This is a genomic window from Scytonema sp. HK-05 (assembly GCF_963872035.1).
In the GTDB taxonomy this organism is placed as follows: domain Bacteria; phylum Cyanobacteriota; class Cyanobacteriia; order Cyanobacteriales; family Nostocaceae; genus Kalymmatonema.
On record NZ_CAWMYC010000125.1, the window covers coordinates 114,703 to 210,189 of the forward strand.

Sequence of the window (95,487 nt, forward strand, 5' to 3'; positions counted from 1 at the left end):
CAGAAACCAGAATCGTACCGGGAACAGCAGCTTGTTGCAACCTTGCGGCAATATTCACGCTTGGACCAATTGCTGTATAGTCAGATCGTTCAGCGCTACCAAACATTCCCACAACTGCCGTACCCTGGTGGATACCACAGCGAAATTGTACAGCAGAACCTGCACCAAAAATACCCTGCTCTTTCCAGCGTTGGTTTAAATGTTCAAGCGATCGCAGCATTGCCCTTGCTGTGTTGATAGCGCGACGCACCTGTTCGTTGGGTGTTAGTTCTTCTGGCGCTCCAAACAAAGCTAAAATAGCATCTCCCATAAATTTATCCACAGTGCCGCCGTTATCAAACACGACTCGCGTCATTTCTTCTAAATATTCATTGAGTAACTCTGCTACTCGCCGGGATCTCAGGGTATTTGCCAGTTGGGTAAAACCCACAATGTCACTAAACAACACTGTAATCAAGCGTGGTTCCGGTTGCAAATCCAGGACTAATTCTCCTGCGGCTGCTTTTTGTACCAAAGCAGGGGGCAAAAAGCGCTTGAGTACCGAATCTGTGAGGTAAGTGTTTAACTGCACAACTCGGCGTTCATTTTCCTTCAATGCTAAGAGATTCCGCACCTCTGCCAGAAGTTCCCGATTATTGAATGGCTTAGCTAGATAAGCATCTGCACCATACTCTGTTCCTTCAATGCGAGTTTCCTCATCGGCTTTTGCCGTAAGTAAGATGATTGGTATTCCTTTCAAGTTTTCCTCGTTGCGAATGACTCGAATCATCTCTAACCCTGATATTACGGGCATCATCAAGTCGCTAACTATTAAACTAGGTACAATTTCCTTGGCTAAATGCAAACCTTCTAAACCATTACGAGCAGTTTGCACTTGATAGTTGTTCGCACGCAAAATTTCGGAAACATAAGCTCGCAAATCTGGGTTGTCGTCTACAACTAAGATTAAATGCCCATTCTTGACTTTTGAATCTTGGGTATCAAAGTCTGTTGTATGAGTTTCGCTGTCGTCACCTGTGAGTACCAATTCCAAATCAGCTAATTCCACGCTAACGCGGCTGGTGTTGGGTTGGCATGGTACCTCTAGTACTTGCTCTGCACTCAAGTGAGTGCTTCCGGGGACAAGCCAGACGGTAAAGGTAGTGCCTTTGCCGTAGACTGATTCTACGCTGACTCTACCGCCGTGAAGTTCCACCAATTCTTTGACTAAAGCCAAACCCAAACCACTTCCTTCATAAGAGCGGTTTTCTGAGCCTTCAGCTTGGCGGAAACGCTCAAATAAGTGGGGAATTTGTTCTTTAACTATACCAATTCCGGTGTCTTGTACTTGCAATATGCACTTGTCGTCTACTGGTTGTACGTTAACGCTGATGCTTCCCCCTTGGGGGGTAAATTTCATAGCATTTGACAGGAGGTTGTAAACCACCTTGTCGAATTTTTCTATATCCAAGTACACAGTGGGGCATTCTCCCATTTCAGTGAGCAGGTACAGTCCCTTTTTTTCACAGTAAGGGCGAAACGATTCCACAATTTGACTGACAAATGGAACTAAATTGCAGGGACGGAAACCGGGCTGCATCCTACCAGCGTCTAGGCGTTGCAGATCGAGTAATTGATTGACGAGTCGCAGCAGACGGCGGGAGTTACGCAAGGCGATCGCACTTTGAGCGTAGGACAACCCCTGCTTTGAGGCGACAGCCGCTTCTAATGGTCCTTGAATCAAGGTTATCGGAGTGCGGAACTCGTGAGAAATATTTTGAAAAAATTCGGTTTTTTGTCGATCTAATTCCAGTAAGCGCTCAGCTTGTTCGCGGGTTTTTTGGTAAAGTCGAGACTGCTGCACGGCGATCGCCGCTTGAGCTGCAACTGAAGAAGCTAACTCAATTTCCGATGTCATCCACTGACGTGGTTTATTACCTTGACGCAACGTAATACTACCGATACTTTTGCCGTCAGTAAGTAAAGGAACAACCATGAGCGATCGCGTAGGCACCTTCAAAGGCAAATCAAATCCTTGAATTTCTGGAGGACACAAGCTCATATCAGCAATAAGCACTGGCTGCTGTGTCCGCAACATTTCTTGGAGAATTGGATTTCCCTGAATAGGAGCTTGAGATTGAGGCAGTTGTTGAGTATTAATATTGTCAACACTACCCGAATTTTCCCGCTTTAAGTTTTGAGAATTGTCATACAACCCGACACACTGGACAAACTCATCTTCCTGTGTCCACAAAGACAGAACACAGCCATCTACTTGTAAAGCTTGTCCCAATTGTTGGGTAATAGCCGCAAAAATATCTTGAGGATTAAGGCTAGAGCGAATCGCACTGGTAATCGTATTAATTAGGGCTTCCCGCTTTGCGAGAGCGTGTACTTGCTCATAGGCGCGGGCTTGGGACACAGCTAAAGCAGCCTGATCTGCCACCATCATCACCAACTGCACCTCATCTTCTCCCCAAAGACGGGGCGCTTTGCACTGATGCAGCGCCAGCACCGCCATCAGTTCTTGTCGGCAAATCAGTGGTACCACCAAGCTAGAGCAAATGTTAGCAGCTGCAAAAGCTGCGGCGCGGCTTTGCAACTCGGGATGAGCGCCTTGAATGCACTCATCGCTAGCCACATCATTAATAACCTGAACTTCGCGGGTTTCCCAAACTGTTTGAGCCAGCAACGGGCTTAGAGGAGATGAGGGTGAGGAGGATGAGGAGGATAACGAGGAGACTCCTAATTTTGAATTTTGAATTTTGAATTTTGAATTGATTTCTCCCCCATCTCCCTCATCTCCCTCATCCTGCTGGTAAATAAATCCTTCATCCACCAGTTGCTCATCTTGGAAGGGGCGCAGGAGGCAGACATCTACCTCCAGCATATGACCGACAGTTTGTACAATTGTTTGTAGGATTTGTCGATAGTCTAAAGCGCTGCGAATCGTATTTGTGATAATATTGAGCAACGATTCCTGACGGAGTGTGCGGTATAATTCACGAGTGCGGGCTTTGAGAACATTGTGAGTATCCATTGCTTGGCGTACCACAGCTTTGAGTTCCTCTGCTTGCCACGGTTTGGTGACATATTTGAAGACCTTGCCAGAGTTGATGGCTTCCACCAGGTCTTCAACATCAGTATACCCTGTTAAAATAATTCGGATAATATCAGGATATTGAGTGGCTGTTAAACTCAAAAATTCCGTACCGCTCATCATTGGCATCCGCTGATCGGAGATGATCACGGACACATCTTTCTCTTGCGCTAGCAGATCTAATGCCACTGAACCAGAACTTGCTCTAAGCACGTTATAGTCGCGAGAAAAAGTGCGATAAAGCAACTCAAGGTTGTCAAGTTCGTCATCGACAACCAAAATTTTAGGCAGACTGTTTGCTTGGGATTTCATGCACCGTTTTCCTGCTGCAACGGCAGACGGATAGATAATAATCTGATTGGGTAGAGATGTTTGTAAGTCTCTTCTTCGCACATTGCTAGCGATCGGGCTGTTTGCCCACATAACTGCTCACAATCAAAGCTTTTCCTGACAACCAATTGCCTCAATAGCTTATGTAGATTCCCATTTGCTTTGGTGCACCCCAATTACGTTGATGCTCCCGCTTTAACCTTATACAATAGTTGCTTAGTTGCTAAATCTCTCCTCACCAAAGAGCGAGAACTGTCAAACAAGGTATGCAGCGCTCAACCCTGGGTGAAAAATCTAACTTGTTGCCGCATATTCAGTTTTCCCACCGCAGCACTAACGTTAACATTTGCAAATAAGTTTTATTTACAGCAATCATGGTAAAGTTTGCAATACAACAATAAAATTAAAGAGCAAAGTATACTATTGAACAAATACCCACTTCCAATTTAGCAATCACGACCATCAGCCCGCTATGCTGAATCATTGCCGATAGTATAGGGTTTATAAGTACTGAACCCTGAGTTATCAAAATGTCCACCAGTTCCCTTGCATAAGCCCTGAGTAACTTTTTCAATCATTGCCTTTATCCTACTGGGCACACAGCAATGTTTTGCTTAGAGACCAGATTTTGCCCTGATGTGTTTGTCAAAAAATTTTGTAGGCAATGCTTGTTGCAGCAGATTATACTACAAAAAACAGTGCCAGATATGTTGCTTTTTTCCTGATTGTTGGATATGCTCTGAAGCTTAAGTATAGAGGAACAATATCCAGTATCTATGAGCCAATTTAAAGTTTTCATACAGGTTTGATGGTGTTTTAGGAAATTTGAGAATATTTCTGTAGCATAAAATCAAAACTAAAGTAGCTTTGAAACCCTCGTTTTTTCACTCATCTCATCAAAAACCAGTCTCAGCCGCCGCCCTCCCAGCTTCGTCAAGCCAATTCCAAATTCGTGCGGCAACTGCCGCTGATTTGACTGATGTTGCCCAAATCATTGCCGAAAGCTTTCACTCCCAAAGTGGTTTATTCGGGTGGCTTTTTCCATTATTGCGTTTGGGTATATACGAAGATTTAAGGCATCGTTTGGCATCTCCTGCGCCTCATCACGTGTGCTTAGTTGCCATTGACACGACTGCTGATGCCGCAAGCAACTTAGTTGGAACTGTAGAATTGGGTGTGCGTTTTAGTGATTCTTGGACACAAGTAGGTAAGAGTTTTCCTTACTTGTCTAATTTAGCTGTACACCCAAAATACCGCAGACAGGGCGCTGCTTCTGGGTTACTGACAGGTTGTGAAAAAGTTGCCCTTTCCTGGGGATTCCAAGATTTATACCTCCACGTTTTGGAAAATAACCATCAGGCTGGGCAGCTGTATTTCAAGCTGGGATATCAGGTGCATAAAGTCGAATCCCATTTTGATGCATTCTTTTTAAGACGCTCACGCCAGATTCTTTTGCACAAGCACCTAAATATTGACTCAGCTATTTGAATTCTGTTTTTTTGTGAGTCTTATGGCGTTTGGTGTAGACTTCTAAAACTTTTTCGTGCAAGCTTAAATCATTGCTTGAGTATATAACGCTATCGCATATTCAAATATGCAAAATCAAGATATTTGACGGCGACTAGAATACAACCGTCTGTTTAGGCACCATACATAGAATACAGGGGCTGCCAGAAAGAATATTTTTATGAAAAATTTAGCTAAATTAAGTAAATATACTTAAACAAAGCTCATAAAAAAATTTTATAATCTTTATATCACTGTATAGCGATTTAACTATTTTTCCAATCAGTATTGATTGATAGAGTTTTTCTGATTATATAATATGTTTTCCATTAAAAAAATAATTTAGAGTTTCTATGCAAAGATATTTATTAATATATTAGAACAAAAATATTTATTTTTATTTTATGAAAGTTTTATGGCTTTATACGGTATATATTAGATAATAAATCTAGTATTTCAATAACAAAATAAATAGCAAATAGTTTTTATATAAGAGAGACTATATATTTATGACATCAGGCAAATGACGCTCAAAAAAATTTCAAATCCTTACAAGAACTTCGTATTTCAGATATTTATCTTTATAAAAACTTTAAAAAAATACTCCTTGGGTTGGAGACAAATGCAGTTAAATCTCATAGAATATGATTACTCAATTACGAAAAAAGGTCTATTTATTCTTACTCAAATCCACCACTCAATTCTTGATAGTAAGAAAAATACAAAACGCTGATCCCGCAACAAAATCGTTCTCTATCTAAAGTGCAGCCAATTACCAAACTCATTCAAATTTTGAGAAAAGATGGATAGCGAAAAGCATCAACGCTATCAGACTGCTATGGTATCTACTTATTATCCTGACACCAGTTTCCTTGACTATATTGTCATGCCCGATGGAACTGAGCAATCCTATGGCTCGGATCTTCTAACCATGCTGCTCAGTGGAAAAGTTTTCATGGTTAACAGTCGTAGGCGAAATGGTTTAATACTATTCAAACGTTACCATGCTGAATTTGCTGGTCCTGGGGCGGCTGTAGGCGGCGATTACGATCGTGATTGTCGAGGAGCATTGCCCATAGGCAACCTGTCGTTATTAAATCCTGAATCTCATGAGGAACGGCAGAAAGCCTACTTAATTAGGCGACAGTGGATTCGGTTAATCAAACAAATTACAGAAAACCCAGTACCAGGGCAGCGAGTCCAGAAGATACTAGACCAATTTGAACAATACTTTCCACCAGAAATGGTGACTCAATTGCCAGATGAAGCATTTGCCCTTTTAGTGGGTGTGCTGCCACAAACGGTGGCAATATTACGCCGTTTAGGCAGTGACGTGGATGGCAGTTTTGATGAGTGAGTTTTCGCTGTTTTTGCTTGACTAAGGCACAACTCGAATAGAGGTAAATTTTACATCATATCTAACATGTACGAGATTTTAATAACTCGCAACAGAGTGCTTTTGTCTTAATACTCATCAAAGATTAAATTTCATTTAAATTTTATCTATTTAAATCAACTTAAATCAACTAAAGCAGCTTGTAGTCGATTGAGTGTCCGGACGTTTTCCTCTGGAGTCCCTACAGTAATCCGCAATCCTCCGTTGATTTCCCGCACTAAAGTGCCAGCAGCTTTAAGGTTTTGGTGAATAATTTTTATAGCAGCGTCTTGTGAGTGAGAACCATTTGGTTTGAGACGCACGTAAACAAAGTTCGTCGCGCTTTCCCAAACTTGTAATGTTGAGTGTTGAGATAAAGCTTGAATGAGTTTGGCTCGTTCATTCAGCGTTTGGGGAATTGACTCCAACAGGAGTGTGCGGTTTTCTAGAGCAACTGTTGCTGCCGTTAATGAGAAGCTGGGAAGATTATAGGGTAAGCGAACTTTTTCTAAAATGGCAATCAATTCCGGATGGGCAAGACAATAGCCAACGCGCAATGCTGCTAACCGGAAAGCTTTAGAAAACGTGCGTAACACCACCCAGTTAGGACGCTGTGGTAATTCACCAACAAGGGTATTCTGACTAAATTCAAAGTAAGCTTCATCAATGACAACGAGAATATGCTCGCTCAGACTTCTGATCCATGCCAACTCTGCCTGAGTTAAGGGATTCGCAGTGGGTGAATTGGGATGAACGACAAAAACTGCCCGGATGGGGGGATTTTGAGTTTGTTCTATGGCTACTTGGGCTGCTTGTAAATCAATTTCAAAATTCGCCTCTCTCCCTACCGTCACAACAGGAATTCCGAGAGTTTGCCCCAAAATAGCGTACATGGAAAAAGTAGGTTGAGCAACCAGAATCGAGCCTTGCCCCCCTAAACAACTGGCAATCAGTATCGAGCGTATCAGTTCATCCGAACCGTTGCCAACAGAAATATGGGAAGCAGTGAAAACAGATGGCGAGAGCTTCGCCGACTCATTGACATACTCAGCGATCGCACTTTTGAGTTTTTCATGTCCGCCATCAGGATAACGGTTCGTCTCGATCAGTTGCTCAAAAGTCCCAGCCAGTTTTTCTTTGATTTGTGGTGGCAAATCGTACGGGCTTTCATTCGTGTCCAGCCGGTCAATTTGGGTTGATGGTTGGACGCCTTGATTCGTATTGCTACTGGGGTGAGGTTTGTAAGCGGTAAATTGGGCTAAATCTGACCTGATGAATGGCAGCATGATTAGTCATTAGTCATTGGTCATTGGTCATTAGTCACTGGTCATTAGTAAAAAATAATCAACAAATGACTAAGAATTTTTGATTATACACCTTCACGGTAACTGGCAGAAGATCCGAATTGCCTGCCAAATTTCTGACATAACATTACCTAAACCGTGGTCGCTGTCAAGTTCCATCAACTCTACCCAAGGACGCTTTTGTGCAAAGTCGCGACTGGCTTGAATGGGAATCACATCATCGTGTCGTCCATGCAGGATAAGAGTGGGGATCGGGCGTTGCAATGCCTCTTCTTTGTATTGACTAGCGTCTTTTACGAAATCGTAACTTAGAGGAAGTTTTTTCTCGTCTCCATAGTGGTCAACCATGAGATATTTTTCTTTTTGCCAACGCTGTAGTGTCTCATCTCCTAACTTAGGCAACCAATGAGATAAGAACCCGAAAGCTGGTGCCAAAAGAACGAGGTGTTGCACTTGTGGATATTGCTGTCCCAGATGGGCAGATGTCAAACCGCCCAAACTGGAACCAATGAGCGTGACTGGCGTAGAATCATGACTGAATTGGGACGCAACTTGAGAAAGCTGGCGAGTGATTGTTAAATGAGAAAAATCGCCAGCATTCAAATCGGGAATTTTCAGCTTGATATTGGCTTGTGCAAAGTAAGTGCAGATGTACTGTGCTTTGGCAGAATTAGGACTCGATGCAAAGCCGTGAAGGTAGATGTAGTGCAAGGCAATTACCGCATGGTAACGAATTCTTCTGCTGATGTGGGATGGATACCGACGGTGGCATCAAAGTCTTTTTTGGTTGCGCCCATTTTCACAGCGATCGCCACGCCTTGAATAATCTCACCTGCGCTTTCACCCACCATGTGAGCGCCTAGCACTTTGTCGGTGTTGGCATCCACTACCAACTTCATCATTGTCTTTTCTGATGCACCTGTCAAACTGTGGAATAACGGGCGGAAGCGAGTGCGATAGGTTTTGACTGCGTCGTCTCCTAATTGAGAACGTGCTTCAGCTTCGGTCAAACCGACTGTAGCAGCTTCGGGTGTAGAAAATACGGCTGTGGGGACATTTTGGTGATTAAAGACACGGCGCTGATTGCCGAATTCACTATCTGCAAAAGCACGACCTTCACCTATGGCTACAGGAGTGAGATTGATTCTGTCAGTAACATCACCTACGGCGAAAATATTCTCTTGGGAAGTTTGACTGTATTCGTTAACCGCTATAGCATTCATGGTGCTATACCCAGGTCCTTCAATAGAACTGGGAACGACATCAACTCCAGCGTTTTCTAAATTTAGTGCTTCTATATTAGGCGAGCGACCTGTTGCGACTAAAAATACGTCGGCAATGATTGGTTCAGTATGTTCTCCAGATAACGTCAGCTTCAAGCCTTCTGGTACGCGTTCCACGGCTTCTACCAGGGTATTCTTGATGAACCGTACTCCCTGGTTCATCATCCCTTCTTGTATCTCAAGCCGGATGTCTTCATCAAAGCCTTTCAAAATCAAGTCTTTGCGGATAATTTGCGTCACTTCACTACCTAATCCGCGCATAATAGAGGCAAATTCCGTGCCAATATAACCAGAACCAATGATGGCGATATGTTTTGGTTGTTCTTTCAGGTGAAAGATTTCGTTCGAGGTGATGCTATATTCCATCCCTGGTAAATCTGGTTTGAGGGGACGTCCTCCCACAGCAATCAAAATTTTGTCTGCTGTGACTTTGCGTCCGTCCACCTCTACAGTGTGCGGATCGACCAGCGTAGCGCGACCTGGAATCAGTTGGACTCCTGCTTTTTCAAGGAAGTTGATGTGCAGTTGTGACAGTCGCCGAACTTCCTTATCTATTGTTGTGATGAAATGTTCCCAATCCAGTTGTGCTTCACCTACCTTCCAGCCATAACCTGCTGCATTATGAAACAATGCGGGAAAGTGGGAGCCATAAACCATAAGTTTTTTGGGAACGCAGCCACGAATCACACAGGTTCCGCCCACCAAATCATTTTCGGCGATCGCTACTTTTGCCCCATAGCTTGCAGCGCGTTTGGAAGCAGCCAAACCCCCAGAACCGGCACCAATGACAAATAGGTCGTAATCATATGTCATATCAAGCTTTCCTTTGAGAGTCATCAAAAAAATTTGATACCACTTTACCAACGAAACTCACATGTCGTAGGGTAAGATGGTATCCTTTGAAAAAGGTCTTGAGGCAGGACTAAGTTATTCCCTTAAAGGGACATAAGAAGAAACTCCTCAGCCGTTGTTGGATGAATGCCAATTGTCTCATCTAGGTCTTGCTTGGTAATACCCTTACGAATGGCAACAGCGAGACTTTGAATAATATCTGCTGCGTGTTCACCAACCATGTGAGCGCCTAAAACACGCTCAGATTCACCTTCAACAACTATCTTAATGGTAGCTTGTTCGTTCTTATCAGTGAGTTGAGAGAGTAAAGGTTGAAAGCGATCGCAGTAGCATTTGACAGATTCACCAAATGTTTCGCGTGCTTTTGCCTCCGTCATACCTACACTTGCTGCTTCTGGGCGAGCAAAAACAGCAGAAGGTACTTGCTCATAATCGACTTTTTGCGGTTTTTTGCCGAAAACTGTGTTGGCAAAAGCAATACCTTCTGCCCTAGCGACTGGGGTTAATTGCAGGCGATTTGTGCAATCACCTACGGCAAAAATATTTTCCGCAGTTGTGCGGCTGTATTCATCGACTTTGATTGCGCCTTTTTCCCCAAGTTCTACTCCAGCATTTTCTAAACGAAGGTTTTTGGTATTTGGGGCGCGCCCTGTAGCAACGAGTATAGTATCTGCTGCAATTGTTTTTCGAGAGTCGCCAGTCGTGGTTAACAGCAGTCTTTCTTCTGAGTATTTGATTTGTTTAGCGGTGCTGTTGCCAATAAAGCGAATTCGCCGTTTGCTCAAACCTTCTTGAACGCCAATGCGGATGTCATCATCAAACCCTGATAAAATTGTCTCATCTTGATCGATGATTGTAACTTCACACCCAAAAGCATTCATCATGCTGGCAAATTCCACACCAATGTAGCCACCGCCAATAATTGCGAACCGTTGAGGTAAGTAGGGTAAGTGAAACATCTCGCGGGATGTGATGGCGTATTCAATGCCTGGAATGTTTGGTTTGATGGGATACCCGCCTACAGCAATTAAAATCTTGTCAGCTGTATATTCGGATTGATTAATCTCTACAGTATGAGCATCTCGGAAGGTGCCATCACCCCGAATGAGTTCAACTCCTGCTTTTTGCAACTGTTCAAAATAGGACTGGTGAATGCTTTCGATGTGCTGATCTACGGATTTGATAAATTTCGTCCAGTCAAAGTAAGTTTCGCAGTCACTCCAACCGTAGCTTAGCGCCATTTGGTTTTGCAGCGCCAAGTCAGCAGCTTGGACAATCAGTTTTTTGGGTACGCAACCGCGATTGACACAAGTGCCACCAATCGCTTCTTTTTCAGCAATAGCGACACGCGCACCGTAGCTTGCTGCTTTTTTAGCTGCTGCTAGTCCTCCAGGACCAGCACCAATTACAAACAGATCGTAATTGAATGTCATGACTTTCGGGAAGAATGAAGAGCGAAAAACGGCTTTTTGGTTCTATCTTCGACTTATTCCAATCACAAGAGCATCTATCTTGATTTTGATTTCCATTGCTACTGGCAGCAATTCATACTTAGGGCATAGCCTAGAGGGTTATCATGATTAGCTATTTTTATGAAATTACACATCCCCCTATGGGAAGAGACAAACGACACACTTATGAAACTGTTGGAGACGATACCTTTTTAATAGTCACTCTGGCTTTACGTATACTCGCTTGGTAGCCTTGTGGCTCTCCTAGCAGCACTACCGAACACTGGAGTTGCCGTACCACATCAGTCGTAACGTCGCTGACGGCAACTTGACCTATACTTAAGCGACGACGACGCGATCGCAGCACGACAAGGTCACAGGATTTTGCTGTGTTCAGGATGGCACTCACTACATTATCCGCTGGCATAACTTTAATGGTGGTACGGCTTTGGGGGAAATGTCGGGAAACCAGCAGATCCAATTGCGATTTCATCCAGGCAATGCGGGCGTTTGAGGTACGGCGATCGCACACGTGCAGCAGCGTTACCTCTGCTTGATTGGCATCCGCCAGAATCTGAGCAAACCGCACAATCCGCACCGATTCTTGGGTGAGATTTTCAATAGGTATCAAAATACTGTGGATGTTGCTAGGGGAATCTAACAGACGGGTAACAGCGACAGGGCAATGAGATGCCCAAAGAACTCTATCAATGACACCACCAAACAGCCTGGCACGCAATCCTGTAGTTATGCCCCAGCCCATGACAATCAAGTTAGAGTTTTCCTCTCGGCTGGCGTGGCTAATACCTTGAGCAATACCCTGGTCGATGCGTGCCACAGGTTCCACTTCTACCCCAAATTCCCGACCGAGGTCTACAGCATTAGATAGAAGGTTTTTGCTTCGCTGGATGTCATTCTCCAACTCTGGTGCGTCCATGTGTAAATGAGCAGGCGTCACCGCTAGGGCGACAACCTTACCTGATTCGCGGCGTACAAACAGTGCCGCCATTTCAATCAAATTCCTCTCCGTTTCCGGGTTACGAACAGGTACAACCACTGTCAACGCGTCGGCTGGGTCATCCTTCCAGCCAAGCGTTGACCCAGTTGTCTCGGGAGTCGTGTCCGTTATGGTCAACCCAGCTGCACTTCGGGAAGTGATTAAAGGTCCTAATGTCGCTGTCACTATCATCAGAACAATCACGGCATTCAGCACATTTTCAGTTAACAACCCTGCGCGATAGCCTACCAAAGTCGCCGCCAGCGTAGCCGCCACTTGTGGCAGAGACAACGACCACATCGTAATCATCTCACGCCAGTTGTAGCGGTAAACCAACTTTGCCAGGAGTGCTGCTGTGAACTTACTGCCAATTAAACCTGCTAAGATAGCCAAGGTCAGCCAGATAGAACTAATGCTGCTGATAAATGCGGGAATATCAATCAACAAGCCCAAGCTAACGAAGAAAATTGGGATGAACAGGACATTACCGACAAAGACCACCTTTTCTTTCACAGGTCCAGAACCGATAACCTCATTGACTGCTAATCCTGCTAGGAATGCCCCGACAATCTTTTCTACCCCAATAACTTCTGCTCCCAGTGCGGATATAAAGACCACCAGCAAGATAAACAAAAATTGGTTTCCTTGTTCGTCTCCGGTTCGCCGAAAAAATTCATGCCCCAACCACTTAAAGCCGAACAGGATGACCGCAGAGTAGATGATTAGCCCTAACAGCAGCTTGACTAGGCTAAACGTGGAAAATTCTCCTTGATGGATACCGATACATACCGCCAGTACCAGCAGTGAGCCGATGTCTGTAAAGATAGTTGCACCGATGGTGACAGTCACTGCTTCATTGTTAATCACTCCCAGCCGACTGATGATTGGGTATGCCAGCAGGGTGTGGGAGGCAAACAAAGAACCTATCAAAAATGAGGCATTCCAACCAAAACCAAATATCCGCCCCACTATTGTTCCGACAATCAGGGGCACAAGGAAGGTAAACGTACCAAAGCCGATGGAACGATGCTTGGTTCGCTCAAACTGCTCCATGTCAATTTCCAGCCCCGCCACAAACATCAGGTAAATCAGCCCAATGCCAGAGAGTAGTTTGAGGGTTTCCGACTCATTGTGGAGAAGATGAAATCCATGCGGTCCTAAGACTACACCAGCTGCCAGTAGCCCCAGCAATCCAGGCAGCTTCAGTCGCTCAAAGATGAGAGGGACAATTAAGATGACCGTTAACAGTATGGCAAAAGAAACAATAGGTTCTAGATGCATTGATAACTCCTGACATAAGCTGCGGCTGATTGCTTGGCTAAATCATCATTATTATCAAAGTCAGAAAAATTTATCTTCTGCCCTGGGATTGTATCGAGATTACAAGTGTAGATATCCAGTCTTTACGTTAGGAGATATAGTGCAAACCTATCTAAATAAATTTCTTAATTATGAAGCGACACGCATAATACAAAACAGTATTTTTATAGACAATTTCTTGATTAAGTCGTCAAGATTGCAGGTTTAATACTCAGACAGGTCGGTAAATTATTATAGGGTATGAAGTCCAAAAAGCAATCGAGTTCAACTTAGCCAGCCTAGTTTGGTGCAAAATTTTTAGTATGAAAGCATCGAAGCTACAAGAACTTACCTGCAAATGCTATCACCCGATGAGCATAAGCCAGTGGTGAATCTTGTAGGCGATCGCCTACATATCACCCAAATTTTTGATTGTCCTGCATCGTTCTACCGTTATCTGTATTGTGAAGTTGGACGTGATTATTATTACAGAGGACTATCCAGCAGCACTCACCAACTACCTAAAACGGGGATTTAAACCATTTCTTCGGGAAACGTATGTTGTCACAACACGCGCACAGCCGAATACAGCAGCCACTCAAGGAAATGATGCCCTAGCTGTTTGTGAAATTGAGAACCATACACTTACCGAAAGTCGGAGGGCGGAAGCCCCTGAATTCTATTCATGGGGAGGAAGCCCGTAGGCAATTTTAATTGCCGTTCAATATCCACCGAACAACACGAAAAATCTGCGACAATACACTTATGCCGAAATAGGAAACGCACTGTTGACCCGACAGGAACGGCCCGACCGTAGGCAAGAGACGGCGATATGTCTCGGCTAGGGGTAGAAACATATTGCTTGCAACAGATCTGCAATCCAATGTGTTTCAGGGGGGTGGGGGTGAGTACACCCTCTAATCGTAACCACGCCTGGAGGCTCGGCATTTGTGTTTCAGAACCTGAATAGGAACTAAGCCGCTACCGTACAGGGCACTCGAATTGCCCCCGGTTTTTAACCGTGAGGAATGCGTTACAGAGTGGTTTGCTCGCCTGTGTTATGACGGCAAAAAAATCCTCTGTCAATTCATGTTTGCCAGCATGGTAAGTACTTTTTGCCCTACCAATCAGCAAACAACGCCGCAGCAACTTCCAAAAACCACCATTGAACATCGAGTGCAATCTACCTTCCACGCTCCACATAAACTGCTTTGCTAAAAGGAGCTTACACCTTTGGTTGGGTTTTGCCAGGAAAAATTTTTGGCAAATAGACAAAGTATTACAAATAATGTCCCCAATTTTTGCCAAGATATATTATTATTTCCAAACACAATCACTTGGCAGTCATCGGCATGAGTGAAAAAACAATAGAAACCTACGGCAAGGGTTTTCTAGTTCTACTTTTGCCTATCTCGTTCTTGATTATTTTCTTTGTTGCTACCTGGCGAATTTGGTTGGGTATCATCCTGCTCGTCCTGACTTTCAATGTCTGGCAACTTTACAGGTGGCAACAGTGGTGCCAAAAAGTGAACCCGACTTTCCATCAACTGATTCGGGAAAACCAAGGCAGGATTACGCCAATGGACTTGGCAATCAAGGGAAATTTTCCTGGCGAAGCAGCAAAACGCTATCTAGATACGAAAGCAGCAGAATTTGGTGCCAGCACCAGTAACTCGGAAGACGGAAGCAAAATCTATTACTTTATCACAGCGAGTACTTTAGGTAGCATACTTGACAGTAGCGAACCACCGAAAGAACTTGCTCCTCAACCAGTTGCCCAGCACGCCCTACCATTTCTAGCACCACCGCCACCCCAGGCACATCTGGAAGAATCAGAACCTGAATTACCACCGCAGCAGTCTACCCCAGAGGAAACAAAAAAACCGCTGGAAAAACAATTGGTTTTTGGCTCTCTGATTCAATCAGAACTTGCCAAGCGCCTCAATGTTTATTCCAGCACTGTTTATAAGCGGCGAGATGATCCAGATTTTCCAGAATGGAGTCGCACTAGGGATCCGGATGGCGTTGCTTGGAAATACTCAAGGAAAACTAAAGAGTTTTTCCCGGTTGAAGAAAGTAAAAGTTAAAAGGAAAAAGGCAAAAGTTCAAAGAAAGAAATTTCTTTTTACTTTTCCGTTTTTCCCTGTAAACCCACAGCTTCGGAGATGGAATTTAATCCCGTTTGTTCTAGCTTAGATAACAAACCTTTAAGAATGTGGCGGTTCATGGCTGGGCCTTCGTAAATCCAGCCTGTATATACTTGAATCAGGCAAGCACCAGCAGTGATTTTCTCCCAGGCATCTTTAGGAGTAAAAATTCCGCCAACGCCGATAATCGGTAATTCACCTGCTGTTTGCTGCCAAATAAAACGAATCACTTCGGTGGAGCGTTCCCTGACTGGGGCACCGCTGATACCACCAGCTTCTTGTTGAGGTGATTTGCCAGTTTGGGCAATCACTTGTGTTTTTAGTGCATCCCTACGGATAGTGGTGTTGGTGGCAATAATCCCGGCTAATTGATAGGTTTTTGCCAAGGAAATAATATCGGCGATCGCCTCCCATTCTAAGTCTGGAGCTATCTTGACAAAAATAGGCTTTTGTGTATTATTTTCCTGTTGCAAAACTTCCAAGATAGAACTGAGCATAGCGGCATCTTGGAGCGATCGCAACCCTGGCGTATTAGGTGAAGAGACATTGACGACAAAATAATTTCCGTAATCTTTCAGTAAACGAAAACTATTGAGATAATCCTTTGCGGCTTCTTCTAGAGGAGTTATCTTAGATTTTCCCAGATTGACACCTATAGGTATAGACAAGTTTAATTTCCTAACTTGTGCCAATCGCACTGCCATTGCTGCTGCACCTTGATTGTTAAAGCCCATACGGTTGAGGGCAGCATTGTCCAAGGGCAAGCGAAACAAGCGAGGACGAGGATTTCCTGGTTGTGGGTGAAAAGTGACAGTTCCCACTTCTGCAAAGCCAAAGCCAAATTTTGACCACATAGGGACTGCAACGCCATCCTTATCAAACCCAGCCGCCAAACCTAAGGGGTTGGGGAAGCGTACCCCGAAAAGATTTTGTTCTAGACGTGGATCAGACAGGCAAAATGACTGCTCTAGACGTTGGTTGATCCAGCTTGCAGGTGCTTGGTGGTGAGTTTTTCCCAACCAACTTAAACTACGCATCGTTGAAGCGTGCAACCACTCTGGATCTGCTTTAAGCAAAGTGAACAAAAGGGGACGAAGTGCGTCTTTATAAATATCCAAATGAGTATCCGTAATCCAAAACTAAAATTGCTAAGCCTGCTTACTGTGTATGGGCAATTCATATAGTAGCAATCTATGTTTGACAAAAGTGCAATTTGTTTAACCTGTCAGGAATGATTATGTAGTAGCAAAAGACGTAATTTTTGTGGTTCTTCAGTATCTATAGCAATCCTCCGCAGATTTGTGAAAATCCCCCATGCTGAGATTCCCGACAACTTTGGCGAAGTCGGGAATCTTGTTGTTTACGAACGCGAGTGCGTGCCCGTAGGGCTTATGATTTAGGATTACTATAAGATGCCAAAATATTAGTCAACAGAATAAATAAAGATGACGCAAATTCTACCCATCAGCGGTGACATGTCTGTTGGGCAAGCCACTCGTCATGCAATAAGGCGTATATATACTCGTCCTGCCATAAGCCTTTCATGAATTGGCTTTGCCGTAAATGCCCCTCACGCCTCATGCCAAGACGCTCCATCAGCCGAAACGATGCTGTATTACGTGTGTCGCAGATTGAGGTGATTCGGTGCAACTTGTGGTGTGCAAAGCCATAGGTAAGTAATACTTGTGCCACCTCTGTTGCATAACCATGCCCCTGATAGCTTGGGTGAAGTGACCACCCAATTTCCCCCTTACTTTGCGCCAAAGGCAATAGATTAAGAGTAGACAGCTTTTGATGAGAAGAAAAATAGCATTTAAATTTTCAGTGTGCTGTATGACATAAAGAATTATAAATACCGTGTGGTTAAAGGCTCATACTTTGGGCTGTAAACCTTACCTAAGAGAGTTTCAGCCAATTTACGGTAAAAGATACTCATCATATAAGTTGTAAGACCTGTAAATAAAATTAATAAATACTCCAGTTTTTGTAGCGATACATACCCAACATTTGCGCTCTCTTAGCAATTTTATTTAAAAATGGCTGAAACCGATATATAGTAGAGTTTCCAGACCCGGAGTGCAGGTTTTTACACATATCTCGGCTCAATACCATTTTTGCATTATACAATGTCAAACAAAGTTTACCTTGTTTCTGCTTGTTTAATTAAGAAGGAAGCAATATCTGCTTGTTCATTAAGTCTTTTGTTGACGTAATTTTTAATTCCCGAATAAATATTCTTTTGTAAAAGTTCTGAATTTAATTGTTCATTAATGTCATTTTCCACATCGTTACGCTTCTCGCTTATTAAATTAGTTATCTGCTCGTCATTCAAGAAAAAATTTCGTAATTTTATAGGTATAGGGGTTGTTCTTAATAATTTTTCAAAAATATCTTTTATGTTGTCGTATTTATCTTTGAAATAACTAAATACCTGATCTCGACTTACTACAATTCCTGCTACTACAAAAGCCTCTACTACTATAGGCGCTATACTAACACTATCAATAGCTATAAAAATAATAAAAATGGAAATAAATAAGAATAATGTAGATATTAATACAGGTAAAGTGGCATAAAGTTTTTTAGATATCTTTTCTATTAGCAAACTATTTATTTCTGAATAAAAATTCACATCTTTATTATTTGGATTTATAGATATATCAAATATACTTTTTGGTATGTTATACCTGTCACATAAATCATCAGTAGATTTTTGAATTTCTTTTCCTAAATGTTCTATCAATTTTTGAGTTTCTATTTCCGAGAAATTATTTTCTTTGTCTAAATCATTCTTGATTTCTATTTTAATTTTTTCTTCTATAGCGGCAATTGTTTGAATTTCTCCATCTCTCCACTTCTCAATACAGCTTTTCAGAATTTTCAAAGTTTTCTCAGTTAGTGACTTTGCTGAATTATTTGAAAATTTTTGTATAGCTTCTTTTATAATAGAATCCAGCTTTTCTGGTTCATCAATAAATTCTTTTACTTCTTTTCTAAAAAGATCGATTTTGAAATCAACACGTCCTAATATTGCAAGTCCTTTAGCTACAGATAATTCTGGTTCTAAGCCACGTATGACTTCCGATTGAGGAAATTCTTCTTGGCAAATCTCACGAGTAAATGACATATGAGACCCACCACCAGTCATGAATATTATTTCTGGTGATTCAATTTCCTTCTTGCATTCTTGTAGTGCATCCGTAAAAGCTTGTTTCCACGTTTTGCCCTTTAATTGATCAATGGGGGAAATTAAGGGGTTGCTTAATATCTCTTCCATATCCTTTTTATTAATACTAACTTCAAAGTATAACTTTCCTCCATTGGGTTTATTTATTTTCTTTTCTTTTTCAATTGGGGTATTATTATCACTTTCTCTTGAAAAATACTCTTCTTTAGCTCTACGACATGTCAAGAAACACTGTAATTTTGAACGAAGATTAGATTGGAACAACCTATTGAATTCTTCTCTATCTTCAGGTGACATACCTTCTAATGTTTTATTAAAAATTAATTCGTCTATTAGGCTACCTCCTAGATTGTTATATCCAAGATCGAGAGGAAGTTCTTCAGAGTTTTTAATAATAGTAAAGTCAGTAGTTGATGAACCTATATCAATAATTAGTAAATTATTTAGTAAATTATCAGGTGATTTGGTAAGTGATTTTTGTAACCTTCCAGTTTCTTTTGCTTCTAGAAAAGCAGCTCTTGACTCAGGTCTAACCTTGACGTTAGTCATTCCTGCATCTTGTAAAATTTCCTCATATTCTTTAATTAAAGTTTCTTTATTCCACCCTGATGGATGTCCTACAAAGAAATGTGTATTTGTATCTAGCTTAGCTTTACCTTCTTTTTTTAAAATGTTTAAACATTCTTTAACAAAAAGTTTGAGTGATTTTGTCTTACTTTTCTTAAAATCGGGGGTTTTAAAATGAATATATAAATTATCAATACCATTGTTCTCAATATAAGCATCTTCACCTATGACAATATCACCAGTGTTAGATAAAGTAACTGCTGTAATAATACTTCTCTTTCCATGAATCTCTGCTACTTGAGGTTCAGAAGAGGAAGATAAATTTGTGATTGCAATAGCACTTTCTCCATGTCCTAAATCAAATCCTATAATCTCTAAATTTTTTTCATCTTTATATTTACGTATATTCTTTACTATGCTTTGTAACTTTTGGTGATAATTAAAAACAGGAAAAATGTCAATGCCGTGCATGGATGAAATTTTATCTGGAATTTTACTGTCATCAAGACGTACTGGGAAAATGAAGAAATCATTTAATGGTTTTTTATTTTTCACATCAAGTGCTATGTCTATTTCTTTTTGTACAAATCCATTAATTTTAGTTGTTGACTCTGATGAAATCAGAGCAATAAAAAACATAACGTTATTTATTGCTTCTGGAATTACCATTTTCCACCTTTCTCCTACATTAAGAGATCGGTCGTCGAACCAAACACTAATTCCCTCACTTTCCAAATCTTTGCAAAGCTTTTCAGCATCTCCAAAATTCTCACGAGCATAACTGATAAATACGTCAGGTTTACGAGATTCCATCATATTTTCTTAGTAAATTAATTATCTAAGGGAATAACAATTCTACATAATTTCACTTTGGATACTTTACTCTTACTTACACCTATTTTAGCAAGTAGAACGAGGTGAAAAAACCAAACTGTGTAAAGATAAGTAAATACGTGTAATGTGTATACCAAAGTAACGCGGAACTATTAAAAACGTTGAAAGCTATGCAGGACAAGTGTTTTCAGACAAGATTGCAGATTTTTACACATATCTCGGCTCAATACCATAATGAGGTATATGGTCAACTTACACTAACAAGCTACAAAGCGAGAAATGGAGATTCCGCCAAAATTCCAGAACTAACGCATTAATAAATCTTATCGAAACTTTTCCAGTGCAAGGAATGGTAAACAGCTGGTGTTATGGAGGGAAACATTGCAACTGCTAGAGGATGAGAAATCTTGCAATAATTACAGTAAGTACCAATGTCAGATAAAACGGATATACGGAAAAGGAGAGACTGGAGGAAAATAACAAATTGACCACATTCATTCCTTTCGGTGGCTTCAAGACGAAGAGTTTATCTGTTACAACTTCGCCAGAATGTAGCTCTTTTACAAAATTGTTGTATATCTCACGAAAGTTTCGCTCTTGACCTAAGTAGTAAGAATCTAGCAGAAAGAAAAGTACTATTGGTATCAGGGCAATCCAAGCATAATTGGGCTTGTTCTTGTCTGCTATCACCACCAAAATTGCTGAGACTAAAGAAACGCACCAAGTTTTGCAGTTGGCACTGTTAGTTGCCATGCGCGTGATAATTCCCTGCAAAATGTTCAGGTAACTTTGCACGGAGTTGGAATCCGGCGTTACCTTGCTTGGTTGACTTGGTTGTGACTGCTGACCAGAGTTACTCACTTATTTTCCAACTGCTATTGCTGCACTTTCAACCCACTTACTAAAATTATTGTAGCCGTTATCGTGTATCCAATCGTAGGTAGGATAAATCTGAGAAAGATATACGTTTTGACCATTTAGTGTAGTAACCCAAGTTGCTAGTTACAGATTCAGGCGCTCGCAACGAGGTCATTGAAGCAATAAAATTCCCTCCAGAGTCAAACGGAGGACGGATATATGCTGAACGAAATAATTGCGATCTATGCTATCACTGATGACTTACTCAAGGCGATTGGGCATAACGACGACATTCGTCGCGACATGATTGATGCAGAAATTATTAATGCAAGTTGCTAGAAGAACCCAAATCGATTACTTAACTTCATGTATTGATTCTCTGAGAGGTTGTTTGAAAAGTCTAATTTATTACTTACCTAGCGACTAGAAGTCGCGGCTAAACAGACAAAACCCACGCAGGTGGGTTTCAAACCCTTGCTTTTACGTTAGTCCGCGCAGGCGGACTTTGTTTGTGTAGTAGCGAATTATATTCGCCCAAAACTTTTCAAACATCCTCTGAGGCAAAACTGGGTAGAACTGTACGAAAGCCTCAAAGAGAAAAAGTAAGTTCACATCTCTTATTTGTTCTCGTAATTAAAACGCGAACAAGATTCCCCGGATTTTTCCCTCTATTTTCCTTAACCGAGCAGTATTGAGCTCGCTCCTCGGTAAGTGGTTCTACAGGCATATATCGCAAAACCTCAGGGTGAGTTTGATATGTCAGAAAATCAAGCAAATCTGTCTCAGTCATACGGCGTATAATTAACCGTTTCGTTACCACAGGTTCCATGCTTTTTTCACCTAATGACTGAAAATCTGGAAGCTGCTTATCGGTAGGAATCGCAAAACGCTGTTCCCTATTACCTCAAAAGCCTGCTCAAACAAACAGATCGTTTCACAAAGATGAGGGGTTTCACCCCACAATAAGTTACAAAAATTACCCTTGGGGTGTAGCAAACTAGTTATAATTATCTTCCAAATCTCAGAAATCCAGCTCAGTTCTGTTGCTTAATAATATGGGACGTCTTCGTTCTAAATCTGACTTGCCTACAAAAATTTGTCCGGTATGTCAGCGCCCTTTTACTTGGCGCAAAAAATGGGCAGAGTGCTGGGATGACGTAAAATACTGCTCAGAACGTTGCCGTCGTCGCCGTTCGTCGGCTAAAGATGAAACCAATGAATGCCCGTAAAGGTACGGAGAAATAAATAAAGAGATGGAGATCAAGGTACAACCTAAATTAATTATTCATGGGGGGGCTGGTAGTTCTCTGAAGGGAAAAGGAGGAGTTGAGACGGTACGCCGTTCTCTCTACCAAATCATAGAGGAAATCTATTCTCTCCTAGAATCCGGAATCAGTGCAAAAGAGGCAGTTGTGCGGGGTTGTCAAATGTTAGAAGACAACCCCCGCTTTAATGCTGGTACTGGTTCTGTGCTGCAATCGGATGGTCAAATCCGTATGAGTGCTTCCCTGATGGATGGTGCATCCCAAAGCTTTAGTGGGGTAATAAATGTTTCACGAGTGAAAAATCCCATTGACTTGGCGATCGCTCTCCAATCCTCTCCTGACCGCGTACTCTCAGATTATGGCGCAGCCGAACTAGCGCGGGAGTTACAAATCCCTAGCTACAATGGCTTAACCGAGTTGCGGTTGCAAGAGTGGATACAAGAGCGTCAAGACAATTTTAAAAGAACAATGGCTGGTGTGGTAGCAGAAGCAGAACTGGTGGAAACCAGCAATGCCCGGCGCGGTACGATTGGTGTCGTTGCATTAGATACTCAAGGAAGATTATCTGTAGGTACTTCTACAGGTGGTAAGGGATTTGAGCGGATTGGACGCGTCAGTGATTCTGCCATGCCAGCAGGAAACTACGCGACACAATATGCAGCCGTTAGTTGTACTGGTATTGGAGAAGACATTATTGATGAGTGTTTAGCACCACGAATTGTAGTGCGCGTCACTGATGGTATGTCCCTCAAAGAAGCAATGCAGCGTACATTTGCGGAAGCACACGAACACAAGCGGGATTTTGGAGCGATCGCCTTAGATGCCAGTGGAGCGATCGCTTGGGGGAAAACTAGCCAAGCTCTTCTCGCCGCATACCACAACGGCGAGAAGATTGGCGACACCTTAGAAATTCCCGTTGGGACAGAAATTGGCTGTGTATTCAGTCCAGAGTGCTGAGATGATAAAGAGTTGCAAGTGACTTGGCACTCACAACTCTCTTTCAACTCCGGACTCAGGACTCACTAGTCTTTTGTGGACTCATGACTCTTTTTGCGCCACCCTGGTTTCACAACTTGACGAGCACGGGCAATCACCAGAGAATCATCAGGGACATCTTCTGTAATCGTGGAACCAGCTGCCACGTAAACATCGTCGCCCAGCGTCAAGGGAGCAACTAAAACGCTATTGGAACCAGTTTTGGTGCGATCGCCTATCTTGGTAGGATGTTTTTTCACACCGTCATAATTGGCGGTAATTGTACCTGCACCAATATTGACGCGACTTCCCGCAGTCGTATCACCCAAATACGACAAATGAGCAACATTAGTGCGATCGCCCAACTTGGTATTTTTCAATTCCACAAAATTTCCCACGCGACAGCTAGCACCCACTTCCACATCACCGCGCAAATGAGTATAGGGACCAACTTGGGTTCCTGTCTGCACGATGCTATTTTTCACTACTGAATACAGCACCGTGACATTTTCACCTATCTGGCTATTTTCAATTAAACTTCCCGGTCCGATGCGACTTCCTGTCTGAATCACTGTATTACCCCGCAAATGAGTTTGGGGTTCGATAATCACATCCGGCTCGATTTCTACCGTGTCATCAATTGTAATACTTGCCGGGTCTATAAGGGTGACACCTGCTGTCATCCATTTTTCTTTGACTCGCGTTTGCAAAATCTCGTATGCTGTTGCCAGTTGCAAACGGTCATTAATGCCCAGAATTTCTTGGTCATCCTCCAGATCCACCGCCATCACTGGTTCTATTTGACTGACGGCATCTGTGAGGTAGTATTCTTTCTGAGAATTATTTGCTTGTAAATGAGGTAGAACTTTTGCCAAATCCTGCCAACGGAAGCAGTAAATTCCAGCATTAATGCGGTTATTTTGTTTTTGACTCGGTGTGCAATCTCGATCTTCAACAATTTGTTGCACAATATTGTCACTATTACAAAAAACGCGTCCGTAGCCTTTGGGATTATCTAAGTGTGCGGTGAGGATAGTGGCGGCGTTTTGGTGCTGAGTATGAGTTTGCAACAAATTTTTCAGAGTTTCTGTGCGAAGCAAAGGGACATCGCCGTATAATACAAGCAAATCGCCTGTGTAGCCTTCAAGGTGGGGGAGTAATTGCTGGATAGCATGACCTGTCCCCAGTTGCACAGTCTGTTCCACAAACTCCAAATCTGGAATTGACTGCATGGCTGCTTGCACTTCAACAGCTTGATACCCAACAATCACCATCTGTCGAGTCGGCGAAAGCGGTTTGACACTGTCGATAACTCGTCCAATGAGCGATCGCCCACCCAAAGAATGTAAAACCTTGGGCAGGTTTGATTTCATACGTGTTCCACGTCCCGCCGCCAGAATTGCTACAACAACCATAATTTAGCTATGAGTGAATTGCTTTGAATGCGCCTGCTCGCTTTGAGTGTAGGCTCAATTTATACTAACGCGCTCAGAAACTCAAAACCTAACTCACCCATAATTGCCAATCTTGAAAAGAAGAAATAAACTCTGTAAACTCCTGCATGAGTTTAGGATTACGCCATCCTAAAGCTGTTTCTTCCGCCATCACAGTCAACGCTTCTTCTAGTGTCAAAGCTCTTTTGTAGGGTCGTTCGCTGATCAGAGCATCAAAAATATCCATTATTTGAAATACTTGCGCTAGATAAGGAATGTCTTCTCCTACAAGCCCATCAGGGTATCCAGAACCGTCCCAACGCTCATGATGGTGGCGGATAATAGGAATCACACCTCGTATGTTGCGTAGTGGCTGGCAGATTTTTTCTCCAATCAAAACGTGTTGCTTCATAATATCCCATTCTTGTGCCGTGAATTTGCCTGTTTTCAGCAGCACTGCGTCCGGAATAGCCACTTTGCCGATGTCATGCAGATAACCCCCCCACATCAAATCCCGAATTTGGTTGTGTGTGAGATTGAGATATTCACCAAAAGCTTTGCCGAACTTCACCAGCCGTTCACAGTGATCGCCAGTTTTGGGATCACGGCTTTCAATTGCCCTTGCTATAGAAAACAGCACTTGTTCAGTGTGGTCTAACTCTTCATTCAGACGCTTTTGTGTCACCAAAGATTTTACCCGCGCCGTCAACTCCAAACGATCAAAAGGTTTACTGAGGAAATCATCTGCCCCAACTTCAATTCCTCGAATGCGCGATCGCTTGTCATTTAAACCAGTAATGAAAATTATTGGGATGAGTCTGGTATGTTCATTCTGCTTAAGCAACTGGCACACCTGAAATCCATCCATTTCTGGCATCATTACATCCAGTACAATCAGGTCTGGTGCTTTCTGTGCTACCTGTTCCATAGCAGTAATTCCACTGTCTGCTTCTATGACTTCGTAACCTTCCATAGCTAAAACGGCGACAGTAGCCATCCGACAGGCTCCATGGTCATCCACCACTAAAATTTTAGGCGCATCACAATCAAACTCATTCACTATCGGATCTTCGGCTTGTACCCTTTTAGAGACGAATAAATCATGAATAGAATTAACAAGATTATTCATCAAACAAGGCGCGACTTCAGTCTTTTGTTGCATGATGTCTTTCTTGGATAAATCCAAAGAATAAGTTTCTGCATCTCTGCTGACCAAGATGTTGTTGAAACCAATAATATTATCTTTAGAGCTTGTATACTTGCTTTTCGATTCAACCACAAGCTTACTCCAGTTTAGAAATTGTTAACAGTGGGTTTCATCAAGCATCTTGTGAGTACTTGACTTTATGCATACCTTTGTTTTTAAAGCTTTTACACAAATTTTCTCTATTTTTTTGCCTAAAAAGTATAATTTTTATACTTTTAGAGCATTGGAAATATTGCTGCCCTATTTTCCTTCCTGTTTTTCCGGGATAAGCAATAATTGCAAATCTGAAATCAGGTTTTTTACGGAGATTTATTCATATCAGATTCAAAAAAAATCTTTAACTGCCGAATTTTCTATCAAACTTAGGTGTATTTTGTTTAAAGTTGTAATTCTGAGATATTTAGTTATCCATCATTGCCGATCTCTTTATGCGAACCATCAAACTACGCTTATCACTAAATAGCAGTGACCACTTACTTATCATAAGGTGATGTGAATCACAAAAAATTATTGCCCAAAATTATAGAATTCACCGAAAAAATAGTAACAAATATTACAAAATTTCTAGTAGATTTTTCGATAACCATCTTTTGCGCCAACGAGAGGTAGGCTCTAGGAAAGAGGCTTGTTGCTCTTGTTGTCGTCGTCTCAAAATCACATCAGCAGTATCGCATAATTGTGGATCGCGATAAGCAATGGCAGCACGCGTGAGTAAATGTTCCTCTTCAGCCTGAGAAAGCGGCGGAAGCACAGATGAGGGACAAATTCCTTGCTCCCCTAGTTCCCCCACTGCCCCTACTCCTCGATGTCCGGCTACTGTACCAGGTGTCTTTCTTCCCACTGGTGCTGTAGAGCCTATTTCTAGGCTAGCTGCTAAAAGAGCGGTACGTACAGCAGCAGCGCAGGAATAAGTGGCAAGTAAGCCACATATATCTAAACTCATAGAAAGTTGTTTGATAAATTCAACAGTCCATAACTGAGGACAATGAGGCGGTGAAAACGGATCGAGAAAAATTGCATCAGCCTGAAAACCTGAGTTGTTCACAAACAAGATCGAGTTTCTAGCATCGCCAATTAATAAGGTTGCTTTGAGACGGTGTTGCAACACTTGATGCTCAAAAGCTAACTGAGTCAAAATTTGGGTATATTCGTATCCCCAGTTGTCGAATAAGTCATGGGCGATCGCAGCTTGTGGTACAGCAGCATTCATTTCTAAACCAATGACTTCTACATAACAATTGGGATTGACTGCCCAAATGGCTTGTAAAGCAGCCGCTGTATTGTATCCCAGCCCATAACAAACATCCAATAGCCGCAACGTTGGTTTGTTTGCTCTTAATGCCAATTGAGTAGGACCAGCAAACTTGAGAAAACTCTCCTGACGCGCTCCATAATGGCTGTGGAACGACTCGCCAAACTCATGAGAAAAAAAAGTGAACGAGCCATCTGCTGTTGGCTCAGGTGTAAAATTGTCTAAGTCTGACATAGTCATAAGGACTGGCTAGTGGTGAGGCAGTTCAGTCTTGGGGGTTTCCCCGATAAGCAACTGGCTCGCCCGAAGGATTAGTAGAAAGTGGAACAACGCTCCAAATGTACAGACGCTTTCATTCAGCGCGTCTCTACAACTAATAATTACAAATTAGCAGCTTTAGTTTATGACTGACAGCCCTTTCGTTGTTTCTTGTGAGTGGTTATTTAAACATCTTGACGAACCCCAAGTTGTTATAGTGGATTGTCGCTTTTCTCTCGCCGAGCCACAACTAGGACGACAGCAATACCAAGAAAGTCACATCAAGGGAGCATATTACTTAGACTTGAACCAGGATCTTTCCAGTCCCGTAGGAGAACATGGAGGAAGGCATCCTTTACCCAACCCTATTGAATTAGCTGATAAGTTATCAGCAATAGGGGTGAATTCCCAAAAAACTCTAGTTGTGGCTTACGATGACTCCCGCCTTGCATTTGCATCTCGTTTGTGGTGGCTATTGCGTTACCTGGGACATGAGCAAGTAGCAGTGCTGGATGGAGGCTTTTCTGCTTGGAAAAAAGCTGAATATCCCGTGACAAATGTCATTCCTGAAACTCAACAGGCTACTTTTACCCCTAATCTACAACCACAAATGGTAGTGGATATTTCGGTAGTGAAAAATCGCAAAGATTCACAAGAGGTAGCGTTGGTTGATTCACGAGAAAGAGAGCGTTATTTAGGGATAACAGAACCAATTGATAAAATCGCTGGTCATATTCCTGGAGCTATAAACTATCCTTGGCAGCAAGTGACAGACTCCTCCGGCTATATACTTGCACAACAACAACAACAAGAGCGATGGTTGGAATTGGAAAATCCAAAGGAAATTTTTGTCTATTGCGGTTCTGGCGTCACTGCTTGTGTGAATTTACTTTCCTTAGAGATGGCTGGCATTCACACGGGTAAACTGTATGCTGGTAGCTGGAGTGACTGGATTAGTTATCTAGCGACTGGGGACGAGCAACTAAGAACTGAGTAAATTTGCAATCCCTCATGACTCATTTCAAAATCGACCTAATTCCAAATTGTAATTAACACTGAAGAACCAGCCATCAAAATCAATATTTCTGTCAGTTGAACCACCGATGGAAAGACCTCCCTGCAAGCTAAGATTTGTGTAGTTGGATATTCCGTAAGTTAAGTGACCATATAACCGATGGTACAGGTCTTCTCTTTGGCGTCGGGTAAAGTCTGAGAAACCAAACTGGTAGTCAAGTCCAACTTGGAGGGATTGTTTTAAGTAGTAGTTCAAAGAAATCCAAGCAGAATGAATGATTCGATCGCGGTTCTCTTCTTTACTGGGAGGGTCAGTCAAACTCAGACGAAATTCGTAGAAGCTATCTAACATCAATCTGGGTGTGAGGGGATCTCGTCGTCCCAAAGACAGACGGAAAGAATTTTCATTCAAAAAGCGATCGCCTGCGTCAAAGTTACTGCCATTTCTGGCATAGAACAATTGTTGATTGCTCCATCCAATTTCTCCGTACATTCGCGGAGATAGCTGCTGGTAAACACCAACGTTGAATCTCACTTGGTTATAGTTGTATTTTGATTGATTTATATAACGAATTAGGTTGCCATCAATTGATGCATTCAAATAAGTTTTGCTTCCTAAGGGCAAAGGCGCAGAGGCTAGTGTGAGTCCAGAGTAAATTAAGCCATCTTCTATTGGATTTACTTTCGAGGAAAAAATGTTATTCGTATGGAAATAGCCAACATGAGCCTGTAAGTTGCCTATAGGTCTAGGTTGAGGTTCAGGACGCGGTGGGGGTTGTTGCTGTTCTAGTGGTCGTTCGCGCACTAGCAGTCTTCCTAGTTCACTATTGCTAGGTTCGCTAGATGGTTGCTTGTTCTCTTGCAACCGTTGCAATAGTCTTTGCAATCTTTGTGCGTTATCTATTTCAGGTACTTGCAAGCGTTCCTCTAAGGGTGGAGAGAGAGGATTGGGAAAATCGGCTGGCTGACCTTCTAATTGTGGTGGGTTATTCGGTACAGAAGGTTGGGGAGGTGGTGGTGTTGGCGGTGCTGGGGCGGGTTGGGGAGGTGGTGGTGTTGGTGGCGCTGGGGCGGGTTGGGGAGGTGGTGGTGGAGTGATATTTTGTTCGGGTGGTGGCGGGACTGGATTTTGTTCCGGTGGTGGTGGTGGTGTCTGATCTGGCGGAGTCTGCGAATATAAACTTGGGCTCTTAGTATAAACACTTGCAAAGCAGACTGTGGAGCCACAATAGTTAGAAGAGAAGCCCTCTTTTCGCTGTGACTCTCCCGGTGCTCCTTTACCAAAAATTGTTTTGTGTACTTCTTGGCGAGAAGCTTTTTGCTCACGCTCTTGGCACAATTGAGCGAGTACCCACGCAGCCCCTAAAGATGGTATGGTTGATACTAGTTCATCTTCAGTAATTGACAGGTCTGTATTCGCAGCCTGCGCCGCATCTACCTTCTTGATGCAAAACAAGTTTGCACTACTAGAAGCTAATACAATCCAAAAGAACAAATTTATCCAGCCCTTGGGTTGCATATTTAATCTTTTTTGGCAAACGTAGATTCACGGACTGTGCTAAAAGTTCCAAGAAGAAATATTAAATTTCTAAGAAACTTTAGCCACAAGATGTGGTAAATATACCTAATTTTTTTAAAGAGTAAAAAAATTATGAAGTATATACTATGGTATCCAAAAAATTGATTTTTCTTAAAAGAAACTTAAATCATGCATCTACAGTAGAATCACGGTTTTTCTAGACATAATTATTAGTACAGTTTAAGCAATTTTACGTATGTAAATAAACTTGTTATAACAGATAACAGGCTTAAACCGTAAACATCAGAACCTGTTCTCAACTGGTTTGGTATCAATGAAATTATCCGAGGCTCCAAACTATGTTTCGCAAGTTTTTTCTACTCGTAGTGATTAGTTTATGGGGAGCTGTTGTGCTGCCAGTGCCAAACCGGGCAGATGCTACAACTCCTCTGACTCTTGCTGTCATTCAGAATCTCCGCAACTTAGTACAACTGATGCCGCAAAAGCAACCGAATCGTCCGGCACGCAAATCGGATGCCATGAGTCCTGGGGATGGGTTATCCACTGGTCGTTCTGCCTTGGCAGACTTGCGTTTTAACGACGGTTCTTTGGCTCGGATAGGAGAACAGGCAGTCTTTCGATTCTTACCGAAGACAAGAAATTTCAAACTGACGACTGGGACAGTGTTGCTGCTCATCCCACCAGGAAGGGGGCAAACACGTATAAATACGCCAAATGCAGCAGCAGCAATTCGCGGTTCAGCATTATTTGTACGCTACGACGAGAAAACTGACACTACGCTTGTCGGCGCATTGACAAACAGTGGCATTCAAGTTTCTAACAACGATGCTTCTCAAAATCAGGAGCTACAAGCAGGGCAAGTGATAGTTATAGTTAAAGGTAAATTTAAGGGCTTATACGATTTTGATCTGAGAACTTTTTATGAAACGGGTGACCTGGTTAAGGGGCTAGATCTGACTTTAAAACAGGGTGTACCGAGTTCAGATCCGGCGATCGCCAGCGTTCAAGCCGAAACTGCTGCAGCTGTCGCCGCACAATCGCCACTAACTGGTCAAGATATTGTTAAAAACCCATCTTTGGTAAACCCAACTACGACTTCCCCAAATTCACCCAGTCCGAACATTATTAGAGACAATTCCCCAGTTAGCACCTTGCTGGATACAGGACAAGTCATATCAAATACTGCTGCACAATCTGACAATACAGATAAAAAAAATCCCAATCCACCGCAGCCACCAGTCGTTACACCGCAGCCACCAGTCGTTACACCGCAGCCACCAGTCGTCACACCGCAGCCACCAGTCGTCACACCGCAGCCACCAGTCGTCACACCGCAGCCACCAGTCGTTACACCGCAGCCACCAGTCGTTACACCGCAGCCACCAGTCGTTACACCGCAGCCACCAGTCGTTACACCGCAGCCACCAGTCGTTACACCGCAGCCACCAGTCGTCATACCGCAGCCACCAGTCGTCACACCGCAGCCACCAGTCGTCACACCGCAGCCACCAGTCGTCACACCGCAGCCACCAGTCGTCACACCACCAGTCGTCACACCACCAGTGACACCACCTACTCCTGCTAACCCGTCACCAGCGCCAGTGACAACACCGCCAACATCAACAGTGACACCACCTACTCCTGCTAACCCGTCACCAGCGCCAGTCACACCACCGCCAACATCAACAGTGACACCACCTACTCCTGCTAACCCGCCACCAGCGCCAGTCACACCACCGCCAACATCAACAGTGACACCACCTACTCCTGCTAACCCGCCACCAGCGCCAGTCACACCACCGCCAACATCAACAGTGACACCACCTACTCCTGCTAACCCGCCACCAGCGCCAGTCACAACACCGCCAGTGACACCACCTACTCCGGCAAACCCGTCATCAGCGCCAGCTACAAATAGTCAACCTTTACAGCCAACTCCGGTCATACCTAGCACATGAAATCGACTTCGTAATATTAACGTGAGTTCGATGTATCCTAATTTGACCCCGCTTCCATTCCTCTCCCCTTGTAGGGGAGAGGCTTATCAAAATTTTGGGTCTAAAACCCCGTCCTTCCAGGACGGCTTTATTGACAAACACGATTAAGAGTCAGACAATTTAATACAGAACAAATGCTTTTAAGTATAACCAAGCAACGGAATAGATACAAATAAGAATAGTATCACGTAAGCAAAGCTAACGCTTTAGCAGCTTGTGAAAGCTTAAAGGAAAAATAACGCGCCAAGGTAAAAAAGGAGTAGGGAGGGGCACTCCCGAATTAACGCTTCAGGAGTTGTGACCAATACTTTTGTAGGTGAAAACCTATAGGAGCAAGTTGTGACGTTGAATGAAGAATCCTCGCCCTTGTAGGGCGGGGAGTGTCAAAAATCCCATTTTTACGTTGCTCCTCCCTCTCCGACCTTGCGGAGAGGGTTGGGGTGAGGTAAAGCAGGAATTATAAGTAATTAGGCGGACATAATATAATAGGCTATTTGGAACCGCAGATGTACAAAGCATTGGATGCAGACAAATAGAGATAATTTATCTGTGGTTTTATATTCAAAAAAATTGACTAAGAACTCAGAAATCAGTTGTCAAAAATCAGAAGAATCTTCGACTTGGGAATTATAGTTGGTGGTATTGAAACCAATGAGTTCATTGCCCAAGCTGTGTTCTGCATTCTTCTTCAATTTTGCAACGCCCTATTTTTGCCCTACTTGGTAGAGGGAGGAAAATCCTTGCGGTCTTTTATCGAATTTTTATAATAAGTTGGCAGTATAGATGTGGAGGAAGTTTGTGCAGTGTTCTCAGATATTCCTGTCCAAGGTGTGGTGGCAATATCTGGCTCTTCTAAAGAAACAGTATTGAGTGATGAGTCGTCTTTGGGCAAAGTTTGCGTGTTGTCACCAACTAACTCTTGCAACGCCTCAAGAGCCGCAGATGCAGATTGATAACGTTGTTGGAAGTCTTCCCGCACCATTTTACTGAGAATGTTGGATAAGGAGTGGCTCACGTATGCCTTGTCAACCCATTTCAGTTCTCCATTAGCATCTCTTTCTATCTCGTGGGGAGCCATGCCAGTTAAGGCTTTTATACCAATCATGCCAACTGCATAGATATCACTACTATATTGTGGACGTCCGTAGCACTGCTCGCTAGGTGCATAACCCCTAGTACCAATCCCAATAGTAAAGGGTGTTTGCTCTGAATTATCCACCACTTGTGTAGTGACTTCTTTAACGGCACCAAAGTCAATGAGTACCAGCTTGCCGTCTGACTCTCGTCTTATGATGTTGCTGGGTTTGATGTCCCGGTGAATGACGCTATTGTTGTGGACAAATGCCAATGTTTGCAATAAGTCCCGTAAAATCCCGATGACTGCTGTTTCATCGAGTCGTTTACCTGATGGCATTTCCTGGCTGAGAGCATGACCAACTATATATTCTTGAATTAAATAAAATTCTTCTTCCTCTTCAAAATAAGCTAAAAGCTGCGGTATTTGTTTGTGAGTTCCTACTTTTTGGAGTATTTGGGCTTCGGAAGTAAATAAACGCCTGGCTACTGCTAACTGATCTGGTTTACTATTAGCTGGTTTTAACTGCTTGACAACACACAAAGGGTTGCCCGGAAGTTTGGTATCTTCAGCAATGTAAGTTTCGCTGAATCCACCTGAACCGAGAACTTTAACAATTCTGTAGCGTCCGTCCAGGATTTTTCCTGATATTGCCATCTCCCTTTGCTGTAGCAAGTCTTTGAATTCGTCCTGCTGGCTGAGAATCTCTTGGACAACACGGTGAGAGGAATATTTCTGAAAAATATCGACCAATTGGCTTTTTCTGATGATCTCCCTAGCCATTTCTGTTCCTAGGTAACACAGCCCGATAGTGGCGATCGCCACCATAGGTATAGCTGTGGGCAAGATGAGCAAACCGTAGATAAAGGTGAAATAGCTGATTCCTCCCCAAGTGATGGCAAGGGCGATACTAGAGAAAAATCTAGTCACACCTCTTTTTCTTAAGCCAACTATAACTGCAGATCCACTAACTAAAAAAAGCACAAATAAACCGCGCCCTTGTGGACTCTTAATTGCTTCGGCGATCGCTTTATTTTGCATTAAAGTTGCGATCGCATGGGCGTGAACTTCCACCCCTGACATTCGCTCTGGATGCCACCAACTGTTAATAGCAGCTACTTGATGATAATCGTCCCCCTGACCTGTCTTAGCTGTTGCTCCAATCAGCACAATTTTGTCCTTAAAAAACTTTCCCTGCTCCAAATAGGTGTTCCAGTTTTCCGGATCGAGAACGTACCAAAAGGGAATTTGCTCAAATGTCCCTGCTGATCCGTAAAAATGTATGCGATCGCCCTTTGGTGGTGGATAATTCACTTGGGCTGCTCTCAAAGCTGCTTCATCAAAAGAAAGCATTTTCACTGTTAAAGCATCTTCACCTACAACCTTGGAATACTCACCAGATAGTCTGTGAATTTTGCCATCTACCTCTAGAGGGAAATTTACAGAACCAATGGCAACAGACCCAGTGCGGAACATCTGCTGGGGCTGTGTCAATTGCATGACGATGCCTTGGGGTGTTTCAGAATTTTCGTAGAGTGCAGCCAGAGTCACTTGGCTTCCATAGCGTTGTAATGAGGAGCGCAACTTTTCATCGTCCTGCGGTCCGTAACTACTTGGCGTATCAAAAACTATATCCAAGGCTACAGAACGTGCCCCTGCGTTGATCAACTTCTCAATAACTTGGGCGTATGCAGCACGTTTAAAGGGAAAAGCTTGCAGCGGTTCAAAGAAAGCATACTCTTTTGGATCTGTTTTATAGTACTGCTCACCTACTGATATAGACTGTTCATCTATTGCCAAAATCACAATATCTTTTGGAGCATCTACGGATCCCTGTAATAGATAAAATGTGCTTTGAGCTTGACTTTCCATGAATTTAGCCAAGTTCACACCAGAAGTTGCCAGTAGTGCTGCACCTACTGCTGAAACACTAGCCAGTAAATGACCCAAGCGAGCCAATCTCTTTGAGCGACGTGCCGATACCGTCGAAGTCGCTTTCGTAACGTTCTTTGACGGTCGATTGGCAGCAGAGACGTTTTTTTTGGTTAATGTAGATGTAGGTTCTTCTGCCATATTATATTAGTGATTAATTTACGTTCAACGCCTTTATTTATTTACACACTCTTGAAGTGCCACACAGTTGAAATTAGATTCAAATGAAAAACTTATACATTTGTAAAGTATTTTGTATGACTCCCCAAATGTCCGGAAACAGTTTTGAGTACCGAGTGCTGAGTGTTTAGTGCTTAGTAGTATGCAGAAAATTTGGAAAAAGTGACTCGGGACTGATTGCTCAGAAGTTTAGACTTTCACGCTCCCCAGATGAGTAAAGCACTTACCTTACACGGTAGATGTCGCCGTAAATGCACCGAAGGTGGCTCCTCTTAAGTGGGAGTTGACAACAGCCTTTGAATTGTTCATTCATTGCCGCAGATGGGATGAACAAGTTTGCTACAGAGCAAAAAACCTTGCAAGTATCATTTGCAGAGCGTCTTGTCGTAGAACCTCGTATTGTCATAAAACCCTGTAAATACCGAAAGGTCTGCTTCCGAAAAGGGAGAGTAGGGTATGACATAATAAGGTACGCAACAACAGACACTACCTAACCACTTGCCTGACGGACAAACAAATTACGGCTAGTTGATTATACCATCACAGGAGCACTCTTATTTTACCTAAAGGGTACGCTTTTTAAAAAAGCAAAGTGCCACGATAGGGGTTTCTCGCAGAGTAGGGTAAAGTAGGGTTGGGTAAAAACGAGCGAAAAATCTGCCAGCCTCCTTTTGATGCCCTATGAAAGATTGTGATTTTTGTATACCAGTACTTTCGGGGCATCTTACGTCAAGGTCGTGGACTTCTTACCAGTTAACTGGTAATGAGGCACCGCAGTTTTTCAGTACGCGCGATGAAACGGTAGGCTCACCAAATCGACCGCTTTGAAGAATTCTTGTGGAACTCTACAACAGACGCTTTGTGCAACCGTTACGAACGCTCTGTTGCATCCTACTGTTGTTAAGAAAATTTATAAATGTGCGATTGCCTTTAAAGGTACTGCGCTACGATTGCTATCGCCCTTTGGAGTATCGCCGAACCAGAGCGTGCGTGGGCTTTGCACTTAGGCGGGTGTTCTGCACAATCGCTTGTACCCTATCGTTGACCTATTCCATACCTCTTTAGGAGTAAAGTTGACTGGTACGGAGCTAAGAATGCTGTTAATTAGTCAATTTTATTGGTAGATTTTGATCACAGGGGCAGCAGACTGCGCTAAGAGGGAAAAAAGTTAGCACTATTAGAGAGGAGGAGAGCTACGACTTATCATGTTTGAGTTAATTTTCTGATATGTGAGAGGTTAGATAAAAGCTATATATGACAAGATAATTTATAGAGATTAGCAAACTTATTATTTTATAATTGCTATAATCTATTGTTCAATCTAAATTCTTTTTATATTATTAGGTGTAACTTTACTATGGGTTCTCCGATGAATCGTCTGTCTATTTTTGTAGACGGAAACAATATGTTCTATGCTCAACAAAAAAATGGCTGGTTTTTTGACCCACGAAGAGTCTTAGAATATTTTAGACACGAACAATCAGAAACAACGTTAATCAATGCTTTCTGGTACACTGGCTTAAAAGACCCACAGGATCAGCGAGGATTTAGAGATGCTCTAATTAGTTTAGGTTATACAGTCAGAACTAAAATTTTAAAAGAATATTATGATGATTCATCTGGTCGTTACTCGCAAAAAGCTAATTTAGATATAGAAATTGTTGTAGATATGTTTAATACAGTAGACCAGTACGACAGAGTTGTTTTATTTAGTGGAGATGGAGATTTTGAAAGAGCAATAGAACTGTTACGTTCAAAAAATACCCATATTACAGTAGTATCAACAGAAGGAATGATAGCTAGAGAACTACGTAATGCTACTGATAGATATATAGATTTGAATGATATTCGGGATCGAATAGAAAAAGTAGATTCTTAGTAATCTTAGCAATTATTTACAAAGTTAAGCGCAAAAAAATTAAGGTAGAAGGTATTTTAAGTCACAAGTAAAAACTCAACAACAAGCTGCAAATGAATACCAAACCAGAGAGAATAATCATCTTTGACACGACACTTCGAGATGGCGAGCAGTGTCCGGGAGCAACACTGAATATAGATGAAAAACTCACTATCGCCAAGCAACTGGCGCGTTTGGGTGTAGATATCATTGAGGCAGGCTTTGCCTTTGCTAGCCCTGGAGATTTTGAGGCTGTGAGCAAGATTGCCCAAATTGTGGGGACAGAAGATGGTCCAGTAATTTGCTCTTTGGCAAGAGCGCGACAAGAAGATATCAAAACGGCAGCCCAAGCAATTAAGCCAGCCGCAAAAGGGAGAATTCACACCTTTATTGCAACAAGCGATATTCACCTCAAGTACAAGCTGAAAAAGACAAAATCAGAAGTTGTGGCGATCGCTGAAGAAATGGTGGCTTACGCCAAAACCTTCACTGATAATGTAGAATTTTCTCCGGAAGATGCTGGACGTTCCGATCCAGAGTTTCTTTATCAAGTATTAGAGCGAGCGATCGCCGCCGGAGCAACAACAGTTAATATTCCTGATACCGTGGGTTATACCACCCCAAGTGAATTTGGAGCGCTTATCAAAGGCATTAAAGAAAACGTTCCTAACATTGATCAAGCAATTATTTCTGTTCATGGACATAATGATTTAGGCTTGGCAGTTGCTAACTTCTTAGAGGCTGTAAAAAATGGCGCGAGGCAGTTAGAGTGTACTATCAATGGTATTGGTGAACGTGCAGGAAATGCGGCATTAGAAGAATTGGTCATGGCTTTGCACGTCCGGCGGCAATATTTCAACCCCTTCTTAGGACGTTCAATTGATTCGGAAGAACCTTTAACAAATATTGATACCAGACAAATTTACAAAACATCGCGTCAAGTTTCTAGCTTGACAGGAATGCTAGTCCAACCAAATAAAGCAATTGTCGGGGCGAACGCTTTTGCTCACGAATCTGGAATTCACCAAGACGGTGTGCTGAAAAATAAGCTCACCTATGAAATAATGGATGCCCAACTCATTGGATTAACAGAAAATCAAATTGTTTTGGGCAAACATTCAGGAAGAAATGCTTTCCGGACTCGCTTGAAAGAATTGGGTTATGAACTAACAGAAACTGAATTAAATAAAGCATTTGTTAGATTCAAAGAAGTAGCGGATAAAAAGAAAGAAATTTCCGATTGGGATTTGGAAGCCATTGTTAATGATGAAATTCAACAAGCTCCCGATTTGTTCCGTTTGGAATTAGTGCAAGTTTCCTGCGGTAGCAACGCCCGTCCTACCGCAACAGTTACACTCCGGACTCCAGAAGGAGAAGAATTGATTGATGCAGCGATTGGTACAGGACCAGTAGATGCGGTTTATAAAGCCATCAACCGTGTCGTTAATGTACCGAACCAATTGATTGAGTTTTCTGTACAGTCAGTCACAGCAGGAATTGACGCTATTGGGGAAGTGACTATCCGTCTTAAATATGAAGGTAGAGTGTTTTCCGGTCATGCGGCAAACACAGATATCATTGTGGCATCAGCGCAGGCTTACGTGAATGCACTGAACAGGCTGTATGCAGCTTTGCAAAATCAACAACAGCAACAGCAAGTCGTTGCAAATAATTAATAATTTGTAATTACAGCGCTTTTAAAACCATAAACCAATACGGTTGGTGATAAGATCAAAACCGTTATCAAGACCTCAATGTAGAGACGTTGCATGCAACGTCTCTACACCTATGGAATCTATGGCACATTCGTGCCACGCTTCGCTATCACCAATAATCCTTAACAGCAACCGTATTGAGGCATAAAGTACAAAGGAAATGGTAGGGGCACAGCAATGCTGTGCCCTTACAGCTAACTTGTATTTTAGCCAATTGAAAACTGTGTCAAAGTTGAGTTCATGATTTTTTTTGTCCCTTCTTTGTTAATCAACTTACGCAGCCTCAAACAGAGCCAGATTATTTCTGACAAATTCACGAAAAGCTGTTGGTTGTTCTCCGATAATTTCTGGGATATTGTCGTAAACATCCGCAAAGTCAGGGAGTTGTCCAGCTTGAAGCAGTTCCATCTGACGGACAATGCACTCAAAATAGGCGGGTTCCATTGCTTCACCAAGGGGTAACTTTCGCAAATCCGAGGCGGGTAATGGTTCGTAGGTGATGGGTTTGCCCAGTTCTTCCGAAAGGATTTGTGCAGCTTCCGTCATCGTCAGCGCTTCCACACTCAGAAAATATCGTCCTCCTGCGTGTTTTTGCGGGTGACGTAGCGCAGCAGCAGCAACACGAGCAAGGTCATAACAATCCACTAATCCCACGCGTTCATGACCAAAGAACATACGAAGTTTGCCATCCTGCACTGCACCGAAGAAGTTTTGCATGAATGCATTGGGGTGCAAGTGAGTCCAAGCAATACCGCTGGCTTCTATGTACGTTTCGATAAGTTGATGCCAGATGTAATGGCGAATGAGTTTTGTTTGGGGGCGACCTGGTTGGTGGAAGGTGCCAACATGAACGATATAGTCAACGCCTGCATTTTTGGCAGCATCAGTCAGGTTTTTGCCTTGGCTGAGCATATCCACGGTGTATCCAGTAATCATAAATAGACGCTGTACACCTTGCAATGCGCTTTCATAGGTTGAGAGGTCATCAAGGTCAAGATGTACAGTTGGAATACCCCGTTTTGTGAAAGTTTCAGCCTGTTCGGGTTTGCGAACTGCAACCCGAATCTCAAGATTGTCTGGACCACTGTCTTTTTCTAGCAGGTTGACTAAGTAAGAACCTGTTCTGCCAGTTGCACCGAGAATTAAGGCAACAGGTTTAGATTGAGTTATTGACTGAAACATAAACAAGCTAGTCTAGGGAAGGTGAGTAATAAGCGGGCAAGCACACCCTGGCATTTATTTACCTATTGCACTCACCGTAACTCCCTCAAAGGCAGTATCAACAGCAACTTGTTTCCATGCATCTAATTCGGCTTTGACGGATTTAAGCTTGGCATCGATCGCATTTACAGCATCTGCCCCAAGCGCCAATCTCAATGGAGGATTATCGCTGTTAACAGATTGAATGATTGCCGAAGCAGCTTTTTTAGGATCTCCTGGTTGCTGACCATCAATATCCTGCACCCACTGGCGGTACTGACCAATCACTGGTTCATAGTCCGCAATTTGGGTGTCAGAGACGACAAGAGAACGTCCGCTAAAATCAGTACGGAACGCACCAGGCTCAACTATTATGACTTTGATACCAAGAGGCGCAACTTCTTGGGCTAATGCTTCGGAAATCCCTTCTAGGGCAAATTTAGTACTGCAATAAATTCCTGAACCAGGAAAAGATACAAAGCCTCCCACTGAGGAGAAATTGATAATATGCCCACTACGCTGCTGTCGCAAATGAGGCAACACTACCCGTGTTAGGTCAAGTGCGCCGAAAACGTTAGTTTCAAATTGACGGCGAATCTCCTCATCGCTGGCTTCTTCAATTGCCCCTAGCGTCCCATATCCGGCATTGTTGACCAAAACATCAATGCGTCCAAAGGTGGCGTTAGCGAAGCTCCTGCAAAGCAGGCTCGCCTGTTTCACCACTTCCCGCACCTCCTTCGGGTTCGTCACATCCAACCGCTGCGCCAAAGTACGATCCGGAAACTTTGCTGTTAAATCTTCTACCTGCTGCGGGTTCCGTGCCGTTAGCACCACTGTCTCACCCTGCTCTAGCACTGCTTCTGCCAACGTCCGACCAAAACCAGTTGAGCTACCAGTAATCAACCATACTCGTGCCTGAGAAGAATTTGTCATAAAAATTCTCTGTGTTTGGGAAGCGTTAGTATTTTACGGAATCGCAGTAAGTGTAATCTTGCATATTCTTGCGAAATTTATTCAATTCTTGTTCGTATCTCATTGCTACAACTTTCATCTTCTGAATTTGTACGAACCGTATCGTCTGATTTATATGAGACAAGTCGTATCGTATCGCTTAAAATAAAAATATGAAATAAGTCTAGAGCCTGCACCCATGCCACAAAAAATAGAAAACAAGGAAACTCAAACGCTATCTCCCCCGAAAGTACCTTCAAATCGTAGGCGAAATCAACGTTCCCATGAAGCTATTCTTAAGGCGGCGGCTGAGTTATTGCAGGAGAAAGGGTATGGCGCACTTTGTATTGAGGCGATCGCCGCCCGTGCAGGCGTGGGAAAACAAACTATTTACCGGTGGTGGTCTTCCAAAGCCGCAGTGATTATGGAAGCATATGCATCCCAAGCCGCGCAGAATCTTCCTACACCCGATACAGGTTCGGTTAAAAAAGACTTGTGCCAAATTCTGCGACAACTTTTTACAATGTTGACAAAAACGACAGCGGGTGCTGCTGTCACCGGGCTGATTGCTGAAGCGCAAACAGACCCGAATATCGCTCAAGCGTTTCGCGAACAGTTTCTTGAAAGTCGCACAGAAGCTACGCGTAGGATTTTAGAGCGGGGAATAGCACGCGGTGAACTACACCCAGACTTGAATTTGGAATTGGTGATTGATGCGATTTATGGTCCTGTTTGGTATCGCTTATTACTGAAGCATGCGCCGTTGGACGATGGATTTGCGGAAGAATTGCTGAACTTGGTGATGGTGGGGATGCGGGCTTGACACTCCCCTGGCTGAACAAATCTCGCTACGCTCCGAAGTTCGTAAAGCCAGGGGATTCTTTGCTCAACGGCTCGCCACTAGACAGCAGGTTTACACCAACCGCCCAGGAGGGCAAATCTCCCAAAGCGTAAGTTCCCGTGTGCAATAGTTGCTTATCTCTGAGGATTGCACACAGATGCTTCTATTAAGAAGAGTTAAACTACAGTTGTATGAATATGCAGGAACTGAAGGGCAATGGATGCGTATATCCCGGTTAGTTGTGACTTTCATGATGAATTAGAAGCATTGGCGACGTTGCGCCAGGAATGCCGAATTGTTTACTCGAATGCAGCGAATGAGTTAGTGGAAGTGCAAGGTTTGATTGTCGATGTTTACGCTGCAAATAAAGCTGATTTTCTCAAGCTAAAGGATGGGACTGAAATTCGGTTGGATAAAATTGTATCAGTCAACGATAAGCAGCTTTCCTCTTACTCGGATTAATCAAAGCACCCCAGGAACATCTTCTAGTAGAGCATGACCGCCAGCTAACTCTCGCAACTAGCACTAAACGTATTGTCTCGCTTTTCCCAACAATAGTAAGAGCCAGGTTTTGTGTCAAAGCGTCAATTTTTTCTCTCATGCACTCATTAATTAGAGAATAGAAAATGGGGAGTAGGGAATAATTTTCCATTCCCCATGCCCCATTCCCTTGATTAGTATTCCCTCAGCAGAGATAAACTAACACCCGGCACTAAAAAAAGCTCTGGCGACAGCGCAATCTTGTTGAATTTGTGTTTTTAGGGCTTCTAGAGAAGAAAATTTTTGTTCGGGTCGCAAAAATCTTTCTAGCTGCACCATCAGCTTTTTGCCATACAAATCACCAGACCAATCGAACAAATGGACTTCTACAGATTGATACATACCATTTACCGTTGGGCGATGACCTATATTCATTACGCCTAAGTAACTATTCTCAGGAGTATCTAGTGTCTCACCCACGGCAAAAACACGAACAGCGTAAACACCTTGGCGGGGCAAAAACTTGTCTTTTGGTATTTCTAAGTTGGCTGTGGGAAAGCCAATAGTTCTGCCCAGTTGTTGACCTTTGACGACAGTTCCAATGAGAGTGTATGCACGTCCTAAGAGTTGGTTTGCCTGTTCGATGTCGCCACTTTGTAACAGTTGCCGGATCAGTGAAGTGCTGATGCGAGTTTCCTGGCTCGAAACAGCGCTCGCTTCACTGCTATCTGTGGACTCATGAGCTCCACAAGTTTCTAGAGGAACAATGGTAACGGGAATGCCGTACTTGGCGGCGAGCAATTGCAAATCCTTAGCAGTACCAGTGCGGTTGGAACCAAAGCAAAAATCTTGCCCGACGCTAATTCGTGCAGCTTGCAGTTGTTCCACGAGAATCTTTTGTACAAACTCTTCAGGAGTTAAAGCAGATAATTCTTTGCCAAAGGGTAGTAGTACGAGTTGTTCTACTCCCAGCGATCGCAAGGCATGGATTTTTTCATCCAGTGGCGTTAACCAAGTACGGGGTTGCCCAGTAAAAAATTCTTGTGGATGCGGATCAAAGGTGACAACCGTCGAGTAGACGTGTGGAGTTTGAGATGACGCGGAAACTGGGAGACGTTCTGACGCGGAGAGTTTTTCATGAACTTTCCCCGTGTCGCCGTCTCCCCGTGTCCCCGCGTCCTCTTCTGTCCTCGTGGGGGGCAATATAGGTTGAATAACCCTTTGATGACCAAGATGTACGCCGTCAAATTTGCCAAGAGCAACAAAAGTTGGAGTTAGAGCCAATTCAGTCGAAGAAGTAACCCACACAGAACACCCATTTTGAGACAAATTTAGCACGTCGATTCTGGGATTTAAGATTTTGTAGCTTCAAGCGAACCCTAGGGAAAGCCCTTCCGGGTCTACAGCTATCAGCTAGCACAGTTGTAAGTACCTAGTAACCAGTCATAAGTAGGATAACAAGTCACTCCACTCAGAACTCATTGCTCAGAACTTCCTGTGTGCTGACTGCTGAAAGCTCCTAATCACCAATCTAATCCAAAATCTAAAGTTGCTCCGACTGCAAGCTATAAGCAGAAAACTTACTAACAGAAAAAGATTCTGATAAAGGAAATGGTACAGGTACTTGGAGTACCATTCCTTCACGTGCCATAATAGCACCAGGAAATTTTTGTGCTGCTTCTTGTCCGACACGATCCAAAAACTCATCATCATGCGATGGATCGTGGTGAAAAATCACCAGAGTTTTGACATTAGCGGCTTTGGCTACCTTAACAGCTTCTTGCCATGTAGAATGTCCCCAACCAATTTTAGGCTTGGTTGGACAATTATACTCATCATCAGTGTAGGTGGAATCGTAAATGAGGATGTCGGCGTTACGAGCTAACCATAAAACGTTTTCATCTAGCCTGTCAGGATAATGTTCAGTATCAGTAATGTAAGCAGCAGCGCCACCACGCCAGTTAATTCTGTAGCCTATAGCTTCACCTGGATGGTTCAGTGGAGCTGTTTCTACAGTAATGTCATGAATGTGAATCGCTTGCCCTGGTATAACGTTGTGGAAATCTAAATTTGCCTGCATGATCTGCAAGGGAACGGGAAAATTTGGGTGCAGCATCTGGTCATTGAGACGTTGTTCAATGGTTGAACCATCGGGAGCGATCGCACCGTGAATATGAAAAATGTTTCCCTTGATAAACCCTGGGGAAAAGAAGGGGAACCCCTGCATATGATCCCAGTGGGAGTGGGTGAAGAAAATATTAGCCTCTATCGGCATACTAGGCAACAAAGATTGCCCTAAAACATGCAGTCCTGTGCCTCCATCAAAAATTAAGCGTTTGCCGCCCACTTGCATTTCAACGCAAGGGGTATTCCCGCCATAACGGACGGTGTGTGATCCCGGACAGGGAATACTGCCGCGAACGCCCCAAAAATGCACGGTAAATTGATTTTCTATCCTAGACATGGGTGTTGCTTGCTGGACTCACCGGGCAATCAATACAAAAAATGGTGACTTAATTTTGTTAAGTTTATGCTGTCTCACGGCTTTTGATGGTAGAGGAATTTCTTGGTAAAACAGCATACCTTGTTTAAGGTTGCTTTTGTCTTCATATATCAAAAATTGTTTAGACGGCAGTCTCAGATTTTCCGAAAGTTTGCGTATGGCTGAGCTTCAATAGCGCTCCTACTTTATAACCTATATTTTCCTGTCATGCATTTATGAACCCTTGATATAATCGCCTCCATACCGAAAAGACTTTACAGAAACTTAAAGTTCCATTGAGATAATTTCTTCAAACCATTGGCATAAGTAAGATTGTATTGCAAGGGCGTTATACTGATGTAGTTTTTACGGATGACATGTACGTCTATAGGTATATTTTGGGGAATATTGAAATCTAGGGTCGGTTCCACATCTTCTAAAACTTCTCCCGTTAACCAGTAGTATGTTTTACCACGGGGGTCTACTCGCTTATCAAACACATCTACGTAACGCCGCACTCCTTGACGGGTGAAAGCCACTCCTGCAATTTCTTCCCATTTAACAGCAGGGATATTTACGTTAAGTAACATCAAGTCTGGTAAAGGGTTTTGTGCCAGTTGCCCCACCAGGATTTTGGCAAAGTTAGCAGCAGGCTGAAAGTCTTTGCTAGTATGACTGGTAAGACTGAGCGCTACACTGGGAAGACCTTCAATCAAACCTTCCATTGCCGCAGAAACAGTACCAGAGTAGAGAATTTCGGTTCCTAAATTAGCACCATGATTAATTCCAGACAGAACTAAATCTGGTGGAGAATCCAACAAAGCCCACAGCGCCAACTTCACACAATCTGAGGGAGTCCCATCACAAGCCCAAGCTTTGACAGCAGGATGAAAAATCGACTCAACCATTTCGGCGCGAATTGGTTGGTGCATCGTTAAGCCATGTCCAGTTGCCGATCGCTCGCGATCCGGACAAACGACACTGATATCATGACCTGCTTGAGCCAAAGTATTTGCCAGAGTACGAATACCTAGGGCAGAAATACCATCATCGTTGCTAATTAGTATTTTCATAAACATTGGTTATTGGTTATTGATCATTAGTCATTAGTGACGACTTAAGTGTCAAGACCAGAAGGCACTCGCTACACTGAAATTTAAAATTTAGAGTCATTTCTTGTGCGTTGTGGAGTTCTCCAAAGCCGCTAAACTGGTAAAAAGAAGTTTGGGCTATACTACTGTCGCGTGACAAATTAATGGCATATTACTAAATGTCATTTGTCCAGTAGCCCAAAGCCTTGGACTAGTGACTAATGACTAATGACTAATAACTAATGACTAACAGTTTAGAGGCTCAACTTTTAGAACTGCGAGAAGAAGGAAAAAAAGCGATCGCCGCCGCTGATACGCTAGAACGTCTAGAGGAACTGAGAGTCAGCTACCTAGGGAAAAAGGGTCAACTGGGGGCGCTGTTGCGGAGTATGGGGCAACTGGCTGCCGAGGAACGACCGAAAATTGGGGCGATCGCCAATACAGTCAAAGAAGCCCTGCAAAACAGCCTAGATCAGCAACGTGCAGTCTTAGAAGGCGCAAAAATTCAGGCACAGCTAGAAGCTGAAGCTTTGGATGTGACCATGCCAGGAACTTACCGTCCTCAAGGTCGCGTCCATCCCCTCAATGGCATCATCGACAAAGCTTTGGATATCTTTGTCGGTTTGGGCTACACCGTAGCTCAAGGACCAGAGATGGAAACAGATTACTATAACTTTGAGGCTCTCAACACCCCTCCCGACCACCCCGCCCGTGATATGCAAGACACCTTCTACCTACCAGACGGAAATCTCTTGCGAACTCACACCTCATCGGTACAAATTCGTTACATGGAAACTGAGGAACCGCCGATTCGTGTCGTTGCACCAGGGCGAGTTTACCGGAGAGATAACGTAGATGCAACACACTCAGCAGTTTTCCATCAAATAGAACTTTTAGCAATTGACGAAGGGCTAACGTTTACTGACCTCAAAGGCACCATTAAGGTATTTTTGGAGGCAATGTTTGGCGAGTTACCCATTCGGTTCCGCGCTAGTTATTTCCCCTTTACAGAACCTTCTGCTGAAGTTGATTTACAGTGGAAGGGTCGCTGGCTAGAAGTGATGGGTTGCGGAATGGTCGATCCAAATGTCCTCAAAGCCGTGGGTTACGACCCAGAAGTTTATACTGGGTTCGCCGCAGGTTTTGGTGTAGAACGCTTTGCAATGGTTCTACACCAAATTGATGATATTCGCCGCCTTTATGCGAGTGATCTGCGCTTTTTACGGCAGTTTTAACTCTTAGCGCTATTCATCGCTGGGATGAATAGCACTAAGAGTTAATTAATCACACCTGAATGACCTTGGATATCTCCTATAGGTTCAAATCTGCCGCCTAAATATTTTGCGAGAAACTCCTCTGCTATGGCATAGAAGTGTAGTCGATTTTCTGGTCGTGCAAAGCCATGTCCTTCATCTGTGTAAAGGACGTATTCTACTGGCAAATTCCGTTGGCGCATTGCTTGTACAATTTGATCGCTTTCTGCCTGTTTTACCCTTGGATCGTTCGCACCTTGACCGATAAGTAAGGGTTTTTGAATGCGATCGGCAAAAAATAAAGGCGATCGCGACTTGAGAAACTCTTGTTCTGTTTCCAAATTGCCCACCCGATGATAAAACATCCCCTTTATCGGTTCCCAATACGGCGGTATAGTTTGCAGCAGCGTTATCAAGTTACTTGGTCCGACAATATCCACACCAGCAGCAAAGACTTCTGGTGTGAAAGTTAACCCTACTAATGTTGCATAACCACCGTAAGAACCACCCATAATGGCAATCTTTTTCGGATCGGAAATGCCTTTTTGTACCAACCAGTCAACGGCGTCAATCAAGTCCGAGTGCATTTTGCCCGCCCATTCGTGATTGCCAGCATTAAGGAACGCCTTACCGTAGCCAGTGGAACCGCGAAAATTGACTTGGAGAACAGCATAACCTCGGTTAGCCAGCCACTGTGCTAGCGAATTGTAACCCCAAATGTCGCGTGCCCAGGGTCCACCATGAACCAGCAATACGGTTGGTAGGTTAACAGCAGGTATACCCGGTGGAGTTGTCAGGTAAGCGTGAATCGTCAAGCCATCGCGCGCCTTGTAGGAAATCGGTTGCATTGACGCTAGCTGCAACCCTTCCAGTTTGGGTTGGTTGCTGAACAGGAATGTACTCGTTTTGGACTCTCGGTTATAGGCATAATAGTATACTGGACCATCGTCAGTGATGTAAGCAACTAGCCAGTTTTTGTCTTCCAAATCGCGGCTAACGACAAAAAATTCTCCGGGTCGCACTTTTGGTATTGCCTCAAAGTCAGCCGCAATACTTGGGTCTAATACCTTCCATTCCTGTTTGTCTTTGTAGAAAGAAACAGCCTGGATAACTCGCGTTATCGGTTGAATTATGATATTGCCAACATCATATTGCTCATCTTCCGCGATGATCGTTTCCTGACGGGTGGCAAGGTCTAGGGCAATCAGACGTTGGGCATTGGCATTGTGATTGGCTGTGAGATACAGTGTTTTCCCATCAGCCGAGAAGCTTACTGAAGCCCCTTCCTCATCTGCTTCCCAGTGATGCAGGGTTTCCCACGGCTTATCTGTCGTTTCCCTAAAGAAAAGGTCGGAACCACCATCAGGTGTGCTAGCTGTCGCTGCACGTATCTGGAACTCGGCATCAGCTGTCCAATGAATGACGTTACCTGGGTTATCGGTGTTAAACTCAACCGCACCGTTTTTCAAGTTGACGCGGTAAACATCAAACTTTTGGGAATTGTTCAAGTTCATCCCCACCAGCACCTCGTTTGGGAATTTGGGGTCAAGTCCCACCAGTTGTGCTTTCACATTTTGGAATGGCGTTAAGTCACGTACAATATTTGATTGAATATTGACCAAGTACAGGTGAAAGTTTTCGTCGCCATCGGAGTCTTGCAGATAAATCAACTGGTCAGCGTTATAAGTCCACAAGAAAATGCGGATACCACGCTTTTTGTCAGCAGTGAGTATGCGGTCGTCTTCCTGTCCCACGGTTCGCAGCCACACCTGCAAGACATTCTTCTCATCAGGGGCAATATACGCCAAGTACTTGCCATCAGGCGAAAGTCCCGGATTGGTTCTTTGCGGGTTCCCAAAGAGAATTTCACGCGGAATCAGTGGTGGTAGCGAGAGTGCTTGTTGTTCGACAATGGAAGATGACATAATTTCCTCCTCTATTCGACTACTTTATTGTCGCTTGAGTGATGGAAATAGCAATTCATCTGATCCGGTGAACTCACTGGAAAAGTCGCTTTTCTTAAGATAGGCTGACTACGTACGGCAATTATCGCAGTGACCACAACGCCAGTTCTTCATCTCTTCCTCAAAACCAAAAGCACTCAATAAAAAACGCCAGCGACATTGTTTAGTACTAAGATACTGATTCATCTGCTTCGCCGCGTGTGATTGTGTGACTGATTCAGTTTTCGCCCCTGGAACGATACTGTAATGGAAAGGGTCAAGCCACTGGAGTTGTCCGCTGCTGTGTAGCAGAGAAAGAGCGATCGCCCCATTGGGAAATTCTCGCGCCACAGCATTTACTTCCCCTGTTTTTGGTAATTTTTTCAGGACTTGCTGCGCCGATAATTGTTGCTTGTGCAAATTCTCCTCAAAAAACTTTTGTCTTTGCTTATCCTCTGGATCTAACCACCCCGTAGGTTCACTGATCAACATCAGCGCCTCGGCTGGTTTCCCATCACGTCCAGCGCGTCCAATTTCCTGCACGTACTCTGAAATCAACAACGGTGGGTGAAAATGAACCACCCAACGCACATCACTTTTATTTATCCCCATACCAAAAGCACACGTGCAGATGACAAACAAGATTTTTCCACTCAGCCATTGTGCTTCTACGGCGCGGCGTTCCTCTGCGCCCAATCCTGCATGATAAGCTGCTGTGGCGTAACCCATTTCTTGCAGCCATGCAGTTAACTCCTCGCTATCTCGCCTTGTGCGAACGTAAACTAACCCAGTTTGTTGTCGTTTATCTGAAAGAAATTTTAATAATTGTTGCTTTCTGCCTCTTGGCGTCCAAATTATGCGAATAAAAAGGTTAATATTAGATCTGTAAGGAAAAATGCAAAAAACTGCTGGTTGCTGCAGCCCAAGAACTTCTCGAATTTTAGTTTGTGCTAGAGGGTCGGCGGTGGCGGTAAAAGCGGCTAGTGCTATATTTGTTCCCAACTGTTTTGCTTTAAGCAGCGCTGGTCGTACCGTCCCCAATCTTCGATAAGCTGGTCTAAAAGTGTCTCCCCACTGTACCAAACAATGCGCTTCATCTAGTATTAAGCCATTAATCACAATTTGCGGCTGACATAATTTTTCCCACACTGGCTTGCTCAGTAAAGTTTCTGGCGACAAGTAAAGTAATCTTAACTCTTGTCGTCCCAAAGCTTGCAAAGTTTTACGTCGCTTGTCAGACGGCAATTCACTATGCAAAAGCGCAGCTGGTAAATTGCGTTCCCGAAGTTCCTGCACTTGGTTTTCCATCAGCGCCACCAAAGGCGAAACAACGAGCGTTAATCCAGTTTGTAGCAGTGCAGGAAGTTGAAAGCAAATTGACTTTCCCCCACCTGTGGGCATGATAATCAGCGCATCTTTTTTTGCCAACAAACTCTGGATAATTTCTCCCTGTGGTGGACGGAAATCTTCATAACCCCAGATTCTTTGAAATGCAGCACGGACTTCGTTCCAAGATGTTGTTGCAGAGGAATTCATGAGCCATAGTAGATGGGGACGATACTGAATATATCCTCTGCTTTTGCACGACTGGCTCAGTAATTTTATCAGTATTGTTGTAGGCAGTTATTTTCTAGTGACATTCTCCCCACCGCGTGGCGGATGGGGCTTCTCCAAATCGCTTTGGTAGAAATTTCCTGCTTCATTGGTCGCATCTAGATAAGTAGACTTGCGTCTTATTATCCCCGAGAACGATACCTCCACAGGCAGTTTAGAGACTCCTGATGCCCCACGGAGTCTTTGCACAAGGAACCGAAGTTCTGTACAACCAAACCAAACTGATTTTACGCACTGATGGTTTCATGCACAAGCAATCTTTCTCAGTGCAACCTCCTATCAATTGTCATGGTTCTGTACCGTTCCCAAGGTTTGCTCTGTACACAAACGCAAGCTAGTCCGTTTGAGTCAACTTGGTCAGTGGGAGCGCTGATACAATTATGATAACATATGTGTAGATTTTGTGTAGACGTATCTATCATGAAAACTTGCATGATTACACATCAGAATCAGTGAGCGTAGATTGAATAAAATACGGTTATATGCTGCAAACAAAGAAAAAACAATCACCCAAATTCTTGAAGACTACATTGACCGACTACCGACTTCAGAGATTGACAACTACTCGGACACCCATAAGGGGTGTACCTCCTAGTTGTCCCACTATCCATCCCCACCGCATGGCGGATGGGGAATTCCGTGGAATGAGTTAAACTGACCTTTTTTTCTTTGCGTTGTTGAAGTCGTGGGGGTAGCGTGCGGCACGATGTGCTTTGTCTACGTTTCTCCTCGCAGACGACGGAGAATATCAATGAGAGAACTTGAGACCAAACACCTGCTTAATCTAAGGGAAATTCTTCAGGGAAGAAACCTGATCACCGTGAGCGTTGGTTTCTGCGGAACGCCTGTCATTCTATCACTCGAGCAGACACCAGATTATCGATACCCAAATGGTCATGTCAAACTCCGGTCTGATAGTATTAATAACTACCGCATTTATTACTTTTTGGGAGAAGTACTCAAACACGTTGATCTACCGCCAACACGCGAGAACTACCATGATATCCAACCAATGGGGTCAGATCGGTGGCTTGTCGTTCGCGCACGAGCAAACTATCACGACAAGAACGCTCATATTTATTCGTCTTGTGGTGAACTCATTCACTCGTTTCGTGTACGTGATGGTGTTGAAGATATTCAAGCAACTGAAACTGGACAAATTTGGATGACATCTGATTGTGGATGGGGAACGGAACTTGTCTGTTTGGATGAAACCGGAAATTTCATTTTTAAGTATTCAGGCGAAAGTCCATCTACACACTCAAGCTTGTATACGTTATTTTGCTATGCAATGAATGTTGCATCACGCGACATCTGGACTTACTGCGATACAGCTTACTATCCCAACGAATTTTCTTTAGTCCATATATCAAACTTTGAGATTCGTAGAGAATACTTCCCTTTTCCCCTTCACTACTCTCGTGCTTTTGCAGTCAACAAAGAATATCACGCCCTGTTTGATGGTGACTATGGCGATTATGCCTTGTTTACCGGTGATTATTATAAGCCGGATTCATTATTTCTTGTTTCCCTAGATACCAAGGAATTTCAAGAGTTGATACCTGTGGATCAAAGCGGAAAACAGATGAAGTCTTTCCGAGCCTTTGGTCGGGGAGCAAGCCTCTTCCTTTACACAGATGATATTTTGTCTATTGTGCGATTGGACATAGACAATTGGTGAGAAATTAAGCAAAATAAGCCTCATTTTCGCCTATAGTATCGCCTGCTACTCGCGCCCCTCAACAAGACGAGTGTAATTTTGTACATAATCTGGTAGAGTAATTTCTTTGTGCAAACGTGGATCGGCGATCGCATCACCTGGAACCACTTGCAAAGGTAGAACACCCGCCCATACAGGCAAACTATAGTCTTCCTCATCATCCCGTGGCGGACCTGTCCGCACTTTGGCAGATGCTTCAGTTATTGGTAGGGAAAGCACCAAAGTTCCTTGTAATTCCTGACGATTAGGTGGGCGTACCTCTGCCCATCGTTCAGGTACAATATGCTCAGTAAAGGCTCGTAGCGCTTCTAACTTTTCGTCAGCGTCTTGTACGAGGGTGGCTGTACCAAATATCACCACAGAACGGTAATTCATCGAGTGGTGAAACGCTGACCGCGCTAGTACTAAACCATCCAGCAAAGTGACTGTCACGCAAACTTGAATACCAGTAAGCAGAGAACGCAACATCCGACTTGCTGGCGAACCGTGAATGTATAATTTATCTTCCACACGACCGTAAGCAGTTGGAATCACGAACGGCTGGTTATCAACAACAAATCCCACATGACAGATTAACCCTTCATCTAAAATCTCATAGATCAGCTGACGTTCATAATTGCCGCGCTGAGGGACTCGTTTAATTTGACTGCGTTGTGTAGGAGTTAGCTGTTCCTGATTAATTTGATTGTCTAAAGTACTCATAATTTTGGACTCCAAATGAAAAGTTTGTAGTGAGCGCTTAAGCGCTATTACGAACCGTGTAATCAAAACTAAAAAGAACTAGTATCAATTAAGTCCAACTGCATAGCATTGCCACTGGAAAAACCAAGACTTTCATAGACTGGTTTGCCTAAGGGAGAGGCGTTGAGAACCGCTCGCGTACAACCCACTGCTTTCAAATAATTAACCGTTGCGCTAGTCAGTTGCTTGGCAATTCCTTGTTTGCGGTAAGATGGCTCAACGTAAACGCCCCAAATGTATCCGAATTGGCGGTACTGGTGCTTGAGAACATTCGGGTAAAAACCTGTGAAGAGTTGACAACTTGCAGAACCAACGACTCCACCGTCAACCTCTGCCACAAACGCTTTGTAAAACAAATCCCGACGCGCCTGTTCTATAAACTGGAGAGTTATCTCAAGCCAGTTAGAGTTGATGGCGTCATCAGGAACGCCAATGTCTCGCCACATTTGGTAAAAATGCTTTGCAATCAGTGAGTCTTCTTCTGGAGTCGCTTCTCTGGTCTGAATTATTGGTTGTGTCTGCATAAGTGACTTCACCTCAAATTTGGCATTATGCTAAAAGAGGCTGATTATAGAAAAAGTGTATTTTAGGCAAAAGTTTTGCTCGATAGTCTATCTAAGATGCCATGCATAGCATCGTTGATACCTTTAAAATTCTCTTCGTGTGAGAGGAGTTGATCAGATTTCTGGATATATTTACCCTCAACAATCTCATCCGCACAGTTTTCCAGGAGTGCTTGAACACTGTTCTTGGTCGATTCGAGGTGAAATTGTAAACCAATAATGCTTTCATTGTAGATAAAAGCTTGATTTTGGCATCCGTCGCTTTTAGCTATCTGAATTGCTCCTGAAGGCAACTCAAACGCATCCCCATGCCAGTGAAAAACACTCAAACGCTTAGGCAAGAAGTTAAAAATGGGTGATGTTTGAGCTGCACTCGTCAGTTCAATGGGAAACCAACCGATTTCTTTATACTTGTTGGAAAACACTTTTGCGCCTAATACATCGGCGACTAACTGTGCTCCTAAGCAAATTCCTAAAATGACTTTCTCATGTTTGACTGCTTGCTCTATAAACCTTTTCTCTTGAGCCAACCAAGGATATTTAATTTCCTCATAGATATTCATTGGACCGCCCATGATCAACAGCCAATCGATATCTTCCACTTTTGGCAGAGGCTCGTCTTGGTAAAGTCTTGTTGCAGATAGGGAATGCCCTTTTGATTTCGCCCACTGTTCAATACTGGCAATACCTTCAAAGGGAACATGCTGTAGGTAGTGAATTTCCATTTTCAAACTCATGGTTGTGATAGTGCCCCTAACTCACATCATTGATTAGTAGTGCCAATGTTTTTGAACTAAGGCGTTGCTCAAAACATCACTATTCTGGGTGCAGGTCTTGGGTTCACTCTTGTTAGCGTAATTCCCCAAAGTGGTCTTCTACAAGAGCCACTTTTGTGATTTGATATAAGTCCACTTTAACAGCAGTAAAGTATGGATTTTGCCATTACGCTGGATAGTAATTCCCCTCTACCACTCCATCAACAGCTTTACGAGGAACTGCGCTACTGCATTCTCAGCGGACGGTTATTACCAGGAAAACGCATTCCTTCCACACGTCAGCTTGCTAAATCTCTAGGAATTTCGCGCACGACTGTAACTCAAACCTACGACCAACTTTTGAGTGAGGGCTACATAGAAACTGTTGTCGGTTCTGGTACGTTTGTTTGCACTCAACTTCCTGATGATTTACTACATTCAACGCCCATTCAATCGACTGGGAAAATCGCTCGTCCACCCATCAAGCTCTCTAAGTATGGCGAACATTTAACTAAGACGGAAGATGTCCCCAGAATTACTGAGCCTGTAAAGCCGATTAACTTCCGCTACGGACGACCAGCCTTTGACCAATTTCCGATAAAGCTGTGGCGCAAGTTACTTTCTCGTTACTGTTGCTCTGATTTACAATGGCTCGACTACACAACAGATATTCTAGGGTACAAACCTTTGCGGGAAGCTATTTCCCGTTACCTCTCTCGTTCCCGCGCTGTCAACTGCGAACCAGAGCAAGTGATAATCGTCAATGGCACGCAGCAAGCACTTGATTTAATCATGCGCTTATTTATTGAACCTGATGATGTCATTGCTATGGAAGACCCTGGTTACTTAAGCGCACGGCTCATTTTTCAAACTCAGGGTGCTAAACTCTTGCCGATCGCTGTGGATGAGTCTGGCTTGGTGGTTAAAGACTTAGCTCACTATTCCAGTGAACAAATCCGGCTTGTTTACGTGACACCCTCTCACCAGTTCCCCACAGGTGCAATACTTTCGCTACCCCGACGATTGGAATTACTTACATGGGCACGGCAAACCGGGGCTTTGATTATTGAAGATGACTATGATAGCGAATATCGCTATGGTGACAGACCTATTCCAGCTTTGCAAGGATTGGATCACAGTGATTGTGTACTTTATATCGGTACGTTCTCAAAAGTTCTGTTTCCTTCGCTACGGATTGGCTATTTAGTGCTGCCAAAAAGTTTGGTTTCTCCTTTTGCTCGTGCTAAATGGTTGAGCGATCGCCATCTCCCATTACTTGAACAACAGGTGCTTGCAGATTTTATCGAACAAGGGCATCTAGAACGGCATATTAGAAAAATGCGATCGCTCTACGATAGGCGTCGTCAAGCCCTGGTGAAGGCATTAAACGTTCATTTTGGGGAGAAAGCAACGATTTTAGGTGAAAAAGCAGGGCTTCATGTGATGGTGCGATTACAAACTCCTTTGAGTGATGAAGAGATTATTCAGCGTGCTGCTTTGCTTGGTATCGGGATCATGTCTGCTGCACCTCATTATCTCAGACCACATTCTCAAGGTGAGTTTATCTTTGGTTACGGTGAACTGACAGAGCAACAGCTTGTGGAGAGCATTGGTAGGATAGCTCAAATCCTATTGGTCAGCCGATAAATCAAAACCATTTTTTTACACGCCTCAAGTTATCTGAGTGATCAAATTTGGGAAAACTAAATAAGAGCAAAAGTACGCAATAGTACAAAATTTCTCGGTGAATGTGCTAACCCCGTTTATCTAAATCCACTTTCAAATCAAAACACTGACAACTTGTAGGCTGGGTAGGAATCTCCCAAGATTATTAAACATTAGAGTCGAATTTTTTATGTCAGACCCCAACATTGGTCGTTTACTGAGCAAACGCTACGAACTCCAGGAGATGATTGGTGCTGGAGCAATGGGTAAAGTTTATCGTGCTAAGGATGTTTTGTTGGGTGGCGTACCCGTTGCGGTTAAGTTTCTTGCTGTATCAATGGAAAATCAACAATTGCGAGTGCAGGAGCGCTTTGAGCGAGAAGCGAAAACCTGTGCCTTACTGGGGCAAAAAAGTATCCACATTGTCCGAGTCATGGACTATGGCGTAGACGAGAATAATATTCCCTTCTACGTTATGGAATACCTACAAGGAGCAAGCCTGAGCAATGTCATCCGCAAGCAACAACTGCCTTTACCAAGATTTTTGAGCATGGTGCGTCAAATTTGCTTGGGGTTACACTGCGCTCATCATGGCATCCCAGTTGATGGCAAAATCTACCCAATTATCCACCGCGATATTAAGCCGAGCAATATGCTAGTCATTCAAGATGATAGTTTCGGCGAATTAGTTAAAGTTTTAGATTTTGGGATCGCTAAGTTACTACAGTCAGATACTGATCATACTAACTACTATTTAGGTACTCTCGCTTATTCTTCTCCCGAACAGATGGATGGCAAGGAATTAGATAACCGTTCTGATATTTATAGTTTGGGAGTGATGATGTTTGAGATGCTTACAGGTAAGATTCCCTTTGTAGCATCAAGCCACTCTTTTGGAGTCTGGTATAAACTACACCACTATCAACAACCGCGTTCCTTAGCTGAGGTTACTGCCGTACAAGTACCAAAAGAGGTCGAAAATTTGGTTATGAGTTGTTTAGCCAAGGCACCAAGCTCACGACCCCAAAGTATAGACGAAATTCTTAAGGTTCTCGCATCCTTGGAACAGCGTTATGGCAAAAGCAAAACTTTGCCACCCATTAATGAAGCATCCACTACCCGAACTCCAGCAAAGACAGATGTTGAACACAAGACTACGCCAGCATCTGCATTGATTGATGAAATTGCCAAGCAAGCTTCTTGGCCCGCGAATAAACCCATCGCCGATATCGTCTTTCCCAGTCGCCTCTCTTCCAATGGAGAGGTTTCACCAGCTTTGTGGGTGATGCTACCACTTTTAGAAATTCAAAAACGTTTAGTTTGTACGCGCTACAATCAATTTCTTTTCGTTACTGCTCCTCACCCGATGCTGTTGTGGATTACCCTGATTTACAACCGTAGGTATGGTGCCAAATGGTTGCCATACTACCTCGACTTGAAAACAACTTTCGGGCAAGAAATCACTCGCTTACTCGGACAAACAGGTTTCTACCGTATACTGTTCTTTACTCGAGAGGCACCAAATCGTTGTGTTCATGTATTACTTTCAAGTATTGCCTCAGCACAGCACCAGCGGCTGCAACTGTGGGTGACGATGAGCAACAAGCTCGTATCATCTTCTGAACCGCAACTTAGTAAAAGTTTACTTAAAACCGAGTACGAAAAGATTAAGCCTCAAATTTTGGCAAAGATACAAGCACTTGATACAGACTCCCCATTAGACCTTTCCGGTTAGAGCCAACAGATCCCCGACAACTTTTACGAAGTCGGGGATCTTGTAACCCATTAGAATTAATGAAACAGACCACTAGTGCAGCATGACTCATCATTCATATTAATTATTGTTAAACATTATGTATGTACTTGCCAAAAAAGTTATAAGAAATGTAAATATAAATAATATGAGGAGCAAAATTCAGATAGACTAATTGCTGTGATTACCTTTGAGCGATGAGTCAAGCACTGTTTGAAAAGAACAGGCACAGGTATTTGTGTAACGCTAGCTTGCGACAAAGCAGGAGTTTGACGAATGCACAGAGCCAGTGACTCGCTATGTCAATTGAAACAAGCTTAGGTATACAGCCAGTTTATTTGGTTAGATGAGTTATCATCTGTAAATTCTCTAATCACAATCGCTCATTTTAGTTGACGCCCCGACATCCCCAGCTCTTTTCCTCCTTGGAACTAAGCAAGAGAAGGAGGTCGCCTACTAAGGCGCTACAACTCTATGCCAAACTGGAACCAGAATCTAGCCCCCACTGATGCTTGAGAAGCTCCTTATAGGTTGCTTCCCGCACCATCATCTGTTCGTAAAGCTTGACTAAAAAGTCCTTAGCCTGATCAGGGCTCATGTGCTGCACTTGAGTAGCAAATGAGTGGATACTGAATTGTTGTTCAAGGCTTAGTTCGATAGGTCGGTTCATGATTAACTCCTAAAAGCAAAAAAAGTAAAAGTGAAATAGTTGTCTGAAGACCAATAGGGTTATAAAGAGGACTTTTGTTTGCCGAACATTTGTACCTCCGTATTACGAAAGATAACAATTGTTTGACTAATTGCCCACACCCTAATGGGTAGTTTTTTAGTCGATACACCTTGTTCCTCAGCCTACTGATATAGATCCCAAGTCTGTTGAAGCAGATTTCGGAAAAATATAGGTTTTCTACCATGCATGGTGGCTGGAACTCCCTTATTCCCTGCTTGAGATCAACTGTAGAATTTGCAATGTCATCAATTTTACATTGCCACCACAGGCGCAAGCCACTGCGCCCTTGTCGTCTACACTTTGCCTTTTTAAGGGATGTAAGGTAGGTAAGATTGAATTATATTCGTCTTACCTTATGAGGTGCAAGATGTCAATTACACAAAACGCTTGAATTAGCCTCCCAAGTTAGAAATTTGGGAGGCTAAAACTATATGTATCAAATTGTAAATTGGAAAAATGCTCAAATTGAACAAATTTTGAGTGGATATAGGGAACAGGTGACAAAATGTAGGGGACAGGGAACAGAGAAAATACCTGTCACCGAAACCCTAAAATGAAAAACCTATCACCCCTACCGTATTCCCTAGTTCAGTGCGACTATGACGACTGTAATGTTATCGTGTCCACCATGCTGTTTGGCAGCTTCAACGAGGGAGAGAGCAGCCTTTTCTACCAAAGAGATTTCTTTGAAATAGTCAGCAATCTTTGGATCGGCTAGTTCTTCTGTTAAACCATCACTGCATAACAGTAGGCGATCGCCCGCTTGAACGTCCAGTTGTTGCACTTCAATCTGACGTAGGTCTTCACGCCCCAAACAGCGGGATAATACATGACGAAAAGGATGAATCCTGGCTTCTTCTGGCGTAATTTCACCCATTTTCAGAGCGCGTGCTACCCAAGTATCGTCTTGGGTGAGTAACTCTAATTGGGAATTACGAAAGCGGTACAGCCTGGAGTCACCAACGTGAGCGCACAAAGGCGGCTCTTTAGGGCGAAAGATAACGACTACAATCGTTGTCCCCATGTCCGAGCGTTCAGGATGATTTTGCTGATCGAGCAAAATCGCTTCATTCGCTTGTAACAAAGCTTCCTGTAATAATTGCCCAGAAGGTTTAGAGGAATTCCAATTAGCACTCAAATACGCCTCTATTTGCCCAGCAGCAATGCGGCTTGCTTGCTCGCCCCCTGCATGACCACCCATGCCATCGGCGACAATGAAAAAACGCCCCTCTGGGTCTATGTAGTAAGCATCCTGATTATTAGAACGAATAAGTCCCGGATCGCTAACACCGGTGAAATTAAGTTTCATATACTTTTTACAACATTTATGACATACGATCGTAGCGGTCGAGGCGCATAAGTAGTCGAATCAGCAAGCCTGAGACTGCGGCTGCAATTATAAACCCAATCGTCGCCAACCATACATATTTTTGTACCAATAATATTGTGGCGCTAAGTGTAAAACCAGCCACAATTACAGCGTAAGTCGTGCCTAGCTGAACATTGGTTTGCCGTCGCAGCAAGCGTTCTGTTTCTAAAGACCTGACACGCACGCGTATATCTCCCCGTTCTAGCTTTTCTAGTGTCTCTTCCAGCCTGCGTGGTAGTCCTAGTGCAGTACTGCTTACCTGAACTGCTTGACGGCTCAATTCATTGAGAAAGGTATTCCCCTCAGAACCATTCATATTGGTCATAAGCTGCATGGCATATGGTTTAGCAACTTCCATAAAGTTAAATTCTGGATCTAACCCTTTCCCTACACCTTCAAGTGTTGAGAAAGCTCGCATCACGAAAGTGAAGGTCGCTGGAAATCTAAATGGTTGATCATAGGCTATTTCGTACAAATCGTCACTAATGGCAGCCACTGATTGATTTTCAAACGGCTGGTCCATAAAATGATCCAGCATATATTGAACGGAACGCCGCACAGGTCCCATATCTTCTGTTGGTGCCAGTGCCCCCAAATCAACCAGAGACTTGACAACGCGATCGCCGTCTTTTGAAGCAATGCCAAACAGCGTTTGCATCAGTCCTTCACGCACGTTGGTCTTAATGCGCCCCATCATGCCAAAATCATAGAATATCAAAGCACCAGTCGGACTGACGGCAATATTGCCTGGATGAGGGTCAGCATGGAAAAAGCCATTATTGAGTAGCTGATGCAGGTAAGCTTCGGCACCTTGGCGGGCAATGACTTTGCGATCCAAACCTGCTGCTTCTATTGCTTCATATTGGCTAATTTTTATCCCAGGAACATACTCCAGTGTCACCACCCGTGAGGAAGTGTAACGCCAGTACACACGCGGTACTTTCACCCATTCGTAGCTACGAAAATTGCGGCGAAAAGTATCAGCGTTGCGCCCTTCATTGAGATAATCAATTTCTTCCCAAAGAATGCGACAACACTCCTCGTAAATGCCGAGCCAATCTCGCCCCCGTCCCCATTTGGGATGGTTTTGGAAGTAGCGAGTAATACCCTTGAGAATTTGTAAATCAATTTCAAATAGCTTCTTGAGTCCGGGGCGTTGTACTTTGACAACAACTGCTTCCCCGGAATGCAGCACAGCTTTGTGTACTTGTCCCAAGCTAGCAGCAGCCAAGGGTATCGGTTCAAAACTTTGGTAGAGTTCGGGGATTTTCTTGCCTAGTTCTTGTTCAATAATTGTTTCTACCTGCTCATAGCTAAATGCCGGCACTTTATCTTGTAGCTTGGCAAGTTCTTCGACATATTCGCTGGGGAATATATCAGCACGGGTAGAGAACAGTTGCCCAACTTTGATAAAGGTTGGTCCTAAATCTAGCAGGGTAGTGCGAATCCATACTGCTTGAGCTTTACGTCGAGCAGCTTGCTTGGCTTCGGTAACTCCTCCTGGGTAACTCCAAGATTTGTTGTATCGCCAAAGCTTGAACATCAAAAGCAAGACAAATGACCAAATGTCTAAAAAGCGGCGTCTACGAGAGTAGTTTTCGCTATTCCAACGGTATGCCTTATCTGAATAACCTTTTTCCATATGCTTTGCGTACCGCTGGTTTTTGACCGAGTCAGTAGGAAGAAAAGACACTCTGATTCCAAAACTGTTTCTCTCTCATTTTCTAGTAGAAAGGTTGCAATGCAACGTCTCTACAGAGAATTACTGCTGCGATAGCGTTGTAATTCTGTTCGCAATGTGGCAATTTCTGCTCGCAAATCATCAATCGTGGCTTGCAGATCAACTGACGCTGAACCAGGTTCTCCATAGCTTGTCGTTTGAGCAGCACCAGCAGCTTCTGCTGCACGATTTGCCCGCTCTAAGACTTCGTCTGTAAAGTGTCGCAGTTGCTCTCTAGTTTCAGCATCCCATTTGCCCAGTTCCGAGAGAGCATCAGTCAAGGCGAATTCCAACTTCTCGGTAAGGATTTCAGCAGCTGCTCTACCAACGAAAAATGCTTGTAAAAGGGGGTCACTCATAAATTTTTGTTACGTTCATCTGCAAAAAATTATAACTTGCCCAGATGCTTTGCTGCTTATGCCTTAGTGCTGGACTGTTCGTAGTCCCCAAATGAGAAGTTCATTGAACATATGTATTTATTTTTACATAAAACCATGAATGCTGTATAGAATTGTGTCCCAATGATGACCTCCCAAGCTATTTAGAAACCTTAATTTGGTGGGTTGTCCGTCCTGATTTGGGAGTTGCAATAGCTATTGAAGCACCTCAAGAATGAAAAGAAATTATTGGTCATTATATTTTGCACAACTAAACAGTAATTCTTGATAGTATTGCTCCTGTTCACCCGGCAAATAAGTAGTCGCTTGTAAGATTTCCTCACTCAACTTGTAAGCCTGAGTGATATTAATTCGGCTTAAGAAATCTAAATCGTGGGAAATGACCCAAAGCGCACCTTGGTACTCGTTGATACCTTCTACCATTTGGTCAACCGTTTCAATATCCAGGTTATTCGTCGGCTCATCGAGAATCAGCAAGTCAATTTCTGAAATACTAATCATGGCGATCGCCAACCTTGCTAACTCACCTCCACTCAACACCGATGCACTTTTGTGTACATCATCGTATTTAAAAAGGAAGTGTCCCAACTGCTGCCGTAAAAGCTGATAATTTAAATTGGGATTGGCAGCTTGCATATTTTCCAAAATTGTCTGCCTTCGATTTACGAGTTCATACGTTTGATCCAGGTATACGGCTTGCATTGTGGGAGCAAGTAAAATTTCACCTGACTCCAAAATCGCTGTTGTACTATCCCTGTGCAAAATTGTCTTTGGCAGACTAGATTTCCCTGAACCATTAGCGCCAGCAATGGCTATTCTGTCACCAGAGGAGATATGAAGCTGGATGTTCTCAAGGAGCAACTTTTTACCTACCCAAAGATTTGCTCCTTGAATATCAATAAGGTTTCGGCGTTTTTGGCTTGTTTGTTCAAGTTGAATACTCGTCGCCTTCGTCGTTTTTACCTTCGTCTGTGCAACTTTTTGAGTAGCGTTTGCTACTGCTGCTTCATGTTTCTTTTTGGCAATCCCTGCTGACGCCTCGGCTTTGGATTTAAGCAGTCCTGCTGCTGCTCTGTCTACACTACCCTTAAGAACCTTAGCGCGACCATTTCTGCTAGATTGTGCTGCTCTTTGCTGTTCCTGCAATGCGGTAGTTTTGGCACGTTTGAGTTCTTTTCTCGCCACTTCGTGCGATCGCAATCTCGCCTCTAACTCTATTTCCTTTTGCTCTCGGTACAAAGAAAAATTTCCTCCATAAACTTTCACACCCTCTGGTGTGAGTTCCCAAGTTATATCAGTAACTTGGTCTAGAAAAAATGGCTTGTGAGAAACAATGACAAACGCTCCCTCAAAGTCGTTAAGAAAAGCTCTCAAACTTTCTAGCGCCATCAAGTCCATATGATTTGTTGGTTCATCCAGCAGTAACACTTGAGGTTCAAAAGATAAACCGATAGCCAGAAATAACTTTGTCAGTTCCCCACCACTTAAATTCAAAAGTGGTAAGGAGAAGTCAAGCGTACTGCTGAATTGCGCCTGCAAAATTTCCTCAATTTTCCACCATTCCTCAGAAACAGAACTCAAAAAATCGAGTACTGTCTCTGCTTTGATGTTCTGTTTGATGGTACTGATTTGAGGCAAATAGTAAACGGTTCCATTTCGTGTCACAGAACCTGTGGTGGGGCTAAGTTGACCTGCAAGAATCTTTAACAGAGTAGATTTACCAACACCATTGGAACCGACTAAGGCAATGCGTGGGCGATCGCCCTGCACAATGTTTACCTGAACATTTTTAAATAAAGTCCTCGTAGTGCTGAGTTGATAAGCTAAATTCTCAGCTAACAATATTGATTTTTTCTGCATAATTTTCAAACTTCAAAGTGGCTCAACTGTAGCTACCTGTTAATTTCTAGCCAGTTACGGTTATCTGTTTTGGCATTAAATAAAGACGTAAATTTATCTCTGTCCTCGCCTGTGCAAATTTCCGCATCTAACGTTCACACGACAGGTGCTTGTAGATATAAGTTGTTCAAAAGTTTTTTAACTAAGCTGCTTTTAAGCAAAACGCCTAGTTGCTTGTGATTTTCTTCAATTCACATCCGCCGCCTTCTGTGCAACGGTTCTTTGCGACTACTTCATGTCAGTTATTTCGTTTGAAGCGTGTTGAGGTTTGATACTAGCTACATCATAGCAGCAATGGATTCCAGAGAAGGGTCATTTATTTCGGGCAAAACATTGCCGCAAACACAAAGGAACGCAGCTTTTTCTTGAGATAAGTTGTTAGAAAATCTTCCAAGCATGGTTGTTCATGAGCAAACCAGCCGAGTTGTGCTTGATACTTTGTTTGATACTTTATGTGTTTGATAATTTATCAATGACAATCCGTCGCCTTCTGTGCAACGGTTTTTTGCTACTACTTCATGTCGGCTATATTTGAGGCGTGTTGAGGTCTGACATTAGCTACATCATAGCAGCAAAGAATTCCAGAAAACTGCTTTAAAATGACAAAGATTTTGTGAAGTTTTCGAGAATACCTAAAGAATTTGTGCAAAGAAAAATGGTTATGTTTATCATGTTTGTTTGTTTGGTCAGTAGTTATACACAAAAAGTATGTCAACAACGGTCAACCCTAATCCCAATCTGATTCTCAAAGATGCGGCGAACATAATCGATTTCAATAACGATGGTAAGAGTGATCTCTTCTGGCGCAATGAAAACACAGGAGAGAACGCCGTTTGGTTGATGAATGGTACCACATTAAACTACGATACTTCTACGGCTTTTGTGGCGAGCCTTGCCAGAGACTGGGATTACAGTATTGGCGATTTCAACGGTGATGGCAAGACTGATCTGTTCTGGCGCAATTCTGACACAGGTGAGAACGCCATTTGGCAAATGAATGGCACTACCATTACTAGTGCGGTTGTTCTGCCAGAAACTCTTCCCAAAGAATGGAAGGCGAGCATTGCTGATATTGATGGCGATGGTAAGAGCGATATCTTCTGGCGCAATTCTGAGACAGGAGACAATAGCCTTTGGTTTGTCGATGGCACCAACGTCAATAAATTCTCTCTCCAGAATTTTCCCAAGGAATCGAATAATAGCATTGCTGATTTCAATGGCGATCGCAAGGCTGATATCTTGTGGCGCAATGATTTAACAGGAGAAAATACTGTTTGGTTGAACAATGGCAATGGCTTCAATCCAACTCCTTTGACGTCCGTTGCTGGCAAAGATTGGGATGTTGAGATTGCCGACTTCGATAAGAATGGCAAAACCGATCTGTTCTGGCGCAATTCTGACACAGGTGAGAATGCCGTTTGGTTGATGGATGGTACCACCTTAACCAAGTCAGATTTTCTATTCACTCTTCCCAAAGCCTGGGATTATAACATTGGCGACTTCAATGGTGATGGCAAGACCGATTTCTTCTGGCGCAATTCTGACACAGGTGAGAATGCCGTTTGGTTGATGGATGGTACCACCTTAACCAAGTCAGATTTTTTACTAACTCTTCCCAAAGCCTGGAATGCTGGCGTTGCCGATTTCAATGGTGATGGCAAAACCGATCTGTTCTGGCGCAATGAAAACACAGGTGAGAATGCCGTTTGGTTGATGAATGGCACGAGTTCCACCGAAACAGCTTTTCTGGTGACACTTCCTGCGCCGTGGTCCGTTGTCTAAGATTGAATCGTGAGTGGTGACTTCACCGAGGATAATGCTTTGCCAAAAACTCAAGAGCCTCTGTTTTGTTGCAAATCACGCTATCCAACGTAGCAGCAAGTAAATCATCTAGCATTTGTCGATACTGCGGTCCTGGTTTATAGCCAATTTGTTGCAGATCATTGCCATTTAAAATAGGCTGCACGTTACGCCAGATAGTCAAATATTGCCAAATCTTGTGCCTAATGACTCGTGGACTTTGCACGGCAATTAAAATCAGCAAGGGTACATCGTACTGCCGCAGCAACTGCACCACCTGACTGGGACGATTTTTCTCAGACGCTACACCTCCTCCCCTCTGTGCTTCCAGAGAGGGGCTGGAGGAGAGTGTCTTGACAGTATCTTGTGCTTGTGCTAAGTTTTCCAATCTAGCAATGCTATCCTCTGGCAATTGCAGATTTCTTGCCACACGCCCTCGGTATTCTGCTGCTAAATGAGCGATTAAAGCTTCCAGGCGCATTTGCCAGTGGATGAGGGTTTGCTGCGAGTCAAACCGCCGCAAACAGCGTTCTAACAAACGCAATTGCCGTAGAAGTTCCTCATCTAGTTTGAGGGTGGGATGAATGCACTGTAACGCCCCTAAGTCTGCAAGTAACTGCAAAGCTAATTTCCAATATGGAGCTTCCAGGATATGCTTCAATTCTGCTTTCAGTCGAGTTTGCAGTGCGGGAGTTCTGCTATTTTCTCGGGTGGTGCGATCGTAAACGCCGCTGTTGATCGCATAGCGGATATACTCTTCTGTTTGAGCCTCCAAGTGAAATCCCAGTCGCACAGCAAAGCGTACGCCGCGATAGATGCGGGTGGGATCTTCGATAAAACTGTTAGCGTGTAACACTCGAATTTGTTTTGCCTGTAAATCCACCAACCCGCCAAAAAAGTCGAGTAATTCACCAGCACGGGGGGGCGTCAGCCGCAGTGCCATTGCATTGATGGTAAAATCTCGGCGATACAGGTCTTGACGAATCGAACTCGCTTCAACTTCAGGATTTGCCGCAGGATAAGGATAGAATTCTGTTCTGGCAGTCGCAATATCAACCCACAAAGAATCTAATTCTGGATCTTTGTGCCACAGCAAAGCCGCAGTTTGAAAAGCGCCATGAATTTCTAGACGTGCGCTTGGGTAAAGTTGCTGAAGTGCCTTTGCCAATTCTACACCTGCACCCACATCAGCAGATTTGTGAAAGCCATCAACGACAAGGTCAATATCTTTGATCAGCAAAGTGCCTGAGGCTTCTTCAGCGAGTAGCAAATCGCGTACTGCTCCCCCAACAAGGTAAAGATGCCAAGCGCGTTTTTCTGCTTCTAGTGATGCTTTAGTCAACAATTGCCACAACTGAGGCGCAAGCCGCGAATGTAACTCACCTAGGGTAGGAGATTTAATATTTTTTTCTCCCCCTCCCGCCTCTCTCCCTTTCCCCCTCTCCTCTTTCTGATGTAATTCGCGCAAAACATCAGTACGGGTAACAAATCCCACCAACTGCCCATGTTCTAATACTGGTAGGCGTCCGATATCGTATGTCACCATTAGCGACTCGATTTCTGGCAGTGTGGTATCTGGAGTAATTGTCCTCATATTGACTGTCATGTAGCCCTTGACAGGAGCATGACTAAAGCCGTGATGCAGGGCAATATCTAAATCCCTTCGCGAAATAATACCTACTAGTTCCCCTTCGGCATCAACGACACACAAACCCGAGTGTCCGTAGCGCAACAAAGTGCGCTGTGCTTCGGCAATTGTAGTTTCTGGACGAATGGTGCGCACAGGAGAAGACATCAAGTCTCTGGCGGTAGGCGGGTGGGGAATTGTCGCTTTTATTCCCTCAAGAAGTTGGTTTAATATTTCCTCAGCGTTTACAGATCGCAAGTTGAGCGCAGCTGCTTGGGAATGTCCACCGCCACCGAGTGGTTGGAATAATTCGTTAAGATTGATGCTTTGAATTTGCGATCTGCCAATCACGATTAAGCGTGATTCACCTTCGGAGAGAGGATATTCATTCAAAAGCAGTAAGGCATCTATTTCTGTTAACTCTACCAACTGCGAGGCGAGACTCGATAACCCTGGCACAAAACCATCTGTTTTCAGAGTCACCCAAGCAATTTTATATCCCCCAACGCATATGGTTTGTAGTTTTTCCAGTGCTACCTTTAAGAGTTGTTGCAACTGGGGAGACAAACCAGGATCAACGTACTGACTCACAACTGACAAACTTGCCCCTTGTTGCATCAACCAAGCCAATGCTAAGGCATCTTGTGGTGTGGCATAGTCAAATGTCAGAGAACCAGTATCCACATGGATACCCAAAGCCATCACGGTTGCTTCTGCATTTGTGAGGGAAATTTGTTCTTTTTGCAATTGCTCGACGATGAGAGTTGTTGTTGCTCCAACAGGGGAAATGTGTACTTTTGTAGCGGGAATATCCCCAAGTTGTTCTTGGTGATGGTCATAAATGATAATTTCCTTAATGTGGGGTAAATCTAACCATTCGGCTGCCTTACCCAGGCGATCGCGCTGTTGTGTATCCACCACAATTAAGGAACGAATTTCCTTTGGATTGACCGAACGCCGTTCAATCAACTGATACTCATCCCGATGCAGCGCCAAAAAATCTCTTACGGGTGGATGAGAACCGCCACTTAGGACAATCTTGCTTCCAGGTAACAGGCGTGACAGCCCTACAGCTGCTCCTAACGAGTCAAAATCAGCTGTTGTATGGCACAGAATTAAGTCCATAGTCATTAATCATTGGTCATTGGTGAGTTTAGTGCTGTGCCTCCGTATTCCCAGTAGTTGGGGCGATGGCGTCTCCCACAAAGCAATTTGTGTAGCTCACTTCGTTCAAGGATGAACAATCCCCCAGGAGTGATAAACACTCCCCGCGATTCGATTGCTGGGGAGAACGTCAATAAAGTGTGCCAATTTTCTGCTAGCTTAACAAATAAGGAAAAACTGTCAGTGTTGACCTGTACAATATTCTATCTTTAGTAACTAGTTTGCTGTTTTGGGAGAAGGGAAGATGACAATTGTATTTCAAGTTGCTTTATTAGCTCTAGTTGCGCTGTCTTTTGTCCTAGTGGTTGGCGTCCCTGTTGCCTATGCCACTCCGCAAAACTGGAATGAATCTAAAAGACTGCTGTGGATTGGTTCAGGAGCTTGGATTGGTTTAGTGTTTTTAGTCGGTGCATTAAGCTTTTTCGTAGTCTAAGCGACTGCTTTTTTGATAGCGCTGGCAAATAGCATAGAAACTCACGAGCACCAAAGACGCGGCGACACGGAGGCGTAGGGATATTTTCCCTGTCTACGTCGCCGCGTTTTCCTAAGCTTTCGTGTCTGTTTATTTTCCTGCTTCTATACTTTTTGCAGAACAAATGTATATTGGCAAGAAGTATAGATGATTTAGAGGCAGTTATGGCAGTTTTCGAGGGAACTTTTACTCAGACAGAACCTTTGCGGTTTGCAGTGGTTATTGGTCGATTCAATGACCTCGTCACCACCAAGCTGCTGGAGGGCTGTCAAGATTGCTTGAAACGCCACGGTGTTGATGTCAATCCTCACGGCTCTCAAGTAGACTATGTTTGGGTACCAGGCAGTTTTGAAGTTCCAGTTGTGGCTCGCCAAGTGGCGCTCTCTGGTCGTTATGATGCGGTCATTTGTCTGGGAGCCGTTATCCGAGGGCAAACACCTCATTTTGATTATGTCTCTTCTGAGGTCGCCAAGGGCGTTGCTGCTGCTGCTTTTCAAACAGGTGTACCTGTGATTTTCGGCATTTTGACAACAGATACCATGCAGCAAGCCTTAGAACGAGCAGGCATTAAAAGCAATCTTGGCTGGGAGTACGCCATGAGTGCTTTGGAAATGGCTAGCCTCATGCGGCAATTGCGTTCTAACCTCCAAGAACCTTTTTCTGGAAATTCTCTTTCGCCAGCATCGCTCAAAAGTGCCAGTATAGGAGAATTGCCAGCAGAATAGTCATTTGTCATGAGTCCTTTGTCCGATAACTCATGACAAAGGACTCACGGCAAATAACAAAAAAAGGTGTTGACAAACCATGAATTATCTGACATATTAAATATACGTTGAGTATTGCGGGTATAGCTCAGTGGTAGAGCGTCACCTTGCCAAGGTGAATGTCGCGCGTTCGAATCGCGTTACCCGCTTGTAAAGGAAAAAAAAAGTGATGAAATATTTTGTAAAGAAGTGACGTTATTAGGCGCACGAAATTACAAAAATGAGAATTCATCATTCATAATAATATTTAAGTGTAGCTAACGAGTTTTTTGTAAGATGCACTACAGTTAATTCAGGGTGACGAAACTAAAGAATGAAGTAGAAAGGCTAAAAATCAAAAGTTTTTTGATTTGAGAGTACAGACTTCAAACTTAAAATGACACAATAATTTCAAAACCTTTGAGTGTCAAATTTGTTTTGCCACTCAATTTAGAAAAAATATGTCCAAAGGCAATGAGCAACCCAAACTGACTAATGTTATAAAGGAAGGTCATGGGAGGGTAGCCAGCCCGAAAGACATAGATGAAAGGATGCTATCCTCACTAAGTTAGGACAAACACGCTCAAGTTAAAAGTTCGCTTGTGCAACCTCAAAAAGCAGACAAAATTGACTTCAATAGCGAATACCCGTGTCCCTGTCGTCGTCGGGGGCGGTTAATTCCGATTACGTTGACAGAAGCATTTGGTTGCGATCGCTGTCAGCAAATATTCGTGGTGGAAGATAATGGTCATGTGCTGGAGCAGCTTTCCACGACCTATCCGTACAAGCGAGCTTGGCGCTGGACAGGGAGTATTTGGCAAGTAGTCCATCCTCGGTTAGGAGAAAGCTATTTGCCCGTAGCGCTTGGCATTATTTTCGTGCTAGTGATTATATGGTTACCATTGGCACTACGATTGGCAAATGGATATAGCATTATTGCTTGGGCAATGGTAGCCGTGCTGCTGGCAATTCTGCCAGCACTGATGGTGTGGCTTACCTACCGACGATAACGATGCGGACAGTGGATGGTTTTGATGTAAACCCTGAACCAATTGCCAGCGCTAGACGCGCTCATCAAGCTGCGCTAAAGTTGGGAACCACAAAAGGAGCAGACAGAAGTCGCGCCGTGTTAGCAATGGCACAGGCGATAACACGGTCATTTGACGACATTCTAGAGGCAAATACCTTGGATCTAGAAGCAAGTCGGGAAATGGCAGTGCCAGATTTAATTCTGGATTGGCTGAAGCTGACTCCAAAACGGTTGGAGATGGCAGTAGACATTTTGCAACGGTTGGGGGAATTATCAGATCCGCTGCGGCGAGTCAGACACGCTGACTATCAACTAGATGACTCTCAAACGTACACGCAATTAATGCCTTTGGGTGTGATTGCGTTTATTTATGAAGCGTTTCCAGAGTTGGGAGCGATCGCAGCGGGGTTGTGTATCAAAACTGGCAACAGTCTGATCCTCAAAGGCAGTACTGAAGCCAGTCATTCTAACGCGGCGATCGCTAACGCACTCCTGAGTGCCGTGACTGAAGTGGGTTTACCAGAAGGTTGTTTACAGCTGATCACAGAAGAACATGGAACTTCGATTCGGGACATAGTAACGCAAGACCAGTGCTTGAATTTAGTCATTCCCTACGGACGTTCAAGCTTGATACAGCAGGTAGTGCGGCACTCCACTTCCCCAGTTCTAAAATCAGCTATAGGCAACTGTTATCTCTACTGGTCGCCAAATGGCAGCTTAGAAATGGTGCGGTGGCTGATTATAGATAGCCATCAAAGCGAACCAGATCCGGTGAACGCTATTGAAAAAGTCCTGATCCACCGACAAGCTTTGCCATCATCCTTAACGACATTGTGGAATAGCTTAAAGGAAAAAGGCTTTGAAATAAAGGGAGATGCCGAACTGGTAGAAGCCTTTCCTCAGTTACAGCTTGCTAAGGATGGAGAGTGGCAAAGCGCTTATTTAACCAAGACAGTCGCTTTTAAATTGGTAGATAGTCTAGAGGCTGCAATTTCCTGGATTAATCGCTATAGCAGTGGTCATGCCGACTGCATTGTCACCGAATCTTACCAGGAAAGTCGGCAGTTTGCCTTAGGAGTGAACAGCGCTTCTAGTTACATCAACGCTTCCCCGCGTTTTTCCCGCAACCCGTCACGAGGAGAGTCAGTATTTCTAGGGATGTCCAACCAAAAAGGTCATCGACGCGGATTGATTAGCCTAGAAAGCCTCACGACTGTCAAGCATATTGTGCAAGGAAATGGGCGGTTTTAAAAGTTAGGAGTTGTGATGCGCCATGTGTAGAGACGTAGCCCTTCGGGTATGCCTATGGCTAACGCCACGGCTATCGCCGAACGGCACGCTACGCGTTCGCCCTTGGCGTGCGCTTGCGCTTACGCCAGTCGCCTGCTGCGGGAAACCCTCCCGCAGCGCTGGACTCACATGCTACGTCTCTACATTTTAGGTTCCGGTTCCTATTCGTCTTTTGCTAATTTCTTGTGGGATGTGTAGTAAACCTTGCCTCCGGTATCTGGTACAAAATGACAGTTATTGGACGAACGCCATAATGACGTCAAAATTGGTTCATCAGATTTGTGGAAATACTCACCCATAATCGGTTTAATCGCCTCAGTTGCCTTCTTCAAATTGTAGTGAGGGATGTTCAGAAATATATGGTGAGCTACATGAGTACCGATATCATGATGGATGTGATTGATAAAACCGTAATCGCGGTCAATGCTAGAAATAGCACCTTTCAAGAAAGTCCAATCTTCCCCACGATACCAGGGAATATCGGCTTCAGTATGATGCAAAAACGTGACCAAATCTAACCAAATGACAAATACAAGATAGGGTCCAACGTAGTATTTCAACAACCACATCCAACCCCATTGATAGGTAAGGAAACCCAGGAAAGCTACCATTAAAGTCCAGAGTGTCGTGCTGGTGATGACATCCCATTTTTCAGAGGGTTTGAAAAGTCGGCTGCTAGGTAAAAAGTGAGAGCCTCGTTTATTAGGAGAACCCGTAAACAAATACACGGGATAAGCCAATAAAAACAAGTAATTTCGACCTATATTATGCAGCCAATTCACGCCTTTGTACTCTGACTCAGTTGCTGGATACCAGCTTTCATCATTATCGAGGCTGCCAGTATTTTTGTGATGGGTTCTATGGCTAATTCGCCAACCGTGATAAGGAACAAGTATCGGTGTGTGGGAAAGATGTCCAATCAAATCATTAAGCCATTTCTTCTTAGAAAAAGATTGGTGTCCGCAGTCATGTCCGACGACAAATAAAGCCCAAAACATCGTTCCTTGCGTGACCCAGAAAATTGGCCAGAAAAACCAAGAATTTAGGTGATGAGCGACTGCATAAAGCAGACCGATAATCAGGATGTCACGAAAAAAGTAGAATAGTGATTTTCCCACTTTTGGCTGAAAGCATTCAGATGGGATTGCAGCTTTTAAATCTTGAAGCGTGAAGGGCAGCTTGGTCTTATCCTCAGATGATTCACGGTCATGAGGATTATTTAATTCGATTGTATTTGATTGCACTTGATTGTGTGACTGGATCTGAAATGGGTGTTAAGTTTTTAGGCAACGTAATCTAATGCGATCGCACTACTTTGGGTTTAGGTATCCCTAAGTTCTGGAAGTGCAAAGCAGCAGAGTAATATCTGGCAATTTCCTTTACCATACTTGTGTTTAAGAATTGCCAGAATCTATTTTTTAGAGCTATGAGCTATTAGCTTATCGCCCTGCGTAATAGTCTTTAAAAGACTGATAGCGACTATCGGTTGTGTACAGGTGACACTGGTCTGTAATTCGCTTGATTAAAGACCAAGAAAACCGACATTCATCATGCAGATACGCTCCCCAATTTTCTTTGATACTGCTATAAGCCATCCGCAAATTATAAGAAGGAATGGCAGTGGAAATGTGATGGGGAACGTGGACATTGATATCGTGGCAAAAGATTTCTACCCAACGGGGGTAGTCGCAATGAACCGTACCATATAGCTGAGCTATCGCCTGGTTCCACTTAGATTCTGCCAGAAAAGGAACGTCTGGAGCGGTATGGTGAACTAGCGTAAAGGTACTCATCCAAAAATGGTAAACCAGCCACGGAAGTAGCCAAAATTTCACAAATCCCCAAATCCCGGTTGTGGCGATAAGAATTGGGAAAGCGATCGCGGCAAAAAGCACAACTACAGCCACAGAAAACTTCACGCTCGATTGGTCTTTTTTTTGGAACTTAGACCAATCAAAGTGCAAAATTCCACAATGAACGATTGAGCCTATCCACCACAATTTATAGCGCAGAAACAGCTCGAACCCCCACTGCGGGATTTTTCCACAACTTTCAAAAAGTTCTATGGTGATTGGGTGCCAAGCGTTGTCTTCATCCAGCTTATTCGTGTGAGAGTGATGATAATTGTGCTGAATGCGCCAACTGTGGAACGGATAAATCAACGGCATCATCATCAAATGCCCCACCAAATCATTTACCCAGCGACGCTTGGCAAATGAACGATGAGCGCAATCATGCCCGATGACAAAAAAACCGGTCAAAGCAGTGCCAGTAAAAATCCATGCCAAGGGTAGGAGAAACCAAGGAGCAATTGCCAGACTAAAGTAGCCCAAGCCAACCATCAAGACACTGAGTACCACTTTAGTCCAAGCTTTGCGGCGATCCTGCTCAAAACATTCTTTTGGCAGGCTTTTGATAATATCTTTTAGCTTAAAGTCCGAGTTGCCAAAGTCATAACCTGACTTCTGGCTGTTGATTGTTGATGTAGTCATGAATACCTGAAAAGACAACAAACCTCACTACCAAATCACTAAACAAGTGGCTGTCGCAAAGTTTTGTAACATTCGCGTTTTGGATTATAGCAATCTAATGCACCTCAGCGCACCCGCAATAAACCCCCGCTGATGCTTAAGCAGTAGTCCAGAAGCTGCGGGGGAGAGTAAGCAATTCAAAATACCCTTTGGGAAGCTGCCCACCGGGCGATAAGGATTGAAAATTGGATAAGATAAGGATTGCTAACTACTAACCGCTTACTACTTTTCTGGTGCCAGCTTCACATTCGTAGCCAGACCGAGTACTTGTAGCAATTGAATGGTCATCCAAGTGAGGTCGAATTCCCACCATTTCAACCCGTGACGAGCTGAGTACTGAAAAGCATGGTGATTATTGTGCCAGCCTTCACCATAGGTGAGTAAAGCTACCCACCAGCAGTTTGTGGAGCGATCGCTTGATTCATAAGTTCGATAACCGAATTTATGAGTAGCACTGTTGACAAACCAAGTGCAATGCCACACAAAGATCAGGCGAACAAAAATCCCCCATACTACAAAAGACCAGCCACCCAGCAACAACAGTACTACACCCAGGGCGACCTGGATGAAAACCATATTTTTCTGCAAAAACTGATAAACTGGGTCGTCGGCAATATCTTTAGTAAAGCGAGGAACTTCCGCGAAAGCAGGTGAATGATGAAGCATCCAACCCATGTGACTCCACCAAAAGCCCTGGTTAGAATCATGGGGATCTAACTCTTGATCAGAATGCAAATGGTGTATCCGGTGCATTCCAATCCAATCGATTGGTCCTCCTTGGCAGGCGAGTGTTCCGCAAAAAACGAGAAAATACTCTAGCCACTTGGGAGTTTGAAAACTGCGGTGGGTGACAAGGCGGTGAAAACCTAGGGTAATACCCAAACCACCAGTTATCCAGTAAAGCAACAAGCATACACCGACTGCTTTCCAGCTAAAGAACGCCGGAAACAAAGCCAACAAAGCTCCGATGTGCAAAGGAACGAAAAATGCGATGTGAAACCAATTAAATTGGGGTTTGGTTGATGTAGCAATTGTCATGCAGTAACCTGAATAGGAATTGTTCAGACTCATCTGCGCGATTTAAAAATCCGCAAATCTTAAGTTTTTGTGAAAGAGGAACTAATGGACAGCTTGGAGCAGATGCATGAAGCAGAACAGGCACTGTTACAGATTTTTTCTGGAATTGACGCTCAGGTCAAGCAAAATGTTCAACGAGTATTAAATGCCTTTCGCCATCAAAGAGTCGGCGCACACCATTTTACAGGTGTTACAGGATACGGACACGACGACTTAGGGCGAGAAACTTTAGATAAACTTTTTGCGGAGGTGGTGGGCGCTGAGGCGGCTGCTGTACGAGTGCAGTTTGTTTCCGGAACCCACGCGATCGCTTGTGCTTTATTTGGTGTTCTCCGTCCTGGTGATGAAATGCTAGCGGTGGTAGGCGCACCGTACGATACCCTTGAAGAAGTCATTGGATTACGAGGCCAAGGTCAAGGCTCACTAAATGAGTTTGACATTCATTACCGACAATTAGATCTTACTCCAGAAGGAACCATAAATTGGCAAGCTTTAAGCCATGCGGTGGAGGAAAAAACTCGTTTAGTACTCATTCAGCGTTCCTGTGGCTATTTTTGGCGTCCTAGCCTATCTATAGCGGAAATTGAAAAAATCATCCACTTGGTCAAACAGCAAAACCCCAACACTATCTGCTTTGTTGATAACTGCTATGGCGAATTCATTGAAACCCAAGAACCGACTCACGTTGGCGCTGATTTAATCGCCGGGTCATTGATTAAAAATCCTGGTGGTACGATTGTCACTGCTGGTGGTTATGTCGCCGGTCGTGCTGACTTGGTAGAAGCCGCAGCTTGTCGCCTCACCGCGCCTGGAATTGGCAGTTATGGTGGTGCGACTTTTGACCAAAATCGTCTGCTGTTCCAAGGGCTGTTTCTCGCGCCGCAAATGGTAGGAGAGGCGATGAAGGGGACTCACCTTACTGGTTATGTATTTGACAAACTCGGTTATCCAGTCAATCCAGCACCGTTGGTCCCGCGTCGGGATGTCATTCAGGCAATTAAACTGGGTTCTGCCCAAAAACTCATTGCCTTTTGTCGGGCAATTCAACAGCATTCACCCATCGGTTCGTACCTCGATCCCATTCCAGATGAAATGCCAGGTTATGAAAGTAAGGTAGTTATGGCTGGCGGAACATTTATTGAGGGGAGCACCTCGGAATTTTCCGCTGATGGTCCCTTGCGCGAACCTTACGTTGTTTATTGCCAGGGTGGAACCCATTGGACTCATGTAGCGATCGCCTTGGAAGCAGCAATAGAAGCTGTGGGACCAGCCTAGTCGCTTCGATCCAATTCAAAATTCACGCATTCAAGATTCAAAATTCAAAATTATGTTTTTTGAATTTTTAATTTTGAATTCCCCCAAACGGGGGTTGGCGTTCAATAGCATCTTTTGTGGTTTTGTAAGCCTCCATAAAAGTTCGGAAATATTCTTGAGAGATTTCTTCTAAAATTAGTTTTTCGGCGACTTCTTTGAGAATTTTATCTATCTTTTGTTGAAGTAAATTCTTGCTTTGTTTGGTATCACGCAGTAGTTCAACGATCGCCTTGCTAATAAGCGGCTTGGCTTGTTAATCAACTTTGGAGAAGCACTAATTAAGGATGGTATCACACGACTCGTAAATGGACTGTAAGAATAATTTCGCGCAAAGACGCGCTTGACGCTAAGAATTCCTTTGCGCCTCTGCGTCTTTGCGCGAAACATTAAGCCTTATTCCAAGGTCCCCAGATTGCTAAAGTGATACCGGGAGTCTGGATATTCACGAACAATGTCTGACCATCTGGAGAGAAGCACGCACCAGCAAATTCACTGTCATTAAAGGCGTTACGAGCAAACTGGTAAAGTTCCCCTTTAGGAGTCACCCCAACAAGGAAGTTATCGCCGTCGCCATCTTCACAAAGGATGAGATCGCCAAAGGGAGCTACGACTATGTTATCGGGCATATCTAGTATGGCTTTATCGTTTGGCTCGACAAACAGTTCAATAGTGCCGCCCTCTTTGGCATTTCTGCCAGGAATGTAACGCCAAACCTGACCACCACTGTTAGCGCCGCCACTTGTAGCACAGAAGTAAAACTCTCCGTTGCTGTAATATATTCCTTCGCCGCGAGCAAATTGTGCGGCTCCCTTGGCAAAACCTTCTTTGCGCACGGTGTCTTCATAAGGATCGTAATCTTCAATACGAACCCACTCAACCTGGAATGGTTGACCTACAGGGAAATTTGATTTAGTGATGGCTTGAAATCTATCCTTAATTTTTAGAGCCTCAAGGACGCCACCTGCCTGTAAGTTACCTGGTTGATTGGGGATGAAGCGATAAAAGAGGCTATCTCCGGAGTCTTCTGTCTCATAGACAATTCCTGTTCTGGGGTCTATGGCAACAGCTTCGTGGTTGAAGCGACCCATTTCTACTAAAGGTACAGGGTTAACAGTACCGTTTTTGGGTTTGCGGAGTGCTGGAACTTCAAAGTTATAACCGTGGCGCTTTGAAACTTTATCCGGATTGGGTACGAAGATACCAGAATTTGCTGGCCGTTCTATCGTCTCTGGAGTTGTCTCTGGAGTAGAGGTATTTTCTTCACAACTAATCCATGATCCCCAAGGAGTTAGACCACCAGCACAGTTACGATAAGTTCCTGCCAGTGAAGCGTAATCTTTGATGAGTTCGCGATCTGAACTAACGATTAGTGTTGTTGTGCCACCCTTACAAAGGTCATCATACTTATTGCCTACAACACCTGTTGAAGAACTGGGGCTAAGTTCATGATTGCGAACTAAGATGGTGGTGCGATTTGGTCCTGCAAAAGTAGCCATGCCATCATGACCACCAGGTACTAAGTTGCCATCACTTAGAGTATCGCCTGTCCGCGAAAATGCTCGGTATTGAAATCCGGGTGGTAACTCTAACAAGCCGTTAGGGTCTTTAACAAGCGGACCATAACCATAGCTTGTCAGTGACGTTCCTTGTGCTCTAGCATAAAGACCTTTCAAAGCATCTCCAGCAACAAGAGTTGCAGCTGTCGTGCCTGCAAGAGTAAAAAATCGTCTCCGTGATAAACCCATACTCTCCTCTTTAATTTTTTATTTGCAATTTTTTATTTGCATTTTAAAGATGAGTAAAAGATGAGTAGATGTTGTGCAATACCTAGACCAAGGTTAAGAAATATCTGTAGCGTTTTCATGCCTAAGCTGACTGTTTAATATGCTTGACACCACATATATATTTCTCAATTTTTTGCACAAAATTTTTTGTTTCTCCACCTACGCACTTCACTAATCAATGAAGAGAATATACTTATAAAGTTAAGCTTAGTTAATCACAGTGTTAATTATGCTTTAATAGGGATTTTTAAAATTTAAATGTAAAGTTATATTTATTTAATTGAAATAACTGCGAAGATGTGAAATGCAAAGCTGTAAGGTGCAGTGCATAAAACGTAGAAGTCAAATGTTAAAAATTGCATATAGAATCATAGCTTTTTCAGGCACTTTAATAAATTAGGGCAGGCATTGCCCACCCTATTTAAGTCAAATGTGTATTGTATAAATGAGAATAATTATAAGTATTATTCTGGCAATTTATACTGCCCAACAATGCGCTTGGCAAACTCTGGAACGTGTGCTTCTAATTTCTCTGGGTGATTGCGCTTTACATAAAGATAATTGCGGGTGAAGTGAGAATCAATTGAAAACCGGGCGTATTCCAAACCTTTGGGACCAATTTTTTCAATAACCACACCCATCAATTTTGCCGCCCACATGGGGAGTGTGACACCTTTGTCGTAGGCGGGTATACTTTGTTGGACTGCTGCTTTGCGATCGCCCTTCGACATGACTGGCTGAGTTTCTATTTGGTCATTCACCAAGTCCAACATTTCCTTGCCTTGTTCATTTCTAACCACAATCCACTGCCAGCCAAAAGGTGCGCCCATATAACCAACAACCAAATCTGCCAGAGAATTGACGTAGTCAAAGCAACTCATACACGAGGGGGCAAAGACATCTTTAAGTTGGTTAGTCTTCAGTCCAAAGAAAGGCACTGTTTCGCTTGATCCATCCTCGTGTTTGAAGTGAACGCGAAAGTCTTGCATGAATTCGTAATGCACGACTGTATCAGGCGATTTGCTGGTTGTCTCTAAGAATTTTTGCAGCCCAGCACGGTTAACATTATCTACACAAGGTGTACCCAAAACATACAGCTTTTCTAAGCCAAGTTGCTTTTCAACAGCTCGTAATGCCTGAATTTGACAACCAACACCAATCACCAACAGCCGCTTTAGCCCGGATTTTTCCACCTGTTCCAATACCGAAAGATTAGGCGAAAGAGTTGGTTTATTTACCCGTGCTGCCAGTATTTCCTCTGGAGTACGAGCGATGACGGGCATGGGACCAAAGCGGTCTTCTTTGGTATTTTGCACGCAGACCACACCCTCAACAATGCCGCGATTCAGCATTTCGATGGCAATAGTGCTCACAATTCCAGTCCATTGGGCACCGGGAATCGGCTGCTTTTTCTGCGCTGCCATCATGTCTTGATGAACACCAAAGTAGAGCTCATCCGGGTTATCTAAATCGCGCGATCGCCTGTGCGTTTGTTCTTCCAATTCACCTATCTGCTGATTAATAAAAGCGCAGGCTTCCTTGACATAGTGAATATAGTATGTATCACACAGTCCGCACTCGCTACAGAGTTCCTTCGCTGGGCGACGGCTACCGGGTTTGAGAGCTTTGGCTTTGTTGTGAGGAGAAAACGAGGTCATATTAAGGGCGATTTATTAACTAAGAACATAAGATATTCCAAAGCTTTACTTTACACAAACTTTAGAAGTCTTAAGCAAGTGTTCATTGATTCTTACGAAGCTGTAACAGTTCGCTTAGCCTAAACTGGGGGCAGTACAATTTGCTGTTTAAATGCTTGACAGGCTAAAGGAAATATAGAGCTATGGGAGAACTGTTTCACCGCATTAGCCGACTCGTTAAGGCTGAGCTAAACCATGTTAATCGTGAAATTGACATAGATAAATATAAAGATGCGACTGCTACAGCATTTGCGGTGGCAGGAGGCATAGCTGGTGCTTCTATTGGCAAAATAGGAATACTGGCAAAAGGTGCTGGTTTTAGCGTTGGTGCTGTTCCCTTGACTGCTGCTGGTGCCTTAACTGGTCTTGGTTTGTATGAGGCTATCAGAGCAGTAGTAGAGGGGGATGCTTCGTCTGCTGGCGCAGCAGCAATTGGAGCAGCCGCAGGGGCTAGTGTTTCTGCTGCCATTGGCGGTGTAGGAGTAGCCGTAGGCGGAACAGCTTTTGGTGTTGGCATGGCTTCTATGGCAGCGGCTGGCTCTGTCGCTGGGCTTGGTATAGCTGCTTTGAATCAGCTACTCCAACAAGGAACTGACCCAGAAAAGCTGCTAGACTTGGCTGTTGAGGATATGCAGGAAGACTTACTCAAGTTTCGTCAGGCTGTCATCCCAGTCATAGCGGCTAAAAAACGCACTCTGCAACACTACGAACAAGCCCAAGCTGAGGAGAAAAAGTGGCAACGCCGCGCTTTGCTGGCTGTGCAAAAGGGCGATGATAATCTAGCACGGCAAGCGCTGGAGCGAAAGAAGATTTTTGCTGAGAATGCGAATACCCTCAAAGTTCACTTGGATGAGCAAACCGCTCTAGTGGATAGCCTCCAGACTAAACTATTCGCCTTTGAAACTAAGGTTTCTGAAGCAAAGACGAAAGCTGCTGGCTCTGTCGCTGGGCTTGGTATAGCTGCTTTGAATCAATTACTCCAACAAGGAACTGACCCAGAAAAGCTGCTAGACTTGGCTGTTGAGGATATGCAGGAAGACTTACTCAAGTTTCGTCAGGCTGTCATCCCAGTCATAGCGGCTAAAAAACGCACTCTGCAACACTACGAACAAGCCCAAGCTGAGGAGAAAAAGTGGCAACGCCGCGCTTTGCTGGCTGTGCAAAAGGGCGATGATAATCTGGCACGGCAAGCGCTGGAGCGAAAGAAGATTTTTGCTGAGAATGCGAATACCCTCAAAGTTCACTTGGATGAGCAAACCGCTCTAGTGGATAGCCTCCAGAGTAAGCTATTCGCCTTTGAAACTAAGGTTTCTGAAGCAAAGGCGAAAAAAGTAATGCTCAAGGCGCGGATAGCCGCCGCCAAAGCCGAAGCACAATTGCAAAGCACTGTTGGGCGGCTAGGTAGTAGCAGTGCGATGGCTGCCTTCGAGAGAATGGAAGAAAAAGTCTTGCTCCAAGAAGCCCACACTCAATCGGTAGCAGAATTGGCTAGTGCCAATTTAGAAAGCCAATTCGCCGCTTTGGAATCTAGTGGCGACATTGATGATGAATTGGCAGCTTTGAAAGAGCAAATGGCACTGGGACTTCCCACATCGGTACAACAAGCACAACCTTGTGAGTAACCATCTAGCTCCGCATCTAAGCAAGTCGTTGATTAAGAGTTCGCAGCGCTGCGAAAACAACTGGATGAAATGTAACTTATACACTACTCATCCAAAACGTTTTAAAAAGCTACCGAAGAGCCTAGCGTATACCTTTAAACAAGCTTTAAGAGAACTAAGGAAAATTTCATTTATTCTTACTGAGCAGCAATAGTTCTCTCGTTTAATGTATATGTAATATTTCTGAAACTAAAAGAGAAAATAGTGACACTACAAGACGAAGAACTGAAAGATAAAGTAGAAGGTGCAGCATTAGTCACTGGAGGAACCGTAGCGGGTGCCGCTGTATCCGCAGTTGTTGGCGGCATGGGATTAGTTGGAGGTTTCGGGGGCGTGGCAATTGGGATGGCTCCGGTTGCTGCTGCTGGTGCGGTTGTGGGTACAGCCGCTTACGGAGCTAAGAAGGCAATAGAAGAGGGAGACGCGACAGCTATAGGTGCAGTGGCAGGCGGAGCAGCAGCAGGTGCAGGGGTTGCTGCTGTCGTTGGTGGTATGGGCTTAGCACTAGGAGGAACTGCTGTGGCTATTGGAGCAGCTCCAGTTGTAGCAGCTGGTGCAGTTGTTGGACTAGCGGCTTATGGGTTGAACAGGCTCTTTAACAAATAATGACAAAACAGCCTCCCAACCCACTGCAAAAACTGGTGCGTGGTGTCATTCGGGATTTCATTGATCAGGCTAATAGTCCAAAAGTTGATAAATCAGCACAGCCAAAGGCAAAAAAATCTGCTGTTACCAAATCCCAATCTAAACTCAAGCAGCAAGCAAAGAGGCGATCGCGCCATATTCCGGCATCTGTTCGTGTTTCAGTTTTACATAGAGACGGTTACAAATGCGTTTTTTGTGGCATCAGCGCGCGGCAAATCGAGCTAGAAGTTGACCACATAGTGCCATTCTCCAAAGGTGGCAGTCACGACATTAGCAACTTGCAAACACTGTGTATAGATTGCAATCGGGGTAAGGGAGCGCGTTTTTTGAAAAAATAAGGCTGAGTGGAATTATTATGTTATTTGAAGTTTTTCAAGCAGGAATTTCTTTATTTCGTGAACCACATGAAACCAGATGGAATCCTTATGGTTTACAAGGAGACCTTTTGCTATTTTTTAGGGATTTCAAAAAATCCATTGACTCGAAAGATTTACAAAGAATTCAGAACTTAATATCTGATAATTATTATAGTAACTCTTTTGTAAACCAGAATAAACAACAGCTACTGTCCTGGTTTCAGGAAGTTTTTCAAAAAATGCCATCGGTTGTATACCCATCTCTAGAAATTGAAATATGTAAAGCACCAGAAATAAGAGGTGAAGATCAAGTTTATCTCGTACTTAGACCTACCCTGAACATTCACATTTTAGGAATTAATTTAGCATCTCATTTATTTGGTACTAACAGTCGGATATCTATGCTTATAGAAAAAAATACAAATTCTGGTTTATTCTCTATTACCAATATGGAAGAAGTTTAATAAAAGTTAAAAAAAAGTCATACCAAACATTTGTTAAGAGTGTAAACCAAGTAATACAACAAGTTGGATAAGTAAAAACATGGCTTACGTACATGAGATTAAATTCTATATCAGCAGCGAATCTGGCAAATTAAAAGTAGCTTTCTATGACAGACCTGCAATTTTTTGCAACGAATTTTGGATCAAGAATGTCGATGCTTCAGAGATAGGTTTCACCTGCATACCAGAAGGTCTGAAACTTGAACAAAAATACAAAGTAGAAGTACTTGGTATTAAACCTTTTCATGCTTCTAAGCCTGAATTTGATTTGATTGACAAATGTGCTGAAGTAGCTTTTTATGCAGCTAAGCAAGCAGCTATCCAGGCAGTAATACCCAATCCGGGTCTACTACCCCCTTTGTGACTGATGGGGTGCAAGTAGGTTAGGTAACTTAAATTACATAAGGACGACAACAAGTGGGACAAAACTCCACAACAGGCGCAGCGTTTATTGCAGGAGGAAGCCTAGCTGGCGCTGGTGTTTCTGCAACAGTAGGCGGGATGGGATTAGCTGGAGGATTTGGAGGCGTTGGAATTGGGACAGCTCCTGTAGTTGCTGCTGGCGGTGTAGTTGGTGCAGCTGCTTATGGCGCTTTTAAGGCGATCGCAGAGGGAGATGCTGTTGCTTTCGGTGCAATGGGAATTGGCGCAATAGGCGGTGCTGGTGTTTCTAGCGTCGTTGGTGGTATGGGGTTAGTTGCACCCAAGATAGGTTTAGCTGTTGGTATTGGCACAGTACCTATGGCAGCAATTGGTGGTATGATTGGACTCGCAGCTTATGGTATTGCCAAGCTACTAGACGAGTCTGGAAGTGTGGAAACTCCAGCACAGGTTTTTGACCGGATGGAAGAAAAAGTCTTGCAGATGGATGCCTATTACGAAGCTGTGATGGAGTTAGAGGCATTTTTATCTGGTGAAGACCTTAACCAAAAATTTGCAGCTTTGGAAGTTGAGGATGAGTTACAGGCGCTCAAGGCTGAATTCAAGACAAAAACTCAAACCTCTGCTCCTAATATTGAAGCAGAAGTCGTATCTGCCCAACCAACATCACCCGAAGCTTGGAGATGCGTGCAGACTCTTTACGGACACACAGGCGGAGTGAATGCGATCGCCATCAGCCCCGATAATCAAACCTTGGCAAGTGGAAGCAATGACAGAACAACTCGTCTATGGAAGTTGAATACAGGAAAATGGCTGTACACTTTCGCTGGGCAAGAAGAGGCGATTTTATCTGTTGCTATTAGCCCTGATAGTAGAATACTTGCCAGTGCCGGTGTCGCTCGCAAAATCAGCAGTTGGCATCTGGATACAAAAAAATTTAACCGTACATTCTTTTATTTAAATCCCTACAGTCATACTGGCTTTGTTTACTCAATTGCCTTTAGCCCGGATGGGACAATTCTTGCGAGTGGTAGTGGCGATAAGACTATTAGACTTTGGGGACGTTACACCGGAGAAGTAAAACGTACCTTAAATGGACATTCAGACGCCGTTTTGTCTGTTGCTTTCAGTCCGAATAGCAAAATCCTTGCCAGTGGTAGTGCTGATAAAACTGTTAGACTTTGGGATTTAAAAAATTGGGGACAGCCCCGTATTCTTAATGGACATTTGAAAGCAGTTAATACAGTTGTCATCAGTCCAGACAGTCAAACTGTAATCAGTGGTAGTACAGACACCACAATCAAACTGTGGAATCTTCACACTGGCGAATTGCTGCATACTCTCACTGGACATTCAGCAGCGGTTGTGTCTGTTGCCATCAACCCCGATAAACAAACCCTCGCCAGTAGCAGCACAGACGGAATCATCCATCTTTGGGATTTACAGACTGGAAAACTGCTACAAACCCTTGCTGGGTGCAGTCCTATTGCCTTCAGTTCTGATGGAAAAACATTCGTGAGCGGGGGGAAAGGCGGCACAATCAAGATTTGGCGTCAAATGCTTGGTAGTGATGAACCTATAGCTGAGTCTATGCCATCTGAGGAATGGTGGAAAGTCTTGGGTGTAGATAAGGCTGCTTCTTTAAAGGATGTAAAAGGTGCTTACCTGAGATTAGCAAGGCAGTATCACCCTGATATTAACAGTTCTGCCAGTGCAAAAGTCATGATGCAAGTCATTAATCGGGCTTATAAAGAGTTTCGCTACCAATCGGTTAATAACTAATGTTTAGCAAACTAGGTAGGAAAATACACATAATCAAATTTATGCCAAAGTGTTAGCCTTATTTAACCAGCCCCCACCATAAACGGTACTCCGTTTTAGTGGTGGGTACTTCACCCTCTGACTTTTCACGTCATGTGGAAAAGTCCACAAAAAATCTAACTTTCTTTCCCCAAAATTCACGCGTCTCTCTCCTATAAGGAGAGAGAAATAGAAGCGAGGTTTTCCAGATACTGTGAAAAGTAAGATTTAACCTAAGTACGATACGCTCCAAGCCAAGGACCAATTGGTTCGTCTGGCAACTCTTTGGTTTGCGTTTCCTCTTTGTAAATTTGAAAGCCCCGTGCCTGATAATTAGCCAGTGCATACGGTCCATCCAAGCTACAGGTATGTACCCACACTCGCTGTGCCCCCATTCCCCACGCTTGCTTGACTCCAAAACTTAGCAGGTGTCCCCCAATCCGCTGCCCCCAAAACTGCCGTAAGATACAGAAGTAAGCTATCTTGACGTTATTGTCTAACTGTGCTTCTAGTTCAATGTATCCTGCTGGTGTACCTGAGACATAAGCAACCCAAGTTTGTAGCTCGGGGCTCTCTAGGTATTCTAGCCATCGGCTGTAAGTCCAGTCTAAGCGGTCTATCCAGTACCAGTCACCACCTACACTGCTATAGAGAAATCGACTGAATTCAGGAGAGGGAACTTCAGCCCGTGTTATGAGTAGCTTGGAATTGTTAGAAAAGGCAGGGCGCAACTGCCTAGGGTCTAACATTTCTAGATACCAGGTTGTGACATCAACAAGCATCGGTTGATTTTCATCAGAATATCAATTCAGAATATCAATATTGTATTGCTGCGTTACCAGTAGCGCTAACACACACCAACCAACCCCTACCCCTTAAATAACACCCCCAACAGATTCCTGCCTAACACCCAGCCGCTTACGTTCCTTAAAGAATATCTGCTGCATTCCTTCAATGTAAGGCAGCAACAGATCCTGCTGTTCTGGGTTGACACGGCTCATCATCTCATCCCCCAACACTTGGCACCATTTTTCTGTCATTTCCCACGGAATTTCTACACCCTGTACAACCATCTCACATAAAGGAAGTAGTTCCTTCTTTAATGGAGTCATACTCTCCTCTAACAAACACAGCCATATATAAGCTTGGAACATATTCAAGTCACGAAGACATGAATATGTAACCTCTGGATCGCTCAAACCTCCCCTACGGCTACGATGATTCGGCAATAATTCCACAAGTCGGCGGTAAACGCTTTGAGCAATGTCCTCACAAACAGGTAACATTTGCTGTAGAAGCACTAACATCGGCGAACCTAACTCATACTTGGCAGCAGCAGCGCAAACTCGATGCCAAGGCATAGCGATTTGCTCTTCGACAAATTTTAAATAGGGAGTCAGTAGTACTTTCTCAGGAGGTGTCAGCTTCTTAAGAATTAACTTATTGCTGAAGTTTAACTGTGTAGTCATAAAACCAAGGGCACGCCAGTCCTTAGATGCTAAGTGCTGCTCTTGAAATACCATTAATATTGGTTCCAAGGCGGTTGATAACTCTTCAACTGCTGCTATTGCCAACACAGAAACAGAGTTCTCCTCAACTCTTATTGTCAGTACATTGTTTTCCAGGGACTGCTGTTGGTAAATTTCTAAGAGCTTTCTGTAAATTCGGAAGGCAAATTGAGTGATTAACCTTGCCTCGCTCAAATCTAGGACATTAGGTATATATCCATAAAGAGCTTTTGTTTGAATCCATGCCATTTGGCAGTTGACATCTAGCACGTTATCTTTTAATTTAGCAGCGGTCAAGGCTCTACCTTCTGCTGAAGCTGCTGCCTGCAAAGAACTGTAAAGCGACAGATTTCCTGAGGATAGGGAAGACAAGTTAAGTATGAAGCGCTGTGACCAAAGGTTAAGCAGCCGTTCAACTGAGGCAGTTTTCACAGTTGGAGAGGTTTTTAACATGAATTTTTCCTGTTCCTGTGCAATTTTTTTGCAAATTTGACAAATCGACCTGCCCTGAAGTGTTGAAAATACGGTAGATGGTTTCTTAATTAAAGTTATACATAAAAATTAACTTGACGAAGTCGTGTTTATATTTAAAAGTTCTTATAGTTAGTATAGAAAAAAAAGTTATCTTTTTACTTATTCGACAAATATCAACTGTATATAAATTAACTTTCTTACTTTTCCCACAAAAACTGGTTGCTCTCTAGTTTCTCGCTTGAAAACTGATAAATATGCACTTTTGAAGTGTTAAGTATTGCAAATAAATTAGTTATCACTGGCAAAATGTGTTTTTTGATCCTTATTTATACTTAATTACTAAAAAAAGAAGATAAATATACGAGAGCGAATTTACCTAAATGCTCAGCAAAAAATTAAACGTCCAACTTTACACAAGCTTTACAATAAGTTTCAAATAATTTACGGATTCTTACTGAACAAAAAGATTTATCTTAGGCTATTCTGTATATATGGATACTGTTTCTTATGGTGATTTTAGTTAAGACTCATGCAAAAATCATAAAGAATCCTTAATCAGTACTTCTAACGGTGTGTCTATTAATGAATTTTGTGCAGTAGGTTACAAACTTTCTTATCACTGTAATGATTTGTACAGAATGTGATTGGAGATAAAATGAGTCTCGGTTATTCTCAGACAGCTGGTTAGCCTGCACAGTACTAGATTTCAAGGTAGACTTTTAAATCACATTTTCCATTGAATCAGTGTAATAGAATAGGATTCTCCTGTAGAGGAAGTACCCAAAGGTTATGCCATCTTCCTAGAAAAGCGGTATGCATCTGTTCCTAGGGTCTACTTTTACGGGTCTTTACACTTGTTCAATACCTTACACCGTTAGCTGCTGCATTTTGGCACACAGCTAGTTGCTCTTGCTTTGTTGTCTTTGGATGAAGCACTCAGCTAAACGCTGAAAATGCCTGTTTTTGATAAGGATTCACTAAACGATGGAGTACTTGGCGAATGGGTGTCGAATGCTGTTAAACAAAAAGTAGATTTCGGTGTCTTCTAAACTGCCAAATCAGATAGCTTTGTTACTGTTTTCAAGACAAGTTACAAAATTTTTGTTGTTTCAAAAGTTACTTTATATTTACCTGTATTGCTTATGAATTTTTCTGCAAGCCAGCGCGTAAAACCTGTATTCTGCCTGTACTTTTGTACGCTTTATGTTATCTGTTTTATCTCTTTTACCTATTACAACGTCGTCATTTAAGAGGAATTGAGGTAAAATAAGTAGCCTTTATTAAACTGTGAAAAAGAAAGTTAAAAATCATATTGCATCTTGTGAAAATTTGTTATAGATTCTTATCATATGGGCGTGGTCAAATTATTTCATTCATAGTCCAAATTATCTCTTTTTAATTTAAGTATAACTACTTAATAAAAACAACAAAATTATGCAAACATTACATACTAGCTGAAATATGTATTTGTTTGGTAAAACCAAGGTTCTTGGATTTCAAACAGAGCAACACATCATGAAAAAATAGGTTTATGCGACTGTTTGAAGTAAAAAAAAACAACGGCTTTCATTTAGAAAGAGATAATTAACCCAAAGAAAATAACTCTCAATTAAGCCGCGAGAAATGAGCAGCTAGAGCCGTTGTTGCTGTGCTTATCGTTCGTGTAGCGGTTCGTATTTGCTATTCAATTAATCAGCATTGTTATGATGAGAATAGCAGCAATAACTTCATCATTGGTGCATCTACAACAAAACCACAATTGACCAGAGAAAAGGAGTTTTCCCTACAATGCAATTAGATGACTTGGTATCGAGTGAAAGTATAGAACAAGAAGCATGGACAGCGCTAGAAAAGTCGATTCTCTATTATAAAGGTCGTCCTGTAGGGACGGTAGCTGCTTATGATGCAACAGTAGAAGCGTTAAATTACGATCAGTGTTTTGTTCGAGATTTTGTATCTTCTGCTCTCATTTTTCTAATGAAAGGTAGAACGGATATTGTCCGCAACTTTTTAGAAGAAACCTTAAAATTACAGCCTAAAGAAAGGCAATTAGATGCTTATAAGCCGGGTCGAGGTTTAATGCCGGCTAGCTTTAAAGTTGTCTGTGATGGTGAGGAAGAATATTTAGAAGCAGATTTTGGCGAACACGCTATTGCGCGAGTCACACCTGTTGATTCCTGCTTGTGGTGGGTGATTTTATTGCGTGCTTATGTAGTTGCTACTAAAGATTTCTCTTTAGCTTATCAACCTCAATTCCAACACGGTCTGAGATTAATAATGGAACTGTGTTTGGCAACTCGGTTTGATATGTACCCAACGATTTTGGTTCCAGACGGCGCTTGTATGATTGACCGTCGTATGGGTATCTATGGGCATCCCCTGGAAATTCAAGCTCTATTTTTTGCTGCATTGCGTGCTGCTAGAGAACTGTTGATTTGTCAGGGTAACGAAGATATTGTGACAGCGATCGATAATCGCTTGCCGCTTCTACGGACTCATATTCGCCAGTATTATTGGATGGATCTTCATCGGTTAAACAAGATCTATCGCTTTAAGAGTGAAGAGTATGGCAAAGCAGCAGCGAATCCCTTCAATATATATGCAGATTCGCTACCCTATTATGAATTGGACAAATGGCTGCCAAGAAAAGGTGGTTTTCTCGTTGGTAATGTTGGACCTTCGCAGCTAGATACTCGCTTCTTTTCTTTAGGAAACTTGGTGGCTGTTGTTTCAGATTTGACGAGTGAAGAGCAATCACAAGCAATTATGAATCTCATCGACGAGAGATGGGAGGACTTGGTGGGAGATATGCCCATGAAAATTTGTTTCCCAGCTTTGGAAAACGAAGAGTATAGAATTGTCACTGGATGTGACCCCAAAAATAGGCCTTGGTCGTATCACAATGGTGGAAGTTGGCCTGTCTTATTGTGGTTGTTGTCAGCAGCTGCTGTAAAAACTAATAGAATAGAGCTTGGACATAAGGCTGTTGAAATTGCAGAAGCACGCTTGCATCTAGACGAATGGCCAGAGTATTACGACGGTAAGAAAGGGCGACTGATGGGCAAACAAGCCAGAAAATATCAAACTTGGACAATCGCTGGATTCTTGTTAGCAAAAGAACTATTGCAAAACCCCACATTTTTACCTTTAGTAACTTTTGCGCCATTCACCGTAGAACCTGCTTCTAGGGCTTGTGAGTTTGAACTGGTTCAGGTTGACACTGTGTACTTGAGTTAAAGCTTGTAAAGTAACTTAAAGCTAATTTTCATGAAACCAGGGTGCGTTACGGTCACGTAAACGCACCTCATCACATGAATAGACTTCTTGCATTCATTCAAAAAAAAAGAATAATTAACCACAGATGGACACAGATGGACACAGATAGATTCTACTTATGCAATCTTACTCCATGAGCTTTTGCTCACAAGGAACAATGAAAATGATGCTGGAACGATTTTGCGTGGTTTCAGCCTCTATTTTCATAGGAGGTCTAATGCATTTCATTTGTACAAGCAAGACCGCTAGGATACTTGCTACCATCGGCTTGTCCAATTTTGAATTTTGAATTTTGAATTTTGAATTGTTCACATCCCCCCGTCAACTTGCTTTTATTGCCTTGCGAGACGTTCACAAGGGGGCTTATGCTGACATTGCCCTAGATAGAGTGCTGCAAAAAGCAAATTTACCTGATAGCGATCGCCGCCTCCTCACAGAATTAGTTTATGGCTGCACCAGAAGACAGCGTACCCTTGACGCCCTGATCGACCAATTAGGTAAAAAGAAATCTCACCAACAGCCAAAAGACCTCCGCACCATTCTGCATTTGGGCTTGTACCAACTACAGTATCAGGAACGAATTCCTGAAAGTGCTGCTGTAAATACTACCGTGCAACTCGCTAGAGAGAACGGCTTTTCTGGACTGACGGGTTTTGTTAATGGTTTATTGCGGCAATATGTTCGTTTAGGAAAGAAAGAAGATGGAAGAATCAAGAATGAAGAAAGTTTTCTATCTTCTTTCTTGTCTGAGAAATTTTCTGACCCCGTGGAACGCTTGGGTATTTTATACAGCTTTCCTGACTGGATTATTCAAGTTTGGGTGGAACAATTCGGTTTGGCAGAAACAGAACAACTTTGCTTATGGATGAACAAAACTCCTACAATTGACCTGCGGATAAATCCCCTTCGCACTTCAATAGAAGAAGTTGAGGCGGCGTTGTCATCTGCTGGTATTTCGTTTCAACGTGTTCCTCACCTACCGCAAGCTTTACGATTGATTAGTAATGCTGGTCCTATTCAAAATCTGCCTGGTTATGACAAGGGTTGGTGGACTGTACAAGATAGTAGCGCCCAGTTGGTGACTCATTTACTCGACCCGCAACCAGGTGAGGTGGTGATTGATGCTTGTGCTGCACCAGGGGGTAAAACAACTCACATTGCAGAGTTGATGAAGGATACAGGGAAGATTTTTGCGTGCGATCGCACTTCCTCGCGCCTCGTAAAACTTCAAAAAAATGCTCAACGGCTGAAGTTACAATCGATTGAAATTTCCACTGGTGACAGCCGTAATATGCCCCAGTTGGAAAACACTGCTCACCGCGTATTACTGGATGCACCATGTTCTGGTTTGGGGACTTTACACCGCCATGCTGATGCTCGTTGGCGACAGACACCAGAAAGTGTGGAAGAACTCTCGCTGCTTCAAAAACAATTATTAGCACATTCCTCAACTTTTGTCAAGGAAAATGGTGTCCTCGTTTATTCCACCTGCACGTTGCATCCAAAAGAGAATGAAGGTGTTGTTTCGTCATTTCTGACTGAGAATCCAAATTGGGAAATAGAGCCTCCGAGTGTGGATTCCTCTGCTAGTGCGTACTCCACAGCACAAGGCTGGATGAAAGTTTTGCCCCACCAACAAGACATGGATGGCTTTTTTATGGTGCGCTTAAGAAAAACTAAGAATTAAGGAAAAATACTATTTAAAATGTAATATTTTTCAGTGAAGGAGGAATGAGGAATAGGGAAAATAAGGAAGAAGACCAATTCCTAATTCCTTGAGGAAAAACACATGGTTAATAATTCCAGTGTGACAAATTTAATTAAAATTTTGATTGGTGCAGCTTGGATTGATGGCAGAATCCAGCCAGAAGAGAGAGAATATCTTCGCAAAATAGCTCAGGAAAAGGGCGTGGCGACAAATCCAGAAATTCAGCCTTTGCTGCATGAATTGGTTGCTGTGCAGCCAGAACAGTTTGACGAGTGGGTGAAGGAATATTTAGGCGATCGCCCTAGCGCAGCAGATTACCAAAACCTAATTGAAGCGATCAGTGGCTTAATTTACAGTGATGGCGAAGTAGCAACAGAAGAAGCAAGACTCCTGACGAAATTACAACAATTATCAGACAAAAATGATTCAACCCAACCTGGGTCTAACGCCATTCTCAAACAAATTCAAAAGCTTTACCGTCGTTGGGTTGAGGTTCAGAACTGAGGGTTCTTTCAGTTCTGAGCAATGAATCCAACAGAGTCCTGAGTTGTGAGCAATGAATCCTGAGTAAGTACTTGTCTTTCTGTAAATTATTTTTTGTTATCAAAATAAAAAAATCAGAACGTATGATACTAGCTCTTGAACACTCACAACTCAGTACTATCTAGGACTTCGGCTCACCCAACCCTGGAGTTGGATCTTTATCAACTTTAGGCACAAAGTCAGGACGCTCTTTGTCTTCCCAACCTGCGGGGCGCTTAGAGTTGTACCAAGCAATTGAGCCGATGGTGACAGCAGCAAGAAAGCCAATCACATACACAGCTGTGAAAGCCCAAGGAAATTGGTATGGTTCTTTAGCTGCTTGCGCTGCTGCTTGCATGAAAAAATACATGAGTATAACCTCCTATAGTAGGCAACACTACATTAGACCCTATAGAAAGAGCGTATCACCAACATCCACCGCAGGGGAGAACAACAGAGGGGGAGTAAGACAGGACTGCTTAATTACTACAGACAAAACATCGTACTACACATTTGATTGTTCCCTCAAAGCAGAAAATTGCTCCTCATTAATTCGTCCGGCTTGATACAGGGTTTCCGTGATTTCCGACATCGTTAAAACAGAATGACCCCGATAACCATTTTCTTGTAACCGATTTTTTACCCCTTGTTCATGGTCGATAAAAACCACGATGTCATTGACATTTAATCCCACAGATTTTAACTTTCCTGCTCCTTCCATTACACTTTTCCCACTGATGAGAATATCATCAACTACCACAACTGTCTCTCCAGGAAAAAACTCACCCTCAATTAACCTTCGAGTTCCATGTGCCTTCACTTCTTTACGAGGGAAAATCATTGGACAATTGAGACGTAAGGCTAAACCAGTTGCGGTAGGTAAAGAGCCGTAGGGAATACCTGCGACTCTATCAAATTGCAAGCTTTTCAAAATCTCCTGATAGGCATTGAGAACTTGATTAAAAACTTGCGGATTAGAAATTATTTTCCGTAAATCGACATAATAAGGAAATGTGGCTCCTGATGCTTGGACATAGTTACCAAACATAATGCAACTAATATCATAAAGTTGCAGAATCAAATCTTGTAGAGGGTGTTGTTCTAACAAACAAACATCGGGAAACCATACAGAACAACTAGAAGCATCATAGGTAATTTCATTTTTCGCTTGATTCACTTCTGCTTGCAAAGACTGAACTTGCTCAGACAAATCTTCCTGTGTCAACATATCTTGAGGAACAGGAATCAGCAGACCATCACCGTTAGCATTCAGACCAGCTGCTAAAATTTTGGAAAGGTTGTTACCCTCTGCCCAGATGCTACGAGCCATAATAATTCGTTCGGGAGAAACTGCACGAATACGAGCCAAAATATCAGGATTCGTCGTTCCCACTTCTAAACCCACTTGTTCTGGAGTTCCCCAATTTTTTGATTCCTTGACAACTTGTAAATAAAGAGGTGCCTCAGTCGAAGGATATTGCTGTAAAGTGACAGCAGTAGGATTAGAAGTACAGCACAAAATAAAAACAGCCTTATCTGGGTAAACCAAAAAAGGGGCTACAAGGTCTTGTCCTATATAGGCGGTCAAAGTTATAGCGTCTACATTCCATTCTGTAAACACAGTTTGAGCAAAGATAGTACTTGTGTTTAAATCACTATGTTTGGCGTCTAAAATAATTGGAATCTGGGCGGGGATAGCTGCTAGAGTTCGTTGCAGCAATTCTATGCCTGGAGCACCTAAAGCTTCATAAAATCCAAGTGTAGGTTTATAGGCACAGACTTTATCGGCTGTTTCAGAAATCATAAATTGTAACCAATCCCACAAGCCAGAAATGATATCTTGAGATTTGTAGCGGGCGGGTATCATTTCTGGATTGGGATCTAACCCTACAAATAGTAAACTTTGATTTTGTGAAATTGCCTGATTTAACTTATCAAAAAAGTTCATAATATTTGCTAAAACAATAAACAAATAAATAAAAAAAATTATAATTGGTAAATATTTCTAGCTGTTTCCAGTCTACTAAGGTATGAATTTATCTGTGTTTCATAAGTAGTTAATTACTTATTTGCTCAGAGCTTGCACCCAACACGAGCCAGAGGCTCTAATATCTCGTTACCAGGTTGAACCTGGTAACGAGGGTTTG

At 43.3% G+C, this 95,487-nt stretch carries 73 protein-coding genes, 1 tRNA gene and 2 pseudogenes (1 of these 76 only partly in view); 34 read left to right on the forward strand and 42 right to left on the reverse strand.

The annotated features are described in order from the left end of the window. Nucleotides 1–3,391: the 5' portion of a response regulator gene (locus AACT52_RS27220; RefSeq protein ID WP_073627774.1), read on the reverse strand. It extends 122 nt beyond the left edge of the window; the window shows 3,391 of its 3,513 coding nt (coding positions 1–3,391); the start codon lies at nt 3,389–3,391; its stop codon lies off the left edge, out of view. Nucleotides 3,392–4,276: 885 nt separating this feature from the next. Here AACT52_RS27220 and AACT52_RS27225 point away from each other — a divergent pair. Next, nucleotides 4,277–4,897 (forward strand): GNAT family N-acetyltransferase, encoded by a 621-nt coding sequence (locus AACT52_RS27225; protein WP_073627626.1) that lies wholly within the window; start codon nt 4,277–4,279, stop codon nt 4,895–4,897. 820 nt (nt 4,898–5,717) lie between these two features. After that, nucleotides 5,718–6,272: a hypothetical protein gene (locus AACT52_RS27230; RefSeq protein WP_073627630.1), complete on the forward strand. Its 555-nt coding sequence runs from the start codon at nt 5,718–5,720 to the stop codon at nt 6,270–6,272. Nucleotides 6,273–6,427: 155 nt separating this feature from the next. Here AACT52_RS27230 and AACT52_RS27235 read toward each other — a convergent pair whose 3' ends face one another. The 5 genes from AACT52_RS27235 to AACT52_RS27255 all read right to left on the reverse strand — a co-directional run bounded on the left by AACT52_RS27235 (nt 6,428) and on the right by AACT52_RS27255 (nt 13,458). After that, nucleotides 6,428–7,576, reverse strand: a complete 1,149-nt coding sequence (locus tag AACT52_RS27235; RefSeq protein WP_073627632.1) for a histidinol-phosphate transaminase — start codon at nt 7,574–7,576, stop codon at nt 6,428–6,430. Between the two features lie 93 nt (nt 7,577–7,669). Continuing rightward, nucleotides 7,670–8,311 carry a YqiA/YcfP family alpha/beta fold hydrolase gene (locus AACT52_RS27240; RefSeq protein WP_073627634.1) on the reverse strand — a complete coding sequence of 214 codons (642 nt, stop codon included), beginning with the start codon at nt 8,309–8,311 and terminating at the stop codon, nt 7,670–7,672. Beyond that, nucleotides 8,311–9,690 (reverse strand): glutathione-disulfide reductase, encoded by a 1,380-nt coding sequence (gor, locus tag AACT52_RS27245; RefSeq protein WP_073627636.1) that lies wholly within the window; start codon nt 9,688–9,690, stop codon nt 8,311–8,313. The genes AACT52_RS27240 and gor overlap by 1 nt, the downstream gene beginning before the upstream one ends. A gap of 122 nt (nt 9,691–9,812) precedes the next feature. Beyond that, on the reverse strand, nt 9,813–11,162 hold the full coding sequence (gene gorA, locus AACT52_RS27250) for a glutathione-disulfide reductase (protein WP_073627638.1): 1,350 nt from the start codon (nt 11,160–11,162) through the stop codon (nt 9,813–9,815). A gap of 202 nt (nt 11,163–11,364) precedes the next feature. Continuing rightward, complete coding sequence (locus AACT52_RS27255; RefSeq protein ID WP_073627640.1) at nt 11,365–13,458, reverse strand: cation:proton antiporter domain-containing protein; 2,094 nt, start codon at nt 13,456–13,458, stop codon at nt 11,365–11,367. Between the two features lie 376 nt (nt 13,459–13,834). Here AACT52_RS27255 and AACT52_RS27260 point away from each other — a divergent pair, with 376 nt between their 5' ends. Next, on the forward strand, nt 13,835–14,014 hold the full coding sequence (locus AACT52_RS27260; RefSeq protein ID WP_143172713.1) for a hypothetical protein: 180 nt from the start codon (nt 13,835–13,837) through the stop codon (nt 14,012–14,014). 443 nt (nt 14,015–14,457) lie between these two features. On the opposite strand, the gene AACT52_RS27265 is transcribed toward AACT52_RS27260, so the two are convergent. Next, complete coding sequence (locus tag AACT52_RS27265) at nt 14,458–14,679, reverse strand: hypothetical protein (RefSeq protein ID WP_096549324.1); 222 nt, start codon at nt 14,677–14,679, stop codon at nt 14,458–14,460. Nucleotides 14,680–14,828: 149 nt separating this feature from the next. Between AACT52_RS27265 and AACT52_RS27270 the strand changes: the two genes are divergently transcribed. Further along, nucleotides 14,829–15,563, forward strand: coding sequence for a hypothetical protein (locus tag AACT52_RS27270; protein WP_073627646.1), 735 nt, complete (start codon nt 14,829–14,831; stop codon nt 15,561–15,563). A gap of 38 nt (nt 15,564–15,601) precedes the next feature. Here the strand turns inward: AACT52_RS27270 and AACT52_RS27275 are convergent, their stop codons facing one another. The 4 genes from AACT52_RS27275 to AACT52_RS27290 form a co-directional block, all read right to left on the reverse strand. After that, nucleotides 15,602–16,741 carry a quinone-dependent dihydroorotate dehydrogenase gene (locus AACT52_RS27275; protein WP_073627648.1) on the reverse strand — a complete coding sequence of 380 codons (1,140 nt, stop codon included), beginning with the start codon at nt 16,739–16,741 and terminating at the stop codon, nt 15,602–15,604. Nucleotides 16,742–17,087: 346 nt separating this feature from the next. Then, on the reverse strand, nt 17,088–17,387 hold the full coding sequence (locus tag AACT52_RS27280; protein WP_073627650.1) for a GNAT family N-acetyltransferase: 300 nt from the start codon (nt 17,385–17,387) through the stop codon (nt 17,088–17,090). A gap of 376 nt (nt 17,388–17,763) precedes the next feature. Continuing rightward, a complete protein-coding gene (locus AACT52_RS27285; RefSeq protein WP_083630003.1) occupies nt 17,764–20,193 on the reverse strand; it encodes a TIR domain-containing protein in 2,430 nt (809 codons plus the stop codon). 408 nt (nt 20,194–20,601) lie between these two features. Continuing rightward, entirely contained in the window at nt 20,602–21,072 is a 471-nt protein-coding gene (locus tag AACT52_RS27290) for a hypothetical protein (RefSeq protein ID WP_233153794.1), read from the reverse strand. A 216-nt stretch (nt 21,073–21,288) separates the two neighbouring features. Between AACT52_RS27290 and AACT52_RS41530 the strand changes: the two are divergent. From AACT52_RS41530 to AACT52_RS27300, 3 genes and pseudogenes are all read left to right on the forward strand, one after another. Continuing rightward, nucleotides 21,289–21,402, forward strand: a pseudogene (locus tag AACT52_RS41530) (IS982 family transposase); the annotation flags it as partial. A gap of 722 nt (nt 21,403–22,124) precedes the next feature. Further along, entirely contained in the window at nt 22,125–22,298 is a 174-nt protein-coding gene (locus AACT52_RS27295; RefSeq protein ID WP_073627654.1) for a DUF2256 domain-containing protein, read from the forward strand. 24 nt (nt 22,299–22,322) lie between these two features. After that, nucleotides 22,323–23,291 (forward strand): isoaspartyl peptidase/L-asparaginase, encoded by a 969-nt coding sequence (locus AACT52_RS27300; RefSeq protein WP_073627656.1) that lies wholly within the window; start codon nt 22,323–22,325, stop codon nt 23,289–23,291. 65 nt (nt 23,292–23,356) lie between these two features. Here the strand turns inward: AACT52_RS27300 and glmU are convergent, their stop codons facing one another. The 3 genes from glmU to AACT52_RS27315 all read right to left on the reverse strand — a co-directional run bounded on the left by glmU (nt 23,357) and on the right by AACT52_RS27315 (nt 27,435). Continuing rightward, on the reverse strand, nt 23,357–24,724 hold the full coding sequence (glmU, locus tag AACT52_RS27305) for a bifunctional UDP-N-acetylglucosamine diphosphorylase/glucosamine-1-phosphate N-acetyltransferase GlmU (RefSeq protein WP_073627658.1): 1,368 nt from the start codon (nt 24,722–24,724) through the stop codon (nt 23,357–23,359). Nucleotides 24,725–24,812: 88 nt separating this feature from the next. Continuing rightward, on the reverse strand, nt 24,813–26,021 hold the full coding sequence (locus AACT52_RS27310) for a response regulator (protein WP_073627660.1): 1,209 nt from the start codon (nt 26,019–26,021) through the stop codon (nt 24,813–24,815). Nucleotides 26,022–26,502: 481 nt separating this feature from the next. Then, the gene (locus AACT52_RS27315; RefSeq protein WP_073627662.1) at nt 26,503–27,435 is read right to left on the reverse strand and encodes a tRNA (5-methylaminomethyl-2-thiouridine)(34)-methyltransferase MnmD; all 933 of its coding nucleotides are present in this window, start codon (nt 27,433–27,435) and stop codon (nt 26,503–26,505) included. A 169-nt stretch (nt 27,436–27,604) separates the two neighbouring features. Between AACT52_RS27315 and AACT52_RS27320 the strand changes: the two genes are divergently transcribed. Further along, entirely contained in the window at nt 27,605–28,456 is an 852-nt protein-coding gene (locus tag AACT52_RS27320) for a sulfurtransferase (protein ID WP_073627664.1), read from the forward strand. 24 nt (nt 28,457–28,480) lie between these two features. Here AACT52_RS27320 and AACT52_RS27325 read toward each other — a convergent pair whose 3' ends face one another. Then, nucleotides 28,481–29,992 carry a hypothetical protein gene (locus AACT52_RS27325; protein WP_073627666.1) on the reverse strand — a complete coding sequence of 504 codons (1,512 nt, stop codon included), beginning with the start codon at nt 29,990–29,992 and terminating at the stop codon, nt 28,481–28,483. Nucleotides 29,993–30,351: 359 nt separating this feature from the next. Between AACT52_RS27325 and AACT52_RS27330 the strand changes: the two genes are divergently transcribed. Continuing rightward, nucleotides 30,352–31,971 (forward strand): FecR family protein, encoded by a 1,620-nt coding sequence (locus AACT52_RS27330; RefSeq protein ID WP_073627668.1) that lies wholly within the window; start codon nt 30,352–30,354, stop codon nt 31,969–31,971. A 754-nt stretch (nt 31,972–32,725) separates the two neighbouring features. Here the strand turns inward: AACT52_RS27330 and AACT52_RS27335 are convergent. Continuing rightward, a complete protein-coding gene (locus AACT52_RS27335) occupies nt 32,726–35,158 on the reverse strand; it encodes a serine/threonine-protein kinase (RefSeq protein ID WP_073627670.1) in 2,433 nt (810 codons plus the stop codon). A gap of 1,396 nt (nt 35,159–36,554) precedes the next feature. Between AACT52_RS27335 and AACT52_RS27340 the strand changes: the two genes are divergently transcribed. Both AACT52_RS27340 and AACT52_RS27345 read left to right on the forward strand, forming a co-directional pair. Next, the gene (locus AACT52_RS27340; RefSeq protein ID WP_073627672.1) at nt 36,555–37,076 is read left to right on the forward strand and encodes a LabA-like NYN domain-containing protein; all 522 of its coding nucleotides are present in this window, start codon (nt 36,555–36,557) and stop codon (nt 37,074–37,076) included. 92 nt (nt 37,077–37,168) lie between these two features. Beyond that, the gene (locus tag AACT52_RS27345) at nt 37,169–38,770 is read left to right on the forward strand and encodes a 2-isopropylmalate synthase (RefSeq protein WP_073627674.1); all 1,602 of its coding nucleotides are present in this window, start codon (nt 37,169–37,171) and stop codon (nt 38,768–38,770) included. A gap of 312 nt (nt 38,771–39,082) precedes the next feature. On the opposite strand, the gene AACT52_RS27350 is transcribed toward AACT52_RS27345, so the two are convergent. Both AACT52_RS27350 and AACT52_RS27355 read right to left on the reverse strand, forming a co-directional pair. After that, nucleotides 39,083–39,991: an NmrA family NAD(P)-binding protein gene (locus tag AACT52_RS27350; protein WP_073627676.1), complete on the reverse strand. Its 909-nt coding sequence runs from the start codon at nt 39,989–39,991 to the stop codon at nt 39,083–39,085. 54 nt (nt 39,992–40,045) lie between these two features. Continuing rightward, nucleotides 40,046–40,942, reverse strand: a complete 897-nt coding sequence (locus AACT52_RS27355) for an oxidoreductase (RefSeq protein ID WP_073627678.1) — start codon at nt 40,940–40,942, stop codon at nt 40,046–40,048. Nucleotides 40,943–41,159: 217 nt separating this feature from the next. Here AACT52_RS27355 and AACT52_RS27360 point away from each other — a divergent pair, with 217 nt between their 5' ends. Further along, on the forward strand, nt 41,160–41,783 hold the full coding sequence (locus tag AACT52_RS27360) for a TetR/AcrR family transcriptional regulator (protein WP_083630005.1): 624 nt from the start codon (nt 41,160–41,162) through the stop codon (nt 41,781–41,783). Nucleotides 41,784–42,017: 234 nt separating this feature from the next. Then, entirely contained in the window at nt 42,018–42,263 is a 246-nt protein-coding gene (locus tag AACT52_RS27365; RefSeq protein WP_073627680.1) for a hypothetical protein, read from the forward strand. Between the two features lie 6 nt (nt 42,264–42,269). On the opposite strand, the pseudogene AACT52_RS27370 reads toward AACT52_RS27365, so the two are convergent. The 4 genes and pseudogenes from AACT52_RS27370 to surE all read right to left on the reverse strand — a co-directional run. Further along, a pseudogene (locus AACT52_RS27370) lies at nt 42,270–42,402 on the reverse strand (AAA family ATPase); the annotation flags it as partial. 98 nt (nt 42,403–42,500) lie between these two features. Next, on the reverse strand, nt 42,501–43,619 hold the full coding sequence (locus AACT52_RS27375; protein WP_073627682.1) for a bifunctional riboflavin kinase/FAD synthetase: 1,119 nt from the start codon (nt 43,617–43,619) through the stop codon (nt 42,501–42,503). A 205-nt stretch (nt 43,620–43,824) separates the two neighbouring features. After that, complete coding sequence (locus AACT52_RS27380) at nt 43,825–44,745, reverse strand: MBL fold metallo-hydrolase (protein ID WP_073627684.1); 921 nt, start codon at nt 44,743–44,745, stop codon at nt 43,825–43,827. 293 nt (nt 44,746–45,038) lie between these two features. Next, nucleotides 45,039–45,836, reverse strand: coding sequence for a 5'/3'-nucleotidase SurE (gene surE / locus AACT52_RS27385; protein ID WP_073627686.1), 798 nt, complete (start codon nt 45,834–45,836; stop codon nt 45,039–45,041). Nucleotides 45,837–46,096: 260 nt separating this feature from the next. Between surE and pheS the strand changes: the two genes are divergently transcribed. Further along, the gene (gene pheS, locus AACT52_RS27390) at nt 46,097–47,089 is read left to right on the forward strand and encodes a phenylalanine--tRNA ligase subunit alpha (protein WP_073627688.1); all 993 of its coding nucleotides are present in this window, start codon (nt 46,097–46,099) and stop codon (nt 47,087–47,089) included. A gap of 41 nt (nt 47,090–47,130) precedes the next feature. On the opposite strand, the gene AACT52_RS27395 is transcribed toward pheS, so the two are convergent. Next, a complete protein-coding gene (locus AACT52_RS27395; protein WP_073627690.1) occupies nt 47,131–49,032 on the reverse strand; it encodes a S9 family peptidase in 1,902 nt (633 codons plus the stop codon). A gap of 108 nt (nt 49,033–49,140) precedes the next feature. After that, nucleotides 49,141–50,586 carry a RecQ family ATP-dependent DNA helicase gene (locus tag AACT52_RS27400; protein WP_073627692.1) on the reverse strand — a complete coding sequence of 482 codons (1,446 nt, stop codon included), beginning with the start codon at nt 50,584–50,586 and terminating at the stop codon, nt 49,141–49,143. Nucleotides 50,587–51,415: 829 nt separating this feature from the next. Between AACT52_RS27400 and AACT52_RS27405 the strand changes: the two genes are divergently transcribed. Next, a complete protein-coding gene (locus AACT52_RS27405; protein WP_073627694.1) occupies nt 51,416–52,345 on the forward strand; it encodes a hypothetical protein in 930 nt (309 codons plus the stop codon). Nucleotides 52,346–52,390: 45 nt separating this feature from the next. Here the strand turns inward: AACT52_RS27405 and AACT52_RS27410 are convergent, their stop codons facing one another. The 3 genes from AACT52_RS27410 to AACT52_RS27420 form a co-directional block, all read right to left on the reverse strand. Continuing rightward, nucleotides 52,391–53,086 carry a pyridoxamine 5'-phosphate oxidase family protein gene (locus tag AACT52_RS27410; protein ID WP_073627696.1) on the reverse strand — a complete coding sequence of 232 codons (696 nt, stop codon included), beginning with the start codon at nt 53,084–53,086 and terminating at the stop codon, nt 52,391–52,393. A 68-nt stretch (nt 53,087–53,154) separates the two neighbouring features. Next, complete coding sequence (locus AACT52_RS27415; protein ID WP_073627698.1) at nt 53,155–53,649, reverse strand: GNAT family N-acetyltransferase; 495 nt, start codon at nt 53,647–53,649, stop codon at nt 53,155–53,157. A 62-nt stretch (nt 53,650–53,711) separates the two neighbouring features. Continuing rightward, a complete protein-coding gene (locus tag AACT52_RS27420) occupies nt 53,712–54,413 on the reverse strand; it encodes a type 1 glutamine amidotransferase (protein ID WP_073627700.1) in 702 nt (233 codons plus the stop codon). A 204-nt stretch (nt 54,414–54,617) separates the two neighbouring features. Between AACT52_RS27420 and pdxR the strand changes: the two genes are divergently transcribed. Further along, complete coding sequence (gene pdxR / locus AACT52_RS27425) at nt 54,618–56,090, forward strand: MocR-like pyridoxine biosynthesis transcription factor PdxR (protein ID WP_073627702.1); 1,473 nt, start codon at nt 54,618–54,620, stop codon at nt 56,088–56,090. Between the two features lie 208 nt (nt 56,091–56,298). Beyond that, complete coding sequence (locus AACT52_RS27430) at nt 56,299–57,843, forward strand: serine/threonine-protein kinase (RefSeq protein WP_073627704.1); 1,545 nt, start codon at nt 56,299–56,301, stop codon at nt 57,841–57,843. 490 nt (nt 57,844–58,333) lie between these two features. Here AACT52_RS27430 and AACT52_RS27435 read toward each other — a convergent pair whose 3' ends face one another. From AACT52_RS27435 to abc-f, 5 genes are all read right to left on the reverse strand, one after another. Next, nucleotides 58,334–58,531 carry an NblA/ycf18 family protein gene (locus AACT52_RS27435; protein ID WP_073627706.1) on the reverse strand — a complete coding sequence of 66 codons (198 nt, stop codon included), beginning with the start codon at nt 58,529–58,531 and terminating at the stop codon, nt 58,334–58,336. 643 nt (nt 58,532–59,174) lie between these two features. Further along, nucleotides 59,175–59,900 (reverse strand): PP2C family protein-serine/threonine phosphatase, encoded by a 726-nt coding sequence (locus AACT52_RS27440; RefSeq protein WP_073627708.1) that lies wholly within the window; start codon nt 59,898–59,900, stop codon nt 59,175–59,177. A gap of 16 nt (nt 59,901–59,916) precedes the next feature. Next, nucleotides 59,917–61,602, reverse strand: a complete 1,686-nt coding sequence (locus tag AACT52_RS27445; RefSeq protein WP_073627780.1) for an ABC1 kinase family protein — start codon at nt 61,600–61,602, stop codon at nt 59,917–59,919. Nucleotides 61,603–61,712: 110 nt separating this feature from the next. Further along, entirely contained in the window at nt 61,713–62,039 is a 327-nt protein-coding gene (locus AACT52_RS27450; RefSeq protein ID WP_073627710.1) for a DUF6825 family protein, read from the reverse strand. 264 nt (nt 62,040–62,303) lie between these two features. After that, nucleotides 62,304–63,938, reverse strand: coding sequence for a ribosomal protection-like ABC-F family protein (gene abc-f / locus AACT52_RS27455; protein WP_073627712.1), 1,635 nt, complete (start codon nt 63,936–63,938; stop codon nt 62,304–62,306). A 747-nt stretch (nt 63,939–64,685) separates the two neighbouring features. Between abc-f and AACT52_RS27460 the strand changes: the two genes are divergently transcribed. Next, nucleotides 64,686–65,759 (forward strand): FG-GAP repeat domain-containing protein, encoded by a 1,074-nt coding sequence (locus AACT52_RS27460; RefSeq protein ID WP_073627714.1) that lies wholly within the window; start codon nt 64,686–64,688, stop codon nt 65,757–65,759. Nucleotides 65,760–65,781: 22 nt separating this feature from the next. On the opposite strand, the gene AACT52_RS27465 is transcribed toward AACT52_RS27460, so the two are convergent. Then, nucleotides 65,782–68,529 (reverse strand): CBS domain-containing protein, encoded by a 2,748-nt coding sequence (locus tag AACT52_RS27465; protein WP_073627716.1) that lies wholly within the window; start codon nt 68,527–68,529, stop codon nt 65,782–65,784. A gap of 283 nt (nt 68,530–68,812) precedes the next feature. Between AACT52_RS27465 and psbZ the strand changes: the two genes are divergently transcribed. From psbZ to AACT52_RS27495, 6 genes are all read left to right on the forward strand, one after another. Next, nucleotides 68,813–69,001 (forward strand): photosystem II reaction center protein PsbZ, encoded by a 189-nt coding sequence (gene psbZ, locus AACT52_RS27470; protein ID WP_041035580.1) that lies wholly within the window; start codon nt 68,813–68,815, stop codon nt 68,999–69,001. 203 nt (nt 69,002–69,204) lie between these two features. Further along, nucleotides 69,205–69,765 (forward strand): 6,7-dimethyl-8-ribityllumazine synthase, encoded by a 561-nt coding sequence (gene ribH / locus AACT52_RS27475; protein WP_041034410.1) that lies wholly within the window; start codon nt 69,205–69,207, stop codon nt 69,763–69,765. A 116-nt stretch (nt 69,766–69,881) separates the two neighbouring features. Then, nucleotides 69,882–69,953, forward strand: a tRNA-Gly gene (locus AACT52_RS27480). A gap of 432 nt (nt 69,954–70,385) precedes the next feature. After that, on the forward strand, nt 70,386–70,793 hold the full coding sequence (locus AACT52_RS27485) for a hypothetical protein (RefSeq protein WP_073627718.1): 408 nt from the start codon (nt 70,386–70,388) through the stop codon (nt 70,791–70,793). Between the two features lie 2 nt (nt 70,794–70,795). After that, a complete protein-coding gene (locus tag AACT52_RS27490; RefSeq protein WP_073627720.1) occupies nt 70,796–72,064 on the forward strand; it encodes a glutamate-5-semialdehyde dehydrogenase in 1,269 nt (422 codons plus the stop codon). 54 nt (nt 72,065–72,118) lie between these two features. Continuing rightward, entirely contained in the window at nt 72,119–72,301 is a 183-nt protein-coding gene (locus tag AACT52_RS27495; protein WP_143172714.1) for a hypothetical protein, read from the forward strand. On the opposite strand, the gene AACT52_RS27500 is transcribed toward AACT52_RS27495, so the two are convergent. The 3 genes from AACT52_RS27500 to AACT52_RS27510 all read right to left on the reverse strand — a co-directional run bounded on the left by AACT52_RS27500 (nt 72,265) and on the right by AACT52_RS27510 (nt 75,672). Further along, on the reverse strand, nt 72,265–73,347 hold the full coding sequence (locus tag AACT52_RS27500) for a fatty acid desaturase (RefSeq protein WP_073627722.1): 1,083 nt from the start codon (nt 73,345–73,347) through the stop codon (nt 72,265–72,267). The two genes, AACT52_RS27495 and AACT52_RS27500, sit on opposite strands and share 37 nt — an antisense overlap. Nucleotides 73,348–73,542: 195 nt before the next feature. After that, on the reverse strand, nt 73,543–74,595 hold the full coding sequence (locus tag AACT52_RS27505; protein ID WP_073627724.1) for a fatty acid desaturase: 1,053 nt from the start codon (nt 74,593–74,595) through the stop codon (nt 73,543–73,545). 261 nt (nt 74,596–74,856) lie between these two features. Next, complete coding sequence (locus tag AACT52_RS27510; RefSeq protein WP_073627726.1) at nt 74,857–75,672, reverse strand: acyl-CoA desaturase; 816 nt, start codon at nt 75,670–75,672, stop codon at nt 74,857–74,859. Between the two features lie 84 nt (nt 75,673–75,756). On the opposite strand from AACT52_RS27510, the gene AACT52_RS27515 reads away from it, so the two are divergent. Next, nucleotides 75,757–76,986: a methionine gamma-lyase family protein gene (locus AACT52_RS27515; protein ID WP_073627728.1), complete on the forward strand. Its 1,230-nt coding sequence runs from the start codon at nt 75,757–75,759 to the stop codon at nt 76,984–76,986. 425 nt (nt 76,987–77,411) lie between these two features. Here the strand turns inward: AACT52_RS27515 and AACT52_RS27520 are convergent, their stop codons facing one another. Then, nucleotides 77,412–78,770, reverse strand: a complete 1,359-nt coding sequence (locus tag AACT52_RS27520) for an alkaline phosphatase PhoX (RefSeq protein ID WP_073627730.1) — start codon at nt 78,768–78,770, stop codon at nt 77,412–77,414. A 503-nt stretch (nt 78,771–79,273) separates the two neighbouring features. Further along, entirely contained in the window at nt 79,274–80,467 is a 1,194-nt protein-coding gene (locus AACT52_RS27525) for a Coenzyme F420 hydrogenase/dehydrogenase, beta subunit C-terminal domain (RefSeq protein WP_073627732.1), read from the reverse strand. 182 nt (nt 80,468–80,649) lie between these two features. On the opposite strand from AACT52_RS27525, the gene AACT52_RS27530 reads away from it, so the two are divergent. From AACT52_RS27530 to AACT52_RS27555, 6 genes are all read left to right on the forward strand, one after another. Further along, the gene (locus tag AACT52_RS27530; RefSeq protein ID WP_337251560.1) at nt 80,650–82,128 is read left to right on the forward strand and encodes a PspA/IM30 family protein; all 1,479 of its coding nucleotides are present in this window, start codon (nt 80,650–80,652) and stop codon (nt 82,126–82,128) included. Between the two features lie 243 nt (nt 82,129–82,371). Further along, nucleotides 82,372–82,773, forward strand: a complete 402-nt coding sequence (locus AACT52_RS27535; RefSeq protein WP_073627734.1) for a hypothetical protein — start codon at nt 82,372–82,374, stop codon at nt 82,771–82,773. Continuing rightward, a complete protein-coding gene (locus tag AACT52_RS27540) occupies nt 82,773–83,150 on the forward strand; it encodes an HNH endonuclease (RefSeq protein ID WP_083630007.1) in 378 nt (125 codons plus the stop codon). The genes AACT52_RS27535 and AACT52_RS27540 overlap by 1 nt, the downstream gene beginning before the upstream one ends. A gap of 17 nt (nt 83,151–83,167) precedes the next feature. After that, a complete protein-coding gene (locus AACT52_RS27545; protein WP_073627736.1) occupies nt 83,168–83,632 on the forward strand; it encodes a hypothetical protein in 465 nt (154 codons plus the stop codon). A gap of 79 nt (nt 83,633–83,711) precedes the next feature. Then, nucleotides 83,712–84,035, forward strand: coding sequence for a hypothetical protein (locus tag AACT52_RS27550; RefSeq protein ID WP_073627738.1), 324 nt, complete (start codon nt 83,712–83,714; stop codon nt 84,033–84,035). A gap of 53 nt (nt 84,036–84,088) precedes the next feature. Beyond that, nucleotides 84,089–85,834, forward strand: a complete 1,746-nt coding sequence (locus AACT52_RS27555) for a DnaJ domain-containing protein (protein WP_073627740.1) — start codon at nt 84,089–84,091, stop codon at nt 85,832–85,834. A gap of 251 nt (nt 85,835–86,085) precedes the next feature. On the opposite strand, the gene AACT52_RS27560 is transcribed toward AACT52_RS27555, so the two are convergent. Both AACT52_RS27560 and AACT52_RS27565 read right to left on the reverse strand, forming a co-directional pair. Next, a complete protein-coding gene (locus AACT52_RS27560) occupies nt 86,086–86,634 on the reverse strand; it encodes a GNAT family N-acetyltransferase (RefSeq protein WP_073627742.1) in 549 nt (182 codons plus the stop codon). Between the two features lie 93 nt (nt 86,635–86,727). Beyond that, nucleotides 86,728–87,813 (reverse strand): hypothetical protein, encoded by a 1,086-nt coding sequence (locus AACT52_RS27565; RefSeq protein WP_073627744.1) that lies wholly within the window; start codon nt 87,811–87,813, stop codon nt 86,728–86,730. Nucleotides 87,814–89,622: 1,809 nt separating this feature from the next. Between AACT52_RS27565 and AACT52_RS27570 the strand changes: the two genes are divergently transcribed. The 3 genes from AACT52_RS27570 to AACT52_RS27580 all read left to right on the forward strand — a co-directional run bounded on the left by AACT52_RS27570 (nt 89,623) and on the right by AACT52_RS27580 (nt 93,322). Continuing rightward, on the forward strand, nt 89,623–91,071 hold the full coding sequence (locus tag AACT52_RS27570) for a glycoside hydrolase 100 family protein (RefSeq protein WP_073627746.1): 1,449 nt from the start codon (nt 89,623–89,625) through the stop codon (nt 91,069–91,071). A 331-nt stretch (nt 91,072–91,402) separates the two neighbouring features. Then, a complete protein-coding gene (locus AACT52_RS27575) occupies nt 91,403–92,797 on the forward strand; it encodes a 16S rRNA (cytosine(967)-C(5))-methyltransferase (protein WP_233153795.1) in 1,395 nt (464 codons plus the stop codon). Nucleotides 92,798–92,899: 102 nt separating this feature from the next. Then, entirely contained in the window at nt 92,900–93,322 is a 423-nt protein-coding gene (locus tag AACT52_RS27580; RefSeq protein WP_073627752.1) for a tellurite resistance TerB family protein, read from the forward strand. 160 nt (nt 93,323–93,482) lie between these two features. On the opposite strand, the gene psb35 is transcribed toward AACT52_RS27580, so the two are convergent. Together psb35 and AACT52_RS27590 are read right to left on the reverse strand one after the other, a co-directional pair. Next, the gene (psb35, locus tag AACT52_RS27585) at nt 93,483–93,710 is read right to left on the reverse strand and encodes a photosystem II assembly protein Psb35 (RefSeq protein WP_073627754.1); all 228 of its coding nucleotides are present in this window, start codon (nt 93,708–93,710) and stop codon (nt 93,483–93,485) included. Nucleotides 93,711–93,845: 135 nt separating this feature from the next. Next, the gene (locus AACT52_RS27590) at nt 93,846–95,288 is read right to left on the reverse strand and encodes a bifunctional orotidine-5'-phosphate decarboxylase/orotate phosphoribosyltransferase (RefSeq protein ID WP_073627756.1); all 1,443 of its coding nucleotides are present in this window, start codon (nt 95,286–95,288) and stop codon (nt 93,846–93,848) included. Between the last annotated feature and the right edge of the window lie 199 nt (nt 95,289–95,487).

Bases quoted from the DNA above. Each gene is read 5' to 3' on its own strand.
- AACT52_RS27230 (WP_073627630.1), top strand. From the start codon at position 5,718: ATGGATAGCGAAAAGCATCAACGCTATCAGACTGCTATGGTATCTACT.
- AACT52_RS27235 (WP_073627632.1), bottom strand. From the start codon at position 7,576: ATGCTGCCATTCATCAGGTCAGATTTAGCCCAATTTACCGCTTACAAA.
- gor (WP_073627636.1), bottom strand. From the start codon at position 9,690: ATGACATATGATTACGACCTATTTGTCATTGGTGCCGGTTCTGGGGGT.
- gorA (WP_073627638.1), bottom strand. From the start codon at position 11,162: ATGACATTCAATTACGATCTGTTTGTAATTGGTGCTGGTCCTGGAGGA.
- AACT52_RS27255 (WP_073627640.1), bottom strand. From the start codon at position 13,458: ATGCATCTAGAACCTATTGTTTCTTTTGCCATACTGTTAACGGTCATC.
- AACT52_RS27260 (WP_143172713.1), top strand. From the start codon at position 13,835: ATGCTATCACCCGATGAGCATAAGCCAGTGGTGAATCTTGTAGGCGAT.
- AACT52_RS27265 (WP_096549324.1), bottom strand. From the start codon at position 14,679: ATGTGGAGCGTGGAAGGTAGATTGCACTCGATGTTCAATGGTGGTTTT.
- AACT52_RS27270 (WP_073627646.1), top strand. From the start codon at position 14,829: ATGAGTGAAAAAACAATAGAAACCTACGGCAAGGGTTTTCTAGTTCTA.
- AACT52_RS27285 (WP_083630003.1), bottom strand. From the start codon at position 20,193: ATGATGGAATCTCGTAAACCTGACGTATTTATCAGTTATGCTCGTGAG.
- AACT52_RS27295 (WP_073627654.1), top strand. From the start codon at position 22,125: ATGGGACGTCTTCGTTCTAAATCTGACTTGCCTACAAAAATTTGTCCG.
- AACT52_RS27300 (WP_073627656.1), top strand. From the start codon at position 22,323: ATGGAGATCAAGGTACAACCTAAATTAATTATTCATGGGGGGGCTGGT.
- glmU (WP_073627658.1), bottom strand. From the start codon at position 24,724: ATGGTTGTTGTAGCAATTCTGGCGGCGGGACGTGGAACACGTATGAAA.
- AACT52_RS27315 (WP_073627662.1), bottom strand. From the start codon at position 27,435: ATGTCAGACTTAGACAATTTTACACCTGAGCCAACAGCAGATGGCTCG.
- AACT52_RS27320 (WP_073627664.1), top strand. From the start codon at position 27,605: ATGACTGACAGCCCTTTCGTTGTTTCTTGTGAGTGGTTATTTAAACAT.
- AACT52_RS27325 (WP_073627666.1), bottom strand. From the start codon at position 29,992: ATGCAACCCAAGGGCTGGATAAATTTGTTCTTTTGGATTGTATTAGCT.
- AACT52_RS27330 (WP_073627668.1), top strand. From the start codon at position 30,352: ATGTTTCGCAAGTTTTTTCTACTCGTAGTGATTAGTTTATGGGGAGCT.
- AACT52_RS27335 (WP_073627670.1), bottom strand. From the start codon at position 35,158: ATGGCAGAAGAACCTACATCTACATTAACCAAAAAAAACGTCTCTGCT.
- AACT52_RS27340 (WP_073627672.1), top strand. From the start codon at position 36,555: ATGGGTTCTCCGATGAATCGTCTGTCTATTTTTGTAGACGGAAACAAT.
- AACT52_RS27345 (WP_073627674.1), top strand. From the start codon at position 37,169: ATGAATACCAAACCAGAGAGAATAATCATCTTTGACACGACACTTCGA.
- AACT52_RS27350 (WP_073627676.1), bottom strand. From the start codon at position 39,991: ATGTTTCAGTCAATAACTCAATCTAAACCTGTTGCCTTAATTCTCGGT.
- AACT52_RS27355 (WP_073627678.1), bottom strand. From the start codon at position 40,942: ATGACAAATTCTTCTCAGGCACGAGTATGGTTGATTACTGGTAGCTCA.
- AACT52_RS27360 (WP_083630005.1), top strand. From the start codon at position 41,160: ATGCCACAAAAAATAGAAAACAAGGAAACTCAAACGCTATCTCCCCCG.
- AACT52_RS27365 (WP_073627680.1), top strand. From the start codon at position 42,018: ATGGATGCGTATATCCCGGTTAGTTGTGACTTTCATGATGAATTAGAA.
- AACT52_RS27380 (WP_073627684.1), bottom strand. From the start codon at position 44,745: ATGTCTAGGATAGAAAATCAATTTACCGTGCATTTTTGGGGCGTTCGC.
- surE (WP_073627686.1), bottom strand. From the start codon at position 45,836: ATGAAAATACTAATTAGCAACGATGATGGTATTTCTGCCCTAGGTATT.
- pheS (WP_073627688.1), top strand. From the start codon at position 46,097: ATGACTAACAGTTTAGAGGCTCAACTTTTAGAACTGCGAGAAGAAGGA.
- AACT52_RS27395 (WP_073627690.1), bottom strand. From the start codon at position 49,032: ATGTCATCTTCCATTGTCGAACAACAAGCACTCTCGCTACCACCACTG.
- AACT52_RS27400 (WP_073627692.1), bottom strand. From the start codon at position 50,586: ATGAATTCCTCTGCAACAACATCTTGGAACGAAGTCCGTGCTGCATTT.
- AACT52_RS27405 (WP_073627694.1), top strand. From the start codon at position 51,416: ATGAGAGAACTTGAGACCAAACACCTGCTTAATCTAAGGGAAATTCTT.
- AACT52_RS27410 (WP_073627696.1), bottom strand. From the start codon at position 53,086: ATGAGTACTTTAGACAATCAAATTAATCAGGAACAGCTAACTCCTACA.
- AACT52_RS27415 (WP_073627698.1), bottom strand. From the start codon at position 53,649: ATGCAGACACAACCAATAATTCAGACCAGAGAAGCGACTCCAGAAGAA.
- AACT52_RS27420 (WP_073627700.1), bottom strand. From the start codon at position 54,413: ATGGAAATTCACTACCTACAGCATGTTCCCTTTGAAGGTATTGCCAGT.
- pdxR (WP_073627702.1), top strand. From the start codon at position 54,618: ATGGATTTTGCCATTACGCTGGATAGTAATTCCCCTCTACCACTCCAT.
- AACT52_RS27430 (WP_073627704.1), top strand. From the start codon at position 56,299: ATGTCAGACCCCAACATTGGTCGTTTACTGAGCAAACGCTACGAACTC.
- AACT52_RS27435 (WP_073627706.1), bottom strand. From the start codon at position 58,531: ATGAACCGACCTATCGAACTAAGCCTTGAACAACAATTCAGTATCCAC.
- AACT52_RS27440 (WP_073627708.1), bottom strand. From the start codon at position 59,900: ATGAAACTTAATTTCACCGGTGTTAGCGATCCGGGACTTATTCGTTCT.
- AACT52_RS27445 (WP_073627780.1), bottom strand. From the start codon at position 61,602: ATGGAAAAAGGTTATTCAGATAAGGCATACCGTTGGAATAGCGAAAAC.
- AACT52_RS27450 (WP_073627710.1), bottom strand. From the start codon at position 62,039: ATGAGTGACCCCCTTTTACAAGCATTTTTCGTTGGTAGAGCAGCTGCT.
- abc-f (WP_073627712.1), bottom strand. From the start codon at position 63,938: ATGCAGAAAAAATCAATATTGTTAGCTGAGAATTTAGCTTATCAACTC.
- AACT52_RS27460 (WP_073627714.1), top strand. From the start codon at position 64,686: ATGTCAACAACGGTCAACCCTAATCCCAATCTGATTCTCAAAGATGCG.
- AACT52_RS27465 (WP_073627716.1), bottom strand. From the start codon at position 68,529: ATGGACTTAATTCTGTGCCATACAACAGCTGATTTTGACTCGTTAGGA.
- psbZ (WP_041035580.1), top strand. From the start codon at position 68,813: ATGACAATTGTATTTCAAGTTGCTTTATTAGCTCTAGTTGCGCTGTCT.
- ribH (WP_041034410.1), top strand. From the start codon at position 69,205: ATGGCAGTTTTCGAGGGAACTTTTACTCAGACAGAACCTTTGCGGTTT.
- AACT52_RS27490 (WP_073627720.1), top strand. From the start codon at position 70,796: ATGCGGACAGTGGATGGTTTTGATGTAAACCCTGAACCAATTGCCAGC.
- AACT52_RS27495 (WP_143172714.1), top strand. From the start codon at position 72,119: ATGGCTAACGCCACGGCTATCGCCGAACGGCACGCTACGCGTTCGCCC.
- AACT52_RS27505 (WP_073627724.1), bottom strand. From the start codon at position 74,595: ATGACTACATCAACAATCAACAGCCAGAAGTCAGGTTATGACTTTGGC.
- AACT52_RS27510 (WP_073627726.1), bottom strand. From the start codon at position 75,672: ATGACAATTGCTACATCAACCAAACCCCAATTTAATTGGTTTCACATC.
- AACT52_RS27515 (WP_073627728.1), top strand. From the start codon at position 75,757: ATGGACAGCTTGGAGCAGATGCATGAAGCAGAACAGGCACTGTTACAG.
- AACT52_RS27520 (WP_073627730.1), bottom strand. From the start codon at position 78,770: ATGGGTTTATCACGGAGACGATTTTTTACTCTTGCAGGCACGACAGCT.
- AACT52_RS27525 (WP_073627732.1), bottom strand. From the start codon at position 80,467: ATGACCTCGTTTTCTCCTCACAACAAAGCCAAAGCTCTCAAACCCGGT.
- AACT52_RS27530 (WP_337251560.1), top strand. From the start codon at position 80,650: ATGGGAGAACTGTTTCACCGCATTAGCCGACTCGTTAAGGCTGAGCTA.
- AACT52_RS27540 (WP_083630007.1), top strand. From the start codon at position 82,773: ATGACAAAACAGCCTCCCAACCCACTGCAAAAACTGGTGCGTGGTGTC.
- AACT52_RS27545 (WP_073627736.1), top strand. From the start codon at position 83,168: ATGTTATTTGAAGTTTTTCAAGCAGGAATTTCTTTATTTCGTGAACCA.
- AACT52_RS27550 (WP_073627738.1), top strand. From the start codon at position 83,712: ATGGCTTACGTACATGAGATTAAATTCTATATCAGCAGCGAATCTGGC.
- AACT52_RS27560 (WP_073627742.1), bottom strand. From the start codon at position 86,634: ATGCTTGTTGATGTCACAACCTGGTATCTAGAAATGTTAGACCCTAGG.
- AACT52_RS27565 (WP_073627744.1), bottom strand. From the start codon at position 87,813: ATGTTAAAAACCTCTCCAACTGTGAAAACTGCCTCAGTTGAACGGCTG.
- AACT52_RS27570 (WP_073627746.1), top strand. From the start codon at position 89,623: ATGCAATTAGATGACTTGGTATCGAGTGAAAGTATAGAACAAGAAGCA.
- AACT52_RS27580 (WP_073627752.1), top strand. From the start codon at position 92,900: ATGGTTAATAATTCCAGTGTGACAAATTTAATTAAAATTTTGATTGGT.
- psb35 (WP_073627754.1), bottom strand. From the start codon at position 93,710: ATGTATTTTTTCATGCAAGCAGCAGCGCAAGCAGCTAAAGAACCATAC.
- AACT52_RS27590 (WP_073627756.1), bottom strand. From the start codon at position 95,288: ATGAACTTTTTTGATAAGTTAAATCAGGCAATTTCACAAAATCAAAGT.